Below are 106432 nucleotides of genomic sequence, written 5' to 3' on the forward strand. Positions count from 1 at the left end.
TCGCCGTCCTGCCGGACAACGAGGACGCCGTCGCGGCGGGCTTCCCGGCCGCGCTCCTCTGGGAGTTCAGGCTCGCGTCGCTGGCCGTCCAGGCGGTGCTGTGGGCGGTGTTCGGAGTCGTCTTCGGCGTCCTCGCGCAGAAGGCGCTGGCACCCCGAACGGCCGTCGCCGACACGGACGTTCAGCTCGGGGCCCCGGCCGCCGGCTGACCGCCGACCCTCCCGAAGACGACGAGGCTGCCCCGCCCACCCCTCGGTGGGCGGCGCAGCCTCGTCGTCCCCGCTGACCGGCTTCCACAACCGGGGCCGGGACGCCGACCGTTGGACGGACCGGGAGCCCCGCCCTCCGTATACTGAACGCGCACGTCTCGTCACGTTCCGCGTACGGAGAGCTCCTCTTGGCTGGTCGTTCTCAGCTGGTCGACAGTGTCCGGCAGTCCACGGGTCCCGAGCCGACCGGCGGGCGGTCGGCGTGGCACGAGCGGGCCCGCCGGTCCGTCACCGCGGGCCGGGCGGACCCCGGGATCGTGGCCGAGGCGGAGGCCCTGGCGCGGGCCGGACGGCTGACCCCGCGCGACCTGCGCCTGCTGTTGCTCGTCACCGACGACGACCCGGTGTGGCGGACGGCCCGCCGCCTGGCCGTCGCCTCTCTCGGGAACACCCCGGAGCGGGCGCAGGACGTCCTCACCGCGCACGTCCAGATCGAGGTCTGGCCGCCTCTGGCGTACGACGAGACCGCCGAGCATCTGCCGGACGGGCGCGTGCGGCACACGGCCGCGGTACGGATCGGTCCCGCCGACGAGGCGGTGACGGGCCCCGCGCACAGCGGTCGCACCCTGCCCCGGGCCCGCCGGTCGGCTGCCCTGGCGCTGCTCCAGCGCCTGGCAGGGACCGACGGCGGCGAGGTGCCGGGCGGGGAGGCCCCGCCCTCCCGGCTGAGGCTGCCGGGGATGGGCACGGAAGCCTTCGAAACCCTCCTGCACGCCAGAGCGGAGGCCTCCGGCGGCCCTGGCGAGGAGCTCGCCGCCGAGGTCGCGCGCAGGGCCCGATCGGCGCGGCTGCGCCACCGCGACGTGCTGCTGCTCCTGTTCGGCGCCCGGGGCCCGGAGTGGCGCGAGCTGCGCCTGCTCGCCCTCGACCACGCGGCCCGCCTGCAGTCGGCGGCGGCGACGCTCCTGCGCTGGCGGGCGGAGGCACTGGACGCCGAGGCCCTGCACGCCGTCGTCCCGTCCGCCGGGGGCTACACCTCCCGCTGGAGCTGGCAGGCGGGCGAGGACGGCACCGTCGAGGGCCCCGAGCGCACGGCACGGGAACGCCGTCAGGCCGTACACCTCGGCGCGGTCGCGCTCCTGGCCCGGCTCGCCGAGCTCCCCGAACCCGAGGAGGAGCCGGAAGCGGACGGCGGCGGCACCCGGCAGACGGCCCGGATCCAGCCGGTTCCCCCGGGCCAGGACCCCGTGAAGTACCTGAACAAGTACACCCAGTTGGAGGTGATCTCCAAGCCGGAGTCGTCCTTCGCCAACGCGCCGAAAACCGTCTCCTGCTCCTACAGCTGCGTCCTCGTCCGCACCGGGGCCACCGTCCGCGCCGAAGGGAGGGGAAAGACGAAGGTGGACGCCCGGGGCGTGGCCGCCGCGGCGCTGATGAAGCGTCTGGTCGCCCTCGACGCCGAGGAGCCGGAAGTGGGCCGCCCGGCTCACGGACCCCAGGAACCGGCGACACGGCCCGTGCCGCGACCCCGGCCGGACGGCGGGGACGGACTCGGACCCGGTCGCGTACCCCTGTCCGGGCCAGGGCCTTCCCGCGTACCCGCGCCAGACCCGCGTCCCGCCCCCGCGCCCCCGCGCGCGTCGGGGATCTCGGCCGCCGAGGCCCTCCGGGAAGCGCTCGTGGCCGGATGTGCCGTCACCTTCCTTCCCTCCGAACACGGCGACGGCGCGACGGACGGGTTCCTGGTGCACCGCGCCGACGGCCGTCCGATGCCCGACCCCGGGCTCCCGGCGCCGTTGTCGGTGTGGCGCGGCGCGCTCCGGGGACCCTCGGGGCCCGCGCCCGTCCCGGTGGTCGGGTGGCGGGCTCCCCTGGCGCACGCCGTGCCCGTACTGCTGCGGCGGGAAGGGGGCTCGGGGTGGCATCCGACGGCGGACCAGTGGGAGCGCGCGGCCCGGCTGGGGCTCCAGGCCGTCGCGGCGGGGCGCGTCCACCCCGCGCTCACCGTGGACGGCGTGGACCGGTGGCGGATCGGGCCGCTGCCGGACGCCACCGCCCGTGCGGCGGAGGAGCTCGCGCGTCGGCTGTCCGCGCACGCCCCCGCCGTGGCCGGCGCGGACCGGTACGTGACGGCGGGGGACGCCCTTCCGGAGTTCCTCGATGCCCTGGCCGACCTGGTGCTGCGGACCCCGGCGGCGGCGCTCTTCGGCACAGGACCGTTCCTGGGGCCGTCCGGGCGGCCCCTGCCGGCCGCGGAGGCCGAGCTCGTACGCCCCTGGTTCGACGCCGTCGAGGACCGGCTGTACGACGGTCCGCCGCCCGGTCTCGTCGTCGAGATCGCCGACCCCTCCGAGGAGGAGGCCGCCGCCGGGCGGCTGACCGGCCGTCTGCTGCTGTCCGCCGACCCCGGGCGGCCGGACCGCGAGCTCCCCGCCGACGACCTGTGGGCCGGCCGGTCCGCCGTGCCCGGCGTGGAGCCGTACCGGCTGCGCGAACGGTCCCGGCGGCGCCTTGAGCGCCTGGCGCGCGACTGCGCGGCCCTGTCCGGGCTGCTCGCCTCGCCCGACCGGTGGGTCCTCGACGCGGAGGAGATCACCCGGCTGCTCGAAGCCGAACCCGCCCTGGCCGCCGAAGGCCTGGTGGTGCGCTGGCCCTCCCGGCTGCGCGAGCGGCTCTCCGCGCACACCGTCGTCGGGGAGGCGGGGGCAGAGGCCGCCTCGCGTGGCGGGAGCGGGGCGGGGGCGGCCGGCGGCGCGCCCCGGTTCAGTCTTCAGGCGCTGCTCGACTTCCGGTGGCAGCTCGCGCTCGCCGGGGACGCGCTGAGTGAGGCCGAGATGGACGAACTGGCCGAGGCCGCCCGCCCGCTGGTACGGGTGCGGGGGCGGTGGGTGCTGCTCGATCCCGGGACGACCGCTCGGGTGCGCCGCCGGGATCTGGGCCGTCTCCCCGGCATCGAGGCACTCACCGCCGCGCTCACCGGCACCGTCCGGGTCGGCGGCCTGACGGTGGAGTGCCGGGCCGGTGGAGGCCTCGCCGAGGTCGTCGCCGTCCTCCGGAAAGGGGAGCACGCCGCCCCGGTGCCGGCGCCCGCCCGGCTCGACGCCCGGCTGCGCGCGTACCAGGAGCGGGCGCTGGCCTGGCTCGCCCACACCGGGGAGATCGGCTTCGGGGCGGTCCTCGCCGACGACATGGGACTCGGCAAGACCCTCACCGCGATCGCCTACATCCTGCACCGGCACGAGGCCGGCCACCACGGCCCGGTCCTCGTGGTGTGCCCGTCGTCGCTCGTGACCAACTGGGAGCGGGAGATCCGCCGGTTCGCCCCGCACCTCGACGTGTCCGTCTACCACGGCACCCGGCGGAGCCTGGCCCCCGCCGCCGGCCACAGCGTCGTCCTCACCACCTACGGCGTCCTGCGCCGCGACGCCGGACTGGCCTCCGCCACCTGGGACCTCGTCGTCGCCGACGAGGCGCAGCACGCCAAGAACCACGCCTCCTCGACCGCCCGGTGTCTGCGCGCGCTCACCTCCACGGCCCGGCTCGCCCTGTCGGGGACTCCCGTGGAGAACAACCTCTCCGAGCTGTGGACCCTTCTCGACTGGGTCAACCCCGGACTCTTCGGCACGCTCAAGGCCTTCCGCTCCCGGTACGCGGCCGTCGCCGAACGCGAACCGGACGGTCCCGCCGCGCAGGCCCTCGCCCGGCTCGTCGCGCCGTTCCTGCTGCGCCGCCGCAAGACCGACCCGCTGGTCGCACCCGAGCTTCCCGCGAAGGTCGAGACCCGGCGGATCGTCGAGCTCACGCCCGAACAGGTCGCGCTGTACGAGGCGCTGGTCCGCGAGACGATGGAACAGCTCGGGGACTCCCCCGCCCTCGCGCGGTCCGGCCTCGTGTTCAAGCTGATCACCGCCCTGAAGCAGATCACCAACCACCCGGCCCACTACTGGGGCGAGGAGCACCCCGGCAGGACCCGCGTACGGGAGTTCGCGGCCCGGTCGGCCAAGCTCGCGGCCCTCACGGAGCTGGTCGAGACGATCACCGGGCGGGGCGAGGCGGCCCTCGTGTTCACCGGTTACGTGACGATGGGCCGGCTTCTGGTGGAGCACCTCGCCCACCTCGGGCATCGCCCGCTGTTCCTCCACGGCGGTCTGGACACCCGGCAGCGGCAGGAGCTCGTCGACGCCTTCCAGGCCGGCCACTCCCCCTTGTTCGTCCTGTCCGTCAAGGCGGGTGGCACCGGCCTCAACCTGACCCGGGCGAGTCACGTCGTGCACTTCGACCGCAGCTGGAACGCGGCGGTCGAGGACCAGGCCTCCGACCGGGCGCACCGGATCGGGCAGCGGCGGACCGTCACCGTCCACCGGCTGATCACCCGGGGCACGATCGAGGACCGGATCGACCAGCTGCTCACGCACAAGCGAACCCTCCAGGACTCGGTGCTCGCCTCGGGTGACGGCGGCCTGGCCCGGCTCTCGGACCGCGAACTCGCTGACCTCGTCAGCCTGGGAGACCCCTCGTGACCCCCGCTCCCCACGCCCTCGTGCTCACCGGCGTACTGGACGGCCTCACCGAGCAGCCACCGGCTCCGCTGCCTTCCCTCGAGGCCCTGCGCGCGCTGACCGCCGACGCGGCGCGGCGCGCGGCCGCCCTCCTGTCAGCCGCGGAGACCGCCGCCCCGGGGACCGCTGTCCCGGGCACGGCCGTCTCGGAGACCGCTGTCCCGGGCACGGCCGTCTCGGAGGCCGCTGTCCCCGAGGCCGCCGCGCCCGAGCCCGGCCGTTCCGACCGCACGCCGGCCGGCATCACCGTCGACATCGCGCGTTTCGTGGCCGAGACGGGGGAGGCGCATCTGGCGGCCGGCGCCGCCCATCTCGGCCTGTCCGTTCCGGAGATGCGCCGGCTGGCCGCCGCCCACCGGTTCGGCGGCCCGGCCGGGGTCACCACCTGTCTCGCGCCGCAGCCGGCCGACCCGGACGTCCTCGCCGCCGCCGAGCACGCCGTGCAGCCACTCCGTCCCGCCCCGACCGCCCCCGTGGAGCGCCACCACAACCACCTCACCGACACTCCCGCGCGTGTCCAGCTGCGGTACGGCCCCGACGGGCTCTGGCACCCGTACGCCGAGCGCTTCGACATCTGGCAACCCGCCGGCCCGCCGCACCCGGACCCCGCCGCCGCCTACCGGTCCGCGAGGGCGGCACTCCGGGGGACGACCGGGCGGTGAACGCCGGAGGTGCAGGGCCGCCGTGTCGTCGCCCATGCCGAGCTTCGTTCACCCCTCCTCCTGGGAGCGCTCTCAAGCCCGTACGGGGCTACGGATATCCTGGTCCGCGCGGGACCGCACACCCCTTGCCGGACCCGCACGCCCCGTCCCGCCGACGCAGCCGAGGAGCGCACGCCTTGCCCGAGCAGAGCACGGGGCCCCGCCCCACGCTGGAAGCCGTCGCGGCACGCGCCGGTGTCTCCCGCGCCACGGTCTCCCGGGTCGTCAACGGGGGCGCGGGCGTGCGCGCTCCCCTGGTGGAGAAGGTGCACAGGGCGGTCGAGGAGCTCGGTTACGTGCCGAACCAGGCGGCCCGGACCCTGGTCACACGGCGCAACGGCGCCGTGGCCGTGATCATCGCGGAGCCCGAGTTCCGGATCTTCTCGGACCCGTTCTTCGAGCAGCAGGTGCGGGGGATCAGCCGGGAACTGACCGCCCACGACTCCCAGTTGGTGCTGCTCTGGGTGGAGGGTCCCGGGGACCACGAGCGGATAGCGCGCTATCTCGGCGGCGGACACGTCGACGGGGCGCTGGCCTTCTCGCTGCACAGCGACGACGCCCTGCCGTCCGTGATCGAGCGGGCCAGGATCCCGGTGGTCTTCGGCGGACGGCCCGCGCCCGGGACCGATCCGGCCGTGCCCTTCGTCGACTGCGACAACCGCGGTGGGGCCCGGGAGGCGGTGCGGCATCTGGTGGGTCTCGGGCGGCGGAACATCGCGCACATCTCCGGTCCCACCGACCAGACGTCCGCGATCGACCGGATCCACGGCTATCGGGACGTCCTCCTCGACGCCGACCCCGCGCTGCTGTGCCGGGGCGATTTCACGGAGGAGAGCGGGGCCCGGGCGATGGCTGAGCTCCTCGGCCGGCGGCCGGACGTGGACGGCGTGTTCGTCGCGAACGACCTGATGGCGTCGGGGGCGTTGCGGACCCTGCGGGAGCGCGGGGTGCGGGTGCCGGAGGAGGTGGCCGTGGTCGGATTCGACGACATGGCGTCGGTGGTCGACAGCACCGTCCCGGCCCTGACCACCGTGCACCAGGACATCGAGGGGATGGGCCGGCTGATGGTGAAGCTGCTCATGCGACTGCTCGACGGCGCCGGCCCCGAGATCCCGGCCTCCGTGATCACCCCGACCTCGCTGGTCCGCCGCGCCTCCGCCTGACGGCGTACGCGAGACGGCGGACCCGGACGACGTGTCCGGGTCCGCCGCCTTCTCACAGGGAGGTCAGCCGTACGGGATGACGAGAACGGACCGGTCCGTGCCCGTCTGGAGCCTGGAGTCGCCGTTACCGATCGCGCTCCAGACCTCGAGCCGGACCGTACCGCCGCGCAGGTCTCCGAGCGTGCCGGTGGCGGTCTTCAGGCCGCGGGACTGGCCGTACTCCTCCCAGCCGGTGACCGGGTCGGTCGCGAAGTACTGGTACGTCTCCGTCCGGTCGAAGGTGCCGTCGCCGGTGAGGTCGTAGCTGACACGGGCCTGCTGGCCGAGACCGACCACGGTGCCGGCGTCGACCTGGAGCCGGAAGGCGGTCGAACCTCCGCTCTTGAGGGTGCCGTTGACGTTCCTGGCCTCGTAGACGAGGGGCCGGTTCGGGGTGCCGTCGTGGTTGGCGCCCTGTGCCGAGAGGATGGTGTCGCTGCCGGCCGTGGCTCCGGTGGCCGTGGTGAGGGCGCCGCCGGTGCGGAGCTGGAAGGTGTCGCCCGTGGAGGGCTGCGGGTCGGGGCCGGGGCCTCCCGCGCCGGTACCGGTCGCGGTGGAACGGGCGGGGACAGTGAGGGACTTGCCGTCGGAGAAGGTGACCGTGCGCGCGGTCGTTCCGTGGTTGTGGGCCACGTACGTGCGGGTGGTGCCCTTGGTGAAGACGGCGGAGGTGGGGATCGACCCGGTGACCGTCGCGTCGGGCGCGCCGAGCGTGTCGAGCGCCGTGAGCCAGTGGTAGGTGTGGGCCCTCGACTCCCCCGCCTCCGGGGTGTATCCGGCGCTGCCCGCGTCCCACTTGGCCTTGGCGGCGCCGGGATCGGCGAGGGACTGGAACTCCCAGAGGATGTCGCGCCATTCGACGGCGGGACCGCCGTTCTCGCGTTCCATCTCGGCGATGTTGCGCCGGACGGCGTCCTGGTGTCCGCCGAGCTGGAGCGAACCTCCGGTCACGGGGAGGACGTTGATGCCGTGGATCTCCTCCGGGTTCGCGGTCCACCAGGTGGAGTACGCGGCGCCGCTGCCCCACACCATGCCGGCGGTGTCGTGCTGGAAGGCGGCGGGGAAGACCTGCTGGTCGGCGTCGAACCAGTACTGGGCGACGGCCTCGCCCTCGGTCGTCAGCAGGTAGGTGCCGAGGTCACGGAGCTGGGTGTCGCCGGTGGCCGAGCCCCAGAGGACGAGGGCGGCGCTGAGGTTGGTCGACTCCGAGGAGGACTCCTGGTTGTTGCCGGCGGCGAAGCCCTGGTGGCCGCTGGCCCAGCTGTGTCCGGCGTAGACGTCGAAGCCGCGCAGGAAGGGGAAGGCGCTGTCGGTTCGGCTGGGGTTGGCGGTGTCCCTGACCAGGGTCTTGACCATGGCGCCCCAGGCCGAGTCGGCGGCCCAGGCCGGGTCGTACTGGGCGACGATCGCGGCCGCGTACACGTAGTAGCCGTAGTGGAAGTGGTGGTCGTTGAGTTCGGTGTCGCTGCCGTAGGAGGCCGGATAGCCGGTGAGCGTCTTCCATGCCTGGTCGTACGAGAACTCGTTGGCGCCGCCGGCCGTGAGCCAGTCCTGGAGACGGCCCTTGATCAGCCCGAGGAGTCTGTCGCGGATCGCGCCCTCCCCGATCTGGTCGGCGAGCGGGACCAGCTGGGCGAGCTTGCCGAGGGCCTTGCCGGTCCAGTACGTGTCGGTGGCACCGGAGAACGGGTCGGCGGAGTTCGCGACCTCGTTCAGGTAGCCGCGCAGCCGGGCCGGGTCCACGCCGGCGCCCGGGAGCCCCGGCAGGGTGGCGGCGGCCCGCTGGGAGGTCGTGAAGGAGGCCGACTCACGGACCTTCATGGTGCCGCGGGGCGAGACGTACGTGTAGGGGGTGAGCGGGTCGGCGGTGTGCAGCCACTGGTGGCGGTAGAGCGCCTGCAGGGTGCCGCGTTCGGTGCCCTCCTTCGCCTCGGTGGTCAGGGTGTACGTGGCGCGGACGGTTCCCGCGTCGTAGCTCCAGTTCACGGTGGATCCGGTGACGAAGCTGTACGCGTACTTCCGGTACGTGGCGAGGGCGTCGGTGGAGGGCAGTACGGCGACGGAGAAGTAGTCCTTGCCGCCGAGGCCCGCCGTGACGGTCGAGCCGGAGACCGTCCAGTCGGTGCCGCTGGGCGCGAACAGGGCGTAGTGGTGGCCCGCGACGGTGATGCCGAGGACGTTGCCCTGGTCCGCGAAGACGGTGGGGGTGGCGGCGGTGGTGATCTGGGCGCTGCCGCCGGACCCCTTGGCGTACACGAACGGCATGCCGTGGCCGATGGTGGTGCGCAGGGTTCGGGTCCCGTCGGACCAGGAGGGGGTGACGGTCCAGTCGGACCAGGCGTCGGCTCTGGTGTCGGGCGAGTTGAGGCCGGTGAGGCCGAGGGTGAGGTCGCGCTTGTGGGCGAACTCGTACTGGCGTCCGTCGCCGACGATCGCCGGGCTGGTGGGGTAACCGATCTCCAGGCCGCCGGCGACGGCCTGGTACGTGAGCGGGTGGCCGTACATGGGGGTGGAGTACGGGTTGTCTCCGTACCGCTGGAAGGCGAGGGAGGACCACCAGTCGTTGGTGGGGACCGGCTTGCCCTGGGCGGCGGGGGTGACCTTGGGGGCGACCGGTGTGCCGGTGTTGGTGGTGGGCCCGGACGTGCCGGCGGGGCGGGTGTCGGAGTAACTCCCGGCGCCCACCGGGACGGTGGCCGCCGCCGCAGGACCGGCGGCGGAGCCGAGTCCCAGGGCGGCGAGGGCGGAGACCAGAACCAGCGCTGTGGCCTGTCTGATGCGGGGGGCTGGCATGGAGGAGCACCTCGTGTCGTCGCGCGGATGGGGGTGTGCGGGAAGGGGGTGAGAGCGCTCTCAAATCGTCGGCAACGTAAAACCTGCGAAACGACTGTGTCAATGGATTGAACACAGAAGGGCGTTGAGGGCTCGTCCCGTCCGATACGCCTTCGAGCCTTGACGGACGACCCTCTCCACGGGCACGCTCCCTCCGCAGGCTTGAGAGCGCTCTCAGACGCTCTCGCTCGTTCCGGAGCCAAGGAGGCTTCCCATGCCCATCGCCCGAGCCGCCAGGAGAACCGCCGTCCGCCTGGGGGCGGTCGCTCTCACCGGGGCACTGCTCGCCGCCTGCGGAGGTTCGACGGACGGCGCGTCCGGGGACGGCGCCGGGGGCGAGGTCACGATCACCGTGGACCTGTTCGGCTCCTTCGGGTACAAGGAGGCCGGGCTCTACGCGGAGTACGAGAAGCTCCACCCCGGCGTCACGATCAAGCAGACGGACACCGAGGACGAGGCCGACTACTGGAAGTCCCTCCAGACCCGGCTCGCCGGCGGCGGCGGCCTCGCGGACGTGCAGGGCATCGAGGTCGGCCGGATCGCATCCGTCACCCAGCAGCAGGCCGAACGGTTCGAGGACCTGAGGAAGTACGGGGCGGAGGCGCTCCAGGACCAGTTCGCCCCGGCCAAGTGGGCCGCTGCCACCGGCAAGGGCGGCGAGGTCCTCGGACTCGGCACGGACGTCGGCCCCGAGGCCCTGTGCTACCGCGCGGACCTGTTCAAGCAGGCCGGACTGCCGACCGACCGCGAGGAACTGGCGAAGAAGTGGGCCACCTGGGACGGCTACCTGGAGCTCGGGAAGCAGTACAAGGCGAAGGCCCCGGCCAGGAGCGCGTGGATCGACAGCGTCGGCAGCCTGTACTCGATCATGATCGGGCAGGAGAAGGAGCGGTACTACGACGCCTCCGGGAAGCTGATCTGGGAGGACAATCCCGCCCTGCGCACCGCCTGGGACCACGCGGTTCAGGCCGCGCAGGGCGGCCTGAGCGCCAAGCTCGACCAGTGGTCCCCTCAGTGGAACCAGGCCTTCGCCGCCGGTTCCTTCGCCACGATCCCCTGCCCCGCCTGGATGCTCGGCTACATCAAGGGCCAGGCCGGAGAGGCCGGCAAGGGCAAGTGGGACGTCGCCGCGCTCCCCGGGGGCGCCGGGAACTGGGGCGGCTCCTACCTGGCCGTGCCCAGGGCCGCGCAGCACAAGAAGGAGGCGTACGAGCTGATCAAGTGGCTCACCGCGCCCGCGCAGCAGACCCGGCTCTTCGAGAAGCAGGGCAACTTCCCCTCCGCGACCGGCGCGATCGAGAAGGTCGCCGACGCGAAGGACCCCTACTTCTCCGACGCGCCGATCGGGAGGATCTTCGGCGACGCGGCGAAGGCGGCGCCCGTCCAGGTCCTCGGCGTGCACGACCAGAACATCGCCCAGCAGATCACCAACGCGCTGAGCGAGGTCGAACGCAAGGGCACCGCACCCGAGAAGGCCTGGTCGAACGCCAAGAAGGGCGTCGAGAACACGATCGGCTGACGCACGCCGCCGAGCCCGCGTCGGAGCGTCGGCCCCGGTTCCCCGGCAGGGTGACGACGACGGTCCCCGCCGGGCGGCCGGCGGTGGCCCCCGCGCCGGGCGCTCGGCCCCGGCTCCCTGGTCCCCCGACCCACCGCCGGCGTCAGCACCGCCCGGCTGTGCTCCTCCACCCCCGCACACTCACCGAAGGGCCGCACCGTGACCCTCACCGCACCCCTGGCACCGGCTCCGCCGCGCGCCGTCCCGCCGGCCCGGCCGGGGGCCGCGCGGCGGGCCTGGCGGACGGTCTCGCCGTACGCCTACCTCGCCCCGTTCTTCACCCTGTTCGCCGCCTTCGGCCTCTTCCCGCTGCTCTACACGGCCTTCGTCTCGCTGTACCGGGTGGAGCTCCAGACGCCCGGCTCGATGGAGTGGCGCGGCCTCGGCAACTACACCGCGCTCCTCGGTGACGACTACTTCTGGCTCGCGCTGCGCAACACCTTCACCATCGGCGTCCTCTCCACCGTGCCGCAGCTGGTGATCGCCCTCGGGCTCGCGCATCTGCTGAACTACCGGATGCGCGGCCGCACCTTCCTGCGGACGGCGGTCCTCCTGCCGTACGCGACCTCGGTCGCCGCCGCCACCCTCGTCTTCGCCCAGCTCTTCGGCCGGGACTTCGGGCTGATCAACTACGCGCTCGGTCTGATCGGCGTCGAACCCGTCGACTGGCAGAACGGCACGGTCGCCTCGCAGATCGCGGTGTCCACGGTCGTCATCTGGCGCTGGACCGGCTACAACGCGCTGATCTACCTGGCCGGCATGCAGTCCATCCCCGACGAGCTGTACGAGGCGGCCGCCATGGACGGGGCCTCGCGGTGGCGCCAGTTCTTCCATGTCACGCTGCCGGGGCTGCGGCCCACGATCCTCTTCACCGTGATCGTCTCCACGATCGGCGCGACCCAGCTGTTCGGCGAGCCGCTGCTGCTCGAAGGCTCGATCTCGGGCGGCATCTCGCACCAGTACCAGACGCTCGGCCTCTACATGTACGAGCAGGGCTGGGGCTTCTTCCACCTGGGCCGGGCGGCGGCCATCGCCTGGGTGATGTTCCTGCTCATCGTGGTGCTCGTCGGGCTCAACGCCCTGATCGCGCGCCGCCGTTCCCGCAAGGAGGCCGACCGATGACCGCGCCCGTCCGCCCGGCACCGCGCGGTCCCGCACGGGCGGGGCGCACCCTGCACGCCGGGCCGCTCGCCTACGCGGTCCTCGTCGTCGCCGTGCTGTTCTCCGCCTTCCCGTTCTACTGGACGATCGTCGCCGCGAGCCGCTCCAACGCCGACCTGGCGAAGGTCCCGCCGGCCCTGCTGCCGGGCCCGCACCTGATGCGCAACTTCGAGGCCGTCCTCGAAGAGGCCGACATCGGCAAGGCGCTGCTGAACTCGCTCCTCGTCTCCGGTTCGATCACCCTCGGCACGGTCCTGTGCTGCACGCTCGCCGGTTTCGCCTTCGCGAAGCTCCGCTTCCGGGGCCGGGGCGCGCTGCTCGCGGTGACCGTGGGCACCATGATGATCCCGCCGCAGCTGGGGGTGATCCCCCTGTTCATGCTGATCGCCCGGCTCGGCTGGGTGAACCAGCTGCAGTCGGTGATCCTGCCCGGCCTGGTGTCGGCGTTCGGGGTGTTCTTCATGCGCCAGTACCTGGTGCAGTCGCTGCCGGACGAGCTGATCGAGGCGGCCCGGGTCGACGGCGCGTCCACCGCCCGGATCTTCTGGTCGATCGTGGTGCCGATCGCCCGGCCCGGGATGGCCGTGCTCGGTCTGCTGACCTTCATGGCCGCGTGGAACGACTTCTTCTGGCCCATCGTCGCCCTGTCCTCCTCCGAGCCCACCGTCCAGGTCGCGCTGCGTCAGCTCGGCGGCGGCTACGTCCACGACCAGTCCGTGATCATGGCGGGCACCCTCCTCGGCACCCTGCCGGTGCTGCTCGTCTTCGGGCTTCTCGGCCGGCAGATCGTCGGCGGGATCATGCAGGGCGCCGTCAAGGGCTGACGCCCGCGCCAGGGTTGCCCGGATTCCGCCGGCCACGGGCTGATGCCCGTCCCTCTTTTCCCTCCTCTCCCCCAGACCTCTCACTCCAGGGAGTTCCCATCCCATGACCGCGCTCGACGCCCACACCGACGTCACGACCGCTCTCCGCTTCCCCGAGGGCTTCCGCTGGGGTACCGCCACGGCCGCGTACCAGATCGAGGGGGCCGCCGCCGAGGACGGCCGCACCCCTTCCATCTGGGACACCTTCAGCCGTACGCCCGGCAAGGTGCGCAACGGCGACACCGGTGACATCGCCGCCGACCACTACCACCGGGTCGACGAGGACGTCGCCCTCATGCGGCGGCTCGGCGTGACCGACTACCGCTTCTCGATCGCCTGGCCGCGCGTGCAGCCCACCGGGCGCGGCCCGGCCGTCCGCAAGGGCCTGGACTTCTACCGGCGGCTCGCCGACACGCTCCGGGAGGCCGGGATCCGGCCGGTGGCGACGCTCTACCACTGGGACCTGCCCCAGGAACTGGAGGACGCGGGCGGCTGGCCGCACCGGGAGACGGCGTACCGGTTCGCCGACTACGCGGCGATCATGGCGGACGCTCTCGGTGACCGTGTCGCCACCTGGACGACGCTCAACGAGCCCTGGTGCGCGGCCTTCCTCGGGTACGGCAACGGTGTGCACGCCCCGGGCCGGACGAGCGACCTCGCCGCGCTGCGCGCCGCGCACCACCTCAACCTCGCGCACGGCCTCGCGGCACGGGCGCTGCGCGGTGCCCTGCCCGGTTCGGCGGAGGTGTCCCTGACCCTCAATCTCCATGCCGTACGGGCTCGTTCGCAGGCTCCGGCGGATCTGGACGCGGCCCGCCGGATCGATGCCGTCGGCAACCGGATCTTCCTCGACCCGGTGTTCCACGGCCGGCTTCCCGAGGATCTGGTCCTCGACACGGCGTCCGTCACGGACTGGTCGTTCGTCGAGGACGGCGATCTGGCGACGACGGCCGCGCCGATCGACTCCCTCGGCATCAACTACTACACCCCGTCCGTCGTCGCGGCCGGTTCCTCCGAGTCGCCGTCGCCGTGGGCGGGCGCCGAGCGGCATGTGCGGTTCGAGCCGGCGCCCGGGCCGCGCACCGCCATGGACTGGCCGGTGGACGCGGACGGGCTGCACGAGCTCCTGGTCCGGCTGCGGGACGAACTGCCGGGCGTGCCGCTGGTGATCACCGAGAACGGCGCGGCGTACGACGACTACGCCGACCCCTCGGGGAACGTGAAGGACCCGGAGCGGGTGGCGTACCTGCACGCGCACCTGGCGGCGGTGCACCGGGCGCTCGCGGACGGCGCCGACGTGCGCGGGTACTTCCTGTGGTCGCTGCTCGACAACTTCGAGTGGGCGTACGGCTACAGCAAGCGGTTCGGCATCGTCCATGTGGACTTCGCGACGCAGCGCCGGACCCCGAAGGACAGCGCCCGCTGGTACGCGGAGGTCATCGCCCGGGGCGGTCTCGGGGAGTCCTGAGACCGCCCGGCCGGGGAGCTACTTCCGCAGGGCGCCGGCGACGAAGTTCTGGGTGAGCGCGGCGGCCGAAGCGACCGGGACGTACTGGTCGCCGAACGGGAAGAAGTCCACGACTCCTGCCGCTCCGTAGTTCGCCCAGAGGCAGGTCGTCATGGGGAAGGTGTCGGTGACGTTCTGCCGGCACTTCACGACGAGGGTGCTGCTGGTGACGGTCTCCGGGGCGCCCGTGAGATTGCGGCCGTAGTCCTTCGCCAGGTCCATGGACGCGTCGAAGAGGCGGTTCAGGGAGGCGGCGGGGTCCGGCACGTTCTCGTACAGGTTGGTCCTGGCGGTGAAGGTGGGGGCCGAGGCGGACATGGTGCCCTTGCGGAGGACGGTGCGGGGGCTGCCGAAGCAGGACACCTCGTCGGCGATGTCCTGGCTGTCGTCCTCGATCTCCTTCAGGCCGTCGTCGCCGGTGACCCTCATGTCGAGATCGCTGCCGAAGTGGAAGCCGCCGTCGCCCTCGTCGCAGACGAGGCCTTCCATAGCGGGCACGACGACGGTGGTGTAGCGGGTGCCCGGGTCGGGCGCGAGCTTCTCCGTCTTCGGCTGCCCGGAGTCCCCGGCCGAGGCCGGCTGCTCCGCCGCCCGCTTGCCGTCCGCCGGTTCTCCGGAACCGCAGCCCGCCACCGCAGATGCCAGAACGACCGCGGCGACGACTGTCCTCAACCTGGTCACGTGCACGTCCCCCGGGATGTCGCGTAGTTGATCAAGATCTCGCCGATCATACGGGGAACTCCGGGACCCGGTCCGCGACCGGGTGATCCGCGGCTGCGCGGCCCTTGCCGGGCGCTTTGCGGTCCGGGTGCGGGCCGGGTCCGGTACGTGCTGGTCAGGAGGCGTTCGGGCCCACGTCCGTGGAGGTGAGGGGGCGGCGGACCGGGGCCAGGGTCGAGTACTCGTCGGCGCCGATGTCACGCGCGCTGCCGCGGGCGTGCCCGTCGATGTCCTCGGGGACCGGGATGGTGGCGAGCGTCGCGGCGCCGATCGCGGGGCTGTCCGCCGCGAGACGGAAGACGCCGTCGGAGGACTGCACCAGGCGGGGATCGACACGGGTGTAACCACCGCTGGGAATGGTGCCGTTGGAGGCCGCGCCCCAGAGGATGTTGCTCTGCCAGGTGAAGCCGGTGGTCGCCCCCATCGCGACGAGGCTTCCGCTGTCTCCGACCAGGAGGTTGTCGGCGACGACCACGTCACGCGGCTCATAGGTGCGGGTCTCGCCCGAGAGGGAACTCTTGTTGGCGCGGAGGGTGTTGTGCACGATCACCGCGCGGTCGCAGGCGTCGTTGCCGCGCCGCTCCTCGGTGGTCTCGCCCGTGTGGTGGTCGCGCGTGGTGCCGCTGCCGATCACCAGGGCCCGGCCGGTGAGACCGGCGAGGTGGTTGTTCACGACGAGGTGGTCGTTGCCGTAGAGGCGGATGCCCTCCTTGCCGCCGAGGAGCCAGTTGCCCTCGACGGTGGAGCCGTTGCCGTGGCGCAGCACGATGCCGCCCTGGCTGTCGCGGATCGTGTTGTACCGGATCGTGTTGCCGGAGGACTTGACCGAGATGGCCTCGGGGTCGCCGTCGCAGTGCTCGAACAGGTTGTACTCGACGATCGCGGCCGCCTCGGACAGTGCCCTACTGCTGACGCCGAGGCGGATCGACTCGCCGCCGTTGGCGCCGGTGTAGCGGTGGTTGGAGAAGTGGTTCTTGAAGATCTGGAGGCGCTGGGCCACGGCGGTCGTGCCGGGACCGTCGACGACGACGAAGATGCCCTGGGTGGTCCGGTCGTGGAAGCGGTTGCGGTCGATCTTGGCGTCGTCGCCCTCGACGAGGACCCAGTCGAGACCGTCCACGTCCGCGAACTGGATGTCGTTGCGGGTCAGCCGGATGCCCGTGCTGTCGGCCGGGATCTCCAGGGTGCGGGTCTGCCGGAGCGAGAAGCCGCTGATGGTCACGGCGTTCGCACCGTCGAGGACGAAGCTGCGCTCGCCGCGCAGGACGGCGCCGCCCCGGGTCTGCGAGACGATGGTGATGCCGCTGCGGCCCGAGACGTCGATGGCGCCGCCCGAGGGGACGGTGTACGTGCCGTCGGCGACGACGATCCGGTCGCCGGGGACCGCGCGGTCGATGGCGCTCTGCAGCGCGCTCAGGGAGGTGACCGGCGCCGGCTCGGCCGCCGAGGCGCCGGCGGCGAGCAGGGTGTCGAGCGGGACGGCGGCGGCCGCCGCGCCGAGCAGCGAGCCGGTGAGGAAGGTACGTCGTCGCATGATGCCTCCTGGAGGAAGGGGGTCGTGGTTCTGTGCCTGGTGACCAGGAGGCCCCGTCGCGGGGCGCCGAGGCGGCCCTGACCGGTCGGGGCCCGGGGCGGGCCCCCACGGCCCGCCCCGGGTCCGGGCCGGTCAGGGCTGTTTCGGATGCGGCCCCCGGTGCCGCCTCGGTCCCGCTCGTTCCGGTCGGTTCTCCGGAACGCGTCGGCGGGTGTGCCGGACGGATGGTCACCCCGCCCTGGCCTGCCGACCCGCACCACCCTGCCCGGCGCCGCTCACGTCTCGCTCACGTTCCGCTAACGCCGGAGGGCCGGTCACACCGACACGGGTGTCCGGGTGGGTTGACGGACCGTCGCGCGGTGACGGGAGGAGTGGTCGGGCACTGGGGTAATCTGCTCGCCCTTTCGGAGCACGTGTCCGATCACTCCCGTACCCGATCTCTTCGAGGGAAGCGAGCGATACCGATGACCGAACTGAGCCGGATGTACGTGGACGAGTGCCTGCGCGGGGACGGCGGGCTCGCGACGGCCGTCGCGCGGGCGCAGCTCCCTCCGGCCTTCGAGGAGGCCTGGCGCTCGTACCTGCTGCCCCGGCCGTGGTTCGTCCGGGCCTCGGAGACGGACGCGTTCGCGCGGGACCTGGAGGGGCTGTTCGGCCTCCTCCTGTCGCTTCCGGAGCGCCTCTTCGGCGGGGACGTCGAGCGGTACGCGGCGGAGATCGGGCTCGAACCGGCGCTGGTGGCGCTGCTCCGCCGGGCCGGTTCGGGCGTGCCCGCCAAGCTGGGCCGTGCCGACGCGTACCACGACGGCACCGGGTTCAAGCTCCTGGAGTTCAACCTCGGCAGCGAGATCGGCGGTCTCGACATGGGCGTCCTCAACCGGGCGCTGCTGCGGGTCCCCGAGTTCGCCGGCTTCGCGCGCGAGCAGGGCCTCGGCCACGTGGACATCGCCGCACGGATGGCCGCCGTCCTGCGCGACCGGGCCCGACCCGCGCTGTCCGGCTCCTCGGAACCGGTGATCGGGCTGATCGAGGGGCGTGGCGGTGTCGGCCCGTACGGACGGCTGATGCGGGCCACGCGGGAGGCGATGGCCGAGCAGGGCCTGGACCTGAGAATCGGCGAGATCGGTGACGTACGCGCGCGTGCCGACGGAAAACTCACGCTGGACGGCACTCCGCTCGACCTGGTGCTGCGGAACTTCGCGGCGAGCCAGCTGCTCGACGATCCGGACGGCCCGGAGGCGGCGGAACCGTTCTTCCGCGCCCACGAGGCGGGCAGGACGGTGCTGTTCACGTCGCTGGAGAGCGGGCTCTACTCCCACAAGGGCGCCCTCGCCCTCCTCTCCGACCCGCGCTGGGGCTCCGTCTTCGACGCCGCCGAGCGGGCCCTGGTCGACCGGGTCCTGCCCTGGAGCCGGGCTCTGCGCGCCTCCGGTGCCGGCGAGCCGGCCGAGCTGGTCGAGCTCTGCCGGGAGCGGCGGGAGCGGCTCATCCTCAAGCCCGGGGCGGGGTACGGCGGCCTGGACACGTTCGTCGGCTGGGAGTGCACCGGCGCGGAGTGGGAGAAGGCACTGGACCTCGCGGTCGAGCGCGGCGGCTACGTGGCGCAGGAGCGGGTCGTGCCGCACCCCGAGCCCGTGTACGACCCGGTGAGCGGGACCGTGGACGACTGGATCGCCGCGCTGGGCTTCTTCCTCACGGACGACGGCTACGCGGGCGCGCACGCGCGCGTGAACCGCGCCGACGGTGGCGCGATCGTCGGGATGAGCAGCAACCCGGACACCCGCATGGTCGGGGTGTTCACGTATTCCTGACGGGCGCGGGAGGTGCGGGAAGGGGGCGGGGAGGGTCAGCTCCGCGCCTCCTTCTTCCAGGGACCGACGCCGAGCCTGCCCGTCGTGCCGAGGTCGAGCTCGGGGGTCACCGTGACGGGAGCGGCGCCGGGCTTCGCCCACACGCGCGTAGGGAGCGTTCACCGGGGCGCCGCCCTCGACGGTGCTGCGCCAGACGAGGCCTGCCTGCGCGCGCTCGCCGGGCTTCAGCGCCGGCTGCCGGGCGGGGCCTTCGGCTCCGGTGCCTCCGGCGATGGCGTCGCCGCCCTGGAGGACCGCGACGCCCTCGACGCGGTCGTGGCCCTCGTCCCGGAGCTCGACGCGGGGGTAGCCCTGGAGCCGGTACGTGCCGGTGCCGCAGTTCTCCAGGTGGAGGCCGACGACGCGCAGGCCCATGGCGGCGTCGCCCTCGTCGGCGTACACGCGCACGCCCGCGGGCGGGCGGACACCGCCCGGGGAGGGCGCCTCGGCGGCCGGGACGCTCCGTACCTTCACGACCTTCACGCGCGCGTTCCCGGCGCTGTCGCGCGGGAGGCCGTCCGCGGTGACGCCGCGCCGCACGGTCCTGCCCCCGCCGCCGGGGTGGCGCCGCCCCCTGCGGCGGCTCCCTGGTGCTCGGTTCCGCAGGCCGTGACGAGCAGGAGGCCGAGCAGGGCGGCGGGAGGTGTGAGACGGGTGCGGCGCATGGTCATGAGTCGATCAGGCCGGGGCCGCCTCGGCCATGGCGGAAGCCACTCCCCCGGTAACAGCCCTGTCACGGCACGCCGGAGGCGCTCAGCCGTCCCCCGCCCCCGGCCGCAGCGCCGCCACCGCCGCGAGCAGCAGTTCCAGGGCGAACGGGTAGCCGCTGCCGCGCATGTCGGCGGCGAGCAGGGGGAAAGTCGCCGCGATGTTCGGGTGGGTCTCCGGCGGCAGTCGGCCGTAGACCGCGTGCCAGACCTCCGCCTCCTTCGCCTGGGCGGCCGGCGGCAGGGCGAGCGCGGCGGCGTCCTGGGCCGCGAAGGCGAGGGCCTGGTCGACGAAGGCGTGGTAGATCCGGACGGCCAGGCCGTCCGGGAAGCCGGCCGAGCGCAGGACGCCGAGGATCCGCTCGACGGCCCGGGTCTCGTGCGGCCGCCCGGTGGTGCGGTGGGCGGAGAGGGCCGCCGCCCGGGGGTGTGCCTGGTAGCAGCCGTGGATGCGCAGCCCGAGGTCGCGGAGGTCCGCCTGCCAGTCTCCGGTGGCCGTCCAGCCTTCCTGCGCGCGGCCGATCAGTTCGTCGGCGATGGCGAGGAGCAGCGCGTCGGTGTTCCGGAAGTAGCGGTAGAGCGCTGTGGGGTCGGCGCCGAGCGCGGCGCCCAGCCTCCGTACGGAGAGCGCCTCCGCGCCGTGCTGGGCGATCAGGCGCAGCGCGGTCTCGACGATGAGCCGCTCCGAGAGGACGGCGCCCTGTTTGGTGGGGCGGCGGCGCTGCCGCCTGCCTTCGGGGACCACGCGTTCGGACATGGCCGGACCTTATGTCAACGCCATTGACCTGTAAACGGCTCACCCGCTTGCATGGCGACCACCGACAACCGACATCACCTGTTCTGGAGCGCCCCATGCCCACGGCCGATCTGGTCTTCACCGGCGGTCCCGTCTTCACGGCGGACCCGGCCCGCACCCGGGCGAGTTCGCTCGCCGTCGTCGGCGAGCGGATCGCGGCCGTCGGCCACGACGAGGTGCGGGAACTCATCGGGCCCGGCACGGAGGTGGTCGACCTGACGGGGAAGCTGCTGCTCCCCGGGTTCCAGGACGCGCACATCCACGCCGTCGCCGGTGGCAGGGAGCTGGCCGAGTGCGATCTCACCGGTACGGTCGGCGTCGCCGACTACCTGGAGCGGATCAGGGAGTACGCGGAGGCCCGTCCGGAGTACGTCTGGATCACCGGCGGGGGCTGGTCGATGGAGAGCTTCGAGGGCGGGCTGCCCACCCGGCAGCTGCTCGACTCCGTCGTCCCCGACCGTCCGGTCCTGCTGGCGAACCGGGACCACCACGGCGCCTGGGCCAACACCCGGGCGCTGGAACTCGCGGGCCTCACCGCCGGGACTCCGGACCCCGCCGACGGGCGGATCGAGCGGGAGGCGGACGGCTCTCCGAGCGGCATGCTCCAGGAGGGGGCGGTCGGGCTCGTCGCCCGGCTGCTGCCGGCGTCCACGCCCGAGGACCGTCTCGCCGGTCTGCTGCGCGCCCAGACGCTGCTGCACTCGCTCGGCATCACGGCCTGGCAGGACGCGCTGCTCGGTTCCTTCGGCGGCATGGCCGACCCCTCGGACGCCTATCTGACGGCCGCCGGTGACGGTTCGCTGACCGCGCGGGTGACCGGGGCGCTCTGGTGGGACCGGGAGCGGGGCGCCGAGCAGATCCCCGAACTGGTCGCCCGGCGCGAGCAGTTGAGCTCCGGCCGGTTCCGCGCGGGCTCGGTGAAGATCATGCAGGACGGCATCGCGGAGAACTTCACCGCCGCCATGACCACCCCGTACCTGGACGGCTGCGGTTGTGCCACCGCCAACAGCGGGCTGAGCTTCGTCGACCCCCTTGCGCTGCGCGGGTACGTGACGGAGCTGGACGCCCTCGGCTTCCAGGTCCACTTCCACGCCCTGGGCGACCGGGCCGTCCGTGAGGCCCTGGACGCGGTGGAGGCCGCGATCGCCGCGAACGGACGCCGGGGCAACCGCCACCACCTCGCCCACCTCCAGGTCGTGCACCCCGACGACCTGGCCCGGTTCGCGGTGCTCGGCGCCGTCGCCAACATCCAGCCGCTGTGGGCCGCGCACGAGCCGCAGATGGACGAGCTGACCATCCCGTTCCTGGGTCCCGAACGCGCCGCCTGGCAGTACCCGTTCTGCGATCTCGTACGCGCCGGGGCCACCCTCGCCGCCGGCAGCGACTGGCCGGTCAGCAGCCCGGACCCGATCGCGGGCGTCCACGTCGCCGTGAACCGCCGCGAGCCGGAGGCCACGGACGAGCGGGTCTTCTACGCCGAGCAGCGCCTCGACCTCACCACGGCGCTCGCCGCCTACACGGCGGGCAGCGCGCACGTGAACGGCCTCGGCGAGACCGGCAGCCTGCGCGCCGGCCACCTCGCCGACCTGGTCGTCCTGGACCGCGACATCCTCACCGGCCCACCGGAGGAGATCGCCGAGGCCCGGGTGGAGCGCACGTACGTCGGCGGCCGGCTGGTGCACGCGCTCTGACCGGGCACCACGGGCGCCGGGCCGCGCGCTCCGGAACCCTTCGGCGAGGCGGTCCGTACAAGGCGGTGTCCACGGGGCGCGCGACGTGTGTTCGCGCGTCTCAGCCGCCGGATACGCCGGCGCGCGGCGCGCTTCCAGTGGGTCCGCGGCCGCGTGTGCCGGGGCCCAAGTCTGACCCGGCACACGCAGCTGGGACGCGCGATGCCTGGGGTCAGTCCCGCAGACGTGCCAGGACCGCGCGCATGGAACGCTCCAGGACCGCCCGGGACTCGTCGGTGGGATCGACCAGTTCGAAGCTGTGGTGGGCGTGCGGCGCGTCGACGATCTCGACGTCCGCCCCGCGTTTCTCGGCGGCGGTCAGGAACTCCTCGACGGTCGCCGCGATGGCCGGGTGCTCCAGACCGGCGCGGGTCAGGACGACCGGCGGCCCGTCCGCCGTGCCCACGGTGGCCGCCGGCCGGAAGCGGGGCTCCACCATGTCCCAGCCGGGCAGCGGCGCCAGGGCCGGATAGTTCGCCGCGACGCACCGCAGCCACGGCGGGGGCGCGGCGAGCCAGTCCGCGGCGAGGAGCCCGCCCGTGGAGAAGAACCAGAGCGCGATCCGCTCCCCGTCGACGCGCGGGTCGGCGCGGACCTGCTCGACGGCCTCGGCGAGGTCCTGGGCGGCGCGCGCGTAGTCGCCGAGACCGTGGAGCCGGTGGTCCAGGGTGACGCCGACGACGCCCATGCCCGCCGCGTAGCGGCCGTATCCCAGGAAGAACGGCAGGTCCCGCGGGGTGGGCCGCTGATCGGGGGCGATGGGGCCGCCGTGGACGAAGACGATCGCCGGCCGGGGTCCGTCGGCGTCCGGGAGGTGGAGGTCGACCCGTCCGAGGCGGTCGCGCGGCCGCTCGGGCACGTCGAGGAGGAAGGGCAGGAGGTGCGACGGCTGCTCGTGCGCGCCCTCGGGCGCCGTCACGCGGTGGCCTCCGCCGGCGGCGGCGCGGAGCAGCACCTCGGCCAGTTCCCCGGGGGCGGAGAGCATCGGCCAGTGTCCGGTGGCGAGTTCGAAGAAGCGGAACCGGTCCTCGGTGAGCTCCCGGAACTGGGGCGGCCCCGAGGCCACGGCCATCTCGACCAGGGCGATGCTCTGCCCGTTGGCGGCGCACAGGACGCCGGTGGTCGGCAGCGCGGACGCCGCGCCGGTGAGGTGGAGCGGCTCGGTGAGCGTGCGGGCCGGCTGGGGCGCGGCCTCACGCTCCAGGCGTACGAGGGCGTCGGCGGGGATCCCCTCGACGCTGCCCCACCGCGCCCAGGCGCCGGGCGCGGGCGGCGGGACCGCCGCGTCGGGTCGGCCGGAGAGCAGCTCGCGGACCTCCGGGTCGGGTACGGAGCGTACGGCCGCCTCGCCGCCCCGCGGGGGTCCCGTGTCCACGGAGACGATCCGGGCGACGCGCCCGGCCCGCCGGTCGGCGGCGCCGAACACCGGGTGCAGCCCGTAGCCGTGGCCCACGAGGACCACCTCGTCCGCCGTGATCCCGTCGACGATCCGGATCAGGTCCTCGATGTGCGTCTCCAGGCCGGTCCCGGGGGCGGCCTCGGCCCGCCTCTCCCCCATCCCGGTCAGGGTCACCGGGTACGCCTCCGCCCCCGCCTGCCGCAGCCGGGCGGCGGTCTCCTCCCACACCCAGCCACCGGTGAAGGTGTCCGACACCAGCACGAACGCCGTCATGACCGTCTCCTCGTCACTCCTGGGGGATGTCTCACGGTCACGCTAGGAACTCCCCCTGCGGGAGATTCAAGGCCCGCCGACCGAGGGCCGCGCGGCAGAATGGACGGGCCCGAAGATCATCGGATCCCGTTGAAGGAGCCCCCTGGTGTCGTCCGACGGTCTGTGGAGCATCGGGGAGCTGGCCGCGCGGGCGGGTGTGACCGTCAAGACCGTACGGTTCTACTCCGACCGCGGTCTGCTGCCCGAGGCGGCCCGCAGCTCCGGGGGCCATCGCAGGTACGGGGCCGAGGCGCTCGACCGGCTGCGGTTCATCCGGTCCCTGCGCGCCCTCGACCTGCCGGTCCCGGAGGTCGAGCGGGTGCTCGATGGTGACGGAGCCGACGCGGTCCTCGAGGAGGCCGTCGCGGGGCGGTTGGCGGACGTCGGATCCCAACTGGTGGCGCTGCGCTGGAAGGAGGCCTCCTTGCGGCTGCTCCAGGAGTGCGCCGCCGGGGAGCGCGCGGACCGGCTCCGGCTCCTCGGCGCGCTGCCCGCTCCGCCGGACACGGACGCCCTGGCCCGGTTCTGGCGGCGGGCCCTGCCGGCGCGGCTGCCGGGGCGGGTGGTCTCCATGGTGCTCGACGCGGTGGTGCCGCGGCCTCCGGAGGCGCCGGGCCCGGACGAGGTGCTCGCGTTCGCCCGGCTGCACGCGCTCGTCACCGACCCGCGCCTCGAACGGCCGGAGTTCCGGCCCGCGCCGCCGCTGCCGGACGGCGCGTACCGTCCGGTCGTGCTCTACGAGGGTCTCGCCGAGGCGTACGGGCTTGCCTCGGCCGCGGTGCGGGCCGGGCGGGCGCCGCAGGAGGGCGGAGCGCTGGACTGTTTCGTCGCCGCCTACGCCCAGGCGCGCGGGGAGCGGGACACACCGGCGTTCCGGCGCCGGCTCGTCGGGCTGCTCGCCCTGGACGACAGCCCCGTGCTCCCCCGGTACTGGAAGCTGGCCGCCGGCCTGTTCCCTCCGGACGAGCCGGCCCTCGGCCTCCTCCACCATCGCCTCTCGGTGGCGCTACGCGTCCAGGTCCACGGCGGGGCCGCCTGACGCCTGCCCCATGGTGGGCGCCCGGGTTCGCGGTGCGCCGCCCCGCCCCGCTGGTCAGGGGCGCCGCGCCGGTGGCCCGGGGGGGCGACGGCGCTCCGGGCGGCCCGTTCAGCGGACCCGGAGGGGTGGTGATCGGCGGCACGTGGGTGAGTTCGCGCTTGCGGGGCGGCAAGTCGGGGAAGGGGCGCACGGACTCATGACGACGAGGAGGTGGTGCCGGTGTCGCAGCCGACGACCGGGGAGGCGATGGGCGCACCGTGCTGGCTGCATCTGTCCGCCCGCGATCTGGAGGGGGCGAAGCGCTTCTACGGGGCGGTGCTCGGGTGGACGTTCCGGCGGGGCTCCCTCGGCGACGCTTACGTGGTGGGCGAGCGGGACGGAGCGCCGGTGGCCGGGATCGCGGCGGTGGCGGCGGAGCTGGCACTGCCGGTGGCCTGGACGGTGTTCTTCGCCGTCGACGACGCCGACGCGGCGGTGGCCCGGATCCGGGAGCGCGGCGGCACGGTCGGCGTGGGGCCGATGGCGTACCCGCCCCGGGGCCGCGCGGCGCTCGCGACGGATCTGGAGGGAGCGGCGTTCGGCGTGTGGGAGGGGCGCCTGGTCTCCCGCTGGCAGGTCGGCGAGCGGCAGGCGCCGGCCTGGCTGGAGCTGCACACCCGCGACGCGTTCGACGCGGCCGTGTTCTACGGCGGAGTGCTCCGCTGGGCGGACCAGAGCCCCGGCTCCTGCGAGGTGTCGTACGAGAACGACCAGGTGGTGCTGCGGCGGAACGGCGAGGCCGTCGCCCGGCTGAACAGCGGCCCGGTCGAGTCCGCCTCACCCCGGCCGCAGTTGAGGCCGCGCTGGCTGGTCCGCTTCCGGGTGCGCGATCTGGAGGCGGCGCGGGCGGCGGTCGAGGAGCACGGCGGGACGGTGGTGCCCGGCGGCGAGTGGTCGGGGGTGCGGCCGCCGGGCGGTGACGACGAGCGGCGGGCGGTGGTCCGGGACCCGGACGGAGCACTGTTCACCGTGGAGGCGGAGAGGGAGGGATGACCCAGGGCGTGCGCTTCGCAGCTCTGCGTTCGAAGTCCTCGTACTGACCGCAGATGGTCCCGCGGTCTTCGCCTTGGGCAGGATCAGGTTCGGCGCCGGTGTGGCTGACGGGAAGGGAAGGGCTCCATGAGCGGCGAGCGGCCCGAGTTGTACGAGATGTTCGACGAGCGGTTCCGCGCGGGACGGTGCATGAACGGCGACGACGCGCTGGAGGTGCTCTACACGGGCTGCCGCTGGGCCGAGGGACCGATCTACCTGCCCGCGTGGCGGCAGCTGATCTGGAGCGACATCCCGAACGACCGGATGCTGCGCTGGGACGAGGAGACGGGCGCCGTGAGCGTCTTCCGCCGCTCCGCCGGGTACACCAACGGCAACACCCTCGACCGTGAGGGCCGGCTGATCTCCTGCGAGCAGGGCAACCGCCGCGTGACGCGCACCGAGCACGACGGCACGGTCACGGTGCTCGCGGACCGGTGGCAGGGGAAGCGTCTGAACAGCCCGAACGACGCGGCGGTGAAGTCGGACGGCTCGATCTGGTTCTCCGATCCGGACTTCGGCATCACCAGCGACTACGAGGGCTACCGCGCGGAGAGCGAGATCGGCTCCAACAACGTCTACCGCGTCGATCCGGACAGCGGCGAAGTGCGGCTGGTGGCCGACGAGTTCGCCGCGCCGAACGGTCTGGTCTTCTCCCACGACGAGCGGCAGCTGTACGTCTCCGACACCCGGGCGGGCTTCATCCGGGTCTTCGACGTGCGCGAGGACGGCACGCTCTCCGACGGCAAGGTCTTCGCCGACGCGTCGGCCCGGGAGGGGGCCCGCTTCGACAACCTCCGCTTCGACGCGGACGGACGGCTCTGGGCCGCCGCGATGAACGACGGGGTGCACTGCTACGACCCTGACGGCACCCTGATCGGACGGCTCCACGCGCCGGAGGCGGTCGCCAACATCTCGTGGGGCGGCGCCAAGCGCAACCGTCTCTTCATCGCCGCCGAGACCAGCCTGTACTCGGTGGTCATGGGCGTCACCGGCACCCACCCGACCGGCCCCGGACACCGACCCTGGCTGGACGCGGCGGGCTGAAACGACGTGGTCCGCTCCACCGCCCACCGCGCATGCTTCAACCGCGTCGTCGAGCGGCTCGAAGTCCACCCCTGACCCCGGCCTTAGCCCATCCGAGCAGAAACCGCCCCTTCGGCCCGGGGCCAGGAGGCCCGCTCACACTCCCCGCCGCATCGCGGCCGGCGGTCCACCGTCGCCAGGACGGTGTTGACGAACGCCACGGCGATGAGGGAAACGCCCCACAGCGGCCGGTCGCGGGCGAGGAGCGCGGCCGCGCCGAACACCAGGGCCTTCACGAGCAGATCGCCCGCGAGCGGCATGCGGATCCGGTGTCCAGGGCGCGGCGAACCGGCCCCGCTTCCGTCAGAAGTCTTTACCTCCCCGTCCCGGCGGCGGTAACTTCCGCCCGACGCAAAGTGTTTCAGAAACTTTCCGACTGCGTTTCCAGCGGCGCCGATCCCCAGTCCCAGCCGGCCCCGCGCGGAAGCGCGCCTCCGCCTGGAGAATCCGATGAGCCGCAACCCCATCCGCCTGCCCGGACGCCCGGTGGCCGTCCTGGCCGTGGCCGCAGGCCTGTTCGGCCTGCTCGCCGCCCCATCCGGTGACCCCTCGCCCAGGACCGGCCCGGTCGCCGCGACCGCCGACAACACGGCGACCGTCTTCTACTGGACGAAGACGAGGAACTGGCCCGCCTACCACCTCCATTACGCCCCCGACGGCGGCGCCTGGACCACGGTCCCCGGCGTCGCCATGGAGCCCGCCTGCACGGACTGGGTGAAGAAGACCGTCCCCCTCGGGACGGCCGCCGGGCTCCAGGCCACCTTCACCGACGGCACCGGCACCTGGGACAACAACGGCGGCGCGAACTACGCCCTGGGCACCGGGAACATCACCGTCAAGGACGGGGTCGTCGCCCACTCCGACCCGTGCGGGGGCACCACGCCCACCCCCGGCGCCAAGGCGACGGTCTACTACTCCACCGAGGCGCTCGGGTGGTCCACCGCCAACATCCACTACCAGCCCGCGGGCGGCGCCTGGACCGCCGTCCCGGGCGCGGGCATGCAGGCCGCCTGCGCCGGCTGGTGGAAGCGGGAGATCGACCTCGGTACGGCCGCCACCCTCAAGGCCGCGTTCAACAACGGCAACGGCGTCTGGGACAACAACGGCGGCTCCGACTACACGATCGGCGCGGGCGTCTCCACCGTCCGCAACCGGGTCGTGACGGCGAACGGGACCGACCCGTGCGCCGCCACCCCGCCCGACACCCGGGCCCCCACCGCCCCGGCCCGGCTGACCGCCACCGCCGACGGCGTCTCCGTGCTGCTCACCTGGGACGCCGCCACCGACGACCGGGGCGTCACGAAGTACCAGGTCACCCGCACCGGCGGCAGCGGCGGCACGGTCGTGACCGACGTCGGCTCCACGGTGTACTCCGACACCGGCCTCGCCGAACGGACCGCGTACACCTACACGGTGAAGGCCGTGGACGCCGCCGGGAACGTCTCCCCCGCCTCGGCCGCCGCGACCGCCACCACCGGCGCCAAGCCGGCCACGCCCGCCACCGGGAAGCCGCTCGGCACCGACCCGCGCAAGGACCCCATCTACTTCGTCCTCACCGCCCGCTTCAACGACGGAGACCCGTCGAACAACCGTGGCGGCAGCCAGCACGTCAAGTCCGGCAACGCGGCCAACGACGACCCCATGTTCCGCGGCGACTTCAAAGGCCTGATCCAGAAGCTCGACTACGTCAAGGGCCTCGGGTTCTCGGCCATCTGGGTCACGCCGGTGGTCCTCAACCGGTCCGACTACGACTACCACGGCTACCACGGCTGGGACTTCTACAAGGTCGACCCACGCCTGGAGTCCGCCGGCGCCTCCTACCAGGACCTGATCGACGCCGCCCACGCCAAGGGCATGAAGATCTACCAGGACGTCGTCTACAACCACTCCTCCCGCTGGGGCGCCAAGGGCCTCTTCGTACCGACCGTGTACGGCGTGCGGGACAGCCAGTGGAGCTGGTACTACGACGAGAAGCAGTCCGGCTTCGAGTACGACGGCCTGACGATCGACGCCAAGAGCGGGAAGTCGTACTACAACGGCGACCTGTGGTCGACGGCCGAACCCACCGGCAACACCTGCGTCAACTGGGGCAAGCCGACCGGCGGCAGGAGCGCCGAGGGGTACACGGTCTACAACTGCCAGTGGCCGAGCCCCACGTCGGGGATGTTCCCGAAGGCGCTCTACCACCAGTGCTGGATCGGGAACTGGGAGGGCGAGGACTCCCGCTCCTGCTGGCTGCACGAGGACCTGGCCGATTTCGACACGGAGAACCCGACCGTGCAGAACTACCTGATCGGCGCCTACGACAAGTACATCGACATGGGCGTCGACGGGTTCCGCGTCGACACGGCCGTACACATCCCGCGCACCACCTGGAACCGCCGCTTCCTGCCCGCCATCCAGGAACGGGTCACCCGGCGGCACGGCGCCGAGGCGGCGAAGAACTTCTTCGTCTTCGGCGAGGTCGCCGCCTTCGTCAACGACAAGTGGAACCGCGGCTCGGTGAACCACTCCGCTCAGTTCTACACCTGGAAGGAGCGCAAGGAGTACGACGCCGACGACACGAAGGCGGCCCTGGAGATGTACGACTACGAGCAGCAGCAGGGCACCGGCGACCAGCCCACCTCCACCAACGCCTTCCTGGCCGGGAACAGCTACCACACCCCCGACCACAGCCGTTTCTCCGGCATGAACGTCATCGACATGCGCATGCACATGAACTTCGGTGACGCGCAGAACGCCTTCTCCAACGGCAAGGACTCCGACGACAGTTACAACGACGCCACCTACAACGTCGTCTACGTCGACAGCCACGACTACGGCCCCAACAAGTCCAGCGAACGGTACGCCGGCGGCACCGACGCCTGGGCCGAGAACATGTCCCTGATGTGGACCTTCCGCGGCATCCCGACGCTGTACTACGGCTCCGAGATCGAGTTCCAGAAGGGGAAGAAGATCGACTGCGGGCCGGCCTGCCCGCTCGCCACCACCGGCCGCGCCTACTTCGGCGACCACGTCGCCGGCTCCGTCACGGCCTCCGACTTCTCCCGGGTCTCCTCGGCCTCCGGCGCGATCGCCGCCACGCTCAAGCAGCCCCTGGTCCAGCACGTGCAGCGGCTCAACCAGATCCGCCGGGCGATCCCGGCGCTCCAGACGGGCCAGTACTCGACCGAGGGCGTCTCGGGCGGCATGGCGTTCAAGCGCCGCTACACCAGCGGCTCGACGGACAGCTTCGCGCTCGTCACGGTCTCGGGCGGCGCCACCTTCACGGGCGTCCCCGACGGCACGTACACCGACGCCGTCACCGGCGACGTCCGCACCGTCACCGCCGGCACCCTCTCGGTCGCCGCGCCGGGCAAGGGCAACCTGCGGGTGTACGTCCTGAACGGTCCCGGGAGGATCGGCACGGCGGGCCCGTACCTGAAGTAGCACGGACCGGCGAGGGGGTGGGGGAACACGGACCGCCCCCTCGTCGCCATGCTCAAGTCAAGATTCTGTTACACGAACGGGCTTCTCGGACAGAAGGCTTCCTTCCGCCCCGTCCATCTGGGATCTTGCGTCCACCCCACACATCACAGGGCCCGGCCGGCGCCACCCGCGCCACCGGGTCATCGGAGGACGCATTGTTTTCCCACATATCCGGCCGGATGAGACTCTCGGCCCTCGCGCTCGGCACGTCCCTGGCGCTCGGCTCGACCGTCGGCCTCGCACAGGCCGCCCCCCTGGACAACGAGCCCCTCGCGGCCCGTTCGGCCGGCCCTGCCGCCGCTCCCGCGGCCGCCGCGGCGCCCGCCGCCTGGGCCGCCGGCACCCGCGCCTACCTGGTCATCACGACCCCGGGCGACACCACCGCCGTCCGCACCGCCGTCGCGAACAACGGCGGATCGGTCTTCGCCTCGTACGACGCGATCGGCGTGATCGTCGCGCACTCGACCTCCGCCTCCTTCGCCGCCACGATGCGCGGTGTCGCGGGCGTCCAGAAGGTCGGCGCGACGCGCACCTCCGACGTCCCCGCCGACGCCTACAACCCGGCGCTCCCGGCCAACCCGGCGCAGTCCGCCGCGCCCACGACGGAGCCCGTCCGTTCGGACATGACGCAGATCAAGGCCGACCAGGCCTGGGCCGTCAACCCGGGCTCCGCCACGGTCAAGGTCGGCATCCTGGACACCGGCGTGGACGACCAGCACCAGGACCTGGCGCCGAACTTCAACGCCGCCGACTCGGTCTCCTGCGCGTACGGCAAGACGGACACCCGTGCCGGGGCCTGGCGCGACGTCGACCAGCACGGTACCCACGTCGCCGGCACGGTCGCGGCCGCCAAGAACGGCAAGGGTGCCATCGGTGTCGCCCCGGGCGTGAAGATCTCCTCGGTGCGCATCGCCGAGCCCGGCAGCACCCTGTTCTTCGCGGAGAACACCATCTGCGGCCTCGTGTGGGCCGGTGACCACGGCTTCAAGGTCACCAACAACAGCTACTACACGGACCCGTGGCAGTTCAACTGCCCGAACAACCTCGACCAGGCGGCCATCCTGGAGGGCGTGGGCCGCGCCCAGGCGTACGCCGAGGGCAAGGGCTCGCTCCAGGTCGCGGCGGCCGGCAACTCCAACGTCGACCTGGCCAACAAGACCACCGACTCGTCGAGCCCCAACGACTCGACGCCGGTGACCCGGACCATCACCAACGACTGCCTCGACATCCCGGCCGAGCTGCCGGGTGTGGTCACGGTCGCGGCGAACGGCACCAGCGGCACGTCCAAGGCCTCGTTCTCCAACTTCGGCCGTGACGTCATCGAGGTCTCGGCGCCCGGCGAGTCCGTCTACAGCACGGTCCCCGGCGGCAAGTACTCCTCGCTGAGCGGCACCTCGATGGCCTCCCCGCACGTGGCGGGCGTGGCCGCGCTGCTCGCCAGCGCCAACCCGGCGTACACCCCGGCGGACATCCGGGCGAAGCTCGGCGAGCAGGCCACCGACCTGGCCTGCCCCTCGGACAGCCGCTGCACCGGCACCACGGCGAAGAACAGCTTCTTCGGCGAGGGCCGCGTGGACGCCCTGAAGGCCGTCGGCAGCTCGACCCCGCCGCCCGGGGCGTACTTCGAGAACCTGACGGACGTGGCGATCGCGGACAACTCCACGGTCGAGAGCCCGATCACGGTCAGCGGTGTGACGGGCAACGCTCCGGCCACCCTGAAGGTGGGCGTCGACATCAAGCACACGTACATCGGTGACCTGAAGGTCGATCTGGTGGCCCCGGACGGCACCGTGTACACGCTGCACAACCACACCGGCAGCGGCACGGACAACATCGCCCAGACGTACACGGTGAACGCCTCGTCGGAGGTCGCGAACGGCGTCTGGAAGCTCCGCGTGAACGACAACGCGAGCCAGGACACGGGCCGTATCGACGCCTGGAACCTGACCTTCTAGTCCCTCCCGACCCAGCACCACCCGACCCGGGAAACGGGGCCGGAGCCGCCACGGCTCCGGCCCCGTTCGCGTACCCGCGGTAACTCCGTGGGAAAGAAAGTCCGTCCGAGGGGTAGGCCATCCCGGGGCCCTTGCTATACGTTCCGTCTAACAAGCTTGCTAGACGTGATGTCTAACAAGCCCCCCAGCCGCTCGAGCGACCCCGAGGAGCCGCACCATGGCAAGCAGCACCGTTCGCCCGGACAACGGAGACCACGACGTCGCGGCGCGGCTGCTCGTGTCCGCCGCGAAGCTCTCCTACGACCCCGCCGCCGAGGTCGACTGGGACACCCCCCTCGACAAGGACTTCCACGGCCAGAGCCCGGAGTGGAACAGCCTCTACGGGACCGCGTACTGGGACGAGATGACCGAGGAGCAGCGCAAGGAGCTGACCCGCCAGGAGTCGGCCTCGGTGGCCAGCACCGGCATCTGGTTCGAGATGATCCTCCAGCAGATGGTGCTGCGGGACATGTACGCCAAGGACCCCACCGACCCCCGGTTCCAGTGGGCCCTCACCGAGATCGCCGACGAGTGCCGCCACTCCATCATGTTCGCCCGCGGCGCCCAGAAGCTCGGCGCCCCCGCCTACCGGCCCCGGCGGGCGGTGCTCGAACTCGGCCGCGCCTTCAAGACCGTCGGCTTCGGCGAGGCCGCCTACGCCGGCATCCTCGTCGCCGAGGAGGTCCTCGACGTGATGCAGCGCGACTGGATGCGCGACGAGCGGGTCGTCCCCTTCGTCCGCACCATCAACAACATCCACGTCGTCGAGGAGTCCCGGCACATGAAGTTCGCCCGGGACGAGACGCGCCGCCGCCTGGAGCACGCCGGCCGCGCCCGCCGCTCCTTCCACGCCCTGGTCGTCGCCATCGCCTCGTACTACATCGTCACCAGCCTGGTCAGCCCCGAGGTCTACGTGAAGGCCGGCCTCGACCCGGTGCGCGCCCGGCGCGAGGCCGCCGCCAACGAGCACTACAAGGCGCGGATGCGCGCCAGCTGCGCGGGGCTCATGGAGTTCCTGGCCTCGGCCCGCCTGCTGACCCGGCCCGCGCTCTTCTTCTACAAGCGCGCGAACCTCATCTGACCCCGCCCCTCCCGGATCCGAGCTGAGCCGACGACATGACCTACGCCATCACCCAGACCTGCTGCAACGACGCCACCTGTGTCGCCGTGTGCCCGGTCAACTGCATCCACCCGACGCCGGAGGAGCCGGACTTCGGCACCACGGAGATGCTGTACATCGACCCGAGGAGCTGCATCGACTGCGGCGCGTGCGCCGACGCCTGTCCCGTCGACGCGATCTTCCCGGCCGACCGGCTCACCGAGCGGCTGCGGGAGTACGAGGGGATCAACGCCGCCTACTACGCGGACCGTGAGCCCGCGCCGGTCCTCGCCTCGCCGACCTTCCACCCGTGGGGCGAGCCGGTCTTCGACCGCTCGGTCCCCGCCGACTTCGCCCCGATCCGGGTCGCGGTCGTCGGCACGGGTCCGGCCGGGATGTACGCCGCCGAGGACCTCCTCCTGCACACCAACGCCGAGGTGACGCTGATCGACCGGCTGCCGGTCGCCGGCGGTCTCGTCCGGTACGGCGTGGCACCGGACCACCCGGCGACCAGGGGAGTCGGGGAGACCTTCGCCCGCTTCCACACCCACCCCCGGGTCCGCATGCGGCTCGGCGTCGAGATCGGCGTGGACATCACCCCCGAGGAACTCGCCGCGCACCACGACGCCGTGGTCTACGCGGTGGGCGCGCCCTCCGACCGGCGGCTCGGGATCCCCGGCGAGGATTTGCCGGGCAGTGTCCCGGCGACCTCCGTCGTCTCCTGGTACAACGCGCACCCGGAGACCGGCGCGGACGCCGTCCGGCTCTCCGCCGGGCGGGTCGTCGTGGTCGGCAACGGCAACGTGGCGCTCGACGTCGCCCGTCTTCTCGTCACCGATCCCGACGCTCTCGCCCGTACGGACATCGCCGACCACGCCCTCGCCGCCCTGCGCGACCAGCGGGTCCGCGAGGTGGTGCTCCTCGGCCGCCGGGGCCCCGAGCACGCCGCGTACACCACCTCCGAACTGCTCGCCCTGCAGCACCTGCCCGGGGTCGACCTGGTCGTCGACGACCGGGATCCGCGCACCGGCGCGGCGATCGACGCGGCCGGGCCCGGGGAGAAGGCCGCGCTCCTGCGGGGCCTGGACCGGGAGGCGGTGGAGTGGACGCGCGCCCCGGCACGGGAGCGGCGCCGGATCGTGCTGCGCTTCCACTCCGCCCCGGTCGAGGCCCTCGGCGACGGCGCCGTGCGGGCGGTCCGGGTGACGCAGGACGGCGAACCGTCGGGTACGGAGATCGGGGCGGGGCTTCTCGTCCGGGCCATCGGCTACCGGGGCGTCCCGCTCGCGGGGCTGCCGTTCGACGAGACGACCGGCACCGTGCCGCACGAGGCGGGGCGGGTCGTGGGGCTGCCCGGCAGTTACGTCGTCGGCTGGACCAAGCGGGGGCCGTCCGGGGGCATCGGGGCCAACCGGGCCTGCGCCGAGGAGACGATCGGGACGCTGCTCGCGGACGCGGTGGCCGGGACGCTGCCGAAGCCGACGGGCACCTCCCAGGACTTCCGCCGGCTCGCGCGGAGCCGCAGCGGACGGGGACTCGTCGACGCGCGGGGGCTCGCCTCCATCGACCGGGCCGAGCGGGCGAGGGGCCGGGACGCGGGGCGTCCCCGGGTCAAGCTCGCCACGGTGCCGGAGCTCGTCGCGGCGGCACGGGGCAGCAGGCTGCGCCTGCGGGGCTGAGCGCTCAGGGGCTCCTCGGATCCGGCCCGGGACGGCGGGCCGGTGAGGCTCTGTCGTACGCGTCGGCCGTCGGTCAGACGGAGACGCTCAGGGCCTGGCGGACCACGATCGCGTTGAGCCGTACCGCGAAGGGCACGACGTCGGTCAGGTCGAGCGCGAGGGTCTCGGCCTTCGGCAGCTCGACGGTCACGTCGACGCAGAAGGCCAGGGCGTACATGTGGTCCCCGGTCTCCTCGTCCTGGAGGGCGAAGAACAGGTCGCGGTAGAAGCGGGTGCGGTCTCCGGACTCCTCGTAGAAGGAGAGTCCGGGCTGCCCCTCCTGCGCGGCGAGTCCGGTGAAGGCCTGGACGAGCTCCCGCTCGACCGTGGCCCAGAAGCCGGCCTCCGCGCACTCCGGCGGCAGCGCCTGGCGGACGGCCTCCTTGAGGGAGAGGACCATGACGAGGACGGGGGCGTGCTCCTGGAGTCCCCAGCCCCTGACCATCCGCACCACGTCGCTGTCCGGGACGGCCGAGGCCGCCCGGTGGATCGCCTCGAAGTCGAAGTTGACGGTCGCCGGGGCGATCGCCTCCTGGAAGACCCGGTCGATGGACCGGGCCTGGTCGAGGTGGTCCGGTCCCACCTCGACGACGGTCCTGAAACTGGCGGCCAATGCTCCTCCTGGATGATCTCGGTGATCAGGAGGGGTCAGTATGCCGAGGTGCCGGAGGGGCGGGCGCGGGGCGTCCGCCGTGCGGACGGTTCAGCCGCGGCCGCGGCGGGGCTTGCCCCCTCGTCCGGAGCCGGCGCCGCCCTTGCGGGACGCCGAGGGCCGTCCGGCCGTACGGGAGCCGCCGCCCGGCTTCCCGGAGCGCGCCGGCTTCGCCGCCCGCTGCTCCTTGGGCTGCTTCTGGCCCTTCTTCTCCTCGGCGCGGCGTCCCCGGGTGCTGTTCACGGTGCGGCCGCGCACGATGCCGATGAACTCCTCCACCAGGTCGGGCGCCTCGTCCGCCGCCGGCCACGACAGGGCCACCCGCGACTGCGGGACGTCGACGAGGGTCCGGTAGGTGAGGTCCTTGCGGTGGTGCAGGCGGGCGAGCGACTGCGGGACGGCGAGGACGCCGACGCCCGCGGCGACCAGCTCGATCGCGTCGGCCGTGGTCTCCGGGCGCTCCATCGCGGGGCGGCCGGGCGGCTGCTCCCAGCCCAGGGTGTCGTCGAGGGGGTGCAGGACGAGCTCGTCGGCGAGGTCGCCCGCCGAGATCTCCTCCACCGCCGCGAACAGGTGGTCCTTGGGGACGACGACGACCGTCGTCTCCGTGTAGAGCGGGATCGCGCTGATGTCGTCGCCGTCGACGGGCAGCCGGACGAGACCCGCGTCGGCGGCGCCCTCGCGGAGCGCGCCGAAGGCCTCGGCCGGGGTCACGGCGAGGAGGGTCAGGGGCACGTCGGGCAGGCGCTCGTTCCAGATCCGCACCCACTTCGAGGGGGTCACTCCCGGGACGTACGCCAGCCGGAACGAGGAGGAGACCGAAGAGGTGTCCGCGGGGGAAGCGTCCGAGCCTGTCACCCCGCCAGGTTACCGGTAGCCGCCGTGGTCGGAGTTCGCCCGCATGCTCGATACCCTGGACACCATGACGTCGCACCAGAACACCCAGACGATGAAGCCCGCGACCGCGGCGAAGAAGCTGGGTGTGTACCTCGAGGCCACCCCCGCAGAGTTCCAGGAGGGTGTCGTCTCGCGCACCGAGCTGAACGAGCTCCAGGCCAACCCGCCCGCCTGGCTCCAGGAGCTGCGCAAGAACGGTCCGCACCCCCGCCCGGTGGTCGCGTCGAAGCTCGGCGTCTCCATCGCCGGTCTCGCGCGCGGCGGCATCACCGAGCCGCTCACCACGGAGCAGATCGACGCGCTCAAGCAGGAGTCCCCGGAGTGGCTCCAGAAGGAGCGGGCCACCCAGGCGGAGGTCCGCAAGGAGACCCTCCGTATCAAGGAGCGCAACGAGGAGCGGGCGGGCCGACAGGACGCCTGATTCCCCACGCCCGGCCGTCTTCCCCGCGCCGGTTCCGACCGAAGCACCTCGGTCGGGACCGGCGTGGCGTTTCCGCGCGTGCGGGAGTCATCCCCTCATGAGTGATGCCAGCATCGCGTACGAGCCGCCGGTCGTGGTCGGCGTGGACGGGTCCGAGCACAGTCTCCGGGCCCTGGAGTGGGCGCTGAGCACCGCGGAGAGCCTGGGGGCTCCGCTGGTGGTGGCCCATGTGCGCTCCGAGGCGCTCCAGCTCGGCGCCGCCCGTATCGCCTCGCTGGGCACGGAGCCGGAGCTTGGCGACCCGGTCGCGCGGGCCGTACGGACGGTGGTCGAGGACCGGGGACACCGCGTCCCGGTGCGATACGACTCGCTGGACGGGTCCGTGCGGGACGCGCTGCCGTCGGCGGCGCGGGGGGCGCGGCTTCTGGTGACCGGTTCCCGGGGGCACGGCGGCTTCGCGAGCCTGCTCCTCGGTTCGACGAGCCGGACGCTGGCCACGACGGCGCCCTGTCCGCTGGTCGTCGTCCCGCACGAGGCGCGCACGGCCTCGCTGGAGGGCGGCGCGGGGGCGGGTCGGGTGCTGCTCGGGCTGCACGCGGAGGAGACCTCGGACGAGGTGCTGGGCTTCGCCTTCGAGGCGGCGCACCACCGGAGGGTGCCGCTGGAGGTGGTGACCGCGCTGCGGCTGCCCCCGCCGGAGGGCGCGCTGCTCGCGGCGCCCTCTCCAGCGCTCCAGGTGCCGCCGCCGCTGCCGCTGGCGGACGACGCGAAGGAGCTCGTGGAGGCGGCGGAGCGGGAGCAGGCGGAGCGGCTGCGGCCGTTCGCCGCGCGGTGGCCGGGGGTGGAGTTGGTCCCGGTGGTGGTGCCGGGGGACGCGGCCGGCCGGCTCGTGAAGGGGTCGCGGGACGCGGGTCTGCTGGTCGTGGGCCGGCATCACCGGCATCACTTCGGGACGCTGCTCATCGGTTCCGTCGCCCACGCGGTGCTGCACCACGCGCACTGTCCGGTCGCCGTGGTGCCGCCGGCCTCTGAGGGCCCCGGGACATGACAGTCCCCGGCGGTCCGAATCGGTTCGCGCGGTCGTCGGCCGTCGCCGGCGGCTCCGTGCCCGACCGGCCCCGCCGGGGGCCTGGCCAGAGCCTGGATCAGGGTCACGCGGGCCTCCGGACGTCTCCGTCGGCGGGTGCGGCTCTCTCCGGTTGTTCCGGTGTGAGTAAAAGTGTCCTCCCTTTTCCCCCGGTTTCAAGAGGTTCCTCACGCTTTTTTTCGGCTGTCGGAGGCGCCTGGTAGACAGGGGCCATGACGACCGCAGATCACGCCGCCACCGCCGCCCGCAACGTCCAGCCGCCGCCCGCCCGGGCCTCGCTCGGCGCCGGGGTCGTGGTGACCGACGACTCGGGTCGTGTCCTCCTGGGCCTGCACCGCTCCGGGGTGTGGGAGCTGCCGGGCGGCATGGTCGAACCGGGCGAGTCGATCGAGGCCGCCGCGGTCCGCGAGCTGGGCGAGGAGACGACGCTGGTCGCCGACGCCGCCGACGTGGAGGTCCTCGGGCTGCTCCTGGACAGCGTCACCTCCACACGGCTGACCCGGATGACCGCGGCCACGGCCGTGCGCGGATTCCGGGGCGTGCCCGCGGCCGCCGAGCCGGACAAGATCGAGCGCTGGGAGTGGACGGACCCGGACCATCTCCCGGAGGCCCTGTTCCTGCCGTCGGCGCAGGTGCTGCGGGCGTGGCGGCCCGGTCTCCCGATCCCCGGCGGCCCGTTCCACCGCTACGCCCTGGGCAGGCTGCCCGGTTGAGGCCCACGGTGCCGGTGCGTCACCGCGCGGGGCCCGGCGCGCGTGACTAGCGTGGCCTGAGGTACACGTCATCGAATCGGAAGTGGGAGTCACCGTCATGGCCGCACGACCTGAAGGCACGCCGGTCTGGACCGACGCGATGTACACCGACGTCGAGGGCGCCAAGACGTTCTACGGCGACGTGCTCGGCTGGACCTTCGGCGAGTCCTCCTCGGAATACGGCAACTACACGCAGGCGTACAAGAACGGCAAGGCGGTCGCGGCCGTCGTGCCCCCGATGCCGGGACAGGACGGGGAGCCGCAGTCGGCCTGGTGTCTGTACTTCGCCTCGCCGGACGTCACGGCGACGGCGGAGAAGATCCGGCGGGCGGGCGGCACCGTCCTGATGGAGCCGATGCAGGTGGGCGACTTCGGCTCGATGTGCATCGCGAAGGATCCGTCGGGGGTCGCGTTCGGCGTCTGGCAGGGCGGCGAGCACGAGGGCTTCGAGCGGGAGGGCGAGCCCGGCTCGTACGCCTGGGCCGAGGTCTTCACCCGGGAGCCTGCGAAGGCCGACGCCTTCTTCACCGAGGTCTTCGGCTTCGGCTCGAAGAAGATCAAGGACGAGCACATGGACTACCGGGTCTTCGACCTCGGTGGTGAGCGGCCGGTGCTCGGACGGATGGTGATGTCGGACGAGGACTTCCCGCCGGAGATCCCCTCGTACATCCAGGTCTACTTCGCCGTCGACAACTGCGACAAGGCGGTGGAGAGGGCCGAAGCCCTCGGCGGGCGGAAGGTGTTCGGGCCGATGGACAGCCCGTTCGGCCGGTTCGCGGCGATCGTGGACCCGCAGGGCGCCGCCTTCGCGGTCATCGACGAGAGGACGACCGTCGGCGAGATGCCCGAGATGGAGTGACCGGAGTGAGCGGTGCGGCGCGGCGCCTCGGTGGCGCCGCGCCGCCGTGCGTCAGGGGGCGTCGCGGACGGCGGTGGTGGCGTCGGGGACGCCCGCGTACGCGGTGCCGTCGGGCGGCGGTTCACTCGGTGGGGACGATCACGGTCTGAGGCTGGAGACCACGTCGGCGGTGGCGGCCACGCCGTTGTGGATGGTGGGCGCCATGCTGGTGCCGGCGAGGAAGAAGCCGAGCAGGGCGCAGACGAGGGCGTGCGTGAACTTCAGGCCACCGCTCCGCAGGAAGATCGCGGCCAGGACCAGCAGCAGCACCACGACAGAAATGGAAACGGCCATCACTCTCACGTCCCTCCGTCGCCGCACCGGAATTGCGGCGTTCGGCGGACAGTGTGGCGGAACGCCCCGTCCGTCCGGGCGTATGGCGGGGCGGCCATACGGGTGAGATCGGGTCAGGACGCGTCGGGCCCACAGCAGACAGGCCGGCGTCGGGTCGGCGGAGCCGCGGCCCGCAGGTGGACTTGCGCGGCCGCTGGGGTCCGGCGGGGCCCGGCAGCGGGGGCCCCTTGCCCAGGGGCCCCCGCTTCGTTACGAGGGCGCCGGCAGGTTCATCAGGGCGGCGATCGCGTCCTGGTGCCGGCCCGCCGAACCGAGGGCGATCTGGTCGGACTTGGCGCGCTTCAGCGCCAGGTGCGCGGGGTGTTCCCACGTCATGCCGATGCCGCCGTGCAGCTGCACGCACTCCTCGGCGGCGCGGACCGCCACCTTGGAGCAGTACGCCTGGGCTACCGCCACGGTCAGTGGGGCGTCCGGGCTGCCGGTGGCGAGGGCGTCGGCGGCGGCGCGGGCCGCTGCCCTGGCCCCTACCAGGTCCAGCCAGAGCTGGGCCATGCGGTGCTTCAGCGCCTGGAAGGAGCCGACGGGCCGGTTGAACTGGTGGCGCTCGCGGGTGTACCGGACGGTCTCCTCCAGGCACCAGGTGGCGAGACCGAGCTGCTCGGACGCGAGGAGGCCCGCCCCGGCGAGCAGTCCGCGCCGGACGGCCGCTCGGGTCTCGTCCGGGCCGGCGAGGCGGGTGCCGCTCCCGGGTGCGGTGGTGACGCGGGCGAGCGGGCGGGTGAGGTCGAGCGGGGTCTGCGGCTCGACGGTCGCCTCTCCGGCGGTTACGGCCCACAGGCCGTCGGCGCGCGGGACGAGGAGGACGTCGGCCGTGACGGCGTCCGCCACGCCCGCGACCGTGGGGGTGAGCGGTGGCTGGGCGTCCGGCGCGGTCGACAGGGGGGCGGCGAGGACCGCCACCGTGCGGCCGCTCGCGAGGCCGGCGAGGAGCTCGACGGCCGGGCCGCCCTCCCCCGCGAGGCCGAGCAGCGTCTCGGTGGCCACCACCGCGCTCGTGAGGTAGGGCAGCGGCGTCACCGCGCGGCCCAGCTCCTCCAGGACCACGGCGGCCTCGCGGTGGCTCGCGCCCTGTCCGCCGAGCTTCTCGGGGACGAGGAGGCCGGCGGCGCCGATGTCGCCCGCGAGGGACTTCCAGAGGCCGGGCACGTACGGGTCGTCCGTCTCGATCCGGTCGAGCAGCGCCGGGTGGCCGGCCCGGTCGGCGAGCAGGGCTCGGACCGTCGCCCGCAGGTCGTCCTCGGTCTCGGAGTACAGCAGATCGGTCTGCACTGTCATCGGGCCAGGTCCTTCCAGGCGACGTCCTTGTCGTTGCGGGGCTCTGGGGGCAGGCCGAGGACCCGCTCGGCGACGATGTTGAGGAGCACCTCGCTGGTTCCGCCCTCGATCGAGTTGCCCTTGGAGCGCAGATAGCGGTAGCCGGCGTCGCGGCCGGTGAAGTCGACGAGTTCGGGGCGGCGCATCTCCCACTCCCCGTACAACAGGCCCTCGGCGCCGAGGAGTTCGACCTCCAGGCCGCTGATGGCCTGGTTGAGCCGGGCGAAGCCGAGCTTCATCGCACTGCCCTCGGGGCCGGGCTGTCCGGCGACGAGCTGCTGGCGGAGACGTTCGCCGGTGAGCCGGGCCACCTCGGCGTCGACCCAGAGGTCGAGGAGGCGCCGGTGCAGCTCGTGGGTGCGCAGCTCGGGGCGCTCGCGCCAGGTGGTGGCGAGCTTTCCGATCATGCCGCCCTCGCGGGGGATGCGGGCGCCGCCGATGGAGACCCGCTCGTTCATGAGGGTGGTCTGGGCGACCCGCCAGCCGTCGCCGACCTCGCCGAGGCGGTGGGCGTCGGGGATGCGGACGCCGGTGAGGAAGACCTCGTTGAACTCGGCCTCGCCGGTGATCTGGCGCAGCGGCCGGACCTCGACGCCGGGGTCGGTCATGTCGCAGACGAAGTAGGTGATGCCCCGGTGCTTGGGCGCGTCGGGGTCGGTACGGGCGATGAGGATGGCCCAGCGGGCGACGTGGGCGCTGGAGGTCCACACCTTCTGCCCGTCGATCACCCAGTCTCCCCCGTCGTCGCGTACGGCGCGGGTGGCGAGCGCGGCCAGGTCGGAGCCGGCGCCGGGCTCGCTGAAGAGCTGGCACCAGACCTCTTCGCCGACCCAGAGGGGCCGCAGGAAGCGGGACTTGACCTCCTCGGAGCCGTACGCGAGGAGGGTGGGGGCGGCCATGCCGAGGCCGATGCCGATCCGGCGCGGGTCGTTGTCCGGGGCGCCCGCGGCGGCGAGTTCGGCGTCGACGACGGCCTGGAGCGCGCGGGGGGCGTCGAGCCCGCCGAGGCCGACGGGGTAGTGCACCCAGGCGAGGCCGGCGTCGAAGCGTGCCTTCAGGAAGTCGGTGCGGTCGGTCGTGGCGGGCGGGTGATCGGCGAGCAACTGCCGTGTGAGGGCAAAGACTTCGTCGGCGTCGGTCATGCGTGGGCTCCTTCCGGGAGGACGACCAGGCGGCCGGTGGTGGTGCCGTCGGCGACGCGCTGGACGGCGTCCGCCGCGCCGGAGAAGGGGACGCGTTCGCCGATGAGCGGCTTGATGAGCCCCTTCGCCGCGTAGGCGGTCAGGGTCTCGTGGCAGCGGCCGATCGAGGCGGGGTCCTTCGCGGCGTACAGGCCCCAGTGGAGGCCGAGGACCGAGTAGTTCTTCACCAGGGCGTGGTTGAGGGCGGGGGCGGGGACGGTGCCGCTCGCGAAGCCGACGACCACGATCCGCCCCTCGAAGGCGACGCACTTGGCGGACTGCTGGTAGGCCTCGCCGCCGACGGGGTCGTAGATCACGTCGGCGCCCCGGCCGCCGGTCGCGGCCTTGACGGCGGCGACGACGTCCTCGGCGCGGCGGTCGATCACGAGGTCGCAACCGAGGGCGCGGGCGACGGCCGCCTTCTCGGGGCCGCCGACGACGCCGATGACGGTGGCGCCGGCCCCCTTGCCGAGCTGGACGGCGGCGCTGCCGACTCCGCCCGCCGCGGCGTGGACGAGGAGGGTCTCGCCCTCCTGGAGGGCGGCGCGGCGGTGCAGGCCGAACCAGCCGGTCTGGTAGCCGATGTGCAGCGCGGCGGCCTCGGCGTCGTCGAGGGCGTCCGGGGCGGGCAGGAGCCCGGCGGCGTCGGCGAGGGTGTACGCGGCGAAGCCGCCGTGCGGGAGGGCCGCGGTGGTGATGACCCGGCGGCCGTCCTCGGTCTCGGCGCAGACCTCGACGCCGGGGGTGAAGGGGAGCGGGGGCCGCACCTGGTAGTGGCCGCGGCAGAGCAGCGCGTCGGGGAAGTTGACGTTGGCGGCGCGGACCCTGAGAAGGACCTGGCCGTCGCCGGGCGTGGGCGGTTCCACGTCCTCGCGGCGCATCACCGCGCGCGGTTCGCCGTTCTCGTACACACGCCATGCCTGCATCCGGGAGCCTCCTCCGTACCGTGCGGTCGGTTGCATACTAAGCAGTCGCTTGCCCGCTGCGGAACCGGGTCAGCCGGACTTCTTCGGCCGAGCCCGTACGTGCATCCGCTCGCCCTGCGGTCCGAAGAGGCTCAGGAACTCCACCGGCCCGTCGTCGGTCGCCCCGAACCAGTGGGGGACGCGGGTGTCGAACTCGGCCGCCTCCCCGGCGGCCAGGACGACGTCGTGCTCGCCCAGGACGAGCCGGAGCCTGCCGGAGAGCACGTAGAGCCACTCGTACCCCTCGTGCACCCGGGGCTCCGGGGCCTCGTGGGCCTTCTCCTGGATCACCTTGTACGCCTGGAGCCCGCCGGGCTGCCGGGTGAGCGGGTACATCGTCCGGCCGTGGCGCACGATCGGCTTCGCCTTGACCCGGGGATCGCCCACGGGAGGTGCGCCGACCAGCTCGTCGAGCGGGACCTGGTGGGCACGGGCGAGCGGCAGGAGGAGTTCGAGGCTGGGCTTGCGCTGCCCGGACTCCAGCCGGGAGAGGGTGCTCACGGAGATTCCGGTGGCGGCGGAGAGCTCGGCGAGGGTCACCCCGCGGTCGCGGCGGACCCGGCGGAGACGGGGGCCGACCTCGGTGAGTACGGCGTCGATGCGGTCGTCTTCGGTCATGGCCCCAGTGTTGCAGAAAGAGCAATCAATCTTGCCGGTCCTGCGGGTGCGAGGAGCCGCCGCCCGCACTCTCGGACGTGGCGGCGGCCGGTCGGCCGGTCGGATGAACCCGGCGGTCCGCGGCTGCGTCGCCCGGTCGGAGGGGCGAGGATCGGCCATGGTGGCCGGGAGGACGGCGGTCACGGACGACGGAAGGACGGAACAGCAGCCATGCTCGGTACGCAGTTCACCACCGGTTCCCCCAGTTGGATCGATCTCGGCAGCCCCGACCCGGCGGCCGCCGCCGTGTTCTACGGCTCCGTCTTCGGCTGGGAGTTCCGGTCGCTCGGTCCCGAGGCCGGGGGCTACGGCCTCTTCCAGCAGGACGGCCGGACGGTGGGCGCGGTCGGTCAGCTCACCGAGGAGGGCGCGCACAGCGCCTGGACGGTGTACTTCCAGACGCCGGACGCCGACGACACCCAGCGGACCGCCGAGGCGGCGGGCGGCACCGTCCGCACCTCCGCCTTCGACGTCATGGACGCCGGCCGGATGGCCAACCTCACGGACCCGGGCGGCGCCCGGTTCGCCGTCTGGCAGCCGGCCGCGATGCGGGGCCTGGAACGGACCTCGTCCCCCCACACCCTGCTCTGGGTGGAGCTGCACGTCACCGACCCCGAGGCCGTCCTCGGCTTCTACCAGCGGCTCTTCGGCTGGCGTTGGGCGGAGATGAAGGCCCCCGGCATGACCTACCGGGTGATCTCCACCGCCGAGGGCGACCAGGAGGAGGCCTCGTTCGGCGGCGCGGCGGAACTCCAGGGCGACACCCCGCGCTGGATCCCGTACTTCGCGGTCGAGGACGCCGACGCGATCGCCCGCTCGACCCAGGACGGCGGCGGCTCGGTCCTGCTCCCCGCCGCCGACGTCCCGGACGTCGGCCGCATCGCCTGGCTCGCCGACCCCTTCGGCGCCGCCTTCGCCGTGCTGAAGCCCGCGCCGATGGGGTGAGTCCCGCCGCTGACGAAGGCCCCGACCTCCCTCAGCGGGCGAAGAGTTCGAACGTCACCGCCGGGCGGTCGGCGAAGCGGGCGGAGGCGCGCGACGTGGCCACGGTCAGGAAGTCGCGGACGTACTTCTCCGGGTCCTCGTCCGTCAGGGCCTCGATGTAGGCGCGGTGGCAGAGGAGGGAGCGGATCGCGCGGTCCAGGCCGGGGGCCGCGTCGACCGCGTGGGTCGGGGTGCTGGAGGCGGCGACCGCGACCCAGCGGACACCGTTCCAGGGCTCCAGGCCCTGGTCGGTCAGCTCGGGGAAGATCCAGCGGTTTCCGGCGTCGGCGGCCGCGTCCAGCGTGGCGCGGCCGACGGCCAGGTGGTCGGGGGTGTTCCAGGGCGCGCCCGGGCCGCCGCCCCAGGTGTCGCGGTGGTTGAGGGTGATCACGAGTTCCGGGCGGTGGCGGCGGATCGCGGCCGCGATGTCACGGCGCAGACCGAGCCCGTACTCGATCACGCCGTCACGGTGGTCGAGGAACTCGACGGTGTCCACGCCGACGACGGCCGCGCTGTCCCGCTGCTCGCGCTCGCGGACCGGGCCGCAGACGTCGGGGGCGAGGGAGTCGATACCTGCCTCTCCGCGGGTCGCCAGGACGTACGTGACCTCCTTGCCCTCGTCGGTCCAGGCGGCGACGGCCGCCGCACAGCCGTACTCAAGGTCGTCGGGGTGGGCGACGACGGCCAGCGCGCGCGTCCAGTCGCCGGGCATCTCCAGAAGGTCCGGGACATCTGTGTCGATCATGAGCGCAGCATACGACTCGCGTCCGGCGCCGTCGGGCGGAAGGCTCCGGCGAGGATCACCGAGCGTGAAAGGTGGCGCGGGCGGTCGGCGTTGAGGCCGCGCCGGGCGGCGAGCGCCACCGCGAGCCGCTGGGCGCGGACGAGGGCCGCGACCGGGTCGATGGCGTCGGCTGCGAACAGGGCGCCCGTGGACTCCACTTCGTCCCGGAGACCGGAAGGGGCCGGGCCCAGGCAGCAGACCAGGCTCGCCCGGTCACTGATGCTGATCGGCCCGTGACGGTACTCCATCGCCGCGTACGACTCCGTCCAGGCGCGGGCCACCTCACGCAGCTTGAGCGCCGCCTCGTCGGCGAGCCCGACGGTCCAGCCGGTGCCGAGGAAGGTGAACTGGCCGCGCCGTTCCCAGGATGCGGGCAGCCGCTCGTACAGGACGAGTTCGGCGTCGGCGATCGCGGGACCCAGGTCCACCCCCAGTCCGGCGCGCAGGAGTTGGAGGGCCGTGGTGGCGAACCGGGTCTGGACGACGGAGCGTTCGTCGGCGAAGCCAAGGTCGATGATCCGGTCGGCGAGCCGCCCGGCGGGGCTGTCCGGGACGCCGGTGACGACGAGCGCCGGGACGCGGCCGGCGGCGCGGGCGAGCAGGTCCACGACCTCCGTGGTGGTGCCGGAGCGGGTGAGGGCGACGATGCGGTCGTAGCCGCGGCCGAGGGGGGTCGCGTCGGAGGCCGGGAACGCGTCGGTCTCGCCCGCGCCGAGGGACTCCCGCAGGGCCGCGTAGGAGCGGGCGATGAAGTACGAGGTGCCGCAGCCGACGACCGCGAGGCGTTCGCCGCGGGCCGGCAGCAGGCCGGTGTCGCGGCCGGCGATCTCGGCGGCGCGCCGCCAGCAGTCGGGCTGGCCGGCGATCTCCGCGCTGACGTGGGTGCTCATGGTCCGGGTCCTCTCCTCGCAGGGCCCTTCGCGGGTCCGGACCGAGTTGTATCCGTCCGCGAGGAGAGCACACCATGAGCAATCCGCACTCACCGCTTGGACTTTCGTGGAGCCCCTTGCTCCCGCCCGCCGCAGGAGGCCCGGACCACCAGGCGCGGCCTCAGCTGCACCTGGTGGAGCGGGGCCGCGTCCCCCTCGGCGAGCCGCCGGAGCAGGAGCTGCGCGGCGAGGCGGCCGAGCTGGTACTTGGGGGGCGAGACGGCCGTCAGCGGGGTCTCCGCGACATCGGCGAACTCGTTGTCGTAGCTGATCAGGGCGAGGTCCCCGGGGACCCTCAGCCCGGCGCGGCGGGCCGCTCCCAGCATCAGGGCGGCCTCCCGGTCCCCGAAGCAGAGCGCGGCGGTGACCCCCGAGGCGCGCAGCGCGGCGAGGGCCCGGTCGGCCCGGTCCGGGTCCCAGTGGGCCATCACGTCCCGCTCGTACACCGGGGCGTCGGGCAGTCCGAGGTCGGTGAGGGCACGGGTGAAGCCGGACTCGATGGGCGCGGTGGTGGGCGCGTCGGTGCGGGCGACCAGCCCGAGCCGCTCGTGGCCGAGGGCCCGCAGATGGCGCACCGCGTCGTAGGCGCCGCCCTCGTGGTCGGTGCAGACGTGCTCGGTGGGGTCGCCGGGGCCGTGGTCGGCGAGCCGCCGTTCGACGAGCACGGCGGGGACGGGCAGGGCGAGGAGTTCCTCGGCGCGCCGTCCGGGGTCGGTCGCGGTGTGCAGGCTCGGGACGAGGAGGAGGCCGTGGACCCCGGCGGAGAGGAGCCGTTCCAGGGCGGCGTCCTCCTCTGCGGGGTCGTAATGGGAGCAGGCGAGGACGAGCCGGGCGCCGGCCGCCGCGAGTGCCTTCTCGATGCCCTGGAGGACGCGGGGGTAGTAGAAGGTGGTGTCGGGGACGAGGACGCCGACGATCCGGCGGTCGGCCCGGTCCCGCTCGGGCCGGTGGGCGGAGAAGGTGCCCGCGCCCTGGCGTCGTTCGACGAGGCCGAGGGCGACGAGGTCCTCGTACGCGCGGCGGACGGTGGTGACGGACAGGCCCGTCTCGGTGGCGAGGGCGCGTTCGGTGGGGAGTTTGCTGCCGGGGGGCCAGGTGCCGTCGAGGATGCCGCGCCGCAGCTCCGCCATGAGGGCCCGGAACTTCAGCTCACGGCCGGACGCCGGTGTCTCGCGTGCCGCCATCCGGGCCCCCTCGCGCGCGGCCGGACACCCGGCTCCCTCTGCTGACCGATTGCGCGCCGAATCCTATGCCGGGCCGGTCAGATCTCGCCCCGGGCGAGGGAGAGCAGCCGGTCGAGGACGCGCGGGCCCCCGGCCCGTACCCCGTCGTGCTCGAACTCGTCGGTCACCCAGGTCCGCAGACCGCGCACGGCGCGCGCGGTCTCCAGGGAGTGGTCGGTGTCGACGTACAGGTCGTCGTGGTAGACGACGGCCGCCACCGGAACCTGGTTGGCGGCGAGCCGGTCGGGGTCGTACAGCGGGGTCCAGTCGGTGCGCGCGGCGAGCAGTTCGGCGGTGTCGCGCAGCGGGCGCAGCGCGGGGTCGGTGGTGAAGTGCCAGGGGTGGATGGTCTCGCCGGTGAAGAGCGGGGGCGCGCCCTCGGCGAGCGCCGTGCGGGCGTCGAATTCGGGGTACTCGGCGCGGACGCGTTCGGCGGCCCAGTCGGTGGGGCCCTGGCCCTGGGCGTAGCTGGCCTCGTGGAGTACCGCGTACAGCGGGTGTCCGGCGTACGAGAGGTGGGCCTGGAGCTGCTCCAGGAAGGCGTCGGAGAGCGCGGGGCCGCCCGGGGTGGGCACGAAGGCGCCTTCGAGGAGCAGATGGAGCTGGTGGGTGCCGTCGCCGGAGCCGAGGAGGATGCCGAGCGACTGGAAGGCCTCGGCGGTGAGGAGGCCGCCGCCGGGGAGGGTGACCTCGTGGTCGAGGAGGTGGGCGACGATCGCGCGGGCCCGTTCGGCGTCCTGGGGGTAGCGGGCGAAGTGGGCCTCGTTCTTCCGCCGGATGCGCGGGTAGGCGGCGCGGTAGACCTCGTCGGCGGTGGCGTCGAGGGAGGGCAGGCCGCCGGTGATGAGGACGGTGTCCAGGCCTTCGGGGGCGGTGGAGAGGTAGTGGGTGGCGCAGAAGCCGCCGAAGCTCTGGCCGAGGACGGTCCAGGGGGCGCCGCCGGTGAGCCGGCGCCGGATCAGCTCGCAGTCCCTGACGATGGAGTCGGCCCGGAAGTGGGTCAGGTAGTCCGCCTGCTCGGCGGGGCCGCCGCGCAGCGGCAGGGTCTGGCGGTTGGCGGGGGTGGAGCGGCCGGTGCCGCGCTGGTCGAGGAGGAGGACGCGGAACTCCTTCACGGCGCGGCCGAGCCAGGCCTGCGGGCCGATGAAGCGGCGGGCGCCGAAGCCGGGCCCGCCCTCCAGGTAGACCAGCCAGGGGAGCTTCTCGGGGCCGGAGCGGGCGTGGCCGCTCGCGACGACCTCGCGGCCGTAGACCTCGATGCGCTCGCCGTCGGGGCGGGCGTGGTCGAGGGGGACGGGGAAGCGGTGGTCGGTGAGGACGAGGCCCGGCTGGCGGTAGGTGGTCAACGCTGCTCCTGCTCCTGTTCGGTACGCCCCCGCGAGGACAGTGGATCACACGGCGGGGGCCGCGCCGGGGTGTCCGTGCGGGACGAGCCCCTTCTCGGCGAGGTAGTTCCGCGCCACGTCCTGCGGAAGCCGGCGCCAGCTGTCCACCTGTTCGTTGAGGTGCGCCAGGTCGGCGGTGGTCAGGACCGTGTTGAGGCGGCCGAGCGCCCGGGTGACGCCTTCGCCGCCGGCGCGGGCGCGGTTGACGACGGGGACGATGAGGTCGGCGTTCTGCAGGCGTTTGTCGTCGGCGAGGAGGACGAGCCCGAACGCGTCGAGCGTGGCGTCGGTGGTCGTGGTGAGCACCAGCTGGTCCTGGCCGTTCTGCACGGCCTGTTTGGCCTGGGTGGTGCCGACGCCCTTGGGGTCGACGGCCGTCACGTCGATCCCGTAGACCTCCTTCAGGCCGGGCGCGCAGTACGGCCGGCGGACGCATTCGTCACCCGCCGCGAGGCGGACGGGAAGCCGGGCGGCGCCGAGGTCGCCGAGGGTCTTCAGCCGGTGCTCGGCGGCGTAGGCGGCGGTGACGGCGAAGGCGTTCTGGTCGACGGCGCGGCCGGGGTCGAGGACCGTGAGCCCGCGCGGCGCGGCGAGCGCGCGCAGGGCGGTCATGGTGGCGGTCGGGTCGGGCGAGCCGACGGGCGGCGCGTCCGCGCCGTGGGCCTTGGCGTTGAGCCAGTCGGCGAAGGTCGCCGCGTACTCCGGTACGACGTCGATCTGTCCGCTCTCCAGGGCGGGCTCGTACAGCTCGCGGTTGGTGACGGAGAGGATCCTGGTGCGGTAGCCGGCCGCCTGGAGCAGCAGCGCGTACATCTGGGCCAGGAGGTCGCTCTCGGTGAACCCGGCGGAGCCGATGACCAGCCGGTGGCTGTCGCCGGGCTGCCCCGTGACCGCGCCCCGGTCCTCCAGGGCCGGTCCGACGGCGCAGCCGGCGAGACCGCCGCAGAGCAGAAGCGCGAGACAGACGGCGCGCCCGGCGAGGAGGATGTCCGGCCCCGTCACGCGTCGCTCCCCCGGGCTCGCGTCGGGCCGGCGCGCCGGACGCCCTCGAAGACCGCTTCGACGACGAGCGCGAGTACGGCGACCAGGCAGGCTCCGGCGACGACCTGCGGAGTGGACGCGAGGTTGAATCCGGCGGTGATGATCCGGCCGAGACCGCCGCCGCCGGCGAGCGCTGCCACGGTCGCGGTGGCGACGAGCTGGACGGCGGCGATCCGTACCCCGGTGAGGATCATCGGGAGGGCCAGAGGCAGTTCGACCTGTGCCAGGGTCTGCCGGCCCGTCATGCCCATGCCCCGGGCGGCCCGTACGACGTCGGCGTCGACGCTCCGCATCCCGACGTACGCGTTGGTCAGGAGCGGCGGCACGGCGAAGAGCACCAGGGCGATGACCGTCGGCCACTGCCCGTGCGTGCCGAGCGGGCTGAGCAGGAGCAGGACGAGGACGGCGAAGGTGGGGACTGCCCGGCCGGCGTTGGCGAGGTTCACGGCGAGCGCGCCGCCCTTGCCGAGGTGTCCGAGGACAAGGGCGACGGGCAGCGCGATCAGGCAGCTCAGGGCGAGGCAGACGAGGGTGAGGAAGACGTGTTCCCCGAGCCGGTGCCAGACGCCGTTCTCGCCGGACCAGTTCGCGGCGGTGGTGAGCCAGGACCACGCCTCGGCGAGGGTGTTCACGCGGCCCGCCCCCGGGTCCAGGGGGTGAGGAGCCATTGCGCGCCGAGGAGGAGCAGGTCGGCGGCGACGGCGATGACGACGCAGAGCACGGAGGCGGTGAGCACCTGCGCCTTGAAGTAGGTGTTCATCCCCGCGTAGATGAGGTTGCCGAGGCCTCCGTGGCCGACGATCGCGCCGATGGTGACGAGGGAGACGGCGGAGACGGCGGCGATGCGCAGTCCGGCCATGGCGGCGGGCAGGGCGAGGGGCAGTTCGACGGCGAGGAGCAGCCGGATCGGCCCGTACCCGAGGCCGCGCGCGGCCTGCCGGGTCTCCTCGGGGACGGCGCGGAGTCCGGCGAGGACGTTCCGGACGAGGAGGGTGAGGGAGTACAGGACGAGACCGGCCACGACGAGGGTGGCGGAGAGTCCGTACACGGGCAGCAGCAGGGAGAACATCGCGAGCGCCGGGATCGTGTACAGGAGCGTGGTGATCCCGAGGACGGGCCCGGCCGCCCAGCGCCAGCGGCGGGCGGCGACCGCCAGGGGCAGGGCGAGCAGCAGGGCGAGGGCCACGGAGACGCCGGTGATCTGGAGGTGCTGGACGACGGCGTCGGCGAGGATCTCGCGCCGGCTGGTGAGGTAGTCGCCGCAGATCCACTCGTTGCGGGCGAGGCAGTCGTCGGGCGGCGCGGTCACCCTCTCATTCGAGGGGGCGGACGGGCCCGGCGCACCCCGGCCGGGCCGTTCGGGGGCCGGGGCGCGCTCCGGTCAGTCGCCCGAGAGGACCGCGATGACGTTGCCCGCGGGGTCCGTGAACCAGGCGGCGGCCATGCCGTGCCCGGAGCGCATGATCCCCTTGTCGTCGGCCTCGAAACCGGGGTAGCGCTCGAACGTCACCCCGCGTCCCCCCAGCTCGTCCACGGCCCGGTCGATGTCGTCGACCTCGAAGTTGAGGATCGTGAAGGTGGCGGGGGTGTGGTTCTCCTTGGGGTAGACGAAGACCCGCGCCCCGCCGGGAAGGACGAGGTTCAGCATCCGCATCCCCTCCGGGCCGGTCTCCTCCACCGTGAGGCCGAGGACGTCACCGTAGAAGGCGCGTGCGGCGTCGAGGTCGTCGACCGAGAAGCCGCTGTACGCCTTGGTCTCGCCGAACATGGCGTGCTCCCTTCCGGGGGCCCGGTGCCCGGGCACCCCTTCCAGGATCCTCCGGCCGCGCTCCGCCGTCCGCTCAGGGGGCGATCGGCAGCTGCCGCTTGTGCTCGGTGAGCTCGTAGCGGCGGGTGATCGTGGCGTACGCGGCCGGCGTGACCGGCTTCCCCTCCAGGAAGTCGTCGATGTCGTCGTAGGTGACGCCGAGGGCGTCCTCGTCGGCCTTGCCCGGGGCGAGGGTCTCCAGGTCGGCCGTGGGGGTCTTCCACACCAGCGAGGCCGGGGCGCCCAGCTCGTCGGCGATCGCGCGGACCCGCCGCTTGGTGAGGCCGGTCAGCGGGACGACGTCGGCGGCGCCGTCGCCGAACTTGGTGAAGAAGCCGGAGACGGCCTCGGCGGCGTGGTCGGTGCCGACCACGAGACCGTGGTGGGCGCCGGCGACCGCGTACTGGGCGATCATCCGCTGCCGGGCCTTGATGTTGCCCTGCACGAAGTCCTGGTGGGTGGCGTCGCGGAAGGTCACCCCGCCGGCAAGGCAGGCCTCCAGGGCCGCGTCGCTGGCCGCCTTGACGTCGACGGTGAGGACCTGGTCGGCGCGGATGAAGCCGAGGGCGGTCTGCGCGTCGTGCTCGTCGGCCTGGACGCCGTACGGCAGGCGCATCGCGTAGAAGGTGGCGTCGTGACCGGCGGCCCGGGCCCGCTCCACGGCGAGCTGGCAGAGCCGGCCGGCGGTCGTGGAGTCGACGCCGCCGCTGATGCCGAGCACCAGGGAGCGCAGCCCGGTGGAGGTGAGCCGCTCGCTGAGGAAGGCCACCCGGCGCTCGATCTCCGCCTTCGGGTCGAAGGTCTCGGCGACGTGGAGGTCCCGGGCGATCTGCTGCTGGAGGGCGGTGGACGCCGGGTCGGTCACGGAAGTCTCCTCATCAGGGTCGGTCGGCTGTGTTCCCGCTGGTACGGGGGTGCATCGGGGTCGACTCTACGCGCCGCCCGCCCGGTCGGCGGACGCGTCCCGGGCCGGGGGCGCCTCCGGGGCCGACGCGTCCGGGGTGCACAGCACCTCGACCCGCTGGACGTGGTTGTTGGCGAAGCCGCCGCGGTTCCACGGCTCGGTGAGCGGCTGGACGTTCCCCGCGGCGTCGGTGGCGCGCACGGTCAGGTGGCGCAGCCCCGGCGTCGCGGTCCAGGTGGCGCGCCAGGCGGTCCACGCCCAGGGGTGCGCGGGGTCCCGGGCGAGCGCGGCCTCGCTCCAGACCGCCCCGCCGTCCTCACTGACCTCGACGCGGGTGACCGGACCGTACCCGGACCAGGCGCGCCCGGTGAGCGGCACGGGGCCGGGGCGCACGACGCGGGTGCGGGACATGAAGTCGGGGAAGCCCGGCGGAACCATCAGGGCCCTGGGCGCGATGAGCGTGACGGGCTCCCCCGGTTCGTCCGCGTCCCGGCTCAGGCGGTAGGCGACGCTCTGCTGGAACCCGGTGTACGGGGTGGCGGTGAGCGTGATGTCGTGGAGCCACTTCACGTGCGCCATGCCGTACCAGCCGGGGACGACGAGCCGGAGCGGGCTGCCGTGCTGCGGTGGCAGGGGCTCGCCGTTCATCGCGTACGCGACGAGGACGTCCCGGGCCGGGTCGGCGGCCGTCGTCAGGGGCAGCGCGCGGCGGTAGTCCTGCTCGACGCCCCGCTCGATCCCGTGGTCGGCGCCGGTGAACACCGCCTCGGTCGCGTCCTCGGCGACGCCCGCCTCCGCGAGGAGGGCCGCGAGGGGGACTCCGGTCCAGTCGGCGGTCCCGACGGCCTCGTCCAGCCAGGGCTGGCTGACGGGGCGGGGCGTGAGCCGGGCCCGGCCGTTCCCGGCGCACTCCAGGGTCACCCGGCGGGTGACGGCGGGCCGGTCGCGGAGCGCCGCCAGGTCCAGGGTGAGGGGCCGGAGGACCCGGCCGCCGACGGTGAGCCGCCAGCCGTCCTCGTCGGTGGCCGGGATGTCGTAGTGCACGAGGACGTAGTGGAGGCCGGGCGGTGTCACGTCGTACCGCAGCGCTTCCAGGGGCAGTCCGTGGTTGCGGGCGGCGAGGGCGAGCTCCTGCGCGGTGATGCCCTCCCCGGGGCCGGCCAGGCGTCCCGGTGTGCTGATGTCGTTCAGTCCACTCAGGGATCCGTCCATGCCCTCATGGTGCGCCGGGGCGTGGAGGCGGGCACGCCGAAAAGCCTCAGCCCTGCCGGGGGCCGTCCAGGGCCCGGTCGAGGCCGTCCTGCGGGAGGCCGGTGAGGGCCCGTACGAAGATCTCCTCGTAGGCGGGCGCACCGAGCGTCTCGCGGGCGGTCCCGGTGTACTTCTCGCGCAGGGCCCGCAGTCCGGGCAGGCCGCGCCGGGGCTGGCCGGTGGAACGCCAGTACGCCTCGCCCGTGCCGCTCACGTCGGCCGCGCGCTCACCGTCCCCGGCCGCCGCGAGGGCGGTGGCGAGGACGTCGAGGCCGAGGGCGACGCCGAGGCTCGCGCCGAGGCGGCGGGTGCCTTCCAGCATGGCGCGGGCGTGGCCGGCGGCGGCCGCCGGGTCGCCCTCCAGAAGGCCGGTGAGGGCGAGCTGGTACTCGAGGGCGGTGCGGGTCCAGTGCTCGTCGAGCTCCTCGCACAGGTGGCGGAGGCGGAGCGCCTGTTCCCGGGCCTCGGCGAGCCGGCCGAGGCCGGTGAGGGCGAAGACCCGCACGAGGTGGCAGCGGAGCCGGGCGGCGGAGTCGGCGGGGCCGCCCCGGGCGGCGTCGAGGACGTGGCCCACGACGACGTACGCGGCCATCGGCCGGCCGGTGGTGAGGGCGAGGAGCCCCGCGAGGGCGGCGGCGTCGAGGGTGAGCTCGCCCGGCCGGTCACGGAGGGCCTCCTCGTACTCGGCGTCGAGGTCCGGCTCGGCCGGTCGGGCGGTGAGGGCCTCCTCGTACTCGGAGAACCTGGCCTCGCGGGCGCAGCGTTCGCTCGTCTCCTGCGCCGGGCCGAACTCGCCCTGGAGGACCAGGGTGACGCCGAGGGCCCACAGGGCACGGGCCCGGACGCGGCCGCGGGCCTCGCTGAGGAGGAGGGCCTGTTCGAGGCCGTCGCGGGCCTCGCGGAGGCGGCCGCGGCAGGACCAGGCGAAAGCGACGGAGCCGACGAGGTCGAGGGCGGCGTCGGGGTCGGTGCGAAGCAGCCGGTCGAGGGCGGTGCGCAGGTCGGTGTGGTGGGCGTCGACGGTCCGGTACCAGCGGAGCTGTCGGGCCCCGTGCCACTCGGTCTCGGCGCGGCGGGCCAGGCTCCGGAAGTGGGCGGCGTGCCGTTCGGCGACCGTTCCGGTCTCGCCGGTCCGGTCCAGCCAGGTCGCCCCGTACTCGCGGATGGTGTCCAGCATGCGGAGGCGGCCGGCGGCGTCCGGGGGGCGGACGACGGAGGCGCGGACGAGGCCTTCGAGCGCGCCGGGCAGGGTGGCGCGGTCCAGGGGGCCGCCGGCGCAGACGGCGGTCGCGGAGGCGAGGTCGAAGGGGCCGCGGAAGACGGAGAGGCGGGCCCACAGGAGGCGTTCGAGGGGCGTGCTCAGCTCGTGGCTCCAGCCGATGGCGGCGCGCAGGGTCTGGTGGCGTCGCGGCCAGACCCGTTCGGGGTGGGCGAGCAGGGCGAAGCGGGCTCCGGGCGGGGCGTCGAGGCGGGTGCCGAGCTGGTCGCGGACGGCTTCGGCGCCCTGGACGCGGATCTGCGCGGCGGCCAGTTCGAGGGCGAGGGGGATGCCTTCGAGGCGTACGCAGATCTCGGCGGCGGGTCCGGCGGCGGGGAGTTCCTCCCCGGCGGCCCGGCGGAGCAGCTCCAGGGCGTCGCGGCCGGCGGGCGGCAGCGGATCGAGGGCGACGACCCGCTCACCGGGGACGCCGAGCGGGCGGCGGCCGGTGGCGAGGACGGTGAGTCCGGGGGCGGCGGCGAGGAGTTCGGTGACGAGCCGGGCGCAGGGTTCGGCGAGGTGCTCGCAGGAGTCGAGGACGAGGAGCAGTCGGTCGTCCGCGAGCCGGCGGCAGAGCCCGGTGGTGGCCATGCCGGGAGTGTGGTCGGCGAGGTCGACGGAGTCGGCGACGAGCGCGACGAGCGCGACGAGGAGTCGGTCGCCGTCGAGCTGGGTCAGGTCGGTCCACCAGGCGCCGTCCGGGTACCGGTCGGCGGCGAGGTGCGCGGCACGCAGCGCGAGCCGGGTCTTCCCGACTCCCGCGACGCCGGTCAGGGTGACGAGGCGGTGCTCCGCCAACGCGGCGGAGACGCCGTCCAGTTCCGTGCGGCGTCCCACGAAGCCCGGGGTGTCGTCCGGCAGATGTCCACGCACGGAAGCAGTCTCCCTCATACGCGCGCGGAACGGCCCCGCGGAACCGGTTCGTTACGCCGCCGCCGGCGGGGTCAGGCTTCGCCGACCGTGACGACGACCGAGTGCCGGCCCTGTGCTCCGTCGGGAGCGGTGTCGGTGCGCCGCTCCGGCTGGGTGGTGCCGGTGCCGTCGGTGGCTCGGACGGTGAGGGTGTGGCGGCCGGGGGTGGCGGCCCAGGGGTGGACCCACTGGCGCCAGGTGTCGGCGCCGTCCTCCGCCGCGAGCCGGGCGTCCTGCCAGGGGCCGTCGTCGATCCGTACCTCGACCCGGCGGATGCCGCGGTGCTGGGCCCAGGCGACCCCGGCGACCATGACGGTGCCGGCGGCGGGTCGGGCGAAGGGACGGGGGGTGTCGATGCGGGACTGCGTCTTGACGGGGGCCTGCGCCGCCCAGCCGCGCGGGACCCAGTAGGCGTCGTACGCGTCGAAGGTGGTGAGCTCGATCGATTCGATCCACTTGCAGGCGGAGACGTATCCGTAGAGGCCGGGGACGACCATGCGGACGGGGAAGCCGTGGGCGAAGGGCAGGGGTTCGCCGTTCATCCCGAAGGCGAGGAGGGCGTCGCGGCCGTCCATGACGGCTTCGACGGGGGTGCCGATGGTCATGCCGTCGACGGAGCGGGCCACCAGCTGGTCGGCGGGGCCGCCCTCGGAGGGCGGGCGGACGCCGGCCTCGCGGAGCAGGTCGGCGAGGGGGACGCCGAGCCAGCGGGCGTTTCCGACGTACGGGCCGCCGACCTCGTTGGAGACGCAGGCCAGGGTGATGTCCCGTGCCACCGTCGGCCGGGCCATGAGCTCCCTCAGGGTGAGGCTGCGTTCCTCGCGGACGCCTCTGCCGTGGAGGCGCAGCCGCCAGTGACCGGCGTCGACCTTGGGGACGATGAGGGCGGTGTCGACGCGGTAGAAGTCGCGGTTGGGGGTGATGAAGGGGCTGATGCCGGGGACGTCGAGCTGGGCTCCGGCGGGCACGGCCGGCGCGGGGGAATCGGGCCGGGGCAGGCGCAGGGCCGCACGGGAGGCGGCGGCGTTCTCCTGTACGGGGGTGCCGACGGCGCGGCCGAGGGCGGCGGCTCCGGTGGCGGCGAGGCCGGTGGAGGCGGCGACGACGAGGAAGCCGCGGCGGTCCGCCCGGGCGGTTCCGGGCCCCGGGGCGAGGAGCCGGCCGGTCAGGACGTACAGCAGGAGCGCGCCGGCGGCGGCTCCGGCGAGGGAGGGCACGGCGTCCAGGGCGGAATCGGAGTCGGGGCGGGTGACGGCGGCGAGGGCCCCGAGGACGCCGAAGGCGGCGACCGCCGCCGCGCCGAGCGGGCGGTGGCGCAGCGCGAGCAGCCCGACACCGAGGGCGAGGAGGGCGAGGATCAGCAGGATGCCGAGTTGGAGGACGGTTTTGTCGCTCTCCCCGAAGGCGCGGATCGCCCAGTCCTCGAGGCCTGCCGGGGTCCGGTCGACGACGGCGCCGCCGACGGCCTGCACGGGGCCCGCCTCGGGACGTACGCGGGCGGCGACGCGGTCCGCGACGGCCAGCGAGACGTACGCGGAGACCAGGCCGCCGAGTGCGGCGAGGAGGCGGTCGGTGCGGGTGGGTTCGTGGGGCCCGGGCGCAGTGCTGATGTCGGTCATGGTGGGTACTTCGGCACGCGCGGCCGCGCGGATGGGCGGCGTCACCCGGATGGCTCTCAGCGTGTGTCCGGGTGCTCGCCCGGTGTCGCCAGCTCCTCGACGGCATCGGCTCCGACGACCGCGCCGGTGGACTTCTTGCCGCGGCGCAGCCTGCCTTCGAGCCAGGAGGCGAAGGTGGTGAGGGCGAAGTTGAGGGCGACGAAGATGACGGCGACGACGGTGAAGCAGGCGATGGTGTTGGCGCCGTAGTTGGCGCTCATCGGGCGTACGGAGGCGAGGAGTTCGGAGAATCCGAGCATGGCGCCGCCGAGAGCGGTGTCCTTGACGATGACGACGAGCTGGCTGACGAGGGCGGGCAGCATGGCGGTGACGGACTGCGGCAGGAGGACGTAGGCCATGGTCTGGCCCTTGCGCATGCCGATGGCCTTGGCCGCGTCGGTCTGTCCGGCGGGAAGCGCGAGGATGCCGGCGCGGACGACCTCGGCGAGTACGGAGGCGTTGTAGAGGACGAGGCCGGTGACGACGGCGTACAGGGGGCGGGTGTCGGGGCTGATGTCGGTGAACTCGGAGTAGGCGGCGTTCGCGAAGAGCATCAGGATCAGGACGGGGATGGCCCGGAAGAACTCGACGACGGTGCCGGCGGCGGCGCGCATGGCGCGGTGGTCGGAGAGCCGCAGGATGCCGAGGAGCGCGCCGAGGGGCAGGGCGAGGACCATGGCCGTCGCGGCGGCGATCACGGTGTTCTTCAGGGCGGGGAGGATGTACGTCTCCCAGACGCGGGCGTCGGTGAAGAAGGGCGCCCACTTGGACCATTCGAGCTGGTTCTTGTCGGCGAGGCTCGTCACGACCCACCACACCACGACGGCGAGGCCGGCCAGGAACAGCAGGGTCCACAGGAGGTTGCGCCGCCGGGCGCGCGGACCGGGGACGTCGTAGAGGACGGTGGGCTGCGCCTTCTGGCTCTTCACCGTTTCACCGCCGCCTTCTTGGCCACCCAGCCGAGGAGGAGGCCGGTGGGCAGGGTGAGGCAGAGGTAGCCGACGGCGAAGATCGCGGAGATGAGGATGAGCTGGGCCTCGTTCTCGATCATCTCGCGCATCAGCAGGGCCGCTTCGGCGACGCCGATGGCGGCGGCCACGGTGGTGTTCTTGGTGAGGGCGATGAGGACGTTGGCGAGGGGGCCGACGACGGAGCGGAAGGCCTGGGGGAGCACGATCAGGCGGAGGACCTCGGGGAAGCCGAGGCCGATGGCGCGGGCGGCCTCGACCTGTCCGAGGGGGACGGTGTTGATGCCGGAGCGGACGGCCTCGCAGACGAAGGCGCTGGTGTAGGCGGTGAGGCCGAGGACGGCGAGCCGGAAGTTGATGGTGGTGAACCGGTCCGCGCCCATGGTGACGCCGAGGGTCTGGAAGAGGCCGAGCGAGGTGAAGACGATGATGACGGTGAGGGGGATGTTGCGGACGATGTTGACGTAGACGGTGCCGAAGCCCCGCATGAGGGGGACGGGGCTGACGCGCATCGCGGCCAGCAGCGTCCCCCAGACGAGGGAGCCGATCGCGGAGAAGACGGTGAGCTGCACCGTCACCCAGAAGGCTCCGAGCAGGTCGTACCCCTGGAGGAAGTCGAACACGGCGGCCTGCTCACGTGACGATGACGCCGATCTTCGGCGCGGGTTCGTTCTGGTAGCCGGCGGGGCCGAGGTTCTTCTTGACCGCCGCCTGCCAGGAGCCGTCGGCGACCATCTTCTCCAGGGCCTTGTTGATCTCGGCCTTGAGGTCGCTGCCCTTCTGGACGCCGATGCCGTAGTTCTCGTTGCTCATCTTGAAGCCGCCGAGCTTGAACTTGCCCTTGAACTCGGGCTGTGCTGCGTAACCGGCGAGGATCGAGTCGTCGGTGGTGACGGCGTCGATGACCCCGTTCTGCAGACCGGTCAGGCACTCGGAGTAGCCGCCGTACTCCTGGAGTTGGGCGTCCGGGGCGATCTTGTCCTTGACGTTCTGCGCGGAGGTCGAGCCGGTGACCGAGCAGAGCTTCTTGTTGTTCAGGTCGGACGGCTTCTTGATCGAGTCGTCGTCGGCCCGGATGAGGACGTCCTGGTGGGCGAGGAGGTAGGGACCGGCGAAGTCGACCTTCTCAGCGCGCTTGTCGTTGATCGAGTACGAGGCCGCGATGAAGTCCACGTCTCCGCGCTGCAGGAGCGTCTCCCGGTCGGCGCTCTTGGCCTCTTTCCAGACGATGTCGGACGGGTCGTGGCCGAGCTGCTTCGCGATGTACGTGGCCACGTCGACGTCCAGGCCGGTGTAGGTGCCGTCGGGGGTCTTCAGGCCGATGCCGGGCTGGTCGAACTTGATGCCGATGGTGATCTTGTCGCCGTCGTCGTGGTCGCGGGGCACCGCGCCGGCCGCGCCGTTCGCGAATCCGGCCGAGGTGAGGGAGAGGACGACGGCCGCGGCGGCGGCCACGACGGCCCTGCTGGTCCTGTGCGGGTTCATGAGGATCACCCCTGGGGGCTGCGGATCGGGCGACCGACCGGGCGGCGGCCGCGACTCAGTGGTGGAGGATCTTGGACAGGAAGTCCTTGGCACGGTCGCTGCGCGGGTTGCTGAAGAACTCGTCCGGGGTCGCCTCCTCGACGATCTTCCCGTCGGACATGAAGACCACGCGGTTCGCGGCGGAGCGGGCGAAGCCCATCTCGTGGGTCACGACCACCATCGTCATGCCGTCCCGGGCGAGCTGCCGCATCACCTCCAGAACCTCGTTGATCATCTCGGGGTCGAGCGCGGAGGTCGGCTCGTCGAAGAGCATCACCTTCGGATCCATGGCGAGGGCGCGGGCGATCGCCACGCGCTGTTGCTGGCCCCCGGAGAGCTGGGCCGGGTACTTGTCGGCCTGGGAGGCGACGCCCACCCGGTCGAGGAGGGCGCGGGCCCTCTCCTCCGCCTCCTTCCGGTCCTTCTTGCGGACCTTGATCTGCCCGAGGGTCACGTTGCCGAGGACCGTCTTGTGCGCGAACAGGTTGAAGGACTGGAAGACCATGCCCACATCGGCCCGCAGCGCCGCCAGTTCCCGCCCTTCGGCGGGCAACGGCCGCCCGTCGACGACGATCTCGCCCGCGTCGATGGTCTCCAGGCGGTTGATCGCCCGGCACAGCGTCGACTTCCCCGAGCCGGACGGCCCGATGACGACGACGACCTCGCCGCGGTGGATCGTGAGGTCGATGGAGTGGAGGACGTGCAGGCTGCCGAAGTACTTGTCGACCCCGCGCAACGCGACGAGCGCGTCGCCGCCGTCCGGGACGGGCATGGCACCCTCCTGGGTCACACCCCCGCTTGCCTACGTTCATGCTCCGCCCTCGGCCGGGCCCGCGCACGCCGGACGGGCGCGCACCGAGCGTGAGACCGACGTCACCTCCCGCGTCCGTCTATCGCGGGCCTCCCGGAGACTGCGCGCCGGGACGCACGGCCGCACACTGGGGGTGGGAGTCGAGTGTGCGAGGAGGGTCCGCCATGAGCAGAGCCGCCCCCAAGGTCAGCACGTTGCCGCCGGAGCACCGGGAGCGCCTGATGGCCTTCGCCGAGGACGTGCACTTCGAGTCCGGCCACCGTCTCTTCGAGGAGCAGCAGCACGCCGACCGGTTCTGGATCGTCAAGACGGGCGCGGTGACACTGGACGCGAAGGTGCCGGGCAGGGGGGCGCCCGTGATCGAGACCCTGCGCCACGGCGAGCTGGTCGGGCTGTCCTGGCTGTTCCCGCCGTATCTGTGCCAGTCGGGGGCCGAGGCGATGACGCCGGTCCGGGCGTACGAGTTCGACGCCCCGGCCGTGCGGTCGATGTGCCGCTCGGACGCGGAGTTCGGCGCCTCGGTCATGTTCTGGGTGGGGGCGATCCTCGCCCACCGCCTCCATGTGACCCGCGTACGGCTCCTGGACCTGTACGCCCCGCACGGGAGCGGCATCCTGGCCTGAGGGGCTCCGCGGCCGGCCCGCGGGGGCCGGACGGTACGGTGGGAGGTCGGCAGGGCACCAGCCCGGCCGGCCCCGGCGGGCGGGTGCCGTACCGCACGGCCCGCAGGCTCCCGGCATCATCCGTAGGCACACCCCGGCGACGAGCGGCGAGGCCCGCATGATCGATCCGACGACGGCACGCGAGGCGATCGCCCTCGTCACCGACGACTTCAGCGAACTCCCCTTCGCGGAAGGCCCCATGCCCGATGACGGGCCGATCGGCTGGCCCGGGTACGCCGCGGCGCACGCCCGCGCCGCCGCCCGCAGCGGCGAGACCGAGTCGGTGGTCTGCGGCACGGGCGTGGTGGGCGGTGTGACGGCGGTACTGATCTCCTTCGAGTTCCGGTTCCTCGGCGGGTCCCTCGGGGAGCGCACGGGCGCACGGGCCGCCGCGGCCCACGACCTGGCCCGCGCGCGACGGCTTCCCGTCGTCGTCCTGCCCGCCACCGGCGGCAGCCGCATGCACGAAGGCATGCGGGCGCTCCTCCAACTCCAGTACCTGGCCCGCGAGTCGGAGGTCACGCGGGCGGCGGGGCTGCCGCAGATCGCCGTCCTGCGGGATCCCACCACGGGCGGCGGCTGGGCCACGCTCGGAGCCGGCTCCGATGTCGTCCTCGCCCTGCCCGGCGCCCAGGTGGGCTTCGCCGGCTCCCGCGTACGGCCGCCGGACGCGGACCCGGCCGCGTACACCGCCGAGGCACAGCTCGCCCACGGCCACATCGACGCGATCGTGACGCCCGGCGCGCTCCGGGAGACCCTCGGGCGCTGGCTCTCGCTGCTCGTCCGGCCCGCCGAGGGTCCGGTCCCGCCGCCGTACGCGCTGGGCGACCCGGATGCGCCGCCCGCCGCGAGCGGGCGGGAGGCCGTGGCCCGCGCCCGGCACCCGGAGCGGCCCCGGGCCGCCGCCTATCTCGACGCCCACTTCACCCTGCGCGAGGAGATCTCCGGCGACCGCTGCGGGGGCGTCGACCCGGGCATGCGGTGCGGCTTCGGGCGGCTTCCCGACGGGCGTACGGTCGCCTACGCCGCCCAGTGCGGCACCGCGACGCGCCCGGCCGGCTTCCGCACGGCCGCCCGCCTCGTACGCTTGGCCGACCGCCTCGGCATCCCGGTGCTCACCCTCGTCGACACCCCGGGTGCCGCCAACGATCCCGCGGCGGAACGCGCGGGCGCCGGGACCGCGATCGCCGGCCTGTTCGCCGCCGTCGCCTCGGCCCGCACCCCGCTCACCTCACTGCTCATCGGCGAGGGAGGCTCGGGAGGTGCCCTCGCCCTGGCCGCTCCGGACAACACCTGGGCCACCCCGGACAGTTACTTCTCCGTCATCGCGCCCGAGGCGGCCGCGGCCATCCTCAAGCGCGCTCCCGAGGAGGTTGCGGCCACTGCCGACCAGCTCCGTCTGCGCCCCCAGGACCTCGTGGAACTCGGTGTGGTCCGGGGGGTCGTGGGCGGAGCTGCCGAGGGGGCCGGGGGCTCTCAGTGACCCAGGGCCCGCTTGAGTTCGGCCTTGTCCATCGAGGAGCGGCCGTGGATGTTCCGGCGCTGGGCCTCGGCGTACAGCTGGTCGTAGGTCGGACCCTCCGAGCCGCTGTGCGAACGCTTGCCGCCGCGCCGCGAGGAGGACATGTCCTCCGTCGAACTCTTGCTCGCCGTCTTCGACTCGCCGGACCGCGCCCGCTCCTTGTTCACCGTGCGCGCGGCGATCTCCTCGGCCCGCTTCTCGCTCTCGCCCCGGTCCAGGGCGCTTTCCTTGATGTGCTCGTACTGCCGCTCGCGCTTGGCGTTCGATCCGCGCGGCATGGTGCGCTCCTCTCCGTCCGGCTGCGACTGCCCCCGTGTCCGGCGGCTGCCCGCACCCGTGAGCTCTAATCCGTTTCGTCCGGCTTCCTTCGGGGCGGCCGGCCGATCTCCAGCCAGACCACCTTGCCCACCCCTCCCGGCTCCTTGTCCCGGCTGCCCCAGGCACCGGCCAGCCGGTCCAGGACCATCAGGCCGTGCCCGCCGGGCAGCGCGGCGGAGCGCGGCGCCCGTACGCGGGGATGCTCCGGGTTCGCGTCGGACACCTCCACGCGCAGCCCTCCCTCGCCGTGCCGCAGGACGAACTGCTCGGGGCCGCCGGCGTGCAGGCAGGCGTTGGTGACGACCTCCGACACGAGCAGCAGGACGTCCTCGACCCGCTCCTCCGCCTCCTCGCTGTCCGCCGGGATCCACCCCCAGTCGGTCAGCGCCTGTTTCGTGAAGTCCCGGCAGCGGGACACGACCCCGCGCGTGCCGTGCAGCACCAACCTCCGGACCTGGGTCGGGGGAGCGCCTTCGCCGTCAGCCATGACCGTCCCCGCCATCCCCGCCGTCCCTGTCGTCCGCCAGGGCCTCGGCCACGTTCCCGTACACCCGGAAGACCGTCCGGGCCCCGGTGATCTCGAACATCCGGTCCACGGGCGGGTGGACCCCCGCGAGGTCCAGACGCCCGCCCGTCTCCTGCAGCCGCAGGCGCGCCCGCAACAGCTCGTTCAGTCCCGTCGAGTCGCAGAAGCTCAGGCCGGAGCAGTCGACGACGACCCTGCGGGCCCGGGCGTGCTCCTCCAGCGCCCGGTGCAACGAGCCGACCGTGTCGTGGTCGAGCTCGCCACCGAGGCCGAGGACCACCACCCCGTCGGACGTCCCGGGCCGGGCCCGGAGCGCGAACCGGGCGTCGTGGGGCGGTGGCCGCTCCCCTGTATTGCCGTCGGCGTCCATGGACACCCGCCCACCTCCTCGACGATCACACGTCTTCCCACCGGTTTCGGACGGCTGCCCCGGATCGACCTCCTCAATCCCCGAACTCATCGGCGAATAGTCGCCACGGGCGAAGCCGGGCGGGCCCCCCGCCGGCGGGGGGCCCGCGCCCGGCTCCCGTCCGGGGCCCGCGCCGTCGGCGACGGGTTACCGGGGCTGGACCGAGCCCGCGTAGACGTGGTCCGGGGTCACCACGCTCGTCACCGCGCGCGCGAGCAGCGTCGACGGTTCCTGCCCCCCGCTGGAGATGTCCGTGTTGATCATGATGACGAGCGTCGCCTCCCGCTCGGGCAGGTACACCGTCACCGTCTCGTACCCCGGCAGCGACCCGTTGTGCCCGATCCAGCCGTTGGTCTCGAAGATGCCCAGGCCGTAGCTGGAGCCGGGGAAGCCCGTCGGCAGCGTCCGGAGCCGCTGCGCCTGCGTCTCGGGGCTGAGCAGCTCGCCGGTGGCGAGGATCTTCGCCCAGCGCCGCAGGTCGTGCAGGTCGGAGATCATCGCCCCGGCCGCCCACGCCCAGCTGGGGTTCCAGTCGGTGGTGTCCGCGACCGCGCCGCTGAGCGTCTGGTCGGTGTAGCCGTGGGGGTGCGGCTCGGGAAACTCGGGCCCGGTCGGGAAGAGCGTGTGGCGCAGGTGGGCCGGGCGCAGGACGCGGTCGCGGAGGAAGTCGGGGAGGGGCCGGCCGCTGACCTTCTCGACGACCAGGCCCAGCAGGACCAGGTTCGTGTTCGAGTACTCGAACTTGGCGCCCGGTTTGAACGTGTTCTTGTGCTTGAACCCGTACGCGAGCACCTCCTCCGGGGTGAAGGAGCGGTACGGGTCGCTGAGCAGGTCGTGGATGAAGTCCGGGTCCGAGGTGTACGGGAAGAGGCCGCTGCGCATCTCGGCGAGATGACGCAGGGTGATCCGGTGGCCGTTCGGAACTCCGCGGACATAGCGGGAGATGGGGTCGTCGAGGCCGATCCGGTGGTCGTCGACGAGCTTCAGAAGCGCGGTGACGGTGAAGGTCTTGGTCTCGCTGCCGATGCGGATGTGGCCGTCGGTGGTCATCGGCTCGCGGGTGACGGTGTCGGCGACGCCGGTCGCGCGGACGTAGCTGCCCTTGCCCGGCATCCACAGGCCGACGACGACGCCGGGGATGCCGGCCTGCCTGCGGACGTCCTCGATGGCCTTGTCGAGCCGGGCGGTCAGTTCGGGACCGAGACCGTGCTGCGGGCAGTCGTCCTCGCCGTACCGGCCCGCGAGGGCTCCGGCGGCGTGGACGGCGGTGGCGGGCGTCGCCGTCACGGGGGCCAGCACGGACGCCACGAGCAGCGTCGCGGCGAACAACCGGCGGGAGGGGGTGCGTCGCATGGGGGGGCGCCTTTTCCTGGTCACGGGCTTCGAAGGGGCATCATCACCACCGAGGGCGAGGACGGCGCCGCTCCCGCCCGGCGGGTGCGGCAAGAGTCCACCCGTACGGGGTCACGCGGTGACCGAGGCGGGCCCGAGGGCCGGATAATGGCACCTCCGACGATGGGGAGACGAAGGACCATGACGCTGAAAGAGGGCCGGCGGGTGAAGCTGGCGGTGGACCTGAGGCTGGCCGGGCAGGTCGTTCCGGCGGGCGAGGTCCCGGCGGAGGAGGGCACCGGGGCGGGGTTCCTGGCTCTGGCCGCGGGAGTCGAGGGCGTCGTCGAGCGGCTGGACGAGGACCGTCCGCAGAGCCCGGAGGTCCGTGAGTACGAGCGGCTCAGGGCCCTCCTCGACGACTTCGGCCACCAGATGCCTCCGGCCAGCAGGGCGCGACTGGAGGAGCAGATCGGCTCGTTGGAGCCGGCGTGGACCGCCTACCGGGAACGGCGGCTCCGCCTCACGGTCCGCGTCCGCTTCGACAACGGATTCGTCCTCGACGACGCTCCCGGCGATCTCTTCACCTCCGTCTGACCCACTCCCCCCTCGCGGAGTTTTTGCGATCCCCGCAAGTTTCTTTGCCATCCCCCTCCCCCGGGTCCGAGTCTGGACGGCGTCCGGTCCCGTCGAAGGGGAACTCACGTGCTCACGACATCCCTGGCCCCGCCACCCACCCCGCTCAGTGCGCGCCGGCGCTGGACCGTGCTGGCGGTCTGCGCGCTCAGCATGTTCCTGGTCGGCGTCGACGCCACCATCGTCAACGTGGGGCTTCCCGAGATCGGGCGCGGCCTCGACGTGGGCACCCGCGGTCTCGAATGGGTGGTCGACGCCTACACCGTGGTCATGGCCAGCCTGCTCGTCGTCGCCGGCGCCCTCGCCGACCGCTTCGGGCGCCGCCGGGTCTTCCGGTGGGGGCTGGTCGTCTTCGGGCTCGCCTCCCTCCTGTGCGCCCTCGCTCCGTCCCTCGGCGTGCTGGTCGCCGCCCGGGCGGTCCAGGGGATCGGCGCCTCGATGCTGAGTCCGGTGGCCCTGGCGATCGTGGTCAACGCGATGCCCGACCCCCGGGAACGCGCCCGCGCGATCGGCGTGTGGGCCTCGGTGTTCGGACTGAGCATGGCGGCGGGCCCGGTCACCGGCGGGGCGCTCATCGCCGCGTTCGGCTGGCGCTCGGTGTTCTGGATCAACGCGCCGGTGGTGGTCCTCGCCCTCGTCCTGGTCGCCCTGTTCGTTCCGGAGTCCCGCGGCGAGCGCGCCCGCCGGCTCGACCTGCCCGGTCAGGTGCTCCTCACCCTGACGCTCTGCCTCACCGTCGGCCTCCTCATCGAAGGCCCCCGCGTCGGCTGGGCGTCACCCGCGGCCCTCTCCGGGTACGCGCTGACCGCGGCGGCCACAGCCGGCTTCGTCCAGATCGAACTCCGGCGCGATGAACCGCTGATGGACCTCGGCCTGTTCCGCCGGCCGGCGTTCGTCACGGCGGTGCTCGGCGCGACGGCGGTCTTCGTCGCCCTCAACGTGACCCTGCTGCTCAGCACCCTCTACCTCCAGCAGGCCCGGGGCTGGACACCGCTCGCGGCGGGCGCGGCAACCCTGCCCATGGCGCTCGGGGCCACGCTGTGCGCGCCCTGGTCCGGCATCCTGGTGGGCCGTGTCGGGCCCCGGCGTCCGCTGCTCCTCGCGGGCGGGTTCACCGCGGCCGGTGGTCTGTGTCTGGCGGGCCTGGACGAGGGCACGAGCGTGTCGCTGATCCTGCTCGCCTTCCTGCTGATCGGCATCGGGTTCGGCTTCGCCAACGCCCCTCTGACGAACACCGCGGTCTCCGGGCTCCCGCCGTCCCGGGCCGGGGTGGCGGGGGCGATCACCTCCACCTCGCGCCAGGTCGGGGTGGCGGTCGGCATCGCCGTCGCCGGCGGACTGGTCGCGGACGCCGACCCGGCGGAGCTGGCCGCTGCGACCCGGCCGGGGTGGCTGATCGTGTCGCTGTGCGGACTCTTCCTCCTCGCCGTGGCACGCGCCGCGAGGCCCAGGCCGTTGGGGCCGTCCGCCCGTGAGCGGCCGACGCCGTAGGGGCGACGCATGATGCCCGGGGCACGCTGTCCCTCGGCGAGGGGCCGTCAGAGGCCGGGGTCGTACCCCGGGTCCGGGGCAGCTCGACGAGGACGGACGGGCCCCCGATCGGCGGACCCGTCCGTCCCCCTCGGGCAGGGAACCCGGCTACGGGACCCAGTGGTTGCCCGAGGCCGTGATCATGACCTGGAGCTGGATGCTGGCCGAGAAGTAGCTGCTCGTGTCGACCGGGGTCGCGAGCATCTTGTTCCACAGGGCGTCGAGCCAGGCCTGGCTGCCCGGGTCGGTCATCGCCGCCACCGCGAACGGGGCGAAGAAGGCGGCCTCGCTGCCCGAGGAGATCTGGGTGCCGTTGAGCTTGTACCCGATGGCGATCTTGTTCGGGTCACCGCCGGTCTTCGTCTTGATCCAGCCGTTGAGCTTCCGGGCGGCGGCGAGTGACGTGGCGTCGCCGCTGGTCACCGCGTCGTCGGCGATGCGCCACGGCGTACGGCAGGCGTTCCACCAGTAGGAGCCGTCGTTGGGGTCCTCCAGGACCTGGCCGGGAGCGGGCTTCGGCGTGGTGTCGGTGTCGACGACGAAGTCGGGGAGGAGGCCGGTGCCGGAGGCGTACGTCGACTGGAGGCGGGAGATCTGCGTCTGATGGGCGTTGCGCACCGCGTCCCACGTGGTGTCGCCCGAGGCCGCGCGGAAGGCGCGGAAGTGATCGACCATCCAGTCCGAGGTGCGGGAGATGTAGTAGGACTGGTCGCCCGAGCTGCTCCAGTCCCCCAGCTTCAGGAGCTTGGTCGTGGCGTTGACCTCATCCTTCTTGATGGCGGCGATGTGCTTGAGCGCCAGGTCCTTGTAGTTGTACGTGCCGGCGCTGCCCCACTGCTTGTCGGCGAGGAGCAGGCCGTAGGCCACGTCCATGTCGCCGTCGGTGGCGCCGTCGCCGCCGTTGACGCTCTTGCAGGCGGTGTCCTGCTCGGCGGCCAGGAGGTTCGGGTTGACCGAGGACGGGTGGTCGATCTTCCACTTGACCAGGCCGTCGAAGATCTTCTTGGCGTCGGGGTCGGCGCCCGCCATGGTGGCGGTGACGACCATGCCGTAGCCCTGCGCCTCGGCGACATAGGGGTGGTCGGCGTCGGGCGAGATGATCTGGTACCAGCCGTTGCCGCAGTTCTGCCGGACGAAGGCGGCCTTCCACCGGTTGTAGTAGTCGACGACTTTCTGGTCGAGGGCGGACTGCGTGCCGGAGGGCTTCAGTGTGCCGGCGGCGTAGGGCTTGAGGTGGCTGCCGAAGGGGACGGCCGGTCCGCCGCTCCCGCCGCCGCCGGTCGTGGGCGAGCCGTACACCTCGAACTCCCAGAGGGAGTAGCCGTACGGCGTGCCGCGCCCCGTGCCGTACATGCGGACGTAGCGGCCGGTGCCGGAGACCGTGAGGTCGTCGGTCGCCCCGTCTCCGGCGGTGGTGGAGTAGACGTCGGTCCAGGTCGTCCCGTCGGCGGAGGTCTGGATGCGGTACGTCTTGCCGTACGCGTCCTCCCAGTTGAGCTTCACCCGGGAGATCGTGTGGTTCGCCCCGAGGTCGATCCGTATCCACTGCGGGTCGACCCCTTCCGCACTCGCCCAGCGGGTGGCCGTGCTGCCGTCCACCGCGAGGCCGGGTCCGAAGGCCGAGGTCTCGACGGACGAGGCCGTCACCGCCTTGCCGCCGGAGACCAGGCCGTCGGCGGCCTGCGCCTGCGGCATGACCGTCAGGGGCAACGCCAGCAGACCCGCGAGCCCGAGAAGCGAGACGCTTCGTCGACGCATGTCAACTCCCTTTCCCTCCATGGCCAATGGTTAGGAAATATTCCTAACCATTGGCCGGGAGAGTAGAGAGGCCGCACGGCCCGCGCAAGACCTCGCGCACGGAAGGGCTCTCAGCCGTGCGCGGTCCGCAGCGTCGTGAGCACCGGCGCTCTCAGGGGGCAGGCCTGTCGTGAGGATCACAGCGGCGACGGGCGAAAGGCCACCGGCCCGTGCCCGCCCCTGGGCAGAATGGGCCCCGAATCCGGCGTCTTCACTCTCGGGGGAACGTGACGTGTCCAGACTGAACCGGTGGTGCCTCGTCCTCGCCGCGGCCGCGCCTCTCGCGCTCGCGGGCTGCGACAGCCCGCCTCCGCCACTGGAGTTCGGCACGGCGAAGCCCTCGGGCCCGAAGCTGGATGCGCGGCCTGCCGCGAACGGCTCGCTGCCGCTCGCCCAGTGGCCGAACGCCTGCGAGGTGCTGAGCGACACGGAGATCCGGGCGATCCTGCCCCAGGCGACCGCCTTCGCACGGGACCCGATCAACGTGACGATCATCGATTTCAACCCTCTGTCCGAGTCCGCTCCCGGCACGACCGGTGACGTCCCCGCCGGCGGCTGCGAGTTCGAGTTCAAGCTGCCTTCCACGTACGAGAGCGAGCACAACAGCAGCGTCAAGGTCACCTTCACCGCCATCGCCGATCCGGCGCTGGTACGGGAGAACTACGCGGATGACCTCCAGAGGGCGCGCAAGCGGGCGGGCGAGGGCTCGTACAAGAAGGAGTTCCGGGACCTCGGCACCTCGCTCGGCACCGAGGGCTGCTTCCTGCCGGACGTCTCCGACGGGCCCACCTGCCACCAGGGGCCGTACCAGTTCGAGGTGAGCGGCATGTCCACGGCGGACGGAGTCGGGAAGTACCCGCAGTCGGAACGGAACTGGAGCGAAAAGGTCCTCACCCAGGTCGTCCGGACGCTGGGCCCGCGCATGGGGTGACGGTCGCCGGGGCGGTGGCTCAGGCGTCGGCGAGCAGCATCGCGAGGGCCGCCAGGGCGAGCAGCCCGAGGTACGCGCGCGCGTGGACGCGGTCCGGTATCCGGGGCGGGCGGCGGCGCAGCACTGCGATGACCGGCAGGGCTCCGAGGAGCAGTGCCCCCGCCGCGTACGGGTCGACGAGGCCGATGAGGCCGGTGCCGGTCGTCGTGGCGGCATGGGACGGAGTGCCGGCGAGGGAGACCGCGACGGCAGGGAGCGTCACGGCGAGGGTGAGGGGGTTGGCCAGCGCGGTCGCCACCCGCATGGGGTGTCCGGCCCGGCGCATGGCGGGGACGGTCATCACGCTGCCGCCGACGCCGAGGAAGGCGGCGACCGCGCCGATCGGGGCGCCCGCGGCGGCGGGCAGCGGCCGTCGCGCCCGCGCGGGCTCGCCGCCCGGCCGGCTCGCGGGGCGCAGGAAGCCGGGCCGGAGCAGCAGGTCGCCGGCGGTGAGTGCGGTGTACGCGACGAACGCCCAGCGGGCCAGGTCCGGCGGCGCGAACCGGGTGGCGTACGCCCCGGCGCAGGCGCCCGCCGCGAGGAGGGGGAGCAGCGCGCCGCTGCCGCGCAGGGCGAGGAGTACGGGCCGGGGGGTGACGGCCGTGGCGAAGGCTGCGTTCACGAGCATCACCAGGGCCGAGGTGGCGGTGGCCACCGGCAGGGCGGCCGCGCCGAGGGCGGCGTCCGCCCACACGACGACCGGGACCGCCACGAACCCGCCACCGAACCCGAACAAGACCGTCGTCGCTCCGGTGAGGAGCCCGATCGCCATCAGCATCACCACGTCCATGGGTCAAGACCATCAGGCGGGCACTGCTTCCCGCATGCGATGGTCGGCCGTGTTCCTTCGCGTCTCGGCCACTACGGTGGCCGGGTGAAGAACATCCCGCTGGACGACGTCGACCGTCTCGACCGGGCCGTCCTGCCGATCGGCACCGACTATCCGGCCGGGCACGTCCTGGAGTGGCACGAGCACCGGCGGGCGCAGTTCCTGTACGGGGCGACCGGCGTCATGGTCGTCGACACCGCGGACGGCACGTGGACGGTCCCGCCCGAGCGGGCCGTCCTGATCCCGCCGGCCACCTCGCACCGGGTCCGGATGCTGGGCGTGAGCACGCGCAGCCTGTACGTGGAGCCGGGCGCCGTCCCGTGGTGGCCGGCGCGCTGCGTGGTCGTGGACGTTCCGCCGCTGTTGCGCGAACTGCTGCTCGCGGCGTTGGAGTTCACCGCCGACTACAACCTGTCGGGGCGGGAGGGCGCCATCGCGACGCTGCTGCTGCACGAGATCGCCGCGCGCTCCCCGCTCCCCCTCCACGTCGCCCTCCCGGCGTCCGGCGACCTGGCGGCGCTGTGCAGGGAGTACTTGGTGGCCCCGGACGCGACGGTCACCAACTCCGACTGGGCGGTCAGGAGCGCCCTGAGCGAGCGGGCGTTCACGCGGCGCTTCCGTGCGGAGACGGGCGAGAGCCCCGCGGTCTGGCGGTCCCGTGCCCGGCTCCTGGCGGCCGTGCCCCTGTTGCGTACCGCGACGGTCAGCGAGGTGTCGGGCCGCCTCGGGTACGCCTCCCCGGCCGCGTTCACGGCCGCTTTCACGCGGGCGTTCGGCCTGCCGCCGTCCCGGTTCACGGCGGGCCGGGCGGCGGGCCGGGGCTGAGGCTTCCCTCAGCCGTTCAACGGGTCACCGTCCACTTCTGGTTGGTGGCACCGGTGCAGGTCCAGATCTGCAGCCGGGTGCCGTTGGCGGAGCTGTTGCCGGTGGCGTCCAGGCACTTGCCGGACCGCGGGTTCACCAGGTCCCGGGCGGCGTTGGCGGTCCAGCGCTGGGCCTCCGTACCGTTGCACTCCCACAGCTGGACGGGGGTGCCGTCGGCGGTGCCGGCGGAGGTGACGTCGAGGCACTTGCCGAGTGCGCGGACGGTTCCGTCGGCCGCGAGGGTCCACTGCTGGGCGGCGGTGCCGTTGCAGTCGTAGAGCTGTACGGGCGTGCCGTTCGCGGGGTTCGCACCGGCGACGTCGACGCACTTGCCGCCGAGCCCGGTGATCGGTCCTGCGGTGGCGGGGCCGTCGGCCGTGGTGACGCGGACGTGGTCGACGACGAGCTGCTGCGGGAAGGCGGTCGAGGCGTCCGGGTCGCCGGGCCAGTAGCCGCCGACGGCGAGGTTGAGGATGAGGAAGAAGGGCTTGTCGAAGACCCAGGTCCGGCCGCCGAGGTCGGCGGGCGTACGGGTCTGGTAGACGGAACCGTCCACGGACCAGCTGATCCGGCCGGGCGACCAGTCGACGGCGAAGGTGTGGAAGGCGTCGGCGAAGGCCTGTCCGCCGGGCAGGGTGTACCCGGCGCCGATGCCGCCGGAGCCTGAGTAGCCCGGGCCGTGCAACGTGCCGTGGACGGTGGAGGGTTCGAAGCCGACGTTTTCCATGACGTCGATCTCGCCCGAGTCCGGCCAGCCGACCTGACCGAGGTCGTTGCCGAGCATCCAGAACGCGGGCCACATGCCCTGGCCGCGCGGCACCTTCATGCGGGCCTCGACATGACCGTACTTCGTGGTGAACTTCCCGGCGGTGTTGAGCCGGGCGGAGGTGTACTCGCAGCGCCCGTACCAGCACGAGTAGTTGCCCGGGTTCTCCTTGCGGGCGGTGATGACCAGGTGGCCCTGCCCGTCGAGCGCGGCGTTGCGGTTGCCGGCCGTGTAGTACTGCCGCTCGTGGTTGCTGACGTTGTCGCCGGTCTCGGTCTGCCACCGGGTGCCGTCGACGGCGGAGCCGGCGGGACCGTCGAAGTCGTCGGAGAAGGTGACGGCGGCCGTCCCGGCGACGGGCCCGAGCGTTTCTCGGGATTCGGTCGCCGGGCCCAGCGCCGCGACGGTCAGGGCGAGGGTGAGCGCGGTGAGGGCGGAGGACAGGGGGCGCAGGCGTGAGCGGGAGGAGGTCATGGCTCTCTCTTCCGTCGGCTGTGGGGGGCGCGGAGGGGCGGCCGACTTCGCCGCCCCCATGATTCAAGGTGTGAGGGAAGGGGGCGTCAAGAGGTGCGACGCCCCCTTCCGACTCCGCACGGCTCAGCGGGAGTTGGCTGCGTGGGTGAGGGTCTCCCAGGCCACGAAGAGGTTGTTCGTGCCCGCCGGCCGTCCGGCCTCGGTGAGCTTCTGGGTGTTCGTCATGGCGTATCCGAGGCGCCCGTGCAGGGCGTTGAAGCCGACCTCGGTGACCGGGCCGAGGTGGTCCTTGAGGGCGCCGCCGCAGAGCCAGGACGGGACCGGCTCGCCGAGTTCGTACTTCGCCTGGAGGCCGAGGGCGTGCCGTAGCCGGTCGGCGACCTCGGGGTAGAGGTCCTGGCCCTGGATGCGGCTCGTCTCGGCGATGTGGGAGATCGCGGACAGGCCGTACCCGGTGTGGGTGAGGTCGCGACAGGTCTCCTGGGTGAGGCCGTCGACGAAGGTGGTCTGCCCCTGCCAGTACCGGACGAGCTCGTCGCGGGTGTCGAGTCCGCTGCCCGGCGCCGCCTTGGGGAGGGCGCCGTCGCTCGTGAGGTAGATGTACGCGGGGACCCGGCCGCGGAAGATGGCGACCGCCTTGTCGTAGGCGGCGCGGTCCTCCAGGAAGACGGCGATGCCGAGGGCGGCCTCGGTCATGCTGAGCTCCCAGTTGCCGTTGGAGTGGGAGCCGTTGGCCACCTCGGGGAGGTAGACGGTGCGGAGCATGGTCTTGAAGCGGTCGACGCGGGCCTGCGGCCAGCCGGTGTAGGTGTACCGGATGATCTCGGCGGCCCGCGGCCAGGAGGAGCCCGCCCAGCCCGTCTGGAGGGGCGCGTTGGAGTTGGTGTGGTCGGTGATCACGCCGGACCAGGCGTCCATGATCTCGATCGCCTTCTCGGCGTACCGGCTGTCGCGCGTGACGTACCAGGCGAGAGAGAGCGTGTACGCGGCGAGGGCGTCCTCCCGTTCGTCGGTGCAGCCGAGGTTGGGGTTCGAGTACGAGCCGCATTCGACGACCGCGCGGGGCTTGGGGACCCGGGCGAGCGAGGCGTACCTGCTCGCCGTCATCTGGTCGAAGGCACCCTTCCAGGGCTGCGCCCCGGCGTTGACCTTCTCGCGGGTGAAGTCGAGCTGACCCCGGGAGACCAGGACGCCGGGGTGGACGAAGGCGGCCGGGGCGGCCTCGGCGCGGCCGCCTCCGGGGGCGGCGACCAAGGTGGCCAGAAGTGCGGCGAGGAGCAGGGGGGCGGTGAACCATCTGGTCATGTGAGTACCCCTTCTTCATGTACGTGAACGGCCGATGACTGTCGAGGGTGGAACCTAAAGGTCTGCACCAGAGGCGTCAAGGAGGCTCGTTCACCACGGATCCGGCCCGCGAGCGGCCCGAAGTGCCCGTCGGCGAGGGCAGCTCGTTCATGTCCGTGAACGTGCGCGAGAGCGTCGCGGCGGCCCGGGTCGTGGGAGCGCGCTCGCCTTCCGTACGATTCCCCCCGTTGCCACTCATACGTCTGAAGGAGATCCCCATGGCCCAGGTCACGCTGAAGGGCAGCCCCGTGCAGGTCAACGGCGCTCTGCCGGCTCCCGGCAGCCAGGCTCCCGACTTCACGCTCGTCGCCGAGGGGCTGGCGGACAAGTCGCTGAAGGACTTCGCCGGCCTGCGCAAGGTCCTCAACATCTTCCCGAGCGTCGACACCCCGACGTGCGCCTCCTCGGTCCGTGCGTTCAACGAGAAGGCCGGGCAGCTGGACAACACCGTCGTCCTCTGCATCTCCGCCGACCTGCCCTTCGCGCAGGCCCGCTTCTGCGGCGCCGAGGGTCTCGAGAACGTGAAGAGCCTCTCGACGCTCCGCGGCCGCGAGTTCCACACCAACTACGGCGTGGAGATCGCGGACGGCCCGCTGGCCGGTCTGACCGCCCGCGCCGTCGTCGTCCTCGACGAGAACGACACCGTGCTGCACGCGCAGCTCGTGGGCGAGATCGCCGACGAGCCGAGCTACGACGAGGCGCTCGCGGCCCTCAAGTAGTCGTCCCGGAGCGGGACACACGGAGGAGCCCTCCACCGGTACCGGTGGAGGGCTCCTCCCGTACGCCCGGCCACTTCCTCCCGTACGCCCCGGCCGCTTCTCTCGCGCGCCTTGGTCAGACGCAGCCCGGGCAGAGCCCCCGGTACGTCACGTCCGCCTTCGACACCGTGAAGCCGAACCGCTCCGCGGGCGGCAGGACGGCGAGCGGGTCGCCGGTCGGGTGGACGTCGCGGATGAGCCCGCAGTTCGAGCAGACCAGGTGCTGGTGCGACTGGCGGGCGTTCGGGTCGTAGCGCTTGGCCCGCCCGTCCGTGGAGAGTTCCACGACCTCCCCCAGGGCGACCAGCTCGCCGAGGGTGTTGTAGACGGTCGCCCGCGCGATCTCCGGAAGGCGCGCCACCGCGCGCGCGTGGACCTCGTCCGCCGTGAGGTGCACATGGTCCCCCGCCAGGACCTCGGCGACGACCCGGCGCTGGGACGTCATCCGCCAGCCACGCGCGCGCAGTCGCTCCAGCAGATCGCTCATGCCTCACCTCATCGTCATCGGCAAACTTGGCGTTGTTCTTGACTTAGATTACGTCCATTGTAGGATCGGTTTCGTAGATGGCCAAGGGACAGGAAGATTCCAGCACGGCGGGAGCAGCAGACGTGAGACCCGCGGCAGGCCCGTCCGCCGAACGCACTTCCTGAGCACTGTGTCCGCCAGGTCCGGAAGGATTTCCATGTCTGAGAACCACGATGCAATCGTCACCGACCCGAAGTCGGGCGGCGAAGGCGGCTGTCCGGTCGCCCACGGGCGTGCCGCCCATCCCACACAGGGTGGCGGCAACAGCCAGTGGTGGCCGAACCGGCTGAACCTGAAGATCCTCGCCAAGAACCCCGCAGTGGCCAACCCGCTGGGTGAGGACTTCGATTACGCGCAGGCTTTCGAGAGCCTCGACCTGTCGGCCGTGAAGCGGGACATCGCCGAGATCCTGACCACGTCGCAGGACTGGTGGCCCGCCGACTTCGGCCACTACGGCCCGTTCATGGTCCGGATGGCCTGGCACAGCGCCGGCACCTACCGCATCAGCGACGGCCGGGGCGGCGCCGGCGCCGGCCAGCAGCGCTTCGCGCCGCTGAACAGCTGGCCGGACAACGGCAACCTGGACAAGGCGCGCCGTCTGCTGTGGCCGGTGAAGAAGAAGTACGGCCAGAACATCTCCTGGGCCGACCTCATGATCCTCGCGGGCAACGTCGCCCTGGAGTCGATGGGCTTCGAGACCTTCGGCTTCGCCGGCGGCCGCGCAGACGTGTGGGAGCCCGACGAGGACGTCTACTGGGGCCCGGAGACCACGTGGCTCGGCGACGAGCGCTACACCGGCGACCGCGAGCTGGAGAACCCGCTCGGCGCGGTGCAGATGGGCCTGATCTACGTCAACCCGGAGGGCCCGAACTCCAACCCGGACCCGGTCGCCGCGGCCCGCGACATCCGCGAGACCTTCCGCCGGATGGCGATGAACGACGAGGAGACCGTCGCCCTCATCGCAGGCGGTCACACCTTCGGCAAGACCCACGGCGCCGGCCCCGCGGACAACGTGGGCGCGGACCCGGAGGCCGCCTCCCTCGAGGAGCAGGGCCTCGGCTGGAAGAGCACCTTCCGCACCGGCAAGGGCCCGGACGCGATCACCAGTGGCCTCGAGGTCACCTGGACCACCACCCCGACCCAGTGGAGCAACGGGTTCTTCAAGAACCTGTTCGAGTACGAGTACGAGCTGAGCAAGAGCCCGGCGGGCGCCCACCAGTGGGTGGCCAAGGACGCCGAGGCGATCATCCCGGACGCGTACGACCCGGCGAAGAAGCACCTGCCGACGATGCTCACCACCGACCTGTCGCTGCGCTTCGACCCGGTCTACGAGCAGATCTCGCGGCGCTTCTACGAGAACCCGGCGGAGTTCGCGGACGCCTTCGCCCGCGCCTGGTACAAGCTCACCCACCGCGACATGGGCCCGGTCGCTCGCTACCTCGGCCCCGAGGTCCCGTCCGAGGAGCTCCTCTGGCAGGACCCGCTGCCGGCCCGCTCGTACGAGCTCGTCGACGCCGCGGACATCGCCTCCCTCAAGGAGAAGATCCTCGGCTCGGGCCTCACGGTCACCCAGCTGGTCTCCACCGCCTGGGCCGCCGCCTCCTCGTTCCGTGGCAGCGACAAGCGCGGTGGCGCCAACGGCGGCCGTATCCGCCTGGAGCCGCAGCGCAACTGGGAGGTCAACAACCCGGACGAGCTGGCACAGGTGCTGCGCGTCCTGGAAGGCGTCCAGGAGTCCTTCAACTCCGCCCAGACCGGGGGCAAGCAGGTCTCCCTCGCCGACCTCGTCGTCCTCGCGGGCGTGGCGGCGGTCGAGAAGGCGGCGGCGGACGGCGGCCACGCCGTCGAGGTGCCGTTCACGCCCGGCCGCGTTGACGCCGCCCAGGAGCAGACGGACGTCGAGTCCTTCGCCGCCCTGGAGCCGGCCGCGGACGGCTTCCGCAACTACCTGGGCAAGGGCAACCGGCTCCCGGCCGAGTACCTGCTCATCGACAAGGCGAACCTGCTCACCCTGAGCGCGCCCGAGCTGACCGTCCTCGTCGGCGGTCTGCGCGCCCTGGGCGTCACCCAGCCGCAGTCCTCGCTCGGCGTCCTCACCGAGACGCCCGGCAAGCTGACGAACGACTTCTTCGCCAACCTGCTCGACCTGGGTACGGAGTGGAAGTCGACCTCCGCGGACCAGACCACGTTCGAGGGCCGTGACACGGCCACCGGCGCGGTCAAGTGGACGGGCAGCCGGGCCGACCTGGTCTTCGGTTCCAACAGCGAGCTGCGCGCGCTTGCCGAGGTCTACGCGAGTGACGACGCGAAGGAGAAGTTCGTCAAGGACTTCGTGTCGGCGTGGGACAAGGTGATGAACCTGGACCGGTTCGATCTCGTCTGATCCTCACCGTACGCCGGGCCGGCCCGGGTGGCTTCCACGCCACCCGGGCCGGCCCCGTTCGCGTATGGCGCGCTCACCCGTCTGTCGTGGCGCCACGTGGCACCGTTTGGCGCCACGTGGCGCCATTTTGCATCACCAGTCACCGTCACGTAGACCTGACGCCACTTTGCCCCAACGAGATGCCAGTACGTTTACCCAGGTCAGACCAACTTCTCGCGACCTGACTTCCCCTTCACCCTGCCCATCGCTTGCACATGGCGCCATAGTGGTGCCATGATGACGTCATGGACCTCACCCCGTATGTCGACACCCTCCGCCGCGAACTCGCGGTGGCCGCCGAGGCCGGCGGCGAGGAGGCTCGCGAGCTGGCCGAGCGGCTCACCGCTCCCCTGGAGTCGGCGGCCCGGCTCACCATGCTCAACGTGCTCTCCGCCGCGACCGACGAGATCACCCGTGAACTCGCGCCCGGTTCGGTCGACGTACGGCTCCGGGGCCTCGACCCCGACTTCGTGGTGACGCTCCCGACCACCGGCGACGCCCCCACCGAGCCGGACACCGCCGGCGAACCGCTCCCGGCACCGGCTCTCGCCGAGGGCGACGAGGGCGGCACCGCCCGCGTCAACCTGCGCCTGCCGGCCCACCTCAAGGCCCGCGCCGAGGAGGCCGCGGCCCGCGAGGGCCTGTCGGTCAACGCCTGGCTGGTACGGGCCGTGTCGGCCGCGGTCGGCGGCGGCACCCGGCCGCGTTCGCCGGAGAAGCCCCAGACCATCGGACAGAGCATCACGGGCTGGGTGCGCTAGCCACGCCACCAACCCGCACCACACCACCCACACCACGTCCCACCTGCGGGGACGACCTGAAGACCCAAGAGGACGGGACAGCCATGCCTTCTTTCGACACTCCCGAACCGATCACGGCCACGGCGCGCGTGGAGGCCGGTTCCATCCAGTTCATCGCGGGCGACCGCGCCGACACCGTCGTCGAGGTGCGGGCGCGCAACCCGAAGAAGGAGCTGGACGTGAAGACGGCCGACCAGACCGAGATCTCGTACGCGAGGGGCGTACTGACCGTCAGGACGCCCAAGTCCAACATGTTCGGCCGCACCGGCGTCGTCGACGTCACGGTCGAACTGCCGGCCGGCTCGCAGGTCGAACTGACCGGCGCCTGGACCCAGGTGCTCGGCGAGGGGAGGCTCGGCGAGGTGCGCGTGAAGACGTCGTCCGGCGACGCCCGCTTCGACACCACCGGCCCGCTGCACCTGACCGCGTCGCACGGCTCGATCACCGTGGACCGGGTCGAAGGCAAGGCGGAGATCACCACCAGCTCCGGCAGCCTGCGCGTCGGGCTGGTCGACGGTCCCGCCGTCCTGAAGAACTCGCACGGCACCACGACCGTCCGCGCGGTCACCGGCGACCTGCGGGTGAGCGGCGCCAATGGCGACATCGAGGTCGGCCGCGCCGAGGCCTCGGTCGTCGCCACCACCGCCCATGGCACCCTGCGCGTCGGCGAGGTGGCGAGCGGCGCCGTCCAGCTGGAGACCTCCTACGGCGCCATCGAGGTCGGCATCCGCGAGGGCGTCGCCGCCTGGCTCGACGCCCACTCGACCTCCGGCCAGGTGCGCAACGCGCTCACCGCGTCCGAGACCCCGGGCAAGACCGAGGACAAGGTCGAGGTCCGCGCCCGGACCAAACACGGCAACATCGACATCCGCCGCGCCAAGGCCTGAACACCCCCCTTCACCGGCCCGTCCCCCATCCCTTCCCCCTCACCCTTCCTCAGGAGGGCCCCATGCCCGCTTCTGTCATGCCCATGTCCAATGAGGCGGACAGTCGTCCGTCACCGGCCGCTGTCTCCGCCGTCGGTCTGCGCAAGTCGTACGGCGACAAGGTCGTGCTCGACGGCATCGACCTGCGCATCCCGACCGGCTCCATCTTCGCCCTGCTCGGTCCGAACGGTGCGGGCAAGACGACCGCCGTGAAGATCCTGTCCACGCTCCTGACCGCCGACGGCGGACAGGCCCGGGTGGCGGGCCACGACCTCGCCACCTCCCCGCAGGCCGTCCGCCGCGCGATCGGGGTGACGGGCCAGTTCTCCGCCGTCGACGGCCTGATCACGGGCGAGGAGAACATGCTCCTGATGGCGGACCTGCACCACCTGCCCAAGGCGGAGGGCCGCCGGGTCACCGCCGGACTCCTCGACCGCTTCGACCTGACGGAGGCGGCGAAGAAGCCCGCCTCCACCTACTCCGGCGGCATGAAACGCCGCCTGGACATCGCCATGACCCTCGTCGGCAACCCGCGGATCATCTTCCTCGACGAGCCGACCACCGGCCTCGACCCCCGCTCCCGCCACAACATGTGGCAGATCATCCGCGAACTGGTCGCCGACGGCGTCACCGTCTTCCTCACCACCCAGTACCTGGAGGAAGCCGACCAGCTCGCCGACCGCATCGCCGTCCTCAACAACGGCACCATCGCCGCCGAGGGAACGGCGGAAGAACTCAAGCGCCTCATCCCCGGCGGCCACGTGAGACTGCGCTTCTCCGACCCGGGCACCTACCGAGCTGCCGCGACCGCGCTCACCGGAGCCACAAGAGACGACGAAGCCCTCGCCCTGCAACTCCCCAGCGACGGCAGCCAGCGCGAACTGCGCACCATCCTCGACCGGCTGGACACCGCCGGCATCGAAGCCGACGAACTCACGGTCCACACCCCGGACCTGGACGACGTCTTCTTCGCCCTCACCGCCACCGTCCCCGCCCCGTCCAAGGAGTCCGTCCGATGAGCTCGCTGTCCCTCGCCGCCCGAGACACGACCACGATGCTGCGCCGCAACCTCCTGCACGCCCGCCGCTACCCCTCCCTCACCCTGAACCTGCTGCTCACCCCGATCATGCTCCTGCTGCTGTTCGTCTACATCTTCGGCGACACCATGAGCGCGGGCATCAGCGGCGGCGACCGCTCCGACTACATCGCCTACCTGCTCCCGGGCCTGCTCCTGATGACCATCGGCTCCACCACGATCGGCACGGCGGTCTCCGTCTCGACCGACATGACCGAGGGCATCATCGCCCGCTTCCGGACGATGGCCATCCACCGCGGCTCGGTCATCACCGGCCACGTCATCGGCAGCGTCATCCAGTCCGTGATCAGCGTGGTCCTGGTCGGCGCGGTCGGCGTGGCGATCGGCTTCCGCTCCACCGACGCCACCGCCGTGGAGTGGCTGGCGGCCTTCGGCCTCCTGACCCTCTTCGCCCTCGCCCTGACCTGGATCGCGGTCGGCATGGGCATGGTCAGCCCGAACGCCGAGGCCGCCAGCAACAACGCGATGCCGCTGATCTTCCTCCCGCTGATCTCCAGCACCTTCGTCCCGGTCGACCAGATGCCCGGCTGGTTCCAGCCCATCGCCCACTACCAGCCCTTCACCCCCGCCATCGAAACCCTCCGCGGCCTCCTCCTGGGCACCGAGATCGGCCACAACGGCTGGCTCGCCCTCGCCTGGTGCCTCGCCCTCGCCACCCTCGGCTACTTCTGGTCCAAGGCGGTGTTCAACCGAGACCCCAAGTGACCGAGCGGCTCCCAACGGGCGGCGTACACCGACACCACGTCGGAGTGCGCCGCCCACTCGCGTCGCCCGCCGAGCCGGCCGACCCGTGCCTCGGCGTGGACCAGGCTTGGCTTCTCGGGCGGGGTCCGCCGACGTGCCGCGCCGGAAGGCCGGGCGCATGCTGGCAGGAGTACGTGCATCCTCATGACGGCGAGGGGTCCTCGTGGGACGGAGCGACAACACGGAGCACCCCGGCGCCCCCCTTCGGGAAGGGGCCCCTCTGGAGAACGTCGCGACCGCGATGCTCGACGAGCGCGGCCGCATCACCTGGTGGTCCCGGGCCGCACGGCGGCTGCTCGGTTGGACCGCCGAGGAGATGGCCGGCGAGCGGGCCTCCCTGATCCTGGTCGAGCCCGCCGAGCCGGTGTGTACCGGCGACCGGCCGCTCCTGCGCCGGACCCGCCTGCGGCACCGGGCGGGGCACGTCGTCGAGGCTGACCTGCTCGTCGCGGAGGCGGACGGTGCGGCGGAACGCCTGGTACTGGCCCTTCCACCCGGCGGGCCGGGCGGCGGGGAGCAGGACAGGGACGTGGCGCGGGCGCTCCTCGCCCAGGACGGCATCGGCGTCGCCCAGTTCGACATGGCGCTGCGACTCGTACGGACGAACGCGGCCCTGGAGGCACTCCGCCCGGAGGGCGGCGGGGACGACTGGCTGTGCCGGCTCACCTCGCGGGACGGGGGCGGGCCGGCGCGAGCGGCGTTCGAGCAGGTCGCGACCACGGGTACGCCCCTCACCGCGCGCGTCTACGAACTCGGCCCGAAGGGCGCGGGCGTGGCCCTGTCCCTCTCGTGCTACCGGATCGAAGACGCCCTCGGCATGCCGGTGGGCGTCATGGTCGAGGCGGCCAGGATCCTGGAACCGGCCCCGGCGCGCCTCTCCGACACGTACCGTCGGGCCTTCGAGACCGGCGAGTCGCTCGACGTGGTCCAGGTGGCGCAGGACCTCACCGCGGTGCTCGTGCCGGCGCTGGGTGACTACGCGGTCGTCGACTTTCCCGACGACGTCCTGCAGGGCCGCGCCCCGGCGCCCGGATATCACGGGCAGGAGGCGTCCGCCCCGCGCCGCGTGGCGGTGAGGGCGGCGGGCGGTGGCTGGCCGGCACAGCTGATCCAGGTGGGCGAGGCCCTCCCCCGCGTCGTCGAGAGCCCGGAGATCGCCGCCAAGTACGTCGGCGGCGTGCTCGTCGCCGACGCGGAGCTCAGCCGGCGGATCCTGGGCGACGACCCGGAGTTGATCCGCAGATTCCTGCCGGAGGGCATGCACAGCTCCCTGGGCTGTCCCCTCTACCGGGGCGGCCGGTTCTTCGGGTACGCCGCGGTCTACCGCGCCCGTACTCCCACGCCCTTCGACGAGACCGACATCAAGCTGATGCACGACCTGTGCGCCCGCACCTCGACGGCCATCGACAACGCCTTCCGCTCCGCCCGGGAGCACCAGACGGCCGTGGTCCTCCAGCGCAGCCTGCTTCCCCCGGCGGCGACGAGCAGCACCGCGGCCGACACGGCCGGCGTGTACCTGCCCGCGGGCGGGGCGATCAGCGTCGGGGGCGACTGGTTCGACGCGTTCGACCTGTCCTCGCTGAGGGTGGGGCTGGTCGTCGGTGACGTCGTGGGGCACGGTCTGGAGGCGGCCGCCACCATGGCGCGCCTGCGGACGGCCGTCCAGACGCTCGCCGACCTGGACCTGCCCCCGGACGAGTTGCTGACCCGGCTCGACGACCTCGTACGGCGGATGCAGTGGGAGGCGGCCGATCCGGACAGCGTGGGCGGCTCCTGCCTCTTCGCCGTGTACGACCCGGTCAGTCGTACGTGTCAGATGGCCTCCGCCGGTCATCCGCCGCCCGCTCTGGTGACGCCCGAGGGTGACGTCGGCTTCATCCCCGTCACGCCGGGCCCGCTTCTCGGCGTGGGTGACAACCCCTTCGAGGTCCTGACCGTGACGCTGCCGCCGGGGAGCACCCTGGTGTTCTACACGGATGGTCTGCTCGGGCGGGACGCCGGCCACGGGTCCGAGCAGCTGAAGACCGTTCTGGCCGAGCTGGCCCCCGTCGAAGGCTCCCTGGAGTCCCTGGGCAGTGCGCTCCTCGCCAGGACGCCGCACGTGGAGCACCCGTCCGACGACATCACGGTCCTGCTCGCCCGCACCCACGCCGTGGCCGAGGACTCCACGGCGAGCTGGGAGTACCCGGCGGATCCTGCCGCCGTCCACGACGCTCGCGCCCATGCCAACGCCCAGCTGGAGGCGTGGGGGCTGGACGAGCTGCTGTTCAGCACGGAGTTGATCGTGAGCGAGCTGGTCACCAACGCCATCCGGTATGCCGGAGGTCCGGTGACCCTGCGCCTGATCCGTGACCGCGTCCTCGTGTGCGAGGTGTCCGACCCGAGCAGCACCCAGCCTCGGCTGCGCCGCGCGCGCTTCACCGACGAGGGCGGCCGGGGCCTCTTCCTCGTCGCACAGCTGACCACCCGTTGGGGCAGTCGCTACACGGAGCGCGGTAAGACGATCTGGACGGAACAAGGACGCGAGAGCTGATACGGGTATCCGGGGAAGCACGCTCACAAAGATCGCGGATCCTTGCACGATCGTCCCGCTGACTCTTTGCCGATGCGTGAATCGTGTTCAGATGAGGAGCGCGCCCGTTCGGGCGATGTCATCGAGAGCATGGAACGGAATCAGAGATGAGTCACCCGACGAAGCGACGTCCGCTGCCGCATGATTTCCATCCGCCGGTGCCCGAGCTGTCGGTCAGCAGCGTGGATCTGACGAACGGTGGGACCCTGCCGGACGCGCATGTGTACGCGAAGGGGAACTCCTCGCCGCAGCTGAGCTGGTCGGCCGGTCCGGAGGGTACCCGTGGCTACGCGGTCACCTGCTACGACCCGGACGCGCCGACCGGCAGCGGGTTCTGGCACTGGACGGTCTTCGACATTCCGGCGGATGTCACCGAGCTGCCGTCCGGCGCGGGAAGCGGGGACTTCACGGGGCTGCCGGCAGGTGCCGTACAGGCCAGGAACGACTACGGCAGCAGGGACTTCGGCGGGGCCGCGCCGCCGGAGGGGGACGGCCCGCACCGCTACGTGTTCACGGTGTACGCCGTGGACCAGGAGAAGCTGGGACCGGATGCGGACGCGGCGCCGGCTCTCGTCGGATTCCATCTCCGCTTCCACGCCCTCGCCCGCGGCCACCTGATCGCCACATACGAGGAGGCCGGGGAGTAGTTCCCCTGACGAGGAGAAGGGGGCGGCGAGGGGCACGGCCACGCGCACGATCTTCGCGTCTCCTTGCACGTTCCTCTCATCAGCGGGAGAGTGAGGCTGGTCCGTGGTGAGATGGGGGCATGTCCCTCGACGAGCTTCGCGACCTGCTGGAGCGGCATGCGCGGCCTGACCTGACCACGGCCATCGACGGTGTCCGGATCTGCCGGGCGGAGCCGGGCGCTGAGCCGGAGTACTCGATGTCCGGCGTGATGTTGGCGGTCATCGCGCAGGGCCGCAAGCGGCTCGCGCTCGGCGACCGGGTGTACGAGTACGGCGTAGGTCAGTACCTGGTCACGTCGGCCGATCTGCCGGTGACCGGACGCGTCGCCCCAGGCGGGCCGGAACTCGGTTTCGGGATGACGCTGGATCCCACTGTCATCGCGGAGTTGATGCTGCAGGCTGGGCCCGGTGACCTGCCGCGGTCGACGGGCTCGCCCAGGACGGGGATCATGATCAGCGAGGCCCCGGCGGAGCTGCTCGACGCGATCGTCCGCCTGCTGCGTCTGCTGGACCGGCCGCGTGACCGCAGGGTGCTCGTCCCCTTGGTCAAGCGGGAGATCCTGTGGCAGCTGGTGACAGGGGAGCAGGGTGAGGCGGTCCGTCAACTGGGGCTCGCGGACAGCAGCCTGAACCACATCACCCGGGCGATCGACTGGATTCGGGACAACTACGCCGAGGCCTTCCGGGTCGAGGACCTGGCGCGGTCCTCGGGGATGAGCGTCTCCGCGTTCCACCGGCACTTCCAGTCGGTGACGGCGATGAGCCCGATCCAGTTCCAGAAGCAGATCCGGTTGCAGGCGGCGCGGCTGCTGCTGGCGAACCGCCCCCACGATGTGACCGGCGTCGGTTACCGGGTGGGGTACGACAGCCCGTCGCAGTTCAGCCGGGAGTACAAGCGTCAGTTCGGTCTGCCTCCGAGCATCGACGCGGCACGCCTGCGCGGTAGCGTCGACCCTGCGGCCGCCGCCGTGCCGTAGGCGCACACCGCTCGGATCTGCCCTCCGCAGGCGCGCCGTCGGCGGTCGCCTGGCGCGTGGAGCGCTGGTCCGTAGGCGGGGGGCGGCGCCGGGCACATTACGCCGTCACAATCCTTTTTTCCGACGCACGACAACGGCGGCACGGCGTGTGATCGACAACCGGTGCTCCATGCCAGTCTGCTCGGACACGCAGTGGCTTGGAGCCGGAGGTACACCGCCCATGGCGGCGAACAACAACCCCACCGTCACGGGACGACGACTGGGAGCGGAGCTGCGCCGGCTCCGTGAGAACAGCGGCATGACCGGCACGCAGGTCGCGGCGCGACTGCTGATCTCCCAGGCCAAGGTCAGTCACATGGAGACCGGCCGCCGTGCCGTCAGCGCCCGCGATGTGCGCGACCTCTGCACGCTCTACGGCGTCACCGACCAGCGTGCCGTCGACTCCCTGACGACGCTGGCCAGGGAAGCGAGCCGGCGGGGCTGGTGGCACTTCTACGGCGACATCCCCCACAGCGTCTACCTCGACCTGGAGGCGGTCGCCGCCTCCATCCGTGCCTACGAGTCCATGGTGATCCCCGGCCTGCTGCAGACCCCCGCCTACGCCGCCACGGTCATCGAGGAAACGATCCCCCTCATCACGGCGGACCAGGCCGCCGCGCGACTGAAGGTCCGGCTTCGCCGTCAGTACCGGATCTACGACCCCGCCCGCCGGTTGCGTCTGTGGGTCGTCCTGGACGAATCGGCCCTGCGGCGTGTCGTCGGCAGCAGGGAGATCATGCGCGAGCAACTGGAGCACCTGCACGCGCTCAGCACCGAGCCGCACATCACCATCGAGGTGCTCCCCCACAGTGCGGGCGCTCACCCAGGGCTGCCAGGACAGTTCTCCATCCTGGAGTTCTCCGACACCCGAGAGGCGGTGGTGTACCTGGAGAGGTTCACCACCGGCCTCTGCCTGACGAAGACGTCCGACGTACAGCAGTACGGCCTGACGCACACGCGGCTGCGGTCCCTGACCCTCGGCCCGGACCAGAGCCGGCACCTCATCACCGAGGCCATCAAGCGCTACGCGTCCTGAGGCCCGCCGCGGGCCCTGTGCCTCCGTGCGCCTTTCGTCCCGCGCGCCACGCCCATAATCCGGCGTTCTTGAATTGACCCGGTCGGCGTACATCACTGTTCACACCGGGTCCGGCTTCATGAACAAGCGTGCGATGCCGCTTCGTGTGAGCTGGCCGAATTTCACTCATCCGGCGATGCCCAGAATAATCGGCGGCATGAGATTTCATATTTTCATTCCGCCCAGTGGCGTCGAATGTTCTTACATCCATCCCTCTCCCCATTTTCGCCTACCGTGGATGCGGAAACTTTCCCGCGTAATATGCGGCCACAGCTAAAGGGCACCCCGGGCGATCGCTACGCCCGGTGTGCGCCATGGCCCTCCACAGAAAATGGCCTCTTGATGAAGCTGCACATCCCTCAAAAGACTCAGCGCCGCCTTCTGTCCGGCGGTCTGGCCTCGACCCTCGCCGCGACAGTCGCCTCCGTCATGGTCGCCGTGACGCCGACGCAGGCGCTCGCCATCGCGACTCCCGTACCTCTGGGCACGACCGCCAGCTACTCCGTTCTGGCAGGGCAGGGGGTCACCAACACCGGCAACTCGGTGCTCGACCACGACCTCGGAACGCACCCGAACCCGGCCATCACCGGCTTCCCGCCCGGCCTGGTACTCGGCGCAGTGCACCCCGCGGACGCGGCGGCCGCCCAGGCCAAGAGCGACCTGATCGTGGCGTACAACAACGCGGCCGGCCAACTCACGGGACAGGCACCGGACTTCCCGCTCGCCGCAGGAATCGGCGGGGGCATGGAGTTGCTTCCCGGCGTCCACAGGGCCACATCCGGTGTCGGCCTCACGGGTGACCTGGTCCTGAACGCCGGAGGGAACCCCAACGCGGTCTGGGTGTTCCAGATCCCTGAAGCCCTGACGACGGCGCCCGGCAGCAGGATTCTGCTCACGAACGGTGCTTCCCCGTGCAACGTCTACTGGCAGATCGGGAGTTCGGCGACCCTCGGCACCACCTCCACCTTCGTGGGCACGATCATGGCTCTGACCTCGATCTTCGTGAACCAGGGGGCGAGCATCGAGGGCCGGGCGCTGGCCCGTAACGGCGCGGTGACGCTCAACAACAACAGGATCTTCCTCGGCGGTTGCGCCACCGGTGGGACGACGACCGGAACGACCACCGGGACGACGACCGGTGCAACCACCGGAACGACCACCGGTGCAACCACCGGGACGACGACGGGCACCACCACCGGAACGACGACGGGACCGACCACCGGCGCGACGACGGGAACGACTCTGGGGCTGATCGGCGGCACCCTCATCGGGGGGCCCAGCGTCAGCCTGGTGGGTGGCGGCACCTCGGGGAACGTCGCTGGCAACACCTCCGGAAACACGGCGGGCAACACCGCCGGGAACACCACTGGTGGTCACACGTCGGGCAACACCGCCGGGAACACGACCGCCGGCTCCATCACCGGCGGGAACGGCGGCAAGCCCGACCACGGCGGGCCGGAGCAGGGTGGGCCCGACCACGGCGGGCCCGAGCAGGGCGGGCCCGAGCATGGCGGGCCCGACCACGGCGGCCCGGAGCATGGCGGCCCGGAGCACGGGCACGGCGAGGGGCCTGGTAAGCCGGACCACGGCGACCACGGCGACCACGGCGACCAGACCGACGAGAACTACGGCTACGCCGACAAGCCCGCGGGCCACAAGGGCTGACCAGCAGGCTGCCTCTAGGCCGTTCATCGAATGACGGCGCACGGCGGAATCCCCAGCGACTCCGTCGTGCGCCCTCGGTGAGACGCACAGAGACTCAGGCGCCAGCAACGCATACGCGAAGGACAGGGTGGGCGGTGTCGAACGGAATCGAATCAGCGGCCGTGAAGGAACTTCAGCAATCCGGTTCCGATCCGGCCTCCTTGTCACCGGATCACGACAGAGCGACACCGCCGGACAGGCGGCCCTTGAAGGCCCGAACACTCAGAGCGGGACTGAGCGCGGCCGTGGTCCTGTGTCTGGTGACCACCCTCGTCCATGTCGCCATGGTTTTCCTTCACGTAGCCCCCTCCAACCCTGTGTCGAAGCGGTACGGCCCCCAGGTCAACGGGTGGGTGTACCCCCTCTTCGAGCAGAATTGGCGACTCTTCGCGCCGGACCCCGATTCCTTCAACCGACAGGTCCTGGCGAGAACTGCCCAAACGGCCCCCGACGGATCGGTACGGGTGAGCCCCTGGTTCGACCTGGCCGCCGTGGACAATGCCGCGGTCGACCACAACGTATTTCCGAGCCATACGTCTCAGAACCTTCTGCGCCGGGCCTGGAGCTCCTATGTCGAGACCCACGGAGGAATCGACACTTCACGCTCGGAACGGGCCGTGATGATGCAGAAGTACCTGCGCAATATCGCCGCGGACCGCTTCGCCGCCCGCCACGGCGGTGACACGTTCGACTTCATTCAACTTCGAGTCGTCACGACGCCCATCGCTGCTCCCGGCACCGCCGCCGGGAGCCCCCCGCCGGTGCCCACCGAGAACCGGCTCCTGCCCTGGTGGAAGGTGACCCCCCATGGGAAATGAGCAGGCCCCCCGCCGGTCCCCCGCGGACGCCGCGCCACAACACCCCTCGAATCGGGGGACTTCACTCGTCGCGGCCGCCCGTCAGCGGCTCCTCGCTCAAGTCCGCTCTCTGTGGGCCCTCCTCACCGGTCGGCCGGTGTCCCTGTACGCCGCCTCGGTGCTGCGCATCGGCTACGGGCTTCTCTATCTGGCCTTCCTGCTCCGCGAGTTCCCGCACCGTGGCGAGATCTGGGGACCCGGCTCCCCCTGGACTCCCGCGCTGGCGGAACAGCTCTTCGAGCAGACGGGCTGGAACAGCGTCCTGGTCCTGTCGGACAGCCCTGCCTACTTCGAGTTCTGCTATGCCATGGCCGTCGTCACGTGCGTCCTGTTCATTCTGGGCTGGCGGACCCGTGCCATGTCCGTGCTCTTCGCCCTCGTGGTGATCTCGTTCCACGCGCGAGCGATCTTCATGACGGACGGGGGCGACAACCTGGTCCTGCTGATGGCCATGTACCTCGTCCTCACCGCGTGCGGTCGGCGCTGGTCCCTGGACGCGCGCCGCGCCCGCCTCAAGTCGGCTAGTGAAGGCGACGTACCGGAGCCGGTGCGGGGCTTCTCCGCGCAGCAACTCCGCGACGCCCGCGTCACCTTGACCACCGTGGTGCACAACTGCGGCGTCTTCGTCATCGCCGCACAGGTCTGCTTCCTCTACGGGTCCGCGGGTCTGTACAAGGTCCAGGGTTCCACGTGGGGCGGCGGCACCGCTCTGCACTACGCGCTGAACCTCGAACTGTTCCAGCCCTGGCCCGGGCTCTCCCACCTCGTGGACGAGTTCCCGATGGTGATCGCGATCGCCGGGTACGTCACGGTGCTCGTCCAGGTCGCCTTCCCGTTCGTGCTCTTCGGCCGGCTCAAGTATCCCGTTCTGGCCGTGCTGCTCGGAATGCACCTCGGCATCGCCGTACTCATGGGGCTGCCGCTCTTCTCCGGCGCGATGATCATCGCGGACGCCGTATTCCTCCCCGACCGCTTCTACGCCTTCCTCCCCCGGCTGTGGCGGCGTGCCGCCCAGCGCACCGGAAGGCGGCGGACGGCAACCGGCCGGACAACGCGATCAGGCTCCGTACCCGCCCAGGGAAGACCAGAGGTACCCGCCCCGCAGGGCCGGGTCGTTCGGGGCGGCGGGTAGGGGCAGTTCAGTCGACGCGACGGGAGCCGTCCCCACCTGGCCGAGACGACCGCGCCGGCAGCGAGCCCGGCGGATGCCCCCCTGCTCACCCACCAGGGCCTCAAGCCGCCCAGACCACGAGGCCGATCGCGATCGAGCAGATCGCGAGACCGGTGACGAGCGCGCGGGCCGGTACGGAGAGGCGTCGGACGACGGGCGTGCAGAACAGACCGATCGGTACGGCGGCGGTGGCGAGGCAGATCAGCACCCAGCTGCGCGGGATTCCCCGGGTCGGCCCCCTGTCGGCCTCCGCCCACAGCGCCAGGAACCCCAGCCCCCCGAGCAACACGAGCGCGACTGACCAGAGCACCCCCGCCACCACGGCGACGCCGGTCCCCCGGCGGGGCGGTCCCGGGCGGCCGGGGCGGTGGACCGTCGCGGACCTGTGGGGCTTCATGGTCGACTCCTTCGCGTCATGGGACCCCCATCGTCGGGTCCGGGGCACTGCCCGGGCATGAGCGTGACTGCTCATCTCCGGGGGGCACGTACTCAGACAGCCGCTCTGGTGAAGGCCGCCCTGTACTTCCCGTCCCTACGGGAGCTCCGCCGCGCCGCAGTCGCCGCCGTGCCGAGGGCGGTGTCCGCCCACCGGGCGGCGACCGGGCCACCCGCCGAACCCGAACAGGACGTCGGGCGTCGGACGGCCCGGCCGGGGCCCCATCGAGTCCGTGACCGCACAGGCGCCGACGCAGGCCGCGTGCCAGGCGAGCTTGCGCGGCTTCGGGCGGATTGGGACTGACAAGTCTTTGCCATGGCGAGGACTTGCCGTCGTCAGACCTTCACGGCGGCGGTCACCAGTCGATAGACCCATGCCATGTCCTCCCCTTCTCAGGCCTCGGCCTTTCGGCGCGGGCGCTGGCGGCTGCTTTCGGCCGTCACCGCCGTGCCCCTGCTGGCTTCGGGCCTCGCGGTCCTGCAAGCTCCCGCACAAGCCGCACCGAACAAGCCCACCATCCCCGCCAAGCCTTCGGCGACCCACAAGGTCACCCTGGTCACCGGCGATGTCGTCACCGTCACCACGGCGGCCGACGGCACGCAGATCGCCGACGTCGACCGGCCCGACGGCGCCGTCGGCGGCGTGAAACTCCAGGAGATCAAGGGCGACCTGTTCGTCATCCCGGACGAGGCGGCGCCGCTGCTGGGCACGGACAAGCTGGACCGGCGGTTGTTCAACGTCACCGACCTGATCGAGATGGGCTACGACGACGCGAAGACGGCCGCGGTACCACTGATCGCGACGTACGCCCCGCCCAAGTCCCGCTCGGCGGTCGAGCCGACGGCCCCCCGGGGCAGCAGACTGACCCGCGAGTTCAAGAGCATCCGCGGTGCCGCGCTCAGCACCGAGAAGCGGCAGGCCCGCACCTTCTGGACCACCGTCGCGCCGCAGGGCAGCCCGTCGCTGGGCGCGGGCGTCGCGAAGCTGTGGCTCGACGGCCGTGTGAAGGCCAGCCTGAAGGAGAGCGTGCCGCTGATCGGCGCGCCCGAGGGCTGGGCGGCCGGCTACACCGGCAAGGGCGTCAAGGTCGCGGTGCTCGACACCGGAGTCGACGTCAACCACCCTGACCTCACGGGCCTGATCGACGGCACGGCGAGCTTCGTGCCGGGTGAGGCCGTCACCGATGTCAACGGGCACGGCACGCACGTCGTCGGCACCATCGTCGGTTCGGGTGCGGCCTCCGGGGGCGAGCTCAAGGGCGTCGCCCCCGACGCCGACCTCTTCGTCGGCAAGGTGCTCGGTGGCGCGGAGGGGTCCGGCCAGGACTCCTGGGTCATGGCCGGCATGCAGTGGGCCGCCGAGTCCGGCGCGGACGTCGTCAACATGAGCCTCGGCGACTCCTACCCGACGGACGGCAGCGACCCGATGTCGCAGACGGTCGACGCGCTGTCCGCGCGGTACGGCACGCTGTTCGTCATAGCCGCCGGCAACGCGGGGCCGGAGAGCATCTCGGCCCCGGGCGCCGCCGCTTCGGCGCTGACCGTGGCCGCCACGGACAAGGAGGACCGCCTCGCGTCGTTCTCCAGCACCGGCCCCCTGGCCTACTCCGGCGGCATGAAGCCGGACATCGCGGCGCCGGGTGTGGACATCACCGCGGCCCGGTCGCAGGAGATGACCGGCGGCGGTGAGGGTCTCTACCGCACCCTCAGCGGCACGTCGATGGCCACCCCGCACGTGGTCGGCGGCGCGGCGATCCTGGCCCAGCAGCACCCCGACTGGACCGGCGCGCAGCTCAAGGAGCACCTGACGAGCACCGCCAAGGGTTTGGACGACGTGTACTCGCCGTACGAGGTCGGCACCGGCCGTCTCGATGTGGCCGCCGCCGTGCGCACTACGGTTCGCGCCACCGGATCGCTCTTCTTCGGCAACTACACGTGGCCGCACGAGCCGGGCGACGTCGCCGTCACGAAGAACCTGACCTTCACCAACACCGGTGCCGCCGCGATCACGCTGGACCTGGCGCTGACCGGTGACGCCGGCCCGTTCTCCCTGGGAGCCGCCGCGGTGACCGTCCCGGCGGGCGGCTCCGCCACCGTCCCGGTGACCGGTGACCCCCGGACCGCCTCGGCGGGCCGGCACGTCGGGTTCGTGACGGCCACCGACGCGGCGACCGGGAAGCCCGTGACCCGGACGTCCTTCGCGCTGCTCAAGGAGGAGGAGCGCTACGACCTGAACATCAAACTGGTCGGCAGGGACGGCGAGCCCGCCGCGGGCTGGGTCGGGATCAACCTCGCCGGTGACCCGTGGCCGTGGTCGGTCTACGTGGACGGCTCGACGACCATGCGCATGGCACCCGGCCTCTACACCGTCGCGGGGTACCTCGATGTCTCCGGTGAGAAGGCGGACCGCTCAGGTCTCGCCGTGCTGGTCGATCCCGAGACGGTGCTCAAGGACGGCCCGGTCGACGTGGTGCTGGACGCGAGCAGGGCACGCCTCCTGCAGACCGAGGCGCCCCGACTCACCGAGGACCGGCAACGCAAGGTCGACTTCAACGTCCACTACGACGGCATCGACCCGTTCATGGACTACCGCAGCGCCTATGTGCTGCCCCCGTCGTACGACGACGTCTACGTCGCGCCGACGGAGCCCATGAAGCAGGGCGAATTCATTCTGACGACCCGCTGGCGCAAGGGCGAGCCGCAGTTCGACGTGAGCACGCCGGGCGGCCGGCTGCGGTTCGAGACACAGGTGCAGGCGGGCAGCACCGTGGGCACCGGAGTGGACACCCTGGGGGTCGTCCACGCCGGCGACGGTGCGGCGGCCGCGTACGAGAACGTCAGCGCCAAGGGCAAGCTCGTCGTCGTCGAGCGGAGCGACGAGGTCTCCCCGCAGGAGCGCACCGAGGCCGCGGTCGCGGCCGGGGCGAAGGCGCTCGTCGTGGTCAACGACGGGGTCGGATCCCTGGTGGAGTACGTCGGCGAGTCGGCCATCCCGGTCGCCTCCGTGCACCGCGACGCGGGCAGAGCCCTGGTGGCGATGGCCAAGGCGGGCACCGGCAAGCTGACCGTGAAGCAGAGCGAGTACACGCCGTACGTCTATGACCTGACCCGTGACTACCCCGGCCGGGTGCCGGACCGCGCCCTGGTCTACCGGCCGACGCACCAGGACCTCGCCCGGATCGACGCCCGCTACTACGCGGCCGCGGGCGGCCGCTCGGCCGAGGGCTACCGCTCCGACTTCACCCTCAGCCCGTCGTTCAACCTGCCCGAGCGCGAGTGGCACCCCGGAACCCGCACCGAGTGGGTGACCCCTGGTCAGGTCTGGAGGGAGTTCCACGCGCAGGGCGTCGACGGCCCCCTCCCGTGGACGGTCGTGTCGGGTGACAACACGTACGCCAAGGGCAGCACGACACGGCTGGACTGGTTCGCCCCGGCGACCCGGCCCGGCCAGAGCGAGTCCTTCGGTGTGTACAACTCCCGTTGGCAGAACTACATGACCTGGAACGTGCAGGCGTGGGCCTCCGCCAGCGACACCATGCGGCTCGGCGGCTACCTGCCGTGGGGTGCGACGCCGTCCCACCTGCGGGTCTTCCAGGGTGACACGCTGATCCACGACAACCCTGTCAGCGGCGACATGCAGTGGGTGGAGGTGCCGGCGGGCAACCTGCCCTACCGTGCGGTCCTCGACGTGGAGCGGCCCGGTGACGTCTTCCGGCTGTCGACGCGCACGCACACCGAGTGGACGTTCATGTCGGACACCGTCGACTCGGACTCCTTCGAACCGTTCTCGGTGCTGAACCTGGACTACGAGCTGGAGTCGGACCTGCACGGGGACGTCAAGGCCAACACGATGCAGCAGATCGTCCTCAAGCCGGTGTCCATGAACCTCGACGCGGTGCCGGGCTCCGTCGGAACGGTGACGCTGGAGGTCTCGTACGACGAGGGCGCCACCTGGCAGAAGGTGACCCTGACCAAGGGCGCGGGGGGCTCCTGGGCGGGTTCGTTCAGGACGGCCAAGAAGTCCGGCGGCTTCCTGTCGCTGCGCGCGAGCGCCGGGACGGACAGCGGCTACAGCGTCAGGAACGAGATCATCCGGGCGTACGGCCTGCGATGAACCGGAATGTCGGGCCCCGGCGAGGCGACTCTCCGGGGCCCTTCCCCGCACACCTGCTCCCAGCAGGGACTATTCAAGGTCTGCCACCATGGCGCATACTCTCCCCGCTGCGGCAAGCGGAAGAGAGTCGATCGTCGATGCTGGATGTCCTGGGCCTCGAACCCGACGACGAGCGTGTCTACCGGGCACTGCTCGGACGGCCGAACTCCACCGCGGTTCTTCTCGCCGAGCTGTTGTCCCTGTCGCCGACCCACGTCGACAAGGCGTTGTCCCGGCTGACCGAGTGGGGGCTGGCGACCAGAGCGGCCGAGGAGCGATTCACCGCCGCGCCGCCCGCCATGGCGCTCGGCGCTCTCATCAGCCAGCGCCGGGACGGTCTGCGCCGTGCCGAGCAGGCACTGGTGACCTTGGCCGAGGAACACCGGGCGGCGATGACCGGCGGCAGCATCAGCGATCTGATCGAGGTCGTCACGGGCGTCGATGCCATCCGCCACCGCTTCCTGCAGGTGCAGCAGGCGGCCCGCACCCAGGTCCGGGCATTCATCACCGCACCGTTCGTCGCCCTGCCCCCCGACGAGAACACCGCCGAACCGGTGGCCATCGGTCGCGGCGTGCACTTCCGGGCGGTTCTGGACCGGGCGGTGCTGGAGGAGCCGGGCATCATCGACGACGCGATCGATTCACTGCGCAGGGGCGTGGAACTACGCGTCGCCGACCAGCTGCCGATGAAGCTCGTGCTGGCCGACACCGACCTCGGCCTCGTCCCGCTCGCGGTCACGGCGGCCGGAGAGCCCGGCGCCGCGCTCCTGCACCGCAGCGGCCTGCTGGACGCCCTGGACGCGCTGTTCGAGACGGTGTGGAACGCGGCCCAGCCCCTTGCGCTGTCGGGCGGCGGCGGCGAGGCCGAACCTACCGTCGAGTTGGGCGCGACGGGCCCGAGCGATCTCGACCGAAGGATCCTCGCGCTGCTCCTGGCCGGTCTGACGGACCTGTCGGCCGCGGCGCAGCTCGGCCTGTCACCGCGTACTCTGCACCGGCGCCTGCGCCACCTCATGGACATGGCCGGCGTCCGGACCCGGATGCAACTCGGCGCCTACGCGGTCCGGAACGGCTGGACGGCACCGGACTGAACGGGGCCGGGCCGCCGCCGACTCCGTGGCGCGGGGCCGCCCCCACGGCGTGGCCGCAGCCCCGGGAGTGCGTGCGAGGTGCCGCGGTGTTGGAATGGAAGGTGGCAATGAGCCCGGACGGGGCCGGGGCCGCAGCGGCGGAGGCGGAGACCCGCCAGACGAGGAGTCGGTATGAGCGTCGACGAACTCTCCGAGATGGGACCTGTCGATTACCTGGTTCTCGAGTTCCCGGGTAATCGCATGACCGGCGAAGGGCTGCCCCTGCTGCTCGAACTCGTCGAGCGGCGCGTCATCCGCGTTCTGGACCTGTCCTTCGTACGGAAGGACGAGGACGGTTCGGTCAGAGCGCTCACGCTCACCGACATGGACGGGGACGGGGAACTCGACCTCGCGGTGTTCGAGGGCGCCTCCTCGGGCCTGCTGGGCGAGGACGACCTCCAGGAGGCCGCGGCCGTTCTCGAACCCGGCAACTCCGCGGGCGTCATCGTCTACGAGAACGTCTGGGCCGCACCGCTGGCCGCCGCCCTGCGTCGCAGCGGGGCACGGATGGTGGCCAACGGGAGGATCCCGGTCGAGGACCTCCTGGCCTCCCTGGAGGCCGCCGAGAACCGACCCGCCGCCTGACGCGCGAGCACGCCCGACGACAAGGACATCTGTCATGCCTGGTCTACTCCGCGGGATCGCCCGCACCGCCGTCATCTCCGGTACCGCCACCGCCGTCTCCAACCGGGTCTCGCGCCGTCAGGCCGGTCGTTGGGCGCAGCAGGACTACGAACAGACCGCCGCGGCGCCACCGCAGCAGGCCTACGGCGCTCCGGCGCCCGCGCCCGAATCACCCGAACCGGCAGCGTCGATGGACACCAAGATCTCGCAGCTGAAGGAGCTCGCCGACCTCAAGGAGCAAGGGGTGCTCTCCGAGGCCGAGTTCGCGGCCCAGAAGAGTCGCATCCTCGCATCCTGACCGGGACCGTTCGTCCCGGTCAGGCCCGCACGCTCCCGTCACCGGCAGCCTTTCCGCGCCGGCGGCGGGGCGTGGCCGACGGACCCGTCGGAAGCAGCTCGGCGGTGATGAAGGCCGTCACGGCGGCCAGGATCACCACGGGGATCGTCTCGGAGTTCCCGAGCACCAGGACCACGAGGGCCACGCTGCTCACCGGAAGCCGCAGAGCGGCTGCCGCTGCAGCGGCCATGCCGGCGGCGGCACCGGGGATCACCCCGAGTCCGGGCAGTGGCGCGAGCAGCACTCCCGCCGCCGCGCCCAGGAAGAGTACGGGGAAGACGAGTCCGCCGCGGAGGCTGCCCAGGCACAGGGCGTAGGCGGCTGCCTTGAACAGCAGGACGGCCAGGAGTGCGCCCACGCTCCAGGCGTGCGGGTCGGCGGCGAGTGCGGTGAGCGTGGCCTGGCCGGACGAGGCGACCTCGACCGGGTTGCGACTGGTGATGACCGCGTAGAGGGCGGCGCAGCCTCCGGCGGCGACCGCGCAGAGCACCGTCCGGACGAACGGGGAGTCCGCCACGAAGGCGGCGGCCCGCCGACCACCGGTGATCACCAGGTGGACCAGCGCACCGATGCCTACCGCCAGCAGGAGCGACCACCCCACGTCGCCGGTGTCCAGGCGCGGGGGTGCCGTGGGGAAGTGGACGGACAGACTGCCGGTCTCGAGGCCCGTCCAGCGCCCGAAGCCGGTGAACACCACCGCACCCACGCCGCTCGACAGCAGAGCGGGAAGCATGACGACGAACAGCTGTGGACCGCCCACGCCCGCCACCTCGATCAGCAGGACCGCGGCGATGAGCGGGTTGCCGAAGATGGCGGCGATGCCTGCCGCCGCGCCGGCCGCGCCCAGCAGTGCGGTGCTCTGCGGGGTGGCGGGAGCGCGGACGAGGCGACGGAAGAGCAGAGCCAGGCCGCCGCCGAGCGCGATCAGGGGCGCCTCCGGGCCGAGGGCGGCACCGAGCGGCAGGCTCGCGACCGCGGCGATGACCACTCCGGGCAGGGCGGCGGCCGAGGGACCTCCCGCGTGCAGGCCGTACGCCGGAACGTGACCGCCCGCGCCGGGCAGGTGGGTCACCACCAGCCCCACGACGACGCCGGCGACGGCGAGGAGGGGCAGCGGCCACCAGGCCGGCGGCGTGTCCCAGCCGAGTGTCTCCGGCAGGTCCGCCCACAGCACATGCTCCAGCTCGTGCAGACCGACCAGGAACCAGAAGGCCGCCAAGGAGATCGGGATACCGATCAGAGCGCTGAAGATCAGGACCTTGCGGTACGCGGGCGTGCGCAGCAGATCGCGCAATCGGTCCGCTTCCGCGGATTCCCCTGAGCTCTGCTCGGGAGCCGGGCGGGCTTTCGGCGGCGTCATGACGGATTCAGTCCTTCCGGGCCGGGGATGTCACGGTTCACGCTGGTCCGGTCCTGGGGAGGAGCGGCGTCGTTCCAGTCCGAGCCGTACCGCACCGACCATGACCTTCGCGATCAGGCCCACCAGGATGAGGTCGGCCACCATCTGGATGGTGGTCAGCACCCGGGCCGTCTGCGATACGGGCACGATGTCACCGAAGCCGACGGTGGCGAAGACGGTCACGGTGAAGTACAGGGAGTCGGTCCGGCTGAGGGGTTCGGAGAAGGAGTGCGCTCCGTGTTCTCGCGCGTACAGGAAATAGGTGGCCGAGAACAGCAGCAGGAAGAGAGGGACGGCGGTGGTCAGCGCCTCGACGGCGCGCAACCGGGGATGAGACGAACGGATGATGCTGACCGCTTGCAGGGCGAGCAGTGCGCCGATTCCCAACAGACCCAGGACGAGCACCGTGGCGGTGTACTGATCGAGATCGCGGCTGAGGGGAAGCAGGTAGTACGCGACGGTGGTCGCCGCGACCACGGCCGTGGAACGCAGAAAGGGCAGGAGCAGGCGGATGTGGTGCGGGCGCAGCCCCCGTCCCGGGTCACCCCCCTGCGGTGTGTTCATGGGGCTGTGGATTCCTTTCCGGCGCCCTGCCGGTCGGCCGCGTCGGCGTCGTCGAGGAACTCGCGAACGGCGAAGGCGGCCAGCACCGCGGCCGCGATCCACAGGACGACCGCTGTGCTCGGATACGACCAGGTGACGAGAACGATCAGGGCGATGAGCAGGATGAGGCCGCCGATCCACCGTTTGTGGCGATGCACGAAGCGGCCCACCGAGCCGAGCCGCAGACCCGCCGAACCGGCGACGCCACGCATGGACGCGATGCCACTGGAACACGCGCGCCGTGTCGCGACCGCGGCACGCGCGGGCCCGGTCAGGAAGGCGGCGCAGGCGGTCACCAGGGCGACGGCGGCCACGACACGGACGGTGGCCCGCAGGAACCTGACGAGCGCGTCGAACACGGCGGCCGCGGCGTCCTGCGACGCCTCGGGCGGCAGGCGATCCAGGTAGATGCCGCGGAAGACGGTCAGGCTCACACCGAGTACGAGCATCCCGAAGGTCACCGCGAGCGCCGTCGCCACCAGGACGCGCCGGCGGTGGACCGCCAGGAGAACCGCCGCCGCGGCGATCAGCAGGGTGACCACCGGAAGCCACGAACCGACGATCTGCAGGATGCGGGTGTACGTCCTGACCTTGGCGAGTTCCGCGGAGGAGAACACCACGAAGTCGCTGTGCACCTCCGGGATGCTCGCGGCTCGGGAGAAGCCGGACTTGACCAGCTCCTCCTTGGCCCGTGCCACGACGGGGCCGACGTCGATGGCCACCTGATCGCCCTTGAGGGTGACGACGCCACCGCCCTTGCCGGTGAGCGCCTTGTCCAGGGAACGGTGCGCGGCACGGTTGGCGTCGGTCCACAGCGTCTCGAAGGCGGAGCTCGACACCACCCGGTGGACCGTGCTGCTCACCAGCTCTTCGAGGCCCTTCTCGATGGGGCCGCTGAGCTCGCCGACCAGTTTGGCGGCGGCGGGAGGGGCGCCTTCCTGCCGTACTGCCGCGGAGAGATCCCCCACCAGAGCCTTCACATCGATCTGCTCAAGGATCACCGTCGTGGCGCGACGGGTCACCGCCGTCTGCACGGCCGGGTTCGCGGCCAGCGGCGCGACGGTGTCGACATACCTGTCGGTGTCCTCCACGATGCTGTCGGCCCACACCGCGACGACCGACAGCACGGAGAGCACCGCGGCCAGGACCACCAGCACGGCGGACAGCATCGACCGCCCGCGATGCCGACGCGTGCTCCGGCCACCCTCCAGCTCCGCGACCCGGTGCCGCAGCTCCGCCAACTCGCTCCGCCGCCCCTCGGGTGACGGGGTGCGAGGTGAAGGATCCGGCGGGCCGGGCTGGGGTTCCATACGGATCTCCTGCGAGAGCACTCCGCGGGTGGCCGCGAGCGGCGGAACACCCGCCGCCAGTCCAGCAAAGGCGCTTCTTCCAGGTCCCGCGACCGGAGCCGTGCCGCACGGCGCCCTTCCATGCCGCCACTCTCGCCCAGCCACCGAAGCACACCCGCCGTCAGCCGCACGGCCGGTTTCGGCCGTTCGGATGAATCACGGCCTCTGCTTCAGGTGGCCCGCACCAGGTCCGCGGCCCGTTCCGCCGCGATGACGGGGCCGGTGTCCGCCATACCCGCCTCCCGGAGCTCACGCTTGACGATCTTGCCGGTGGCGTTCATGGGCAGGACGTCGAAGAACTCCACCAGACGGGGGTACTTGTAGCCCGCCATCCGCTCCTTGCACCAGGTGATCAGCTCCTCTCCGGAGACCTTTGCGCCCGGTGCGCGTACGACACAGGCCTTGATCTCCTCACCATGACGCTCGTCCGGCAGGCCGATCACGGCCGCCATGCTGACGTCGGGATGCGAGAGCAGGATCTCCTCGACCTCCCGCGGATACACATTGAAGCCACCGCGGATGATCATGTCCTTGGCGCGGTCGACGATGTAGAACCATCCGTCGGCGTCGCGGCGCGCCAGATCGCCGGTGCGGAACCATCCGTCGCGCATCACCTCGGCGGTCGCGTCGGGCCGGTTGTAGTAGCCCTTCATCACGTTGTGCCCGCGGACGGCGATCTCCCCGACAGCGTCGGGATCCCGCATCGGCGACCAGTCCTCACCCACGAGATCCACCTCCACGCCCCAGACGGGGCGTCCGATGGAGCCGGGCCGCACCGGTTCTCCTCGCGGCGAGAAGGTGGCGGCGGGACTGGTCTCCGAGAGACCGTACCCCTCCAGGATCGTGACCCCGAACCGCTCGGCGAAGCGACGGTGGATCTCCACCGGGAGGGCGGATCCTCCGGAGCCCGCCACGCGCAGGTTCTTGGCGACTTGAGGGAGGTCCACGTCGGAGGCGTCCGCTTCGAGGAGGGCCCAGAACATGGTGGGGACGCCGGCGAAGAAGGTGACGGCGTGGCGCTGCATGAGGGCGAGGGCCGCCCGGGCGTCGAAGCGTGGCAGCAGCACGAGGGTCGCGCCCGACGCGAGACCCGCGTTCAGCTGTACGACCTGGCCGAAGGAGTGGAACAGCGGCAGCGCGATCAGGTGCACGTCGCGCTCGACCTCGCCGAACAACTTGTGGCAGGTGAGTACGTTGAGCACCACGTTGGAGTGGGAGAGTTCGGCGCCCTTGGGCCGGCCTGTCGTGCCGGACGTGTAGAGGATGACGGCGGTGTCACCGGGCTCCGTGGCCACGGTCTCGAAGTGCTCGCTCTGACCGACCAGCGCCGCCGTCAGAGTCTCGGCTCCTTCGATCGGGGAATCCCCGGAGGCGGTGGCCGTCATGACGAAGAAGTGCTCACAGCCCGGCGTCTCGCCGAAGCCGGACCAGCCCTCCTGCCCGAGCGGGAGCTCGGCGCCGCCCTCGAAGCAGAAGTACGCCTTGGCCTGGGAGTCGGCCAGATGGTAGGCGATCTCGCGGCCCTTGAGCAGCACGTTGAGCGGGACGACCACCGCGCCGGCCTTGAGGATGCCGTAGTAGACGATCGGGAACCAGGGCAGGTTCGGGCAGGACAGCGCGACCTTGTCGCCCGGCTCGATCCCGCGCGAGCGGAGGAGGTTCGCCACCCGGCCGGCGGCCGCGTCCAGCTCCGCGTAGGTGAGTCGCTGGACGCCCAGGACGAGGGCGGTGCGGTCGGGCACGGCGCGGGCGTTGTTCTCCAGTACGCAGGCGAGGTTGAGCATGAGGTCTCCGTGAGGTGTGTCGGTCGGGGCGGCGGGCGGGCGGTGGGTCAGCCGCGCACCGCGGACGCGAGGAGAGCGGGGAGCCTGGCCAGGCTCGGTGCGGCGGTGAAGCGGGTCAGGTGTCGCACCGTGGCCGGTGCGGTGCGGTGGGTGACGAAGTACGGAGGACGCGGTGACAGGGACCGGGCGCCCGTGACCAGTCCGCGCGGAGCGGGTGCGAAGGGTGCGCGGAGCACGGTCTTCTCGATGTCCTCGAGCATGAACGCGTTGTGCACGAAGCCGACGCCGCTGCCGATGTCCCGGCGAGTGTGGCCGGGAAAGGCCCCCCAGGGTGTGAAGCCGAGCAGGAATCCGACCCCGGACCAGCAGTTGACTCCCAGGGTGCCGTAGCGGAGGTCGGCGATGGCGGTGCGTACGGCGTCCCCGCAGGCTTTCTCGGTCTTCGGGTGGACGATCAGGGTCGCGCCGAGGGTGCCCGGCAGGATCTCGTTGGCGAAGTCGACGGCGTGCCGCAGGAATGCGGCCGGAGTCGAGCCGGGCAGGCGTACGACGCCCAGGGCGCTGCCGAAGACCTCGTCGGTGATCAGCACGTCGTCGTGGTCGGTGACGTCCGGCACGAGGAGTCGGCAGCCGTCGCCGTGGGCCTCCGCTTCCGGGTGGGCCGCTCGTACGGAGGCGAGACGGTCGCCGGCGCCCGGGTAGTAGTCGGCCCGCGCGGGCAGCTCCCGGAGGAGGCGACGGATCTCGTCGAGGAGACGGTCGGTGCCCTCCCAGTCACGGGGCAGGAGCAGGATCTGGGTGGCGATGCAGTTGTGGCCGGAGTTGTTCAGCTTGCTCGTGACGATGTGCTCGGCCTGGAAGCGGAAGTCGGCGGCGCTCCACGGTCCGGGCGCCACGATGCAGGGGCTGACGCCGCCCAGTTCGCTGCTGAAGGGCTTGGCGATCAGCGGGAGGTCTTCGCGGCGGCGTTGTTCGGCGCCTTCGTCGGTGCCCCAGACGATGGCGTCGTGGGTCCGGTCGCTGCCGGTGACGTGAAGAGTGTCGATGCCGTGGTGACGGGAGAGGTATCCGCCCTCCTCCGCGCCGCCGTCGACGAAGCGCAGCCAGCCCCGCTCGATGAACTCCGCGAAGAGGAGGTCGAAATGGGGGCGCAGGTAGGCGTTGACCGGGTTCATCTTCGCGATGACGACCTGGCCCTCGACGTAGAGCTTGTGCAGGATGTCGAGCGCGGTGATGGCGGCGACGTTTCCGGCGCCGAGCACCAGGGCCACGGCCGGATCTCCCTGCCTGCCCCGGTATTCGCCCGCGGCGCACGCCCGCGCCTGCTCGGCGCTGACGCCGTGACGCATCCACACCCGGGCCCTGAAGCCGTTGAACAGCAGCCTGTCCCAGCCGGTGGCCGGGAAGACGTCCACGTGGGTGCGCCCGTTCTCCTCGCGGACGGCCGTGCCGTCGACAGGGTCCTTGCCTGCGGCGATCCGCCGCAGGACGTGCAGCAACGCGGCCACGTTCTGCGCGATGGCCCAGGGGCCGCCGATCCAGTCCTCGGCCGCCCAGGGGGAGTCCGGTCGGTACCCCTTCGCGCGGGCACCGGCCTCCGCCACTTCGGCGGCGGAGGAGCCGACACGCTGTCGCAGCCGCTCCAGGAGTTCGATGCGTGCGGAGAGCGGGGTGGCGGACCAGGACGCGGCATGGGCGCGTACGTCGGCCACGGTGCGGTCGAGGAGAGATGCGTCGAGGGCGTCGGTGTGCAACGTCATTCCTTGGGGAAGCTCGAGCGGGGCTCGGAAGGTCGGGAGGGGGCGGTCACGCGGTCAGCAGCCGGGCATCGCGGTCCGGGTCGATCAGAGCGAGGGCGGCGGTTCCGCTCAGCAGGAGCACGCCACCGGTGATGACGACCGCGTACTGGTAACCGGCCGTTCCCTGGGTGTCCACAAGGCGCCCGATCAGCGTCGGGGCGATGAGACCCGCCGTGGTCACCACGGCGTTCATGGTGCCCAGAGCACCGCCGCGGCGGTCGGCCGGAGCGAGTTCCGTGACGATGGTGACCGCGACGCTGCTCATCGCTCCGGCCAGCCCGAAGCCCGCCACCAGGAGTACGGCCGTCACGGCGCCGGCGGGGGCCAGTGGCAGGGCGAGGCACGCCACGGCGCCGATGAGCAGCAGAGCACCGCCGACGCCGCCGCGCGCCCACCGACTCGCGGTCCCGCGGCGGAGCAGCCAGCCCGTCAGGCCTGCCTGTCCGAGCACCACCACGCCGCCGAGTCCCCAGACGAGCATCAGCAGCCGGGTGGATCCGGCCGAGGAGTAGCCGAGCGCGTCCTGAAGGTAGGAGGGAAGCCAGACGAGGGTGAAGGCGATGACCCAGTAGGTGCCGAAGTAGGCGGCCGTGGCCCCGATCCAGGTGCGGGTCGCGAGGATCCGCCGGTACGGCATCCTCCGAGGGGCCGGCCCCGGGGGGGGGGTCCCCGCCGCGGAGGCGGCCAAGCAAGGACCAGACAAATTCCACGACGAGAAAAGATTCTACAGGAAAACGCCACCCCCTGTTCTTAGTCACAAA

Annotated in this window: 90 protein-coding genes and 1 pseudogene (1 of these 91 cut by a window edge); 45 read left to right on the forward strand and 46 right to left on the reverse strand. The window is 72.4% G+C overall.

Features of this window, described 5'->3' with window-relative positions; genetic code table 11:
* From ACZ51I_RS07200 to ACZ51I_RS07215, 4 genes are all read left to right on the forward strand, one after another.
* Nucleotides 1–209, forward strand: partial view of a CbtA family protein gene (locus tag ACZ51I_RS07200; RefSeq protein ID WP_468872151.1) — the end only. Its footprint begins 619 nt before the window's first position; the window shows 209 of its 828 coding nt (coding positions 620–828); its start codon lies beyond the left edge, outside the window; it ends in the stop codon at nt 207–209.
* 188 nt (nt 210–397) lie between these two features.
* Nucleotides 398–4729, forward strand: coding sequence for a DEAD/DEAH box helicase (locus tag ACZ51I_RS07205; protein ID WP_468872152.1), 4332 nt, complete (start codon nt 398–400; stop codon nt 4727–4729).
* Nucleotides 4726–5430: a hypothetical protein gene (locus ACZ51I_RS07210; RefSeq protein ID WP_468872153.1), complete on the forward strand. Its 705-nt coding sequence runs from the start codon at nt 4726–4728 to the stop codon at nt 5428–5430. Before ACZ51I_RS07205 ends, ACZ51I_RS07210 begins: the two co-directional genes overlap by 4 nt.
* A gap of 176 nt (nt 5431–5606) precedes the next feature.
* Nucleotides 5607–6632 (forward strand): LacI family DNA-binding transcriptional regulator, encoded by a 1026-nt coding sequence (locus ACZ51I_RS07215; protein ID WP_468872154.1) that lies wholly within the window; start codon nt 5607–5609, stop codon nt 6630–6632.
* Nucleotides 6633–6695: 63 nt separating this feature from the next.
* Here the strand turns inward: ACZ51I_RS07215 and ACZ51I_RS07220 are convergent, their stop codons facing one another.
* Nucleotides 6696–9464, reverse strand: coding sequence for a glycosyl hydrolase (locus ACZ51I_RS07220; protein WP_468872156.1), 2769 nt, complete (start codon nt 9462–9464; stop codon nt 6696–6698).
* A gap of 253 nt (nt 9465–9717) precedes the next feature.
* On the opposite strand from ACZ51I_RS07220, the gene ACZ51I_RS07225 reads away from it, so the two are divergent.
* The 4 genes from ACZ51I_RS07225 to ACZ51I_RS07240 all read left to right on the forward strand — a co-directional run bounded on the left by ACZ51I_RS07225 (nt 9718) and on the right by ACZ51I_RS07240 (nt 14553).
* Nucleotides 9718–11022, forward strand: coding sequence for an ABC transporter substrate-binding protein (locus ACZ51I_RS07225; RefSeq protein WP_468872158.1), 1305 nt, complete (start codon nt 9718–9720; stop codon nt 11020–11022).
* Between the two features lie 198 nt (nt 11023–11220).
* A complete protein-coding gene (locus ACZ51I_RS07230; RefSeq protein WP_468872159.1) occupies nt 11221–12183 on the forward strand; it encodes a carbohydrate ABC transporter permease in 963 nt (320 codons plus the stop codon).
* Nucleotides 12180–13046 carry a carbohydrate ABC transporter permease gene (locus ACZ51I_RS07235; protein WP_468872161.1) on the forward strand — a complete coding sequence of 289 codons (867 nt, stop codon included), beginning with the start codon at nt 12180–12182 and terminating at the stop codon, nt 13044–13046. The genes ACZ51I_RS07230 and ACZ51I_RS07235 overlap by 4 nt, the downstream gene beginning before the upstream one ends.
* A 103-nt stretch (nt 13047–13149) precedes the next feature.
* Entirely contained in the window at nt 13150–14553 is a 1404-nt protein-coding gene (locus tag ACZ51I_RS07240; RefSeq protein WP_468872164.1) for a GH1 family beta-glucosidase, read from the forward strand.
* Nucleotides 14554–14571: 18 nt separating this feature from the next.
* On the opposite strand, the gene ACZ51I_RS07245 is transcribed toward ACZ51I_RS07240, so the two are convergent.
* Nucleotides 14572–15273, reverse strand: coding sequence for a hypothetical protein (locus ACZ51I_RS07245; RefSeq protein ID WP_468872167.1), 702 nt, complete (start codon nt 15271–15273; stop codon nt 14572–14574).
* Between the two features lie 154 nt (nt 15274–15427).
* The gene (locus tag ACZ51I_RS07250) at nt 15428–16846 is read right to left on the reverse strand and encodes a polysaccharide lyase 6 family protein (protein ID WP_468872169.1); all 1419 of its coding nucleotides are present in this window, start codon (nt 16844–16846) and stop codon (nt 15428–15430) included.
* A 464-nt stretch (nt 16847–17310) separates the two neighbouring features.
* Here ACZ51I_RS07250 and ACZ51I_RS07255 point away from each other — a divergent pair, with 464 nt between their 5' ends.
* Nucleotides 17311–18657: a hypothetical protein gene (locus ACZ51I_RS07255; protein ID WP_468872172.1), complete on the forward strand. Its 1347-nt coding sequence runs from the start codon at nt 17311–17313 to the stop codon at nt 18655–18657.
* Between the two features lie 195 nt (nt 18658–18852).
* Here the strand turns inward: ACZ51I_RS07255 and ACZ51I_RS07260 are convergent.
* Both ACZ51I_RS07260 and ACZ51I_RS07265 read right to left on the reverse strand, forming a co-directional pair.
* Nucleotides 18853–19071 (reverse strand): annotated as a pseudogene (locus ACZ51I_RS07260) (DUF4232 domain-containing protein); the annotation flags it as partial.
* Nucleotides 19072–19449: 378 nt separating this feature from the next.
* Entirely contained in the window at nt 19450–20160 is a 711-nt protein-coding gene (locus ACZ51I_RS07265) for a TetR/AcrR family transcriptional regulator (protein ID WP_468872173.1), read from the reverse strand.
* Nucleotides 20161–20255: 95 nt separating this feature from the next.
* On the opposite strand from ACZ51I_RS07265, the gene ACZ51I_RS07270 reads away from it, so the two are divergent.
* The gene (locus ACZ51I_RS07270; protein WP_468872176.1) at nt 20256–21890 is read left to right on the forward strand and encodes an amidohydrolase; all 1635 of its coding nucleotides are present in this window, start codon (nt 20256–20258) and stop codon (nt 21888–21890) included.
* Between the two features lie 211 nt (nt 21891–22101).
* Here the strand turns inward: ACZ51I_RS07270 and ACZ51I_RS07275 are convergent, their stop codons facing one another.
* Nucleotides 22102–23601 (reverse strand): dienelactone hydrolase family protein, encoded by a 1500-nt coding sequence (locus tag ACZ51I_RS07275; RefSeq protein WP_468872178.1) that lies wholly within the window; start codon nt 23599–23601, stop codon nt 22102–22104.
* A gap of 145 nt (nt 23602–23746) precedes the next feature.
* On the opposite strand from ACZ51I_RS07275, the gene ACZ51I_RS07280 reads away from it, so the two are divergent.
* From ACZ51I_RS07280 to ACZ51I_RS07290, 3 genes are all read left to right on the forward strand, one after another.
* A complete protein-coding gene (locus ACZ51I_RS07280; protein WP_468872180.1) occupies nt 23747–24679 on the forward strand; it encodes a MerR family transcriptional regulator in 933 nt (310 codons plus the stop codon).
* Between the two features lie 210 nt (nt 24680–24889).
* Nucleotides 24890–25711 (forward strand): VOC family protein, encoded by an 822-nt coding sequence (locus ACZ51I_RS07285; RefSeq protein ID WP_468872182.1) that lies wholly within the window; start codon nt 24890–24892, stop codon nt 25709–25711.
* A gap of 126 nt (nt 25712–25837) precedes the next feature.
* Complete coding sequence (locus ACZ51I_RS07290) at nt 25838–26794, forward strand: SMP-30/gluconolactonase/LRE family protein (RefSeq protein WP_468872185.1); 957 nt, start codon at nt 25838–25840, stop codon at nt 26792–26794.
* A gap of 83 nt (nt 26795–26877) precedes the next feature.
* On the opposite strand, the gene ACZ51I_RS07295 is transcribed toward ACZ51I_RS07290, so the two are convergent.
* The gene (locus ACZ51I_RS07295) at nt 26878–27093 is read right to left on the reverse strand and encodes a hypothetical protein (protein ID WP_468872187.1); all 216 of its coding nucleotides are present in this window, start codon (nt 27091–27093) and stop codon (nt 26878–26880) included.
* Nucleotides 27094–27283: 190 nt separating this feature from the next.
* Between ACZ51I_RS07295 and ACZ51I_RS07300 the strand changes: the two genes are divergently transcribed.
* The 4 genes from ACZ51I_RS07300 to ACZ51I_RS07315 all read left to right on the forward strand — a co-directional run bounded on the left by ACZ51I_RS07300 (nt 27284) and on the right by ACZ51I_RS07315 (nt 35073).
* Nucleotides 27284–30262 (forward strand): carbohydrate binding domain-containing protein, encoded by a 2979-nt coding sequence (locus ACZ51I_RS07300; protein WP_468872190.1) that lies wholly within the window; start codon nt 27284–27286, stop codon nt 30260–30262.
* 218 nt (nt 30263–30480) lie between these two features.
* Entirely contained in the window at nt 30481–32256 is a 1776-nt protein-coding gene (locus tag ACZ51I_RS07305; protein WP_468872191.1) for a S8 family serine peptidase, read from the forward strand.
* Nucleotides 32257–32473: 217 nt separating this feature from the next.
* Nucleotides 32474–33376, forward strand: coding sequence for an AurF N-oxygenase family protein (locus ACZ51I_RS07310; protein WP_468872194.1), 903 nt, complete (start codon nt 32474–32476; stop codon nt 33374–33376).
* 35 nt (nt 33377–33411) lie between these two features.
* Nucleotides 33412–35073 carry an FAD-dependent oxidoreductase gene (locus ACZ51I_RS07315; RefSeq protein ID WP_468872196.1) on the forward strand — a complete coding sequence of 554 codons (1662 nt, stop codon included), beginning with the start codon at nt 33412–33414 and terminating at the stop codon, nt 35071–35073.
* A 73-nt stretch (nt 35074–35146) separates the two neighbouring features.
* On the opposite strand, the gene ACZ51I_RS07320 is transcribed toward ACZ51I_RS07315, so the two are convergent.
* Both ACZ51I_RS07320 and ACZ51I_RS07325 read right to left on the reverse strand, forming a co-directional pair.
* Nucleotides 35147–35725 carry a Type-2Aa cytolytic delta-endotoxin gene (locus ACZ51I_RS07320; protein ID WP_468872198.1) on the reverse strand — a complete coding sequence of 193 codons (579 nt, stop codon included), beginning with the start codon at nt 35723–35725 and terminating at the stop codon, nt 35147–35149.
* A 90-nt stretch (nt 35726–35815) separates the two neighbouring features.
* Nucleotides 35816–36622 carry a LysR family substrate-binding domain-containing protein gene (locus ACZ51I_RS07325; protein ID WP_468872200.1) on the reverse strand — a complete coding sequence of 269 codons (807 nt, stop codon included), beginning with the start codon at nt 36620–36622 and terminating at the stop codon, nt 35816–35818.
* Nucleotides 36623–36686: 64 nt separating this feature from the next.
* Here ACZ51I_RS07325 and ACZ51I_RS07330 point away from each other — a divergent pair, with 64 nt between their 5' ends.
* The 4 genes from ACZ51I_RS07330 (at nt 36687) to ACZ51I_RS07345 (ending at nt 39780) form a co-directional block, all read left to right on the forward strand.
* Entirely contained in the window at nt 36687–37082 is a 396-nt protein-coding gene (locus ACZ51I_RS07330) for a DUF5997 family protein (RefSeq protein WP_468872202.1), read from the forward strand.
* A gap of 97 nt (nt 37083–37179) precedes the next feature.
* Nucleotides 37180–38130 (forward strand): universal stress protein, encoded by a 951-nt coding sequence (locus ACZ51I_RS07335; protein WP_468872204.1) that lies wholly within the window; start codon nt 37180–37182, stop codon nt 38128–38130.
* 251 nt (nt 38131–38381) lie between these two features.
* Nucleotides 38382–38882, forward strand: coding sequence for a nucleotide triphosphate diphosphatase NUDT15 (locus tag ACZ51I_RS07340; protein ID WP_468872205.1), 501 nt, complete (start codon nt 38382–38384; stop codon nt 38880–38882).
* A gap of 97 nt (nt 38883–38979) precedes the next feature.
* Entirely contained in the window at nt 38980–39780 is an 801-nt protein-coding gene (locus ACZ51I_RS07345) for a VOC family protein (RefSeq protein WP_468872207.1), read from the forward strand.
* A gap of 138 nt (nt 39781–39918) precedes the next feature.
* On the opposite strand, the gene ACZ51I_RS07350 is transcribed toward ACZ51I_RS07345, so the two are convergent.
* The 5 genes from ACZ51I_RS07350 to ACZ51I_RS07370 all read right to left on the reverse strand — a co-directional run bounded on the left by ACZ51I_RS07350 (nt 39919) and on the right by ACZ51I_RS07370 (nt 44251).
* Complete coding sequence (locus tag ACZ51I_RS07350) at nt 39919–40113, reverse strand: hypothetical protein (RefSeq protein WP_468872209.1); 195 nt, start codon at nt 40111–40113, stop codon at nt 39919–39921.
* A gap of 249 nt (nt 40114–40362) precedes the next feature.
* A complete protein-coding gene (locus ACZ51I_RS07355) occupies nt 40363–41448 on the reverse strand; it encodes an acyl-CoA dehydrogenase family protein (protein WP_468872211.1) in 1086 nt (361 codons plus the stop codon).
* Nucleotides 41445–42629 carry an acyl-CoA dehydrogenase family protein gene (locus ACZ51I_RS07360; protein ID WP_468872214.1) on the reverse strand — a complete coding sequence of 395 codons (1185 nt, stop codon included), beginning with the start codon at nt 42627–42629 and terminating at the stop codon, nt 41445–41447. The genes ACZ51I_RS07355 and ACZ51I_RS07360 overlap by 4 nt, the downstream gene beginning before the upstream one ends.
* A complete protein-coding gene (locus tag ACZ51I_RS07365) occupies nt 42626–43594 on the reverse strand; it encodes an NADPH:quinone oxidoreductase family protein (protein ID WP_468872216.1) in 969 nt (322 codons plus the stop codon). Before ACZ51I_RS07365 ends, ACZ51I_RS07360 begins: the two co-directional genes overlap by 4 nt.
* Nucleotides 43595–43663: 69 nt before the next feature.
* On the reverse strand, nt 43664–44251 hold the full coding sequence (locus ACZ51I_RS07370; protein ID WP_468872218.1) for a helix-turn-helix domain-containing protein: 588 nt from the start codon (nt 44249–44251) through the stop codon (nt 43664–43666).
* Nucleotides 44252–44461: 210 nt separating this feature from the next.
* Here ACZ51I_RS07370 and ACZ51I_RS07375 point away from each other — a divergent pair, with 210 nt between their 5' ends.
* Nucleotides 44462–45235, forward strand: coding sequence for a VOC family protein (locus tag ACZ51I_RS07375; protein WP_468872219.1), 774 nt, complete (start codon nt 44462–44464; stop codon nt 45233–45235).
* 31 nt (nt 45236–45266) lie between these two features.
* Here ACZ51I_RS07375 and ACZ51I_RS07380 read toward each other — a convergent pair whose 3' ends face one another.
* The 16 genes from ACZ51I_RS07380 to ACZ51I_RS07455 all read right to left on the reverse strand — a co-directional run bounded on the left by ACZ51I_RS07380 (nt 45267) and on the right by ACZ51I_RS07455 (nt 61690).
* Entirely contained in the window at nt 45267–46019 is a 753-nt protein-coding gene (locus tag ACZ51I_RS07380) for a PIG-L deacetylase family protein (protein WP_468872221.1), read from the reverse strand.
* The gene (locus ACZ51I_RS07385) at nt 46016–46948 is read right to left on the reverse strand and encodes an SIS domain-containing protein (RefSeq protein ID WP_468872224.1); all 933 of its coding nucleotides are present in this window, start codon (nt 46946–46948) and stop codon (nt 46016–46018) included. The genes ACZ51I_RS07380 and ACZ51I_RS07385 overlap by 4 nt, the downstream gene beginning before the upstream one ends.
* 89 nt (nt 46949–47037) lie before the next feature.
* Nucleotides 47038–48171: a GntR family transcriptional regulator gene (locus ACZ51I_RS07390; RefSeq protein ID WP_468872226.1), complete on the reverse strand. Its 1134-nt coding sequence runs from the start codon at nt 48169–48171 to the stop codon at nt 47038–47040.
* 77 nt (nt 48172–48248) lie between these two features.
* The gene (locus ACZ51I_RS07395; RefSeq protein WP_468872228.1) at nt 48249–49556 is read right to left on the reverse strand and encodes an alpha/beta fold hydrolase; all 1308 of its coding nucleotides are present in this window, start codon (nt 49554–49556) and stop codon (nt 48249–48251) included.
* A gap of 45 nt (nt 49557–49601) precedes the next feature.
* Entirely contained in the window at nt 49602–50582 is a 981-nt protein-coding gene (locus ACZ51I_RS07400; protein ID WP_468873789.1) for an ABC transporter substrate-binding protein, read from the reverse strand.
* Between the two features lie 11 nt (nt 50583–50593).
* Nucleotides 50594–51268, reverse strand: a complete 675-nt coding sequence (locus ACZ51I_RS07405; RefSeq protein ID WP_468872230.1) for an ABC transporter permease — start codon at nt 51266–51268, stop codon at nt 50594–50596.
* The gene (locus tag ACZ51I_RS07410) at nt 51265–51945 is read right to left on the reverse strand and encodes an ABC transporter permease (protein WP_468872233.1); all 681 of its coding nucleotides are present in this window, start codon (nt 51943–51945) and stop codon (nt 51265–51267) included. Before ACZ51I_RS07410 ends, ACZ51I_RS07405 begins: the two co-directional genes overlap by 4 nt.
* A 72-nt stretch (nt 51946–52017) precedes the next feature.
* Nucleotides 52018–52404: a VOC family protein gene (locus ACZ51I_RS07415; protein ID WP_468872236.1), complete on the reverse strand. Its 387-nt coding sequence runs from the start codon at nt 52402–52404 to the stop codon at nt 52018–52020.
* Nucleotides 52405–52477: 73 nt separating this feature from the next.
* Nucleotides 52478–53308 carry an ammonia-dependent NAD(+) synthetase gene (gene nadE / locus ACZ51I_RS07420; protein WP_468872238.1) on the reverse strand — a complete coding sequence of 277 codons (831 nt, stop codon included), beginning with the start codon at nt 53306–53308 and terminating at the stop codon, nt 52478–52480.
* A 66-nt stretch (nt 53309–53374) separates the two neighbouring features.
* Entirely contained in the window at nt 53375–54559 is a 1185-nt protein-coding gene (locus ACZ51I_RS07425; RefSeq protein ID WP_468872240.1) for a sulfite oxidase, read from the reverse strand.
* A gap of 46 nt (nt 54560–54605) precedes the next feature.
* Entirely contained in the window at nt 54606–56747 is a 2142-nt protein-coding gene (locus ACZ51I_RS07430) for an ATP-binding protein (protein WP_468872243.1), read from the reverse strand.
* A 53-nt stretch (nt 56748–56800) separates the two neighbouring features.
* Complete coding sequence (locus tag ACZ51I_RS07435) at nt 56801–58387, reverse strand: molybdopterin-dependent oxidoreductase (RefSeq protein WP_468872245.1); 1587 nt, start codon at nt 58385–58387, stop codon at nt 56801–56803.
* A 56-nt stretch (nt 58388–58443) separates the two neighbouring features.
* On the reverse strand, nt 58444–59355 hold the full coding sequence (locus ACZ51I_RS07440) for an amino acid ABC transporter permease (RefSeq protein WP_468872248.1): 912 nt from the start codon (nt 59353–59355) through the stop codon (nt 58444–58446).
* Complete coding sequence (locus ACZ51I_RS07445; RefSeq protein ID WP_468872250.1) at nt 59352–60017, reverse strand: amino acid ABC transporter permease; 666 nt, start codon at nt 60015–60017, stop codon at nt 59352–59354. The genes ACZ51I_RS07440 and ACZ51I_RS07445 overlap by 4 nt, the downstream gene beginning before the upstream one ends.
* 10 nt (nt 60018–60027) lie before the next feature.
* Nucleotides 60028–60879 carry a glutamate ABC transporter substrate-binding protein gene (locus ACZ51I_RS07450; RefSeq protein ID WP_468872252.1) on the reverse strand — a complete coding sequence of 284 codons (852 nt, stop codon included), beginning with the start codon at nt 60877–60879 and terminating at the stop codon, nt 60028–60030.
* 55 nt (nt 60880–60934) lie between these two features.
* Nucleotides 60935–61690 carry an amino acid ABC transporter ATP-binding protein gene (locus ACZ51I_RS07455; protein WP_468872255.1) on the reverse strand — a complete coding sequence of 252 codons (756 nt, stop codon included), beginning with the start codon at nt 61688–61690 and terminating at the stop codon, nt 60935–60937.
* A 203-nt stretch (nt 61691–61893) separates the two neighbouring features.
* Between ACZ51I_RS07455 and ACZ51I_RS07460 the strand changes: the two genes are divergently transcribed.
* Nucleotides 61894–62352 carry a Crp/Fnr family transcriptional regulator gene (locus tag ACZ51I_RS07460; protein WP_468872257.1) on the forward strand — a complete coding sequence of 153 codons (459 nt, stop codon included), beginning with the start codon at nt 61894–61896 and terminating at the stop codon, nt 62350–62352.
* 157 nt (nt 62353–62509) lie between these two features.
* Nucleotides 62510–63874 carry a carboxyl transferase domain-containing protein gene (locus tag ACZ51I_RS07465; protein WP_468872260.1) on the forward strand — a complete coding sequence of 455 codons (1365 nt, stop codon included), beginning with the start codon at nt 62510–62512 and terminating at the stop codon, nt 63872–63874.
* On the opposite strand, the gene ACZ51I_RS07470 is transcribed toward ACZ51I_RS07465, so the two are convergent.
* The 4 genes from ACZ51I_RS07470 to ACZ51I_RS07485 form a co-directional block, all read right to left on the reverse strand.
* Complete coding sequence (locus ACZ51I_RS07470; protein WP_468872262.1) at nt 63868–64191, reverse strand: plasmid stabilization protein; 324 nt, start codon at nt 64189–64191, stop codon at nt 63868–63870. The genes ACZ51I_RS07465 and ACZ51I_RS07470 overlap by 7 nt on opposite strands.
* Before the next feature lie 65 nt (nt 64192–64256).
* Nucleotides 64257–64718 carry an ATP-binding protein gene (locus ACZ51I_RS07475; RefSeq protein WP_468872264.1) on the reverse strand — a complete coding sequence of 154 codons (462 nt, stop codon included), beginning with the start codon at nt 64716–64718 and terminating at the stop codon, nt 64257–64259.
* Complete coding sequence (locus ACZ51I_RS07480) at nt 64711–65127, reverse strand: STAS domain-containing protein (protein WP_468873790.1); 417 nt, start codon at nt 65125–65127, stop codon at nt 64711–64713. Before ACZ51I_RS07480 ends, ACZ51I_RS07475 begins: the two co-directional genes overlap by 8 nt.
* 186 nt (nt 65128–65313) lie before the next feature.
* Nucleotides 65314–66519 carry a serine hydrolase domain-containing protein gene (locus ACZ51I_RS07485; RefSeq protein ID WP_468872266.1) on the reverse strand — a complete coding sequence of 402 codons (1206 nt, stop codon included), beginning with the start codon at nt 66517–66519 and terminating at the stop codon, nt 65314–65316.
* A gap of 180 nt (nt 66520–66699) precedes the next feature.
* On the opposite strand from ACZ51I_RS07485, the gene ACZ51I_RS07490 reads away from it, so the two are divergent.
* Nucleotides 66700–67092, forward strand: a complete 393-nt coding sequence (locus ACZ51I_RS07490) for a hypothetical protein (protein ID WP_468872268.1) — start codon at nt 66700–66702, stop codon at nt 67090–67092.
* Nucleotides 67093–67200: 108 nt separating this feature from the next.
* Nucleotides 67201–68622: an MFS transporter gene (locus ACZ51I_RS07495; RefSeq protein ID WP_468872270.1), complete on the forward strand. Its 1422-nt coding sequence runs from the start codon at nt 67201–67203 to the stop codon at nt 68620–68622.
* Between the two features lie 147 nt (nt 68623–68769).
* Here the strand turns inward: ACZ51I_RS07495 and ACZ51I_RS07500 are convergent, their stop codons facing one another.
* Nucleotides 68770–70419, reverse strand: coding sequence for a glycosyl hydrolase family 8 (locus tag ACZ51I_RS07500; RefSeq protein ID WP_468872273.1), 1650 nt, complete (start codon nt 70417–70419; stop codon nt 68770–68772).
* 271 nt (nt 70420–70690) lie between these two features.
* On the opposite strand from ACZ51I_RS07500, the gene ACZ51I_RS07505 reads away from it, so the two are divergent.
* Nucleotides 70691–71389: a hypothetical protein gene (locus ACZ51I_RS07505; RefSeq protein WP_468872275.1), complete on the forward strand. Its 699-nt coding sequence runs from the start codon at nt 70691–70693 to the stop codon at nt 71387–71389.
* Between the two features lie 19 nt (nt 71390–71408).
* On the opposite strand, the gene ACZ51I_RS07510 is transcribed toward ACZ51I_RS07505, so the two are convergent.
* Nucleotides 71409–72218, reverse strand: coding sequence for a TSUP family transporter (locus ACZ51I_RS07510; protein WP_468872277.1), 810 nt, complete (start codon nt 72216–72218; stop codon nt 71409–71411).
* A gap of 84 nt (nt 72219–72302) precedes the next feature.
* On the opposite strand from ACZ51I_RS07510, the gene ACZ51I_RS07515 reads away from it, so the two are divergent.
* Nucleotides 72303–73082 carry an AraC family transcriptional regulator gene (locus ACZ51I_RS07515; protein ID WP_468872280.1) on the forward strand — a complete coding sequence of 260 codons (780 nt, stop codon included), beginning with the start codon at nt 72303–72305 and terminating at the stop codon, nt 73080–73082.
* Nucleotides 73083–73098: 16 nt separating this feature from the next.
* Here ACZ51I_RS07515 and ACZ51I_RS07520 read toward each other — a convergent pair whose 3' ends face one another.
* A complete protein-coding gene (locus ACZ51I_RS07520) occupies nt 73099–74361 on the reverse strand; it encodes a ricin-type beta-trefoil lectin domain protein (RefSeq protein WP_468872282.1) in 1263 nt (420 codons plus the stop codon).
* Between the two features lie 123 nt (nt 74362–74484).
* The gene (locus tag ACZ51I_RS07525; RefSeq protein ID WP_468872285.1) at nt 74485–75666 is read right to left on the reverse strand and encodes an alginate lyase family protein; all 1182 of its coding nucleotides are present in this window, start codon (nt 75664–75666) and stop codon (nt 74485–74487) included.
* A gap of 257 nt (nt 75667–75923) precedes the next feature.
* On the opposite strand from ACZ51I_RS07525, the gene tpx reads away from it, so the two are divergent.
* On the forward strand, nt 75924–76424 hold the full coding sequence (gene tpx, locus ACZ51I_RS07530; protein WP_468872288.1) for a thiol peroxidase: 501 nt from the start codon (nt 75924–75926) through the stop codon (nt 76422–76424).
* 115 nt (nt 76425–76539) lie between these two features.
* Here the strand turns inward: tpx and ACZ51I_RS07535 are convergent, their stop codons facing one another.
* Nucleotides 76540–76950 carry a Fur family transcriptional regulator gene (locus tag ACZ51I_RS07535; RefSeq protein ID WP_468872290.1) on the reverse strand — a complete coding sequence of 137 codons (411 nt, stop codon included), beginning with the start codon at nt 76948–76950 and terminating at the stop codon, nt 76540–76542.
* Between the two features lie 196 nt (nt 76951–77146).
* Here ACZ51I_RS07535 and katG point away from each other — a divergent pair, with 196 nt between their 5' ends.
* The 12 genes from katG (at nt 77147) to ACZ51I_RS07595 (ending at nt 92019) form a co-directional block, all read left to right on the forward strand.
* A complete protein-coding gene (gene katG, locus ACZ51I_RS07540; protein ID WP_468872292.1) occupies nt 77147–79372 on the forward strand; it encodes a catalase/peroxidase HPI in 2226 nt (741 codons plus the stop codon).
* 284 nt (nt 79373–79656) lie between these two features.
* Nucleotides 79657–80172 carry a toxin-antitoxin system HicB family antitoxin gene (locus ACZ51I_RS07545; RefSeq protein WP_468872295.1) on the forward strand — a complete coding sequence of 172 codons (516 nt, stop codon included), beginning with the start codon at nt 79657–79659 and terminating at the stop codon, nt 80170–80172.
* 83 nt (nt 80173–80255) lie between these two features.
* Nucleotides 80256–81098, forward strand: coding sequence for a DUF4097 family beta strand repeat-containing protein (locus tag ACZ51I_RS07550; RefSeq protein WP_468872297.1), 843 nt, complete (start codon nt 80256–80258; stop codon nt 81096–81098).
* A gap of 62 nt (nt 81099–81160) precedes the next feature.
* A complete protein-coding gene (locus tag ACZ51I_RS07555) occupies nt 81161–82156 on the forward strand; it encodes an ATP-binding cassette domain-containing protein (protein ID WP_468872299.1) in 996 nt (331 codons plus the stop codon).
* Complete coding sequence (locus tag ACZ51I_RS07560; protein ID WP_468872301.1) at nt 82153–82938, forward strand: ABC transporter permease; 786 nt, start codon at nt 82153–82155, stop codon at nt 82936–82938. Before ACZ51I_RS07555 ends, ACZ51I_RS07560 begins: the two co-directional genes overlap by 4 nt.
* Nucleotides 82939–83140: 202 nt before the next feature.
* A complete protein-coding gene (locus tag ACZ51I_RS07565; RefSeq protein ID WP_468872303.1) occupies nt 83141–85510 on the forward strand; it encodes an ATP-binding SpoIIE family protein phosphatase in 2370 nt (789 codons plus the stop codon).
* 146 nt (nt 85511–85656) lie between these two features.
* The gene (locus ACZ51I_RS07570) at nt 85657–86196 is read left to right on the forward strand and encodes a YbhB/YbcL family Raf kinase inhibitor-like protein (RefSeq protein WP_468872305.1); all 540 of its coding nucleotides are present in this window, start codon (nt 85657–85659) and stop codon (nt 86194–86196) included.
* A 119-nt stretch (nt 86197–86315) separates the two neighbouring features.
* Nucleotides 86316–87212, forward strand: coding sequence for an AraC family transcriptional regulator (locus ACZ51I_RS07575; RefSeq protein ID WP_468872307.1), 897 nt, complete (start codon nt 86316–86318; stop codon nt 87210–87212).
* Between the two features lie 220 nt (nt 87213–87432).
* The gene (locus ACZ51I_RS07580; RefSeq protein WP_468872309.1) at nt 87433–88287 is read left to right on the forward strand and encodes a helix-turn-helix domain-containing protein; all 855 of its coding nucleotides are present in this window, start codon (nt 87433–87435) and stop codon (nt 88285–88287) included.
* A gap of 381 nt (nt 88288–88668) precedes the next feature.
* Nucleotides 88669–89991: an ice-binding family protein gene (locus ACZ51I_RS07585; protein WP_468872311.1), complete on the forward strand. Its 1323-nt coding sequence runs from the start codon at nt 88669–88671 to the stop codon at nt 89989–89991.
* A 134-nt stretch (nt 89992–90125) separates the two neighbouring features.
* A complete protein-coding gene (locus ACZ51I_RS07590) occupies nt 90126–90848 on the forward strand; it encodes a DUF5819 family protein (protein ID WP_468872314.1) in 723 nt (240 codons plus the stop codon).
* Nucleotides 90838–92019 (forward strand): HTTM domain-containing protein, encoded by a 1182-nt coding sequence (locus ACZ51I_RS07595; protein ID WP_468872316.1) that lies wholly within the window; start codon nt 90838–90840, stop codon nt 92017–92019. Before ACZ51I_RS07590 ends, ACZ51I_RS07595 begins: the two co-directional genes overlap by 11 nt.
* Before the next feature lie 100 nt (nt 92020–92119).
* On the opposite strand, the gene ACZ51I_RS07600 is transcribed toward ACZ51I_RS07595, so the two are convergent.
* Nucleotides 92120–92455, reverse strand: coding sequence for a hypothetical protein (locus ACZ51I_RS07600; RefSeq protein WP_468872317.1), 336 nt, complete (start codon nt 92453–92455; stop codon nt 92120–92122).
* Between the two features lie 417 nt (nt 92456–92872).
* Between ACZ51I_RS07600 and ACZ51I_RS07605 the strand changes: the two genes are divergently transcribed.
* The 4 genes from ACZ51I_RS07605 to ACZ51I_RS07620 all read left to right on the forward strand — a co-directional run bounded on the left by ACZ51I_RS07605 (nt 92873) and on the right by ACZ51I_RS07620 (nt 98698).
* The gene (locus ACZ51I_RS07605; protein ID WP_468872319.1) at nt 92873–96607 is read left to right on the forward strand and encodes a S8 family serine peptidase; all 3735 of its coding nucleotides are present in this window, start codon (nt 92873–92875) and stop codon (nt 96605–96607) included.
* A 137-nt stretch (nt 96608–96744) separates the two neighbouring features.
* The gene (locus ACZ51I_RS07610) at nt 96745–97737 is read left to right on the forward strand and encodes a winged helix-turn-helix transcriptional regulator (RefSeq protein WP_468872322.1); all 993 of its coding nucleotides are present in this window, start codon (nt 96745–96747) and stop codon (nt 97735–97737) included.
* A gap of 171 nt (nt 97738–97908) precedes the next feature.
* On the forward strand, nt 97909–98361 hold the full coding sequence (locus ACZ51I_RS07615) for a DUF6325 family protein (protein WP_468872324.1): 453 nt from the start codon (nt 97909–97911) through the stop codon (nt 98359–98361).
* 34 nt (nt 98362–98395) lie between these two features.
* Complete coding sequence (locus ACZ51I_RS07620) at nt 98396–98698, forward strand: SHOCT domain-containing protein (protein WP_468872326.1); 303 nt, start codon at nt 98396–98398, stop codon at nt 98696–98698.
* 19 nt (nt 98699–98717) lie between these two features.
* Here the strand turns inward: ACZ51I_RS07620 and ACZ51I_RS07625 are convergent, their stop codons facing one another.
* The 6 genes from ACZ51I_RS07625 to ACZ51I_RS07650 all read right to left on the reverse strand — a co-directional run bounded on the left by ACZ51I_RS07625 (nt 98718) and on the right by ACZ51I_RS07650 (nt 106308).
* Nucleotides 98718–100097 (reverse strand): chloride channel protein, encoded by a 1380-nt coding sequence (locus ACZ51I_RS07625; RefSeq protein WP_468872328.1) that lies wholly within the window; start codon nt 100095–100097, stop codon nt 98718–98720.
* Nucleotides 100098–100127: 30 nt separating this feature from the next.
* On the reverse strand, nt 100128–100700 hold the full coding sequence (locus ACZ51I_RS07630) for a potassium channel family protein (protein ID WP_468872330.1): 573 nt from the start codon (nt 100698–100700) through the stop codon (nt 100128–100130).
* Nucleotides 100697–102049 carry a hypothetical protein gene (locus ACZ51I_RS07635; protein ID WP_468872333.1) on the reverse strand — a complete coding sequence of 451 codons (1353 nt, stop codon included), beginning with the start codon at nt 102047–102049 and terminating at the stop codon, nt 100697–100699. The genes ACZ51I_RS07630 and ACZ51I_RS07635 overlap by 4 nt, the downstream gene beginning before the upstream one ends.
* Nucleotides 102050–102258: 209 nt before the next feature.
* A complete protein-coding gene (locus ACZ51I_RS07640; RefSeq protein WP_468872334.1) occupies nt 102259–103872 on the reverse strand; it encodes a long-chain-fatty-acid--CoA ligase in 1614 nt (537 codons plus the stop codon).
* 47 nt (nt 103873–103919) lie between these two features.
* Nucleotides 103920–105632 carry an aldehyde dehydrogenase family protein gene (locus ACZ51I_RS07645; protein WP_468872338.1) on the reverse strand — a complete coding sequence of 571 codons (1713 nt, stop codon included), beginning with the start codon at nt 105630–105632 and terminating at the stop codon, nt 103920–103922.
* A gap of 46 nt (nt 105633–105678) precedes the next feature.
* Complete coding sequence (locus tag ACZ51I_RS07650; protein WP_468872340.1) at nt 105679–106308, reverse strand: MFS transporter; 630 nt, start codon at nt 106306–106308, stop codon at nt 105679–105681.
* Nucleotides 106309–106432 lie beyond the last annotated feature (124 nt).

The sequence above is a fragment of the Streptomyces sp. NPDC034084 genome, assembly GCF_055575535.1.

Bases quoted from the DNA above. Each gene is read 5' to 3' on its own strand.
- ACZ51I_RS07220 (WP_468872156.1), bottom strand. From the start codon at position 9,464: ATGCCAGCCCCCCGCATCAGACAGGCCACAGCGCTGGTTCTGGTCTCC.
- ACZ51I_RS07225 (WP_468872158.1), top strand. From the start codon at position 9,718: ATGCCCATCGCCCGAGCCGCCAGGAGAACCGCCGTCCGCCTGGGGGCG.
- ACZ51I_RS07235 (WP_468872161.1), top strand. From the start codon at position 12,180: ATGACCGCGCCCGTCCGCCCGGCACCGCGCGGTCCCGCACGGGCGGGG.
- ACZ51I_RS07240 (WP_468872164.1), top strand. From the start codon at position 13,150: ATGACCGCGCTCGACGCCCACACCGACGTCACGACCGCTCTCCGCTTC.
- ACZ51I_RS07250 (WP_468872169.1), bottom strand. From the start codon at position 16,846: ATGCGACGACGTACCTTCCTCACCGGCTCGCTGCTCGGCGCGGCGGCC.
- ACZ51I_RS07255 (WP_468872172.1), top strand. From the start codon at position 17,311: ATGACCGAACTGAGCCGGATGTACGTGGACGAGTGCCTGCGCGGGGAC.
- ACZ51I_RS07265 (WP_468872173.1), bottom strand. From the start codon at position 20,160: ATGTCCGAACGCGTGGTCCCCGAAGGCAGGCGGCAGCGCCGCCGCCCC.
- ACZ51I_RS07270 (WP_468872176.1), top strand. From the start codon at position 20,256: ATGCCCACGGCCGATCTGGTCTTCACCGGCGGTCCCGTCTTCACGGCG.
- ACZ51I_RS07275 (WP_468872178.1), bottom strand. From the start codon at position 23,601: ATGACGGCGTTCGTGCTGGTGTCGGACACCTTCACCGGTGGCTGGGTG.
- ACZ51I_RS07290 (WP_468872185.1), top strand. From the start codon at position 25,838: ATGAGCGGCGAGCGGCCCGAGTTGTACGAGATGTTCGACGAGCGGTTC.
- ACZ51I_RS07295 (WP_468872187.1), bottom strand. From the start codon at position 27,093: ATGCCGCTCGCGGGCGATCTGCTCGTGAAGGCCCTGGTGTTCGGCGCG.
- ACZ51I_RS07300 (WP_468872190.1), top strand. From the start codon at position 27,284: ATGAGCCGCAACCCCATCCGCCTGCCCGGACGCCCGGTGGCCGTCCTG.
- ACZ51I_RS07305 (WP_468872191.1), top strand. From the start codon at position 30,481: ATGAGACTCTCGGCCCTCGCGCTCGGCACGTCCCTGGCGCTCGGCTCG.
- ACZ51I_RS07310 (WP_468872194.1), top strand. From the start codon at position 32,474: ATGGCAAGCAGCACCGTTCGCCCGGACAACGGAGACCACGACGTCGCG.
- ACZ51I_RS07315 (WP_468872196.1), top strand. From the start codon at position 33,412: ATGACCTACGCCATCACCCAGACCTGCTGCAACGACGCCACCTGTGTC.
- ACZ51I_RS07330 (WP_468872202.1), top strand. From the start codon at position 36,687: ATGACGTCGCACCAGAACACCCAGACGATGAAGCCCGCGACCGCGGCG.
- ACZ51I_RS07335 (WP_468872204.1), top strand. From the start codon at position 37,180: ATGAGTGATGCCAGCATCGCGTACGAGCCGCCGGTCGTGGTCGGCGTG.
- ACZ51I_RS07340 (WP_468872205.1), top strand. From the start codon at position 38,382: ATGACGACCGCAGATCACGCCGCCACCGCCGCCCGCAACGTCCAGCCG.
- ACZ51I_RS07345 (WP_468872207.1), top strand. From the start codon at position 38,980: ATGGCCGCACGACCTGAAGGCACGCCGGTCTGGACCGACGCGATGTAC.
- ACZ51I_RS07350 (WP_468872209.1), bottom strand. From the start codon at position 40,113: ATGGCCGTTTCCATTTCTGTCGTGGTGCTGCTGCTGGTCCTGGCCGCG.
- ACZ51I_RS07355 (WP_468872211.1), bottom strand. From the start codon at position 41,448: ATGACAGTGCAGACCGATCTGCTGTACTCCGAGACCGAGGACGACCTG.
- ACZ51I_RS07360 (WP_468872214.1), bottom strand. From the start codon at position 42,629: ATGACCGACGCCGACGAAGTCTTTGCCCTCACACGGCAGTTGCTCGCC.
- ACZ51I_RS07365 (WP_468872216.1), bottom strand. From the start codon at position 43,594: ATGCAGGCATGGCGTGTGTACGAGAACGGCGAACCGCGCGCGGTGATG.
- ACZ51I_RS07370 (WP_468872218.1), bottom strand. From the start codon at position 44,251: ATGACCGAAGACGACCGCATCGACGCCGTACTCACCGAGGTCGGCCCC.
- ACZ51I_RS07375 (WP_468872219.1), top strand. From the start codon at position 44,462: ATGCTCGGTACGCAGTTCACCACCGGTTCCCCCAGTTGGATCGATCTC.
- ACZ51I_RS07380 (WP_468872221.1), bottom strand. From the start codon at position 46,019: ATGATCGACACAGATGTCCCGGACCTTCTGGAGATGCCCGGCGACTGG.
- ACZ51I_RS07385 (WP_468872224.1), bottom strand. From the start codon at position 46,948: ATGAGCACCCACGTCAGCGCGGAGATCGCCGGCCAGCCCGACTGCTGG.
- ACZ51I_RS07390 (WP_468872226.1), bottom strand. From the start codon at position 48,171: ATGGCGGCACGCGAGACACCGGCGTCCGGCCGTGAGCTGAAGTTCCGG.
- ACZ51I_RS07415 (WP_468872236.1), bottom strand. From the start codon at position 52,404: ATGTTCGGCGAGACCAAGGCGTACAGCGGCTTCTCGGTCGACGACCTC.
- ACZ51I_RS07425 (WP_468872240.1), bottom strand. From the start codon at position 54,559: ATGGACGGATCCCTGAGTGGACTGAACGACATCAGCACACCGGGACGC.
- ACZ51I_RS07430 (WP_468872243.1), bottom strand. From the start codon at position 56,747: ATGAGGGAGACTGCTTCCGTGCGTGGACATCTGCCGGACGACACCCCG.
- ACZ51I_RS07435 (WP_468872245.1), bottom strand. From the start codon at position 58,387: ATGACCGACATCAGCACTGCGCCCGGGCCCCACGAACCCACCCGCACC.
- ACZ51I_RS07450 (WP_468872252.1), bottom strand. From the start codon at position 60,879: ATGAACCCGCACAGGACCAGCAGGGCCGTCGTGGCCGCCGCCGCGGCC.
- ACZ51I_RS07455 (WP_468872255.1), bottom strand. From the start codon at position 61,690: ATGCCCGTCCCGGACGGCGGCGACGCGCTCGTCGCGTTGCGCGGGGTC.
- ACZ51I_RS07460 (WP_468872257.1), top strand. From the start codon at position 61,894: ATGAGCAGAGCCGCCCCCAAGGTCAGCACGTTGCCGCCGGAGCACCGG.
- ACZ51I_RS07465 (WP_468872260.1), top strand. From the start codon at position 62,510: ATGATCGATCCGACGACGGCACGCGAGGCGATCGCCCTCGTCACCGAC.
- ACZ51I_RS07470 (WP_468872262.1), bottom strand. From the start codon at position 64,191: ATGCCGCGCGGATCGAACGCCAAGCGCGAGCGGCAGTACGAGCACATC.
- ACZ51I_RS07475 (WP_468872264.1), bottom strand. From the start codon at position 64,718: ATGGCTGACGGCGAAGGCGCTCCCCCGACCCAGGTCCGGAGGTTGGTG.
- ACZ51I_RS07480 (WP_468873790.1), bottom strand. From the start codon at position 65,127: ATGGACGCCGACGGCAATACAGGGGAGCGGCCACCGCCCCACGACGCC.
- ACZ51I_RS07485 (WP_468872266.1), bottom strand. From the start codon at position 66,519: ATGCGACGCACCCCCTCCCGCCGGTTGTTCGCCGCGACGCTGCTCGTG.
- ACZ51I_RS07490 (WP_468872268.1), top strand. From the start codon at position 66,700: ATGACGCTGAAAGAGGGCCGGCGGGTGAAGCTGGCGGTGGACCTGAGG.
- ACZ51I_RS07500 (WP_468872273.1), bottom strand. From the start codon at position 70,419: ATGCGTCGACGAAGCGTCTCGCTTCTCGGGCTCGCGGGTCTGCTGGCG.
- ACZ51I_RS07510 (WP_468872277.1), bottom strand. From the start codon at position 72,218: ATGGACGTGGTGATGCTGATGGCGATCGGGCTCCTCACCGGAGCGACG.
- ACZ51I_RS07520 (WP_468872282.1), bottom strand. From the start codon at position 74,361: ATGACCTCCTCCCGCTCACGCCTGCGCCCCCTGTCCTCCGCCCTCACC.
- ACZ51I_RS07525 (WP_468872285.1), bottom strand. From the start codon at position 75,666: ATGACCAGATGGTTCACCGCCCCCCTGCTCCTCGCCGCACTTCTGGCC.
- tpx (WP_468872288.1), top strand. From the start codon at position 75,924: ATGGCCCAGGTCACGCTGAAGGGCAGCCCCGTGCAGGTCAACGGCGCT.
- ACZ51I_RS07535 (WP_468872290.1), bottom strand. From the start codon at position 76,950: ATGAGCGATCTGCTGGAGCGACTGCGCGCGCGTGGCTGGCGGATGACG.
- katG (WP_468872292.1), top strand. From the start codon at position 77,147: ATGTCTGAGAACCACGATGCAATCGTCACCGACCCGAAGTCGGGCGGC.
- ACZ51I_RS07545 (WP_468872295.1), top strand. From the start codon at position 79,657: ATGGACCTCACCCCGTATGTCGACACCCTCCGCCGCGAACTCGCGGTG.
- ACZ51I_RS07550 (WP_468872297.1), top strand. From the start codon at position 80,256: ATGCCTTCTTTCGACACTCCCGAACCGATCACGGCCACGGCGCGCGTG.
- ACZ51I_RS07555 (WP_468872299.1), top strand. From the start codon at position 81,161: ATGCCCGCTTCTGTCATGCCCATGTCCAATGAGGCGGACAGTCGTCCG.
- ACZ51I_RS07560 (WP_468872301.1), top strand. From the start codon at position 82,153: ATGAGCTCGCTGTCCCTCGCCGCCCGAGACACGACCACGATGCTGCGC.
- ACZ51I_RS07570 (WP_468872305.1), top strand. From the start codon at position 85,657: ATGAGTCACCCGACGAAGCGACGTCCGCTGCCGCATGATTTCCATCCG.
- ACZ51I_RS07575 (WP_468872307.1), top strand. From the start codon at position 86,316: ATGTCCCTCGACGAGCTTCGCGACCTGCTGGAGCGGCATGCGCGGCCT.
- ACZ51I_RS07580 (WP_468872309.1), top strand. From the start codon at position 87,433: ATGGCGGCGAACAACAACCCCACCGTCACGGGACGACGACTGGGAGCG.
- ACZ51I_RS07585 (WP_468872311.1), top strand. From the start codon at position 88,669: ATGAAGCTGCACATCCCTCAAAAGACTCAGCGCCGCCTTCTGTCCGGC.
- ACZ51I_RS07595 (WP_468872316.1), top strand. From the start codon at position 90,838: ATGGGAAATGAGCAGGCCCCCCGCCGGTCCCCCGCGGACGCCGCGCCA.
- ACZ51I_RS07600 (WP_468872317.1), bottom strand. From the start codon at position 92,455: ATGAAGCCCCACAGGTCCGCGACGGTCCACCGCCCCGGCCGCCCGGGA.
- ACZ51I_RS07605 (WP_468872319.1), top strand. From the start codon at position 92,873: ATGTCCTCCCCTTCTCAGGCCTCGGCCTTTCGGCGCGGGCGCTGGCGG.
- ACZ51I_RS07610 (WP_468872322.1), top strand. From the start codon at position 96,745: ATGCTGGATGTCCTGGGCCTCGAACCCGACGACGAGCGTGTCTACCGG.
- ACZ51I_RS07615 (WP_468872324.1), top strand. From the start codon at position 97,909: ATGAGCGTCGACGAACTCTCCGAGATGGGACCTGTCGATTACCTGGTT.
- ACZ51I_RS07620 (WP_468872326.1), top strand. From the start codon at position 98,396: ATGCCTGGTCTACTCCGCGGGATCGCCCGCACCGCCGTCATCTCCGGT.
- ACZ51I_RS07625 (WP_468872328.1), bottom strand. From the start codon at position 100,097: ATGACGCCGCCGAAAGCCCGCCCGGCTCCCGAGCAGAGCTCAGGGGAA.
- ACZ51I_RS07630 (WP_468872330.1), bottom strand. From the start codon at position 100,700: ATGAACACACCGCAGGGGGGTGACCCGGGACGGGGGCTGCGCCCGCAC.
- ACZ51I_RS07635 (WP_468872333.1), bottom strand. From the start codon at position 102,049: ATGGAACCCCAGCCCGGCCCGCCGGATCCTTCACCTCGCACCCCGTCA.
- ACZ51I_RS07640 (WP_468872334.1), bottom strand. From the start codon at position 103,872: ATGCTCAACCTCGCCTGCGTACTGGAGAACAACGCCCGCGCCGTGCCC.
- ACZ51I_RS07645 (WP_468872338.1), bottom strand. From the start codon at position 105,632: ATGACGTTGCACACCGACGCCCTCGACGCATCTCTCCTCGACCGCACC.
- ACZ51I_RS07650 (WP_468872340.1), bottom strand. From the start codon at position 106,308: ATGCCGTACCGGCGGATCCTCGCGACCCGCACCTGGATCGGGGCCACG.